The 112,870-nt window shown below is 72.2% G+C and carries 105 protein-coding genes (2 of these 105 only partly in view); 52 read left to right on the plus strand and 53 right to left on the minus strand.

From position 1 onward, the window contains the following. Positions 1–1,355, minus strand: partial view of an aminotransferase gene (locus WDW90_RS00530; protein WP_336485295.1) — the 5' portion only. Its footprint begins 43 nt before the window's first position; 1,355 of the gene's 1,398 nt are visible here — the first part of the coding sequence; the start codon lies at positions 1,353–1,355; the stop codon falls past the left edge of the window. Positions 1,356–1,479: 124 nt separating this feature from the next. On the opposite strand from WDW90_RS00530, the gene WDW90_RS00535 reads away from it, so the two are divergent. From WDW90_RS00535 to greA, 5 genes are all read left to right on the plus strand, one after another. Then, on the plus strand, positions 1,480–2,016 hold the full coding sequence (locus WDW90_RS00535; protein WP_336485296.1) for a hypothetical protein: 537 nt from the start codon (positions 1,480–1,482) through the stop codon (positions 2,014–2,016). A gap of 230 nt (positions 2,017–2,246) precedes the next feature. Continuing rightward, positions 2,247–3,401: a cell wall hydrolase gene (locus WDW90_RS00540; protein WP_336485496.1), complete on the plus strand. Its 1,155-nt coding sequence runs from the start codon at positions 2,247–2,249 to the stop codon at positions 3,399–3,401. Between the two features lie 209 nt (positions 3,402–3,610). Then, positions 3,611–4,183, plus strand: coding sequence for a hypothetical protein (locus tag WDW90_RS00545; RefSeq protein ID WP_336485297.1), 573 nt, complete (start codon positions 3,611–3,613; stop codon positions 4,181–4,183). An 81-nt stretch (positions 4,184–4,264) separates the two neighbouring features. Continuing rightward, positions 4,265–5,251: an acrylyl-CoA reductase (NADPH) gene (gene acuI / locus WDW90_RS00550; protein WP_336485298.1), complete on the plus strand. Its 987-nt coding sequence runs from the start codon at positions 4,265–4,267 to the stop codon at positions 5,249–5,251. A gap of 47 nt (positions 5,252–5,298) precedes the next feature. Then, the gene (gene greA / locus WDW90_RS00555) at positions 5,299–5,760 is read left to right on the plus strand and encodes a transcription elongation factor GreA (protein WP_336485299.1); all 462 of its coding nucleotides are present in this window, start codon (positions 5,299–5,301) and stop codon (positions 5,758–5,760) included. On the opposite strand, the gene WDW90_RS00560 is transcribed toward greA, so the two are convergent. Next, the gene (locus WDW90_RS00560) at positions 5,753–6,649 is read right to left on the minus strand and encodes a LysR family transcriptional regulator (protein WP_336485300.1); all 897 of its coding nucleotides are present in this window, start codon (positions 6,647–6,649) and stop codon (positions 5,753–5,755) included. The two genes, greA and WDW90_RS00560, sit on opposite strands and share 8 nt — an antisense overlap. Before the next feature lie 180 nt (positions 6,650–6,829). On the opposite strand from WDW90_RS00560, the gene wrbA reads away from it, so the two are divergent. After that, positions 6,830–7,429, plus strand: a complete 600-nt coding sequence (wrbA, locus tag WDW90_RS00565) for an NAD(P)H:quinone oxidoreductase (protein ID WP_336485301.1) — start codon at positions 6,830–6,832, stop codon at positions 7,427–7,429. 132 nt (positions 7,430–7,561) lie between these two features. Here wrbA and WDW90_RS00570 read toward each other — a convergent pair whose 3' ends face one another. After that, a complete protein-coding gene (locus WDW90_RS00570; RefSeq protein ID WP_336485302.1) occupies positions 7,562–8,572 on the minus strand; it encodes an L-threonylcarbamoyladenylate synthase in 1,011 nt (336 codons plus the stop codon). A gap of 153 nt (positions 8,573–8,725) precedes the next feature. On the opposite strand from WDW90_RS00570, the gene WDW90_RS00575 reads away from it, so the two are divergent. The 8 genes from WDW90_RS00575 (at position 8,726) to WDW90_RS00610 (ending at position 17,550) form a co-directional block, all read left to right on the plus strand. Next, positions 8,726–10,489: an acyl-CoA dehydrogenase family protein gene (locus WDW90_RS00575; RefSeq protein WP_336485303.1), complete on the plus strand. Its 1,764-nt coding sequence runs from the start codon at positions 8,726–8,728 to the stop codon at positions 10,487–10,489. Positions 10,490–10,504: 15 nt separating this feature from the next. Next, the gene (locus WDW90_RS00580; RefSeq protein ID WP_336485304.1) at positions 10,505–11,278 is read left to right on the plus strand and encodes an enoyl-CoA hydratase-related protein; all 774 of its coding nucleotides are present in this window, start codon (positions 10,505–10,507) and stop codon (positions 11,276–11,278) included. Positions 11,279–11,313: 35 nt separating this feature from the next. Then, positions 11,314–12,123, plus strand: coding sequence for an SDR family NAD(P)-dependent oxidoreductase (locus tag WDW90_RS00585; RefSeq protein WP_336485497.1), 810 nt, complete (start codon positions 11,314–11,316; stop codon positions 12,121–12,123). A 10-nt stretch (positions 12,124–12,133) separates the two neighbouring features. Then, the gene (locus tag WDW90_RS00590) at positions 12,134–12,994 is read left to right on the plus strand and encodes an SDR family oxidoreductase (protein WP_336485305.1); all 861 of its coding nucleotides are present in this window, start codon (positions 12,134–12,136) and stop codon (positions 12,992–12,994) included. Between the two features lie 8 nt (positions 12,995–13,002). Continuing rightward, complete coding sequence (locus tag WDW90_RS00595) at positions 13,003–14,007, plus strand: magnesium transporter CorA family protein (RefSeq protein WP_336485306.1); 1,005 nt, start codon at positions 13,003–13,005, stop codon at positions 14,005–14,007. A gap of 178 nt (positions 14,008–14,185) precedes the next feature. Continuing rightward, the gene (locus tag WDW90_RS00600; RefSeq protein ID WP_336485307.1) at positions 14,186–15,694 is read left to right on the plus strand and encodes an ATPase domain-containing protein; all 1,509 of its coding nucleotides are present in this window, start codon (positions 14,186–14,188) and stop codon (positions 15,692–15,694) included. Continuing rightward, positions 15,691–16,779, plus strand: a complete 1,089-nt coding sequence (locus tag WDW90_RS00605; protein ID WP_336485308.1) for a sensor histidine kinase — start codon at positions 15,691–15,693, stop codon at positions 16,777–16,779. Before WDW90_RS00600 ends, WDW90_RS00605 begins: the two co-directional genes overlap by 4 nt. Positions 16,780–16,791: 12 nt before the next feature. After that, positions 16,792–17,550, plus strand: a complete 759-nt coding sequence (locus WDW90_RS00610; protein WP_336485309.1) for an SOS response-associated peptidase — start codon at positions 16,792–16,794, stop codon at positions 17,548–17,550. Between the two features lie 81 nt (positions 17,551–17,631). Here the strand turns inward: WDW90_RS00610 and WDW90_RS00615 are convergent, their stop codons facing one another. The 3 genes from WDW90_RS00615 to WDW90_RS00625 all read right to left on the minus strand — a co-directional run bounded on the left by WDW90_RS00615 (position 17,632) and on the right by WDW90_RS00625 (position 19,989). Continuing rightward, positions 17,632–17,907, minus strand: coding sequence for a hypothetical protein (locus WDW90_RS00615; protein ID WP_336485310.1), 276 nt, complete (start codon positions 17,905–17,907; stop codon positions 17,632–17,634). Positions 17,908–17,987: 80 nt separating this feature from the next. Further along, a complete protein-coding gene (locus WDW90_RS00620) occupies positions 17,988–19,235 on the minus strand; it encodes a class I SAM-dependent RNA methyltransferase (RefSeq protein ID WP_336485311.1) in 1,248 nt (415 codons plus the stop codon). Further along, complete coding sequence (locus WDW90_RS00625; protein ID WP_336485312.1) at positions 19,228–19,989, minus strand: TlyA family RNA methyltransferase; 762 nt, start codon at positions 19,987–19,989, stop codon at positions 19,228–19,230. The genes WDW90_RS00620 and WDW90_RS00625 overlap by 8 nt, the downstream gene beginning before the upstream one ends. A 96-nt stretch (positions 19,990–20,085) precedes the next feature. Here WDW90_RS00625 and WDW90_RS00630 point away from each other — a divergent pair, with 96 nt between their 5' ends. Next, positions 20,086–20,637, plus strand: coding sequence for a superoxide dismutase family protein (locus tag WDW90_RS00630; RefSeq protein ID WP_336485313.1), 552 nt, complete (start codon positions 20,086–20,088; stop codon positions 20,635–20,637). 36 nt (positions 20,638–20,673) lie between these two features. Here the strand turns inward: WDW90_RS00630 and WDW90_RS00635 are convergent, their stop codons facing one another. Both WDW90_RS00635 and WDW90_RS00640 read right to left on the minus strand, forming a co-directional pair. Beyond that, positions 20,674–22,029 carry an MFS family transporter gene (locus WDW90_RS00635; RefSeq protein ID WP_336485314.1) on the minus strand — a complete coding sequence of 452 codons (1,356 nt, stop codon included), beginning with the start codon at positions 22,027–22,029 and terminating at the stop codon, positions 20,674–20,676. Between the two features lie 94 nt (positions 22,030–22,123). Next, a complete protein-coding gene (locus WDW90_RS00640; protein WP_336485315.1) occupies positions 22,124–23,041 on the minus strand; it encodes an alpha/beta fold hydrolase in 918 nt (305 codons plus the stop codon). Positions 23,042–23,243: 202 nt separating this feature from the next. Here WDW90_RS00640 and WDW90_RS00645 point away from each other — a divergent pair, with 202 nt between their 5' ends. Further along, the gene (locus tag WDW90_RS00645) at positions 23,244–24,044 is read left to right on the plus strand and encodes a DUF1236 domain-containing protein (protein ID WP_336485316.1); all 801 of its coding nucleotides are present in this window, start codon (positions 23,244–23,246) and stop codon (positions 24,042–24,044) included. Positions 24,045–24,110: 66 nt separating this feature from the next. On the opposite strand, the gene hrcA is transcribed toward WDW90_RS00645, so the two are convergent. Beyond that, the gene (gene hrcA / locus WDW90_RS00650) at positions 24,111–25,208 is read right to left on the minus strand and encodes a heat-inducible transcriptional repressor HrcA (RefSeq protein WP_336485317.1); all 1,098 of its coding nucleotides are present in this window, start codon (positions 25,206–25,208) and stop codon (positions 24,111–24,113) included. A gap of 211 nt (positions 25,209–25,419) precedes the next feature. Between hrcA and rph the strand changes: the two genes are divergently transcribed. From rph to hemW, 3 genes are all read left to right on the plus strand, one after another. Next, positions 25,420–26,133 carry a ribonuclease PH gene (gene rph, locus WDW90_RS00655; protein ID WP_336485318.1) on the plus strand — a complete coding sequence of 238 codons (714 nt, stop codon included), beginning with the start codon at positions 25,420–25,422 and terminating at the stop codon, positions 26,131–26,133. Continuing rightward, positions 26,130–26,759 carry an RdgB/HAM1 family non-canonical purine NTP pyrophosphatase gene (gene rdgB / locus WDW90_RS00660; RefSeq protein ID WP_336485319.1) on the plus strand — a complete coding sequence of 210 codons (630 nt, stop codon included), beginning with the start codon at positions 26,130–26,132 and terminating at the stop codon, positions 26,757–26,759. Before rph ends, rdgB begins: the two co-directional genes overlap by 4 nt. Before the next feature lie 288 nt (positions 26,760–27,047). Further along, positions 27,048–28,214: a radical SAM family heme chaperone HemW gene (gene hemW, locus WDW90_RS00665; RefSeq protein WP_336485498.1), complete on the plus strand. Its 1,167-nt coding sequence runs from the start codon at positions 27,048–27,050 to the stop codon at positions 28,212–28,214. A 43-nt stretch (positions 28,215–28,257) separates the two neighbouring features. On the opposite strand, the gene WDW90_RS00670 is transcribed toward hemW, so the two are convergent. Beyond that, complete coding sequence (locus WDW90_RS00670; RefSeq protein ID WP_336485320.1) at positions 28,258–29,478, minus strand: penicillin-binding protein activator; 1,221 nt, start codon at positions 29,476–29,478, stop codon at positions 28,258–28,260. 130 nt (positions 29,479–29,608) lie between these two features. Here WDW90_RS00670 and rsmI point away from each other — a divergent pair, with 130 nt between their 5' ends. Then, entirely contained in the window at positions 29,609–30,583 is a 975-nt protein-coding gene (rsmI, locus tag WDW90_RS00675; RefSeq protein WP_336485321.1) for a 16S rRNA (cytidine(1402)-2'-O)-methyltransferase, read from the plus strand. Next, entirely contained in the window at positions 30,570–30,959 is a 390-nt protein-coding gene (locus WDW90_RS00680; protein ID WP_336485322.1) for a YraN family protein, read from the plus strand. Before rsmI ends, WDW90_RS00680 begins: the two co-directional genes overlap by 14 nt. A gap of 3 nt (positions 30,960–30,962) precedes the next feature. Here the strand turns inward: WDW90_RS00680 and WDW90_RS00685 are convergent, their stop codons facing one another. The 4 genes from WDW90_RS00685 to WDW90_RS00700 form a co-directional block, all read right to left on the minus strand. Beyond that, the gene (locus WDW90_RS00685; RefSeq protein ID WP_336485323.1) at positions 30,963–31,352 is read right to left on the minus strand and encodes a response regulator; all 390 of its coding nucleotides are present in this window, start codon (positions 31,350–31,352) and stop codon (positions 30,963–30,965) included. A gap of 350 nt (positions 31,353–31,702) precedes the next feature. Continuing rightward, a complete protein-coding gene (locus WDW90_RS00690; RefSeq protein WP_336485324.1) occupies positions 31,703–31,957 on the minus strand; it encodes a DUF6894 family protein in 255 nt (84 codons plus the stop codon). 87 nt (positions 31,958–32,044) lie between these two features. After that, positions 32,045–33,133 (minus strand): L,D-transpeptidase, encoded by a 1,089-nt coding sequence (locus WDW90_RS00695; RefSeq protein WP_336485325.1) that lies wholly within the window; start codon positions 33,131–33,133, stop codon positions 32,045–32,047. An 84-nt stretch (positions 33,134–33,217) separates the two neighbouring features. Then, entirely contained in the window at positions 33,218–34,123 is a 906-nt protein-coding gene (locus WDW90_RS00700; RefSeq protein WP_336485326.1) for an extensin family protein, read from the minus strand. 257 nt (positions 34,124–34,380) lie between these two features. Here WDW90_RS00700 and WDW90_RS00705 point away from each other — a divergent pair, with 257 nt between their 5' ends. Continuing rightward, positions 34,381–36,462 carry a M3 family metallopeptidase gene (locus WDW90_RS00705; RefSeq protein ID WP_336485327.1) on the plus strand — a complete coding sequence of 694 codons (2,082 nt, stop codon included), beginning with the start codon at positions 34,381–34,383 and terminating at the stop codon, positions 36,460–36,462. A 98-nt stretch (positions 36,463–36,560) separates the two neighbouring features. Next, on the plus strand, positions 36,561–37,448 hold the full coding sequence (locus WDW90_RS00710; RefSeq protein ID WP_336485328.1) for a hypothetical protein: 888 nt from the start codon (positions 36,561–36,563) through the stop codon (positions 37,446–37,448). A 30-nt stretch (positions 37,449–37,478) separates the two neighbouring features. Here WDW90_RS00710 and WDW90_RS00715 read toward each other — a convergent pair whose 3' ends face one another. The 9 genes from WDW90_RS00715 to recQ form a co-directional block, all read right to left on the minus strand. Further along, positions 37,479–37,697 carry a hypothetical protein gene (locus WDW90_RS00715; RefSeq protein ID WP_336485329.1) on the minus strand — a complete coding sequence of 73 codons (219 nt, stop codon included), beginning with the start codon at positions 37,695–37,697 and terminating at the stop codon, positions 37,479–37,481. Between the two features lie 266 nt (positions 37,698–37,963). Then, the gene (locus tag WDW90_RS00720) at positions 37,964–38,848 is read right to left on the minus strand and encodes an SMP-30/gluconolactonase/LRE family protein (protein ID WP_336485330.1); all 885 of its coding nucleotides are present in this window, start codon (positions 38,846–38,848) and stop codon (positions 37,964–37,966) included. A 92-nt stretch (positions 38,849–38,940) separates the two neighbouring features. Then, entirely contained in the window at positions 38,941–39,840 is a 900-nt protein-coding gene (locus WDW90_RS00725; protein WP_336485331.1) for an NAD(P)/FAD-dependent oxidoreductase, read from the minus strand. 116 nt (positions 39,841–39,956) lie between these two features. Beyond that, positions 39,957–40,295, minus strand: coding sequence for a Grx4 family monothiol glutaredoxin (grxD, locus tag WDW90_RS00730; protein ID WP_336485332.1), 339 nt, complete (start codon positions 40,293–40,295; stop codon positions 39,957–39,959). A 28-nt stretch (positions 40,296–40,323) separates the two neighbouring features. After that, positions 40,324–40,830 (minus strand): DUF29 domain-containing protein, encoded by a 507-nt coding sequence (locus WDW90_RS00735; RefSeq protein ID WP_336485333.1) that lies wholly within the window; start codon positions 40,828–40,830, stop codon positions 40,324–40,326. A 51-nt stretch (positions 40,831–40,881) separates the two neighbouring features. Next, positions 40,882–41,118: a BolA family protein gene (locus WDW90_RS00740; protein ID WP_336485334.1), complete on the minus strand. Its 237-nt coding sequence runs from the start codon at positions 41,116–41,118 to the stop codon at positions 40,882–40,884. A 37-nt stretch (positions 41,119–41,155) separates the two neighbouring features. Continuing rightward, complete coding sequence (purL, locus tag WDW90_RS00745; RefSeq protein WP_336485335.1) at positions 41,156–43,381, minus strand: phosphoribosylformylglycinamidine synthase subunit PurL; 2,226 nt, start codon at positions 43,379–43,381, stop codon at positions 41,156–41,158. A 158-nt stretch (positions 43,382–43,539) separates the two neighbouring features. Beyond that, on the minus strand, positions 43,540–44,706 hold the full coding sequence (locus WDW90_RS00750; protein WP_336485336.1) for a hydrolase: 1,167 nt from the start codon (positions 44,704–44,706) through the stop codon (positions 43,540–43,542). A gap of 157 nt (positions 44,707–44,863) precedes the next feature. After that, a complete protein-coding gene (recQ, locus tag WDW90_RS00755; RefSeq protein ID WP_336485337.1) occupies positions 44,864–46,711 on the minus strand; it encodes a DNA helicase RecQ in 1,848 nt (615 codons plus the stop codon). A gap of 101 nt (positions 46,712–46,812) precedes the next feature. Here recQ and WDW90_RS00760 point away from each other — a divergent pair, with 101 nt between their 5' ends. Beyond that, the gene (locus tag WDW90_RS00760; RefSeq protein ID WP_336485338.1) at positions 46,813–47,166 is read left to right on the plus strand and encodes a type II toxin-antitoxin system VapB family antitoxin; all 354 of its coding nucleotides are present in this window, start codon (positions 46,813–46,815) and stop codon (positions 47,164–47,166) included. A gap of 119 nt (positions 47,167–47,285) precedes the next feature. Here the strand turns inward: WDW90_RS00760 and recF are convergent, their stop codons facing one another. From recF to rpsT, 4 genes are all read right to left on the minus strand, one after another. Beyond that, positions 47,286–48,467 carry a DNA replication/repair protein RecF gene (recF, locus tag WDW90_RS00765; protein ID WP_336485499.1) on the minus strand — a complete coding sequence of 394 codons (1,182 nt, stop codon included), beginning with the start codon at positions 48,465–48,467 and terminating at the stop codon, positions 47,286–47,288. A 20-nt stretch (positions 48,468–48,487) separates the two neighbouring features. Next, positions 48,488–49,609, minus strand: a complete 1,122-nt coding sequence (gene dnaN, locus WDW90_RS00770; RefSeq protein ID WP_336485339.1) for a DNA polymerase III subunit beta — start codon at positions 49,607–49,609, stop codon at positions 48,488–48,490. 170 nt (positions 49,610–49,779) lie between these two features. After that, a complete protein-coding gene (gene dnaA / locus WDW90_RS00775) occupies positions 49,780–51,279 on the minus strand; it encodes a chromosomal replication initiator protein DnaA (protein ID WP_336485340.1) in 1,500 nt (499 codons plus the stop codon). Positions 51,280–51,854: 575 nt separating this feature from the next. Further along, positions 51,855–52,130 (minus strand): 30S ribosomal protein S20, encoded by a 276-nt coding sequence (gene rpsT / locus WDW90_RS00780; protein WP_336485341.1) that lies wholly within the window; start codon positions 52,128–52,130, stop codon positions 51,855–51,857. A gap of 348 nt (positions 52,131–52,478) precedes the next feature. Here rpsT and speB point away from each other — a divergent pair, with 348 nt between their 5' ends. Both speB and WDW90_RS00790 read left to right on the plus strand, forming a co-directional pair. Further along, positions 52,479–53,420: an agmatinase gene (gene speB, locus WDW90_RS00785; RefSeq protein ID WP_336485500.1), complete on the plus strand. Its 942-nt coding sequence runs from the start codon at positions 52,479–52,481 to the stop codon at positions 53,418–53,420. A gap of 54 nt (positions 53,421–53,474) precedes the next feature. After that, a complete protein-coding gene (locus WDW90_RS00790) occupies positions 53,475–54,113 on the plus strand; it encodes a glutathione S-transferase family protein (RefSeq protein WP_336485342.1) in 639 nt (212 codons plus the stop codon). A gap of 67 nt (positions 54,114–54,180) precedes the next feature. Here the strand turns inward: WDW90_RS00790 and coaBC are convergent, their stop codons facing one another. The 3 genes from coaBC to ubiE form a co-directional block, all read right to left on the minus strand. After that, positions 54,181–55,434, minus strand: coding sequence for a bifunctional phosphopantothenoylcysteine decarboxylase/phosphopantothenate--cysteine ligase CoaBC (coaBC, locus tag WDW90_RS00795; RefSeq protein ID WP_336485343.1), 1,254 nt, complete (start codon positions 55,432–55,434; stop codon positions 54,181–54,183). A 9-nt stretch (positions 55,435–55,443) separates the two neighbouring features. Then, positions 55,444–57,000, minus strand: a complete 1,557-nt coding sequence (ubiB, locus tag WDW90_RS00800; RefSeq protein WP_336485344.1) for a 2-polyprenylphenol 6-hydroxylase — start codon at positions 56,998–57,000, stop codon at positions 55,444–55,446. 211 nt (positions 57,001–57,211) lie between these two features. Beyond that, a complete protein-coding gene (gene ubiE / locus WDW90_RS00805) occupies positions 57,212–57,985 on the minus strand; it encodes a bifunctional demethylmenaquinone methyltransferase/2-methoxy-6-polyprenyl-1,4-benzoquinol methylase UbiE (protein WP_336485345.1) in 774 nt (257 codons plus the stop codon). A 199-nt stretch (positions 57,986–58,184) separates the two neighbouring features. Between ubiE and mutM the strand changes: the two genes are divergently transcribed. The 4 genes from mutM (at position 58,185) to gmk (ending at position 62,301) form a co-directional block, all read left to right on the plus strand. Next, on the plus strand, positions 58,185–59,084 hold the full coding sequence (mutM, locus tag WDW90_RS00810; RefSeq protein WP_336485346.1) for a bifunctional DNA-formamidopyrimidine glycosylase/DNA-(apurinic or apyrimidinic site) lyase: 900 nt from the start codon (positions 58,185–58,187) through the stop codon (positions 59,082–59,084). Between the two features lie 180 nt (positions 59,085–59,264). After that, on the plus strand, positions 59,265–60,650 hold the full coding sequence (mltG, locus tag WDW90_RS00815) for an endolytic transglycosylase MltG (protein ID WP_336485347.1): 1,386 nt from the start codon (positions 59,265–59,267) through the stop codon (positions 60,648–60,650). Positions 60,651–60,723: 73 nt separating this feature from the next. Further along, entirely contained in the window at positions 60,724–61,587 is an 864-nt protein-coding gene (locus WDW90_RS00820) for a YicC/YloC family endoribonuclease (protein ID WP_336485348.1), read from the plus strand. 45 nt (positions 61,588–61,632) lie between these two features. Further along, positions 61,633–62,301, plus strand: a complete 669-nt coding sequence (gene gmk / locus WDW90_RS00825; protein ID WP_336485349.1) for a guanylate kinase — start codon at positions 61,633–61,635, stop codon at positions 62,299–62,301. A gap of 9 nt (positions 62,302–62,310) precedes the next feature. Here gmk and WDW90_RS00830 read toward each other — a convergent pair whose 3' ends face one another. The 10 genes from WDW90_RS00830 to chlG all read right to left on the minus strand — a co-directional run bounded on the left by WDW90_RS00830 (position 62,311) and on the right by chlG (position 74,011). Continuing rightward, positions 62,311–62,928 (minus strand): biliverdin-producing heme oxygenase, encoded by a 618-nt coding sequence (locus WDW90_RS00830; RefSeq protein ID WP_336485350.1) that lies wholly within the window; start codon positions 62,926–62,928, stop codon positions 62,311–62,313. 2 nt (positions 62,929–62,930) lie between these two features. After that, positions 62,931–65,528: a histidine kinase dimerization/phosphoacceptor domain -containing protein gene (locus tag WDW90_RS00835; protein ID WP_336485351.1), complete on the minus strand. Its 2,598-nt coding sequence runs from the start codon at positions 65,526–65,528 to the stop codon at positions 62,931–62,933. A gap of 108 nt (positions 65,529–65,636) precedes the next feature. Next, a complete protein-coding gene (locus tag WDW90_RS00840; RefSeq protein WP_336485352.1) occupies positions 65,637–67,037 on the minus strand; it encodes a dihydrolipoyl dehydrogenase in 1,401 nt (466 codons plus the stop codon). 49 nt (positions 67,038–67,086) lie between these two features. After that, entirely contained in the window at positions 67,087–67,893 is an 807-nt protein-coding gene (locus WDW90_RS00845) for an SDR family NAD(P)-dependent oxidoreductase (protein ID WP_336485353.1), read from the minus strand. Between the two features lie 206 nt (positions 67,894–68,099). Further along, positions 68,100–69,686, minus strand: a complete 1,587-nt coding sequence (locus WDW90_RS00850; RefSeq protein WP_336485354.1) for a c-type cytochrome — start codon at positions 69,684–69,686, stop codon at positions 68,100–68,102. 41 nt (positions 69,687–69,727) lie between these two features. Further along, positions 69,728–70,084: a hypothetical protein gene (locus WDW90_RS00855; protein ID WP_336485355.1), complete on the minus strand. Its 357-nt coding sequence runs from the start codon at positions 70,082–70,084 to the stop codon at positions 69,728–69,730. Between the two features lie 3 nt (positions 70,085–70,087). Continuing rightward, positions 70,088–70,558, minus strand: a complete 471-nt coding sequence (locus tag WDW90_RS00860) for a TspO/MBR family protein (RefSeq protein ID WP_336485501.1) — start codon at positions 70,556–70,558, stop codon at positions 70,088–70,090. Positions 70,559–70,578: 20 nt separating this feature from the next. Beyond that, the gene (locus WDW90_RS00865) at positions 70,579–71,772 is read right to left on the minus strand and encodes a geranylgeranyl diphosphate reductase (protein WP_336485356.1); all 1,194 of its coding nucleotides are present in this window, start codon (positions 71,770–71,772) and stop codon (positions 70,579–70,581) included. 5 nt (positions 71,773–71,777) lie between these two features. Next, positions 71,778–73,127: a BCD family MFS transporter gene (locus WDW90_RS00870; RefSeq protein ID WP_336485357.1), complete on the minus strand. Its 1,350-nt coding sequence runs from the start codon at positions 73,125–73,127 to the stop codon at positions 71,778–71,780. Beyond that, positions 73,127–74,011, minus strand: coding sequence for a chlorophyll synthase ChlG (gene chlG / locus WDW90_RS00875; RefSeq protein WP_336485358.1), 885 nt, complete (start codon positions 74,009–74,011; stop codon positions 73,127–73,129). Before chlG ends, WDW90_RS00870 begins: the two co-directional genes overlap by 1 nt. Before the next feature lie 142 nt (positions 74,012–74,153). On the opposite strand from chlG, the gene WDW90_RS00880 reads away from it, so the two are divergent. Continuing rightward, positions 74,154–75,533, plus strand: coding sequence for a TAXI family TRAP transporter solute-binding subunit (locus WDW90_RS00880; protein WP_336485359.1), 1,380 nt, complete (start codon positions 74,154–74,156; stop codon positions 75,531–75,533). Positions 75,534–75,549: 16 nt separating this feature from the next. Here the strand turns inward: WDW90_RS00880 and ppsR are convergent, their stop codons facing one another. After that, positions 75,550–76,998, minus strand: a complete 1,449-nt coding sequence (gene ppsR, locus WDW90_RS00885) for a transcriptional regulator PpsR (protein WP_336485360.1) — start codon at positions 76,996–76,998, stop codon at positions 75,550–75,552. 35 nt (positions 76,999–77,033) lie between these two features. Continuing rightward, positions 77,034–77,924, minus strand: coding sequence for a cobalamin B12-binding domain-containing protein (locus tag WDW90_RS00890; protein ID WP_336485361.1), 891 nt, complete (start codon positions 77,922–77,924; stop codon positions 77,034–77,036). A 280-nt stretch (positions 77,925–78,204) separates the two neighbouring features. Here WDW90_RS00890 and bchF point away from each other — a divergent pair, with 280 nt between their 5' ends. From bchF to WDW90_RS00995, 21 genes are all read left to right on the plus strand, one after another. Beyond that, complete coding sequence (gene bchF, locus WDW90_RS00895) at positions 78,205–78,765, plus strand: 2-vinyl bacteriochlorophyllide hydratase (RefSeq protein WP_336485362.1); 561 nt, start codon at positions 78,205–78,207, stop codon at positions 78,763–78,765. After that, positions 78,762–80,045, plus strand: coding sequence for a ferredoxin:protochlorophyllide reductase (ATP-dependent) subunit N (locus tag WDW90_RS00900; protein ID WP_336485363.1), 1,284 nt, complete (start codon positions 78,762–78,764; stop codon positions 80,043–80,045). The genes bchF and WDW90_RS00900 overlap by 4 nt, the downstream gene beginning before the upstream one ends. Before the next feature lie 2 nt (positions 80,046–80,047). After that, a complete protein-coding gene (bchB, locus tag WDW90_RS00905) occupies positions 80,048–81,640 on the plus strand; it encodes a ferredoxin:protochlorophyllide reductase (ATP-dependent) subunit B (protein WP_336485364.1) in 1,593 nt (530 codons plus the stop codon). After that, positions 81,615–85,325 carry a magnesium chelatase subunit H gene (locus WDW90_RS00910; RefSeq protein ID WP_336485365.1) on the plus strand — a complete coding sequence of 1,237 codons (3,711 nt, stop codon included), beginning with the start codon at positions 81,615–81,617 and terminating at the stop codon, positions 85,323–85,325. Before bchB ends, WDW90_RS00910 begins: the two co-directional genes overlap by 26 nt. After that, the gene (gene bchL, locus WDW90_RS00915; protein WP_336485366.1) at positions 85,322–86,218 is read left to right on the plus strand and encodes a ferredoxin:protochlorophyllide reductase (ATP-dependent) iron-sulfur ATP-binding protein; all 897 of its coding nucleotides are present in this window, start codon (positions 85,322–85,324) and stop codon (positions 86,216–86,218) included. The genes WDW90_RS00910 and bchL overlap by 4 nt, the downstream gene beginning before the upstream one ends. A 10-nt stretch (positions 86,219–86,228) precedes the next feature. Further along, positions 86,229–87,011 carry a magnesium protoporphyrin IX methyltransferase gene (gene bchM, locus WDW90_RS00920; RefSeq protein ID WP_336485367.1) on the plus strand — a complete coding sequence of 261 codons (783 nt, stop codon included), beginning with the start codon at positions 86,229–86,231 and terminating at the stop codon, positions 87,009–87,011. Then, a complete protein-coding gene (locus WDW90_RS00925) occupies positions 87,008–88,459 on the plus strand; it encodes a BCD family MFS transporter (protein ID WP_336485368.1) in 1,452 nt (483 codons plus the stop codon). The genes bchM and WDW90_RS00925 overlap by 4 nt, the downstream gene beginning before the upstream one ends. Before the next feature lie 17 nt (positions 88,460–88,476). Further along, positions 88,477–89,250: a photosynthetic reaction center subunit H gene (gene puhA, locus WDW90_RS00930; protein ID WP_336485369.1), complete on the plus strand. Its 774-nt coding sequence runs from the start codon at positions 88,477–88,479 to the stop codon at positions 89,248–89,250. Continuing rightward, positions 89,247–89,903 carry a photosynthetic complex putative assembly protein PuhB gene (gene puhB / locus WDW90_RS00935; RefSeq protein ID WP_336485370.1) on the plus strand — a complete coding sequence of 219 codons (657 nt, stop codon included), beginning with the start codon at positions 89,247–89,249 and terminating at the stop codon, positions 89,901–89,903. Before puhA ends, puhB begins: the two co-directional genes overlap by 4 nt. A 16-nt stretch (positions 89,904–89,919) precedes the next feature. Continuing rightward, positions 89,920–90,378 carry a photosynthetic complex assembly protein PuhC gene (gene puhC, locus WDW90_RS00940; RefSeq protein WP_336485371.1) on the plus strand — a complete coding sequence of 153 codons (459 nt, stop codon included), beginning with the start codon at positions 89,920–89,922 and terminating at the stop codon, positions 90,376–90,378. Beyond that, positions 90,375–90,680, plus strand: a complete 306-nt coding sequence (locus tag WDW90_RS00945; RefSeq protein ID WP_336485372.1) for a hypothetical protein — start codon at positions 90,375–90,377, stop codon at positions 90,678–90,680. Before puhC ends, WDW90_RS00945 begins: the two co-directional genes overlap by 4 nt. Then, complete coding sequence (gene acsF / locus WDW90_RS00950) at positions 90,677–91,768, plus strand: magnesium-protoporphyrin IX monomethyl ester (oxidative) cyclase (RefSeq protein ID WP_336485373.1); 1,092 nt, start codon at positions 90,677–90,679, stop codon at positions 91,766–91,768. The genes WDW90_RS00945 and acsF overlap by 4 nt, the downstream gene beginning before the upstream one ends. 10 nt (positions 91,769–91,778) lie before the next feature. Continuing rightward, on the plus strand, positions 91,779–92,606 hold the full coding sequence (puhE, locus tag WDW90_RS00955; RefSeq protein ID WP_336485374.1) for a putative photosynthetic complex assembly protein PuhE: 828 nt from the start codon (positions 91,779–91,781) through the stop codon (positions 92,604–92,606). A gap of 51 nt (positions 92,607–92,657) precedes the next feature. Next, the gene (gene hemA, locus WDW90_RS00960) at positions 92,658–93,875 is read left to right on the plus strand and encodes a 5-aminolevulinate synthase (protein WP_336485375.1); all 1,218 of its coding nucleotides are present in this window, start codon (positions 92,658–92,660) and stop codon (positions 93,873–93,875) included. 161 nt (positions 93,876–94,036) lie between these two features. Then, positions 94,037–95,050: a magnesium chelatase ATPase subunit I gene (bchI, locus tag WDW90_RS00965; RefSeq protein ID WP_336485502.1), complete on the plus strand. Its 1,014-nt coding sequence runs from the start codon at positions 94,037–94,039 to the stop codon at positions 95,048–95,050. Further along, a complete protein-coding gene (locus tag WDW90_RS00970; RefSeq protein ID WP_336485376.1) occupies positions 95,047–96,786 on the plus strand; it encodes a magnesium chelatase subunit D in 1,740 nt (579 codons plus the stop codon). Before bchI ends, WDW90_RS00970 begins: the two co-directional genes overlap by 4 nt. A 14-nt stretch (positions 96,787–96,800) precedes the next feature. After that, the gene (gene bchO, locus WDW90_RS00975; protein WP_336485377.1) at positions 96,801–97,703 is read left to right on the plus strand and encodes an alpha/beta fold hydrolase BchO; all 903 of its coding nucleotides are present in this window, start codon (positions 96,801–96,803) and stop codon (positions 97,701–97,703) included. 143 nt (positions 97,704–97,846) lie between these two features. After that, on the plus strand, positions 97,847–99,376 hold the full coding sequence (locus WDW90_RS00980; protein WP_336485378.1) for a phytoene desaturase: 1,530 nt from the start codon (positions 97,847–97,849) through the stop codon (positions 99,374–99,376). Then, the gene (locus WDW90_RS00985; RefSeq protein WP_336485379.1) at positions 99,357–100,463 is read left to right on the plus strand and encodes a phytoene/squalene synthase family protein; all 1,107 of its coding nucleotides are present in this window, start codon (positions 99,357–99,359) and stop codon (positions 100,461–100,463) included. Before WDW90_RS00980 ends, WDW90_RS00985 begins: the two co-directional genes overlap by 20 nt. After that, positions 100,460–100,612 carry a hypothetical protein gene (locus WDW90_RS00990; RefSeq protein ID WP_336485380.1) on the plus strand — a complete coding sequence of 51 codons (153 nt, stop codon included), beginning with the start codon at positions 100,460–100,462 and terminating at the stop codon, positions 100,610–100,612. Before WDW90_RS00985 ends, WDW90_RS00990 begins: the two co-directional genes overlap by 4 nt. Continuing rightward, on the plus strand, positions 100,609–100,740 hold the full coding sequence (locus WDW90_RS00995; RefSeq protein WP_336485381.1) for a hypothetical protein: 132 nt from the start codon (positions 100,609–100,611) through the stop codon (positions 100,738–100,740). The genes WDW90_RS00990 and WDW90_RS00995 overlap by 4 nt, the downstream gene beginning before the upstream one ends. Before the next feature lie 284 nt (positions 100,741–101,024). Here WDW90_RS00995 and truB read toward each other — a convergent pair whose 3' ends face one another. The 11 genes from truB to WDW90_RS01050 form a co-directional block, all read right to left on the minus strand. After that, entirely contained in the window at positions 101,025–102,053 is a 1,029-nt protein-coding gene (gene truB / locus WDW90_RS01000; RefSeq protein ID WP_336485382.1) for a tRNA pseudouridine(55) synthase TruB, read from the minus strand. Between the two features lie 109 nt (positions 102,054–102,162). Beyond that, positions 102,163–102,588: a 30S ribosome-binding factor RbfA gene (rbfA, locus tag WDW90_RS01005; protein ID WP_336485383.1), complete on the minus strand. Its 426-nt coding sequence runs from the start codon at positions 102,586–102,588 to the stop codon at positions 102,163–102,165. Positions 102,589–102,804: 216 nt separating this feature from the next. Then, a complete protein-coding gene (locus WDW90_RS01010; RefSeq protein ID WP_336485384.1) occupies positions 102,805–103,680 on the minus strand; it encodes a hypothetical protein in 876 nt (291 codons plus the stop codon). Positions 103,681–103,899: 219 nt separating this feature from the next. Continuing rightward, positions 103,900–106,836, minus strand: a complete 2,937-nt coding sequence (gene infB / locus WDW90_RS01015; protein ID WP_336485385.1) for a translation initiation factor IF-2 — start codon at positions 106,834–106,836, stop codon at positions 103,900–103,902. Beyond that, positions 106,837–107,658 carry an RNA-binding protein gene (locus tag WDW90_RS01020; RefSeq protein WP_336485386.1) on the minus strand — a complete coding sequence of 274 codons (822 nt, stop codon included), beginning with the start codon at positions 107,656–107,658 and terminating at the stop codon, positions 106,837–106,839. A 20-nt stretch (positions 107,659–107,678) separates the two neighbouring features. Further along, positions 107,679–109,298, minus strand: coding sequence for a transcription termination factor NusA (gene nusA, locus WDW90_RS01025; RefSeq protein WP_336485387.1), 1,620 nt, complete (start codon positions 109,296–109,298; stop codon positions 107,679–107,681). Between the two features lie 58 nt (positions 109,299–109,356). Beyond that, positions 109,357–110,133, minus strand: a complete 777-nt coding sequence (rimP, locus tag WDW90_RS01030; RefSeq protein WP_336485388.1) for a ribosome maturation factor RimP — start codon at positions 110,131–110,133, stop codon at positions 109,357–109,359. 241 nt (positions 110,134–110,374) lie between these two features. Beyond that, the gene (locus WDW90_RS01035) at positions 110,375–110,518 is read right to left on the minus strand and encodes a hypothetical protein (RefSeq protein WP_336485389.1); all 144 of its coding nucleotides are present in this window, start codon (positions 110,516–110,518) and stop codon (positions 110,375–110,377) included. 83 nt (positions 110,519–110,601) lie between these two features. Continuing rightward, the gene (locus WDW90_RS01040) at positions 110,602–111,303 is read right to left on the minus strand and encodes a hypothetical protein (RefSeq protein WP_336485390.1); all 702 of its coding nucleotides are present in this window, start codon (positions 111,301–111,303) and stop codon (positions 110,602–110,604) included. A 136-nt stretch (positions 111,304–111,439) separates the two neighbouring features. Next, a complete protein-coding gene (locus WDW90_RS01045; protein WP_336485391.1) occupies positions 111,440–112,063 on the minus strand; it encodes a hypothetical protein in 624 nt (207 codons plus the stop codon). A gap of 220 nt (positions 112,064–112,283) precedes the next feature. Beyond that, positions 112,284–112,870, minus strand: partial view of a hypothetical protein gene (locus tag WDW90_RS01050; RefSeq protein ID WP_336485392.1) — the 3' portion only. It continues 112 nt past the right edge of the window; 587 of the gene's 699 nt are visible here — the last part of the coding sequence; the start codon falls outside the window, past its right edge — the gene reads right to left on this strand; the stop codon is at positions 112,284–112,286.

Below are 112,870 nucleotides of genomic sequence, written 5' to 3' on the forward strand. Positions count from 1 at the left end.
ATCCACTCGGCCGTCCGGTCGAGGGCGCGCGCGAGGCGATCGAACAGGGCGTCGATCTCGTCCGGCCGGATCACGAGGGGCGGGCAGACGGCAACCCGGTCGCCGGCGAGGAAGCGCACGATCAACCCTTCACTCTGAGCGAAGGCGACGCAGCGCGCCGCGACGCCCGCCTTTGGGTCGAACTGGGCCCTCGTCGCCTTGTCGGCCACGATCTCGATACCGCCGATCAGGCCGATGCCGCGCGCCTCGCCGACGAGCGGGTGGCCGCCGAGGCCGGCGAGCCGGGCCTGGAAATGGGGCGCCTTCTCGGCCACCCCCTCGACGATCCGGTCGCGCCGGTAGATCTCCAGGGTCTTGAGGGCGACCGCGCAGGCGACCGGGTGGCCCGAATAGGTGGTGCCGTGGCCGAAGGTGCCGAGCTTGCCGCTCTCGGCGAGCATGGCCTGATACAGCGGCTCGTCGATCGAGACGCCGCCGAGCGGCATGTAGGCCGAGGTCAGGGCCTTGGCGAAGGAGACCGTGGCCGGTCGCATCCCCAGCGCCTCGCTGCCGAACCAGGTGCCGAGCCGGCCGAAGCCGCAGATCACCTCGTCGGCGATGAGGCGCACGTCGTAGCGCTCGAGCACGGCCTGGATCTTCGCGAAATAGCCCGCGGGCGGCGTGATGGCGCCGCCTGCGCCCATCACGGGCTCGGCGATGAAGGCCGCCACCGTCTCGGGGTCCTCGCGCTGGATCAGCGCGTCGAGTTCGGCGGCGAGTCGCGTCGAGAAATCGGCCTCGCTCTCGCCCGCTTGCGCGAAGCGGTAATGGTGCGGGCAGGCCGCATGGAGGAAGCCCGGCAGCGGCAGGTCCCAATCGGCGTGGTTCGCCGGCAGCCCGGTCATCGAGGCGCTCGCCACGGTGACCCCGTGATAGCCGCGCAGCTGGGAGATGATCTTCTTCTTGCGCGGGCGCCCGAGCGCATTGTTCATGTACCAGGTCAGCTTCACCTGGGTGTCGTTAGCCTCCGAGCCCGACGAGGTGAAGAACACCTTCGAGGTGGGAGCCGGCATGAGCTCCTTCAGCGTCTCGGCGAGCTCGATCGCGGGGTCGTGGCTGCGGCCGGAGAACAGGTGGCTGAAGGGCAGGCGCGCGAATTGCTCGGCCGCGGCCTCGGCGAGCTCCGCGTTCGAGTAGCCGAGCGCCGTGCACCACAGCCCGGCCATGCCCTCCAGATAAGGCCGCCCGTCCGTGTCGTAGACCCAGACCCCGTGGCCGCGCTCGAGCACCAGCGGTCCCGTCTCGCGGAAGGCGGCAAGGTTGGTGTAGGGATGCACGAGGGTTTCGACGTCGCGGGCCGCGAGGTTCGAGAGCATGGGACCATCCGGATCGGGTGCGGGAGATCGCTGCCACACTACCGGCCCGATGCGGTCCCATAAACCCGAACGACGCGCGGCGACCCGACGCCCCGCGCGAGACCGTGAACCCGCCGGCCCCGCGATGCTCGATCCAGCAACCCTCGTGACCCGCGCGGCGCCCGGCCGCTCCTGCGGCGCCTGCACGCTCTGCTGCAAGGTCTACGACGTGCCGGCGGTGGAGAGCGTCGCGGGTCAATGGTGCCGTCATACGCAGGCCGGCCGCGGCTGCGCCATCCACGCGACGCGGCCCGCCCATTGCCGTGCCTTCCATTGCCTGTGGATGACGGAAAGCTGGCTCGGGCCGGAATGGAAGCCCGATCGCGCCAAGATGGTGCTCAGCCTCGATCCGGTCTCGCGGCACATGAACGTGCAGGTCGATCCCGGCCAGCCGAACACCTGGCGGCGCGAGCCCTATTACGGGCAGCTCAAGCGCTGGGCGATCGCCTCGCTGGCGCAGAAGCGCCACGTCCTGGTGCATGTGAACAAGTCGACCACCGTGGTCCTGCCCGACCGGGACGTGCCGCTCGGCATCTTCGAGCCCGGTGATCGCCTGGTGGCCCGTGAGCGCATGACGCCGATGGGCCCGGTCGTGGACGTGGAGAAGGTGCGGGCTGCCTGACTTAGGGTTGCAGACGCTGCTTTCCCAATCTGGAAGCTGTGCCGAATCACACGTCTTAACCCGCCCGCAACCATACCGCGCGATAACCGGGAACCGGCCGCAATCGCCCCGAAAATCCGGGAGATCGTCGGCGGGCGTGGCTTTCCGGTACGGGTCGGTTCGGCGTGGGTACGAGACGAGTTCGACGCAGATCGAGCCTGCACTGGCTCGGCACGGCCTTCACGCCGTGGGTGGCCGGGATGGGTCTCCTGGTCTCCTTCACGGCGGATGCGGGCACCGAGAGCGCCATCGGCTCAAGCGTCTTGCCCGAGCGCGACGCGCGCATCGTCCCGGCGCTTCCGCCCGGCACTCTCTTGATCGGCGGGACGGGGCTCCATGACGGCGCCACGGCACTCCTGTCCATCGAGCGGGCCGACCGCGCACCGGCGACGGCCCGGATCGGCGACGAGCCCCTGCGCGGCGACCTCAAGGCGCAGGCACGCGTCTTCCCGGTGGTCCAGCGCCAGGGCAAGGGCAACCCCGTCCTCGCGCCTGGCGCGAGCTTCGAGCGCAGCGCCGTGAGCCTTCGCGAGACCGGCGCCTCGCTCGTCTTCGCCAATCTCACGGGCTCGGTGAGCGGCCTGCTGACGCCGGGCCCCGCGACCTGGAATCCCGAGCTCGAGCCCGACCTCGGCTTCGTGCCGGTGCCCGACCTCGGCCTGACCACGGGAGCCGGGATCGCGGCCTCGACCGGGGAGGCGCGGGCCGACAGCACGCCCGAGGAACGCCACGACGGCTCGACGCCCGCGATTCCCCGCGCGGTGGCGCTCTCCTCGACGACGCCGGCGCCCGCCGACGCCACCCCGATCGAGGTGGCGGCCGCGAGCCTAGCCCTGCCCGGCTTGTCGCTGCGCGGCGACCGCACCGATCCGCCGGCATCCGAGGCGGTGCCCGAGAACGCCCGCCACCGCTACGCCGACCTCATCGAGCCCGACGCCATGGACCGCGAGCAGCGATGCCTGGCGGAAGCGGTCTACTTCGAGGCCCGCAGCGAGCCCGAGGAGGGGCAGGCAGCCGTCGCCCAGGTGGTGCTCAACCGCGTCAAGAGCGGCCTCTACCCGGCCAACGTCTGCGGCGTCGTCTATCAGAACCGGCACCGCTACATGGGCTGCCAATTCTCCTTCGCCTGCGAGGGCAAGTCGCTGCGCATCACCGATGCCGGCTCCTGGCAGACCGCGACGCGGGTCGCCCGCTCGGTGATTGAGGGCCGCACCTACCTGAGCGAGGTCGGCGGCGCGACGCACTACCACGCGGATTACGTGAGGCCCAGCTGGTCGCGGCGCCTGAAGAAGATGGATGTCATCGGCCGGCACATCTTCTACCAGCTCAAGCGCGGGCAGACCTGATCAGCCCGATTAACCATAACAAGGCGGATGGCGAACATCCGATTGATACTTAGGTAGCGCAGAACCTGCGTAGTCCCAACCATGGGTTAATTTTACCCTCGCCGGCGATAGACCTTGCCCGGACTGCAACCCAGCGGCCAGTTGGACGTCGAGATGTGCGCGGACGCGCAGCATCCGCCGTTTTTGCGTTTCAGCCCGAGGAAGCCGTCATGACCGCGCCGGTCACCCGTCTCACGATCCTGCTTGCCGCACTCACCGGCGCCGTCGCCTTCGCCTCCTCCGCTGAGGCCGGCGGCTGCTACGGCGCCGCATGCTACCGCCACGTCACCACGCCGCCGGTCTACGACACCGTGCAGGAGAACGTGCTGGTGCGCCCGCCCCGCACGATCTACCGCACCACGCCGCCCGTCTACGACACGGTCTCCGAGCGGGTTCTCGTGGCCCCGGGCGGTCGCGTCTGGCAGACCCGCCGCGGGCCCTATGGGGAGCTGATCGGCTGCTGGGTGACCACGCCGCCGCAATTCGCGGTGCGCCAGCGCCGCGTCCTCGTGCAGCCCGGCCAGACCATCCCCGAGACGCTGCCGCCCGAATACGCAAGCGTGAGCCGTCGCGTCCTCGTGCAGCCCGCGCGCGCCGGCTGGGTGCCGGTCGGCGGCTACGGCCCCGGACCGGCTCCGCTCGGCGGGCCGGTCCCCGCCGCCTTCGGCATGATGGGCGCGAGTTCGGCCAATATCGGCGTCGGACTCGGCTTCTCGCGCGGCAGCCTCTACGACGGCTACTGAGCCCGACGCGGCCGCCGGGCGACCCGGCGGCTTGACCCGCCTGCGCGTCGCCACAGGTGTCGCGGGACACGGGAGGCGGGCATGGGCACATTCCGGGCATGGGTCGTCGACAAGGCCGAGGCCGGACAGTGCCTCTCCTTCCGAGACTTCGACGAGGCCGACCTGATGGACGGCGACGTCACCGTCCGGGTCACGCACTCGACGCTGAACTACAAGGACGGGCTTGCCCTGACCGGCCGTTCGCCGGTGGTGCGCCGCTTCCCCATGATCCCGGGCGTCGACCTCGCCGGGATCGTCGAGTCGTCGGAGCACCCCGGTTACCGGCCGGGTGACGCGGTCGTCCTGACGGGCTGGGGCGTCGGCGAGACACATCTCGGCGCCTATGCCGAGAAGGCGCGGGTCAGGGGCGACTGGCTGGTGCCGCTGCCCGAGGGCCTGACGCCGGCTCAGGCGATGGCGGTCGGCACCGCCGGCTACACCGCCATGCTGGCCCTCATGGCGCTCGAGCACCACGGCATCCGCCCCGAGGCCGGCCCGGCCGTCGTCACCGGCGCGTCGGGCGGCGTCGGCTCGGTGGCCGTCGCACTCCTCGCCGCGGCCGGCTGGCAGGTGATCGCCTCCTCGGGACGCATGCAGGAGGCGGAATACCTGCGGAGCCTCGGCGCCGCCGAGGTGATCGACCGGGCCACGCTGTCGGGGCCTGCCAAGCCGCTCGCGAAGGAGCGCTGGGCCGCGGGCATCGACGCGGTCGGCTCCACGACGCTCGCCAACCTCCTGTCCATGACGCGGGCGGACGGGGCGGTGGCGGCCTGCGGGCTCGCGCAGGGCATGGACCTGCCGGCGAGCGTCGCCCCGTTCATCCTGCGGGGCGTGTCCTTGCTCGGCATCAACAGCGTCACCACGCCCGGGCCGAAGCGCCGCGAGGCCTGGGCGCGCCTCGCCCGGGACCTCGACCTCGGCCGCCTCGCCGCGATGACGACGACCGTCGGCCTCGCGGAGGTCGGGGGCCTGGCGGAGGCGATCCTGGCCGGCGAGATCCGCGGCCGGACCGTGGTGGAGATCAGCTGACGGCGCGCGGCGCGGAACCTGAACCGTTTCGCCGCATTGCTGTTTTTATGAGCATCGCATTCGTCCGCGAGCGGGAAGGCGGGGAAGCCTTCGAGGATCTCCCCGACCGCCCGATCTCGCCGCACACCAATTTCGTCACGCGGGAAGGGCTCGCGCAGATCGAGGCGGAGGTGAAGCGCCTTCAGGCCGAGGCGAGCGGGCTCAACCCGGACGACAAGGCGTCAATCGCCCGCGTCAGCCGCGACCTGCATTACTGGACCGCACGGCTCGGCACGGCGCAGCTCGTCGAGCGCGTCGAGGGCGACACCGTGCATTTCGGCACGACCGTATCGCTTCTGCGCGAGGACGGCTCGCGCCAGACCTTCCGGATCGTCGGCGAGGACGAGGCCGACCCTGCCAAGGGCTCGATCTCCTACGTGGCCCCGCTCGCGCGCGCGCTCACCGGCAAGAACATCGGCGACGTCGTCGAGGTGAACGGCCACGAGGCCGAGATCACCGACATCAGGTAGGCCGCGCCGCGGCTCGCGCCCGGCGCCCCTCCATCAGGGCGCGCAGGGCCGCCATCTCCTCGGCCGCGAAATCCATGAAGGCCCGCACGCGCGGCGCGTGCCGCAGGTCGGGGTGGGTCAGGAGCCAGAGCGTGCTGGCGAGGTCCGGCTCCGGCTCGCCGAGCCGGATCAGGCCGGGCAGGGCGTCGCCCTTCATGCAGGGCAGCGGACCGATCCCGACCCCCGCCTCGATCGCCTCCGCGAGACCGAGCACCGTATTGAGCTGAAGGGCGATCCGGCCCTGAGCGGCCTGTGCCCTGACGAAGCGCGCGAGCTTGCCGCCGCCGACCGCTTCGCTCGGCGAGACCCAGCACCTGTCCGCCCGGTCGGGCCCGTCCCCGACGCGGCCGTAGACCGCCCATGCAATGCCGGCGAGGCGCCGGCCGACAAGGGTGAGGGGCGGGCTGTCGCTCGCCCGAACCGCCACGTCGGCGTCGCGCCGCGACAGGTTGAGGGCCTCCTCCGAGACGACGAGGTCGAGGCGGATCTGGGGATAGGCCGCCGCGAAGCGACCGAGGACCGGCACCAGCACGTCCGTGACGAAGCTCGCCGCGGCCGTGATCCGCAGCTCGCCCGCCGGCGTCTGCGCCTTGCCGGCAACCTCGCGGGTGAAGCGCGCCACGTCCTCGTCCATGCGCGCGGCGGCCAGCATCATCGCCTCTCCGGCCTGCGTCGGCACGTAGCCCGCGCGGCGGCGCTCGAACAGGCGGGCGTCGAGCGCCGCCTCGACGGCGGCGAGCCGCCGGAACGCCGTCGAGTGGTTGATGCCGAGATGCTCCGCCGCGTGGGTAAGGCCGCCGCGGTCGGCGATGGCCTTCACGAGCCGGAAATCGTCCCAGGCCAGAGGCATGGATCGCTCGTTTCTAAGCGCGCGACCTTGCACGCATGCAAGCGCATTCTTGCACGTCAGGGCATTTCGGCAAGCGGCCGGATAGCCGATATCGGGTCGGGGCAGCGTCGGCGCGGGCTTGAGGCCAGCGCCGGGCCCTCAGTCATGTCTCAAGCGGAAACGCTGCAAGGAGGTCGCGCGATGGCGAAGGTTCTGGTGCTGTACTACTCGTCCTGGGGCCACGTGGAGCAGCTCGCCCACGCGGCGGCGGAGGGCGCGCGCGAGGCGGGCGCGGAGGTGAGCGTGAAGCGGGTTCCGGAACTGGTGCCCGACGAGGTCGCACGGCAGTTCCATTACAAGCTCGACCAGCAGGCGCCGATCGCGAGCCCCAACGAGCTCGCCGATTACGACGCGATCATCTTCGGCACGCCGACCCGGTACGGCAACATGGCCGCCCAGATGAAGCAGTTCATCGACCAGACCGGCAGCCTCTGGGCACAGGGCAAGCTCGTGGGCAAGGTCGGCTCGGCCTTCACCTCGACGGCCTCGCAGCACGGTGGCCAGGAGACCACGCTGACGAGCTTTCACACGGTGCTGCTGCATCACGGCATGGTCATCGTCGGGCTACCCTACGCGTTTCAGGGCCTGAACGGAGTCGAGGCCGTGAAGGGCGGCACGCCCTACGGCGCCACCACTATCGCGGACGGCGACGGCAGCCGCCAGCCGAGCCAGGTCGAGCTCGACGGCGCGCGCTTCCAGGGCCGGCATGTCGCCACCATCGCGGCGAAGCTCGCAGCCTGAACGGCGCGCAAGAAAAAAGGCTCGGATCGCTCCGAGCCTTGAAAGGGAAAAGGCCATTGGGGGCTGAACTGGCCTTCGTGCTGCAACAACACGGGGTCGGCGAAATCGGTTCCGCGTTGCGGCGAAATATTTTCAGCGCGGCGCCGCTGCCCGCCGAAGGCGATCGTTGATCGCCTCGCCGAGGCCCGTCGTCGGGATCGGCGTCACCGCGATCACGGCCGCACCCGAAGCATCGAGCCGGCGCAGGCCCGAGAACAAGGCGGCGGCCGCTTCCGCGAGGTCGCCCCTCTCGCTCAGGTTGAACGAGGCCGCAGCCTTCGGGAGGCCGCCCGGCGAATCGGGACCGAAGAGCAGTGCGGCGTCGCCCGCCTCGATGCTGCGCGCGTCGAGCCGCACCCGGGCCCGCGGCGCGTAGTGCGAGGCGAGGAGGCCCGGCCCGATCGGCCGCGCCGAGTCGTCGGCCTCCGCGCTCCAGACTTCCTGCCCAAGCACCTCGGCGAGCGCCTCGCGGGTGATGCCGCCCGGTCGCAGCAGGCGCGGCCGCCCTCCGAGGCAGGCCACCACGGTCGATTCGACCCCGACCGGCGTTGCCCCGCCATCGAGCAGTGCCGCGATGCGACCATCGAGATCCGCCAGCACGTGCTCGGGCCGGGTGGGGCTGACGCGGCCCGATCGGTTGGCGGACGGAGCCGCCACCGGGCGCCCGACCTCGGCGAGGAATTCATGGGCGAGCGGGCTCGCGGGCACGCGCAGCGCGAGGCTCGGCAGGCCTGCGCGGGCGAGGTCGCACACGCGTGTCCCGGGCGTCGCCGGCACCACCAGGGTGAGCGGACCCGGCCAGAACGCCTCCGCGAGGCGCTCGGCGACCCGGTCGAGCGCGCCCTCGCGGCGGGCAGCCGTGGCGTCGGGCAGGTGCGAGATCAGCGGGTTGAAGCGCGGTCGCTCCTTGGCGTCGAAAATCCCGGTCACGGCAGCCGGGTTCGTCGCGTCGGCCCCGAGGCCGTAGACCGTCTCGGTCGGGAAGGCGACGAGGCGTCCAGCCCGAAGGAGGCGTGCGGCCTCGGCGAGGCCAGCGGGGTCGCCGGCCAGGCGCGCGGTTGCTCCGGAAGGAGCCCCAACGGGCATTGACCCGCGATCGTTCATATATAAACTATCTCCGATCGTGACGGGATGCGCCCTCGGGCGTATGTCGGCTGCGGATGCGTGCCGCCCTTAGGTCCGGGCATGGCTCGCGTCAAACGCCGAGACCGGCCCGACACGGCCAGCGTCGCCGAAGACGACGCGGGAGGGGACATCATGAGCTACCGCGCACCCGTCGCCGAGATGGCCTTTACCCTGCGCCACGTGGCGGGCCTCGATGCGGCCCTCGCCGCCGGGCCGCATGCCGACCTCACCGCCGAGGATGCGCGGGCGATCCTCGAGGAGGCGGGCCGCTTCGCCTCGGGCGTGATCGCGCCCCTCAACCGCGTCGGCGACCGCCACGGCACGCCGCTCAGCGACGGCGCAGTCACCACGCCGCCGGGCTGGCGCGAGGCCTACGGGGCCTTCGTGGAGGGTGGCTGGAACGGGCTTAGCGGACCGGCCGAGCACGGCGGGCAGGGCCTTCCGCTGCTGCTCAACGCCGCCTGCAGCGAGATGTGGAACGCGGCCAGCCTCGCCTTCGGGCTCTGCCCTCTGCTGACGGCGGGCGGGATCGAGGCCCTCGACAAGCACGGCTCGGAGGATCTCAAGAGCCGCTACCTCGACAAGCTCGTCTCGGGCGAGTGGACCGCCACCATGAACCTCACCGAGCCGCAGGCCGGCTCGGACCTCGCGCTCCTGCGCAGCCGCGCCGAGCCGAACGGCGACGGCAGCTACCGGATCACCGGCACCAAGATCTACATCACCTACGGCGAGCACGACCTCACCGACAACATCGTCCATCTCGTGCTGGCGCGCCTGAAGGACGCGCCCGCGGGGACGCGCGGCATCTCGCTGTTCCTCGTGCCCAAGGTCCTTCCGGACGGCAGCCGCAACGACCTGCGCTGCTCGGGCATCGAGCACAAGCTCGGCATCCACGCCTCGCCGACCTGCTCGATGGCCTTCGGCGACGGGGGCGGGGCGACCGGCTGGCTGATCGGCGAGGAGAATCGTGGCCTTGCCTGCATGTTCACGATGATGAACAACGCGCGCCTCAATGTCGGCCTGCAGGGCGTCGCCGTGGCGGAGGCCGCTACGCAGAAGGCGCTCGCCTATGCCCGCGAGCGCCGGCAGGGCCGCGCGCCGGGCGCCGAGGCGACGAGCCCGATCATCGACCATGCCGACGTGCAGCGCATGCTGCTCACGATGAAGGCCTGCACGGCGGCCGCCCGGGGCATCTGCTACCTGACGGCCGCGGCTCTCGACGCCGCGCACGGCCCGGAGGGGCAGGCCGCCCTTGACCGGGCCTCCCTGCTGACGCCGGTGGCCAAGGCCTTCTCCACCGACATCGCCAACGAGGTCACCTCGCTCGGCGTGCAGGTCCATGGCGGCATGGGCTTCGTGGAGGAGACGGGCGCGGCCCAACTCCTGCGCGACGCGCGCATCCTCGCCATCTACGAGGGCACCAACGGCATCCAGGCGATCGACCTCGTCGGTCGCAAGCTCCCGCTCAACGGCGGCAGCGCCGTGCGGGCGCAGATCACCTGGATGCGCGCGGTCGCTGAGGGTGTCCTGAGGGACGGGAATCCCGCCTTCGGCCACACGGCAGCTCGCCTGCGCGCCGCCGTCGAGAGCCTCGACCGCGCCACGAGCCACCAGCTGAGGGCGCTCGCGTCGAACCGGCCCGAGGAGGCGCTCGCGGGTGCGAGCCCGTACCTGCGCCTGTTCGGGCTGGCGCAGGGCGGCGCCTGCCTCGCAAAGGCAGCGCTCGCCGCGAGCGCGGCTCTGAAGGCCGGTGAGACCGACCCGGCGCACGCAGCCCGCATCGCGCTCGCCCGCTTCTTCGCCGAGAACCTCGCCACGGCCGCGGGCGGCCTTGAGCAGACCGTCCTGGACGGCGGCGCCTTCGTGCACGACGCGGCGCTCGCCCTGGCGAGCTGAACCCCGGGAACCCCGATGAGCGAGCACGTCACGATCGAGGATTTTGCCGGCGGCGTCCGGCTGATCCGCATGAACCGGCCCGAGAAGAAGAACGCGCTGACCGGCGCGATGTACGATGCGATGCGGGGCGCGCTGGAGGCGGCGGACTCGGAGGCGTCGGGCGTCGGTGCCGTCGTCTTCGCCGGGCTTCCCGGCCTCTTCACGGCCGGCAACGACCTCGCGGACTTCCAGGCGGGCGCCGGGCGCTCCTTCGCGGACGCTCCGCCGATCGCGTTCATCCGCCGCCTCGCACGCACCCGCACGCCGATGGTGGCGGCGGTCGACGGCATCGCGATCGGGATCGGCACCACGCTGACGCTCCACTGCGACCTCGTCTACGCGAGTCCGGCCGCGCGCTTCCGCATGCCCTTCGTCGAGCTCGGCCTCGTGCCCGAGGGCGCGTCGAGCTACCTGCTGCCGCGCCGCGTCGGCCTTCTCAAGGCCACCGAGATGCTGCTCCTGTCGGAGCCCTTCGGGGCGGACGCGGCGGCCGCCCTCGGGCTCGCCAACGGGGTCGTCCCGTCCGACATGCTCCTGGAGCACGCCGTCTCGCAGGCCGCGCGCCTCGCCGCCCTGCCGCGCGGCGCCGTGGCAGCCTCGCGCCGGCTGATCCGGGGTGATCAGGCGGCCGTCGAGGCGGCGGTCGAGGCCGAGGCCGCGGCCTTCGAGGCCCAGCTGCACTCCGAAGAATCGCAGGCCGCGATCCGATCCTTCTTCGACCGCGGCACGAAGCCGGGCTCAGCCGCGTGACCACGGCGCCGGACCTGACCGGGCGCGTCTGCCTCGTGGCCGGGGCGTCCCGCGGCGTCGGGCGCGGCATCGCCCGCGGCCTCGGCGAGGCCGGCGCCACCGTGATCGTCACGGCGCGCTCCAGCGAGACGGGCCCGCGCACCGAGATGCGCCCCGAGGCCGTCGAGGACACCGCCCGCGAGGTCGATGCGGCCGGCGGCCGGGGCCACCATTACCTGTGCGATCACACGAGCGAGCGTGCCGTCGATGAGCTCATCCGCTGGGTCCTGCGCCGCTTCGGCCGGATCGACGTGGCGGTGTCGAGCGTCTGGGGCGGCAACGAGGGCTACGACGGCGCGCGCTACCCCGACGGGTCGGCCTGGGGCACGCCGTTCTGGCGCCGCTCGGCCGAGCCCTTCGGCGGCTTCCTCGGGGCCGGCCCCTATGCGGGCCTGCTCCTCGCCCGAGCGGTGGCGCCCGCCATGGTCTCGGCCGGGCGCGGGCTCCTCGTCCTCGTCTCCTTCGACACCTCGGACGGGTATCTCGGCGACGTCTACTACGACCTCGCCAAGGCGACGACGAACCGGCTCGCCTTCGCGATCGGCGAGGAGCTGCGGCCCCGCGGCGTGACCGCTCTCGCGCTCTCGCCGGGCTTCGTGTGCACCGAGCGGGTGCGCGATCTCGGGGAGGCGGAGCGCGCCACCGAGAGCCCGCTCTATGCCGGGCGCGCCGTGGCGGCGCTCGCCGCCGACGCGGTGGTGCTGGAGCGGGCCGGGCAGGTTCTGCACGCGGGCGACCTCGCCCGCCGGTACGGGTTCACGGATGCCGACGGCACCCAGCCGCCGCGCTTCCGGATCGGAACGTGAGGAGTGCACCATGGGCGGATCGCTGAAGGGCAAGACCCTCTTCATCACGGGGGCCTCGCGGGGCATCGGGCTCGCCATCGGCCTGCGGGCGGCCCGCGACGGGGCCAACGTCGCGATCGCGGCCAAGACCGACACGCCGCACCCGAAGCTCGAGGGCACGATCCACACGGCCGCGGCCGCCATCGAGGAAGCCGGCGGCCGGGCGCTGCCGCTCGTCGTCGACGTGCGCGACGAGGACAGCGTCGCGGCCGCGATCGCCAGGACCGCCGAGGCGTTCGGCGGCCTCGACATCGTCGTCAACAACGCGAGCGCGATCTCGCTGACGCCGACGCCGCAGACCGAGATGAAGCGCTTCGACCTGATGCACCAGATCAACACGCGCGGCACCTACATGGTCTCGAAATACGCGATTCCCTATCTCGAGAAGGCGCAGAACCCGCACATCCTGATGCTGTCGCCGCCGCTCGACATGCAGGAGAAGTGGTTCGCGCCGCACCTCGCCTACACGCTGGCGAAGTTCGGCATGTCGTTGTGCGTGCTGGGACTTTCGGGCGAGCTGCGCGGCCGCGGCATCGCCGTCAACGCGCTCTGGCCGCGGACCACGATCGCGACCGCGGCCGTCAGCAACCTGCTGGGCGGCGAGGCGCTGATGCAGGCGAGCCGCACGCCCGAGATCATGGCGGACGCAGCCCATGAACTTTTCATGAAATCCTCGCGCGCGATCACCGGGCGGTTCCTCATCGACGACACCTTCCTGCACGAGAACGGCGTCACGGACTTTTCAAAATACCGCGTCACACCCGGCGTCCCGCTTGCGCCGGACTTCTTCGTGCCAGATGGGAACGAGCCACCGCCCAACGCCCTAGCCTGAGACTCCCCTTGATCTTCATCCACCAGCCGGTCGCCGGCATCGGGCATTCCCTGCTCGAGCGCCGACCCCTCGAACTGCAGGAGCCCATTCCCGAGGACACGGTCTGGCTCGACATGATCCGCCCGAGCCGCGAGGAGGACCTCAAGGTCGAGGGCTTCATGGGCATCCAGGTGCCGACCCGGGAGGAGATGAAGGACATCGAGCCCTCGGAGCTCCTCTATGTCGAGGACGGGGCCCGCTACATGACCGGGCGCGTGCTCTCGAAGGTCAGCGATTCCGAGGAGCCGGGGCTCGCCGGCATCACCTTCATCCTGCGCGACAACCGCCTCGTCACGGTGCGCTACGAGGAGCCGCAGGCCTTCCGGATGTACACCCAGCGCGCCGGCCGCTCGACCGGCAACGGCCCGGCGAGCTTCACCTCGGGCGAGACCATCCTGGCCGGCCTGATCGAGACGGTGATCGACCGGGCCGCCGACGTGCTCCAGCTCCAGGGCGAGCGCATCGACCGGCTCTCGGGCAAGATCTTCGAGGTCCAGGACGACCCCTCCGCCCGCAACACCGCGCTTCAGGACACGCTCCGGGCGCTCGGGCGGCACGGCGACCTGATCTCGAAGCAGCGCGAGAGCCTCGTGTCGATGGAGCGCATCCTGCTCTCGCTCTCGGCGACCTACCGCAGCAGCAAGGCGCCGCGGGAGCTGCGCGAGGATGTGCGCTCGACCCTGCGCGACCTGCAATCGCTCGAGGAGCACGCCACCTTCCTGTCGACCAAGATCCAGTTCCTGCTCGACGCGACCCTCGGCCTCGTCAACCTCGAGCAGAACAACATCATCAAGCTGTTCTCGGTCATGGCGGTGGTGTTCATGCCGCCGACGCTGATCGCCTCGATCTACGGCATGAACTTCAAGGCGATGCCGGAGCTCGACTGGGGCCTCGGCTACCCGATGGCGGTGATCATGATGGTCGTCGCGGCGGTGCTGCCCTACGTGTTCTTCCGCTGGAAGCGCTGGCTCTGACCGGCCGGTCGTCGGATACACCTCTGGGTTGTGATCGTCGTCTGTTCGGCCAGGCTCCGCCTTGGCACGCGATCCGGCCGCGGATAGACACGACTCGGTTGCGCTCTCGTGCGGGACGGGCAGTTTCCGTCCGGCGGGTCCGGGGGCGGGTTCACCTCAAGGATCGAGACCGGACTCCATGACAGCGGCAGCCGAGGCATCGGACAGGGCGAAGACCGGGATCTGGGGACTCGACGACGTGCTGGCGGGCGGCCTCGTGCGCGACCGCTTCTACCTCCTCGAGGGCAGCCCCGGCACCGGCAAAACCACGGTGGCGCTGCAATTCCTGCGCGAAGGCGCGGCGCTCGGCGAGAAGACCCTTTACATCACCCTGTCGGAGACCGAGGTGGAGCTGCGCGAGACCGCGCGGTCGCACGGGTGGACGCTCGACGCGAGCGTGGAGGTGTTCGAGCTGATCCCGCCCGAGAGCCTGCTCGACGCCAATCAGCAGCAGAGCCTGCTCTACTCGTCGGACCTCGAACTCGGCGAGACCACCCGGCAGGTCTTCGACGTGGTCGACCGCGTCAAGCCGAGCCGCATCGTGCTCGACAGCCTCTCGGAGATCCGGCTGCTCGCCGGCTCGTCGCTGCGCTACCGGCGCCAGATCCTGGCGCTCAAGCACTACTTCTCGCGCCACGCCACCACGGTGCTGATGCTCGACGACCTGACCTCCGACGCCCTCGACAAGACCGTGCACAGCGTCGCGCACGGGGTCATCCGGCTCGAGGAACTCGCCCCGGATTACGGGGCCCAGCGCCGCCGCATGCGCGTGCTCAAGTACCGCGGCCAGCGTTTCCGCGGGGGCTACCACGATTTCACCATCGCCACGGGCGGCGTGCAGGTGTTCCCGCGCCTCGTCTCCCTCGAGCACAAGACCGGCTTCGGACGCGATCGCCTCGTCAGCGGCATCGGCGAGCTCGACGCCCTGCTCGGCGGCGGCATCGAGAAGGGCTCGAGCACGCTCATCCTGGGACCGGCCGGCACCGGCAAGTCGCTCTTCGCGATCCAGTACGTCCTGGCGGCGGCGGCCCGGGCCGAGCGCGCCGCCATGTTCGTGTTCGACGAGGAGCTCGGCCTGCTGTTCGAGCGCACCCGCCGGATGGGATTCGACCTCGAAGGCCTGCGCGACGCGGGGCAGCTCATGATCGAGCAGGTCGACGCCGCCGAACTGTCCCCCGGCGAGTTCGCCCACAAGGTGCGCGGGCTCGTCGACGAGAACGCGGTCAAGACCGTGGTGGTCGACAGCCTCAACGGCTACCAGGCGGCGATGCCCGAGGAGAAGTCCCTCGTCCTGCACGTCCACGAGCTGCTGCAATACCTGAACCGCCAGGGGGCGACGACCTTCCTGACGGTGGCCCAGCACGGCCTCGTCGGCGACATGCAGGCCCCCGTCGACGTCACCTACCTCGCCGACACCGTGATCCTGCTCCGCTACTTCGAGGCGCTCGGGCGGGTGCGGCGGGCGATCTCGGTCGTCAAGAAGCGGGCCGGCGCGCACGAGGACACGATCCGGGAGTATCGGATCGGCGGCTCGGGCCTGAGCATCGGCGCACCGCTCGAAGGATTCCAGGGGGTGCTGCGAGGCGTCCCGACCTATGTCGGCAAGGGCGGGAGCCTGTCTCGCCTGGAGAGCGAGGCCGGCGCGTGAGTGCGCCCGACAACCCGCTTTCCGAGCGGATCCTGATCCTGGCTCCGCACGGGCGCGACGCCGCCATCGCGGCCTCGCTGCTCGCCGAGGCGCGAATCCCGGCCGTGCTCTGCGACGACCTCCACGGCGTCCATCGGGGCCTCGTCGAGGGGGCCGGCATGGCCCTCATGACCGAGGAGGCCGTGCGCACCGCCGATCTCGGGCCGATCCGCCAGTGGATCGCGAACCAGCCGCCCTGGTCGGACATGCCCTTCATCCTGCTGACGGGACGCGGCGGCGGGCCGGAGCGCAATCCCGCGGCGGCCCGGCTCTCGGAGGTGCTCGGCAACGTCACCTTCCTGGAGCGGCCCTTCCACCCGACGACGCTGGTGAGCGTGGCGCGCACGGCGCTGCGCGGCCGGCGGCGGCAATACGAGGCGCGGGCGCGCCTGGAGGAGCTGCGCGAGGGCGAGGGCAAGCTGAAGGTGGCCCTGCGAGCCGAGCAGCGCGGCGCCCAGCACCAGCGCCTCCTCATCGACGAGTTGAACCACCGGGTGAAGAACACGCTGGCGACGGTGCAGTCGATCGCCACGCAGACGCTCCGCAACGCCGACACCAACGACGAGGCCTACGCCTCGCTGGAGACGCGGCTCCTGGCGCTGTCGCGCGCCCACGACGTGCTCACCCGCGAGAACTGGGAGGGCGCCAACCTCAGCGAGGTGGTGACCCAGGCCATCGCGCCCTATCGCGGCCGGGGCGGCGAGCGCTTCCGCGTCGACGGTCCCGATGTGCGCCTGTGCCCCCGCATGTCGCTCGCCATCGCCATGGCGATCCAGGAACTCGCCACCAACGCGGTGAAATACGGCGCCCTCTCGAGCCCGGATGGCGGCGTGACGATCGACTGGACCGTGATCAACGGCGCCAGCCCGCCGCGCCTCGCCTTCCGCTGGACCGAGTCGGGAGGCCCGACCGTGCGGCCCCCGAAGCGCCGCGGCTTCGGCTCGCGCCTGATCGAGCGCAACCTCGCCCGCGATCTCGACGGCGCGGTCGAGATCCGCTTCGCGCCCACCGGCGTCGTCTGCACGGTGGACGCGCCGATCGCCTGAGGCTCCGGAGCCATGTGCGGACGCTTCATCATCGCGCTGGCCCCGGAGGTGTTCCGGGCGTTCTACGGCTATCCCGAGCGGCCGAACTTCCCGCCCCGCTACAACGTGGCGCCGACGCAGCCGGTAGCGGTGGTGCTGCAGGACGGCGCCGAACGGCATTTCCGGCTGATGCGCTGGGGCTTCTGGCCGGGCTGGCTGAAGGACCCGAAGGGCTTCCCCCTGCTCATCAATGCCCGGGTCGAGACGGTGCGGGAGAAGCCGGCCTTCCGCGGGGCGCTGCGCCACCGCCGCTGCGTCTTCCTGGCCGACGGGTTCTACGAGTGGCGCCGCGAGGGCAGCGGGGGCCAGTCCGTGAAAACGCCGTTCAAGATCAGCCGCGCGGACGGCGCCCCGATGGCGCTGGCCGGCCTGTGGGAGACCTGGGCGGGGGCGGACGGCTCGGAGGTCGACACCGCCGCGATCGTCACGACGGGCGCCAACGGCACGATGGCGGCGATCCACGACAGGATGCCCGCGATCCTGGCGCCCGAGGCGGTCGAGCCCTGGCTCGACACACGCGCGGTCGAGGCCGGGCCTGCCGCCGCCCTGTGCCGCCCCTGTCCCGACGACTGGCTGCGCCTCGACCCCGTGAGCGCCCGCGTCAACGACGCGCGCAACGACGATGCCGGCCTGATCGAGCCGACGGGCCGGCCGCAGGCGGCGCCGCCATCGGCCTCGGCCCGGGAAGGCCCCCGCAACAGCGATGAGGGCGGGCAGGGCTCGCTGTTCTGACGGCGCCTAGAGCATGCTCTAACTCATTGAGTCGATCATGTTTTCCGCGTTTTGCCCGATTCGGTCGAAACGCGGCATGATCTAGCAGCCGCGGCAGATGCTGCCCTCGATCCCGTCGATCGTCTTGCGCTCGCGGCGCTCCTCGGCCCGAGGCGGCGTCTCGCCCGGTCCGAGCGAGGTGCCCGGCGGCTTCGTGACCCCGAGCGAGTTCGTGTAGGGCGCCGTGATGGTCGATTGCGGGCCGCCCCCGGTGCCGGTCTCGTCGGCAGGGCCCCGGAGGTCCCGCTGGGCGAGGATCGGCAGGGGGGCGAACAGGCTGGCCGCGGCGGCGGCGCGGATCAGATGGGATGACAGCATGGCGGCCTCCGGCGCCCGGACGACGCGGCTCTCGCGCGAAGGTTCGGGGGGCACAACCGTATCAATCAGCCCGGGCCTGTCTATCGCCGCCTGCGCACCGTTTCCCGGCCGAAGACCCCGACGAGCTCCACGTGGGCCGAATGGGCGAACTGGTCGACGGGCGTGACCCGCTCCAGCCGGTAGCCCCCGGCCACGAGGGTCGCGGCATCGCGCGCGAAGGTGCCCGCGTCGCAGGCGACGCCGACGACGCGGGGGACCTTCGATTCGGCGAGCTGCTTCGCCTGCGCCTGCGCGCCGGCCCGCGGCGGGTCGAACACGACCGCGTCGAAGGCGTTCAGCTCGTGGGCGAGCAGCGGGCGCCGGAACAGGTCGCGGCGCTCGTGGGTGACGCGGCGCAGGCCCGCGGTCGCCCGGACGGCGCGGTCGAGGCCCGCGAGCGCGGCCGCCTCGCCCTCGACGGCGTGGACCTCGTGCGCCCGGGCGAGCGCCAGCGTGAAGGGGCCGCAGCCCGCGAACAGGTCGGCCACCCGGCGGGTCCTGCGGTCCATGGCCGCGAGCACCTCGGCCGTGAGCGCCCGCTCGCCGGCCTCGGTCGCCTGCAGGAAGCCTCCGGGCGGGGGCAGCAGGTCGGCCTCGCCCGAGGTCAGGCGGACGGGGCGGCGCTCGACCAGGGTGTCGCCGTGCAGCGAGAGCCGCGCGAGGTCGTGCTCGCCCGCGAGCCGCACGAGCGCGGCGCGCACGCCGTCGGGCGCGGGGCCGTGGCCGCGGATATCCACGTCGAGGCCGGATCCGGTCGCCGTCACCGCCACGTCGAGGGCCTTGCGGCCGTGGCCGAGCGGGGCGCTGAGGGCGCGGGCGATCTCCGGGGCGGGCGCCAGGGCCGGCACCGTGATGGGGCAGCGGTCGATCGCGACGAGGGCGTGGCTGCGGGCCTCCATCAGCCCGGCCTCGGCCCGGCCCTGCGGCGCGCGCACGTGCAGGGTGATGCGCCGCCGCCCGGCGCCGTGGGCGAGGACGAGCGGCTCCGGCTCGATGTCGATCCCGGCCTGCGACAGGGCCTGGGCGACGAGCCCGCGCTTCCAGGCCGCATAGGGACCGGGCGCGAGATGCTGCGCGGCGCAGCCGCCGCAGCGCCCGAAATACGGGCAGAACGGCGCGACGCGGTCGAGGGAGGGCTCCTCCACGGCGACGAGGTCGCCGCGGCTGCCGGCGCGGGTGATCGCGACGCGCTCGCCGGGCAGCGCGCCGGAAACCGGCGTGCCGTCCTCCGCGATGCCGTCCCCCCGCGCACCGAGGCGGCGGATCGTGACGGTGTCGGTCTCAACCATGGGTCTGTCCGGGTTCGACCGGGGCGGTGGCACCGATCAGGAATTCGCGGTTGCCGTCGCCGCCCTCGACCGGGGAGGGCACGAGGCCCAGGACGGCGAAGGCGAGCCCCTCCAGGCAGGCGCGGACCGCCTCGCAGACCTCGGCGTGGATGCCGGCGTCGCGCACGAGCCCGCCGCGCCCGACCCGGTCCCGCCCGGCCTCGAACTGCGGCTTGATCAGGGCCGCCAGGGGGGCGCCCGGCGCCAGGAGCGGCGGCAGCGCCGGCAGCACGAGGCGGAGCGAGATGAAGCTCACGTCGATTACCGCGAGGCCCGGCGGCCGCGGGATCGCCGCGCGGTCGAGGCTGCGGGCATCCGTGCCCTCGAGGCTCGTCACCCGCGGGTCCGCCCGCAGCGAGGGATGCAGCTGGCCGCGCCCGACATCGACGGCGTAGACATGGGCCGCGCCGCGCCGGAGCAGCGCGTCGGTGAAGCCGCCCGTCGAGGCGCCGACGTCGAGGCAGATCCGGCCGCGCGGATCGAGCGCGAAGGCGTCGAGGGCCGCGGCGAGCTTGAGGCCGCCCCGGGAGACGAAGGGATGGGGCTGGCGCGCCTCGATCACGGCGTCGGGCGCGAGCGCGTCCGAGGCGCGCGCCACCGCGCGGCCGTCGGCCGTGACGAGCCCGGCCGCGATGGCGGCCTGGGCCCGCGCCCGGCTCTCGTAGAAGCCCCGCTCCACCAGGAGCCGGTCGGCGCGGGGCCGGTCCCGATTCATGTCGTTCGGAAGTCTCCGCGGATCGTTTACGGTCAAGCCCTGTCGAAGGGCGGCGCGCGCGCCTAACTAGCCCAGCGTGGAGAGGAGAGCCATCACATGACACGCCTTTTGCCGTTTCTCGCGCTTCTCGCGAGCGTGCCCGCCGCCGCGACCGTCGCCCTGGCCCAGCCGGCCGAGACCCCCGCCGCCCCCGCCGCGCCCCAGACCTTCGAGAGTGAGATCCGGAACACCAAGGGCGAGCCGATCGGCACGATCGCGATCCGGGACGGCGCCAACGCGCTGGTGATGCGTCTCGCCATCAAGGCCGGCGGCCTGCCGCCCGGCTGGCACGGCATCCACTTCCACGCGGTGGGCGACTGCACGGACACCGAGAAGTTCGAGAAGTCGAAGGCCCACGTGAACCACGACCAGAGCAAGCACGGGCTCCTCAACCCCGACGGGCCGGACGAGGGCGACCTGCCGAACGTCTTCGCCGGCCAGGACGGCTCGGTGAACGCGGAGGTCTCGAGCGAGACGCCGCTCACCGGCGAGGGCGGCCTGAGGGACGGCGACGGCTCGGCGCTGATCATCCACGCCAACCCCGACGACCATTCGACCCAGCCGATCGGCGGCGCGGGCCCGCGCATCGCCTGCGCGGTGATCAAGTAGGGCGCGCGCCCTCGCGGGGCGGGGACGCCTCCCTGATCAGGCGGGCGCGAGCCTGGGCTTGGCGCCGAGCGCCTCCTCGACGGTGCCGGCGCCGTCGAGATAGCCGTGCTTCTTCGGGTTCGGCATGATCACCGAGGCCACGAAGGCGATGGCCAGCATCACGGTGACGTACCAGAAGAAGGCCGGCTCGTTGCCGGCATCCTTGAACCAGAGGGCGACGTACTCGGCCGTGCCCCCGAAGGTGGCGTTGGCGAGCGCGTAGGAGAGGCCGACGCCGAGCGCCCGCACCGTGGTGGGGAACAGCTCCGCCTTCACGATGCCGCTGATGCCCGTGTAGAAGCTGATCACCACGAGGCCGAGCGTGATCAGCGCGAAGGCGAGGACGGGGTCCTTGTTGGAGCCCAGCATCGTCATCAGCGGCACCACCATCAGGGTGCCCAGCCCGCTGTAGAGCAGCATGTTGGCCTTGCGGCCGATCCTGTCCGAGAGCGCCCCGAAGATCGGCTGGATCAGCATGTAGACGAGCAGCACGAGGGTCATCACCTGCGAGGCGGTGGTCTTCTCCATCTGCGCGGTGTTGACGAGGTATTTCTGCATGTAGGTCGTGAAGGTGTAGAAGCTGAGCGACCCGCCGGCCGTGTAGGCGAGCACCACGCAGAAGGCGCGCCAGTGCTTGGCGAGCTCGCCGAAGGTGCCGGCCTGCTCGCGGTCGCCGCCATGCACCACCGTCTCGGCGAGCGAGCGCCGCAGGTAGAGCGCCACCACCGCCGCGAGCGCGCCGATGAAGAACGGGATGCGCCAGCCGAAGGCCCTGAGCTCGTCCGCGGAGAGGATCGCCTGCAGCGAGACGAGGACGAGCGAGGCGAGCAGCTGCCCGCCGATCAGCGTCACGTACTGGAACGAGGCGTAGAAGCCGCGCTTCCCCTTCACCGCCACCTCGCTCATGTAGGTGGCGCTGGTGCCGTACTCGCCGCCGACCGAGACGCCCTGGACCATGCGGGCGAGGAGCAGCAGGACCGGGGCCGCCGTGCCGACCGTCTCGTAGGTCGGCAGCACGCCGATGGCGAGCGAGCCCGCGCACATCATCAGCACCGAGATCACCATCGAGGTGCGCCGCCCGAGCCGGTCGGCGATGCGCCCGAACAGCCAGCCGCCGATCGGCCGCATGAAGAAGCCGACCGCGAAGATGCCGGCGGTCTGCAGGAGCTGGCTGGTGCTGTCGCCCTTCGGGAAGAAGGCGGGCGCGAAGTAGAGGGCGAAGAAGGCGTAGCAGTAGAAGTCGTACCACTCGACCAGGTTGCCCGAGGACGAGCCGACGATCGCCATGATGCGTCGGCGCCGGTCTGCCGCCTCGTCCTGGGCGGACGGTGCGATCCCGATCGAGTCGGACATGGCGTTCCCCTGAACCTGTCTGTCGGCCTCGTGGCCGCTCTCGAAGACCGGACTTAGCCCCCTCACGGTGAGGTGAACAAGGCCGAGCGCGGAGTTAGGGGATGACGGGACCGGATCTGTCACCGGGGCCCGGGGCCTCGGCCGCGAGGCCGCGGCCGGCGAGCCACGCGGCGAGCGCCGCGTTGACCGCCTCCGGCGCCTCCTGCTGCACCCAGTGCGACACGCCGGGCAGGCGCCGCAGGGTGAAGTCGCTGACATAGGCGGCGTAGCCCTCCGTCAGGGCGAGGTCGAGGGCGACGTCGTCCTCGCCCCACACCATCAGGACCGGCACCGCGATGCGCGGGCTCCGGTCCGGCTCGCCGAACCCGCGCAGATTGGCCCGGTAATAGTCGATCATCGCCGTCATCGCGCCGGGCCGCAGCGCGTTGGCGCGGTAGCGTTCGAGGATGCCCGGCGGGAAGGTGCGCGCGTCGTTGGCCGTGCGGGTGAAGGCGCTGGCCAGGATGCCGGCGCGGTTCCGGGTGAGGAGCCATTCGGGCAGGCCGGGAATCTGGAAGAACGCCACGTACCAGGAGCGGGCGCGCTGGCGCCAGGAGCTCCGCAGCACCCGCCGGTAGACCTCCGGATGCGGCACGTTCATCACCACGAGGCCGTCGAGAGGAAGGCGCCGGCCGATCGCGAAGCTCCAGGCGACGAGCGCGCCCCAATCGTGCCCGACGAGGAGGCGGCGGCGCGCGCCGAGCGCGTCGAACAGGGCGGCCGCATCCTCGACGAGGTTCCCGATGCGGTAGGCGTCGCGGCGCGCCGGGCGGCTGCTCTCGCCGTAACCGCGCATGTCGGGCGCCACCGCGTGCCAGCCGAGATTCGCGAGACGGGGCAGCTGATGGCGCCAGGAGATCCGGCTCTCCGGGAATCCGTGCAGGCAGAGCGCGACGTCCGGCCCGGTTCCGGCCTCGTCCAGGGCGAAGCGGAGGCCGTTCGCCTCGATCGTTCGGGTGGTGATCCGGCTCATGCGGCTTCCGCTTCGGCCGGCCCGAAGCGGGCCGGTTCGGCGACAACGCCGGGTGCGGCCGGGGGGTCCGCCCGCGCGGTTATCGCGCTTCGATTGCAGCGTTTTCGTCGGTGCACGGAACGGTTTCAGATCCTTCCTCGTTGCGGGCCCGAGCCGGGGCCGGTTGGGTCCCGCCGACGGAAACGGGACAGGGACACACGCCATGAACAAGCTCGTTCGGAGCACGATGACGGCCGCCCTCTTGGTGGCAGGTGCCGCGACGGCCTTCGCGCAGCAGGGCGCGGGTGGAGGCGGCGCGGGCGGCGCCGGAGGCGGGGCCGGCGGGGCCGGAATGGGAGCGGGCGGCGGCGCGGGAGCGGGCGGCGGCGCGGGAGCCGGGGGTGGCGGCATGCGCGGCGGCGAGGGTGGCGGCGCCGGCACGCGCGGCGGCGCGGAGGGTGCGGGCGGCGCCGAGCGCGCGCCGGGCGGGGCGGGGCAGGGCGGCGCGGCCCGCGAGCCCGGACAGGCCGGCCAGCGCGGCGGCCGCGAGGAGGGCGGCGCGGCCCAGCGCGCCCCCGAGACCGGCGGGCGCGCGGGCGAACGGGGCGGCGCCGAGCGCGGCGACCGCAACGAGCGCGGAGGCGCAGAGCGGGGGGGCGCGGAGCGGGGAGGCGCAGAGCGCGGCGCGCGCGGTGACCGCAACGAGCGCGGAGGCGCAGAGCGCGGCGAGCGCGGCGGCGCGGGCCATGTCGAGGCGCGGGGCGCCGCCAACCGCCTGGACACGCGCCAGCGCACCGAGTTCCGGCAGTCGATCACCCGGGTCGGCGTCTCGCCGGTGCGCAACGTGAACTTCCGGCTCAGCGTCGGCACGGCGATCCCGCGCTCGGTGACCCTGCACGCGCTGCCGCCGGCGATCCTCACCCTGGTGCCGGCCTATCGCGGCCTGCAGTTCATCCTGGTCGAGGACGACATCGTCATCATCGATCCGGACACCTACGAGATCGTGGACGTGATCCCGGCCTGAAGCCGGGCAAGCCCTCTGCTGAGGGGAGGGGAGGGGCGGTGCCGCGCGGCGCCGCCCCTCTCGCCTTCAACGCCCGCCCTCGAGCAGGCGCGAGACCACGCGGGCGGTGTAGTCCACCATCGGCACGATGCGGGCATAGTTGAGCCGCGTCGGCCCGATCACCCCGACGACGCCGACGATCTGCTGCGAGCCGTCCCGGAACGGCGCGGCGATCATCGATGAGCCCGAGAGCGAGAACAGCTTGTTCTCCGAGCCGATGAAGATGCGGACCCCCTCGCCGCCCTCGGCGCGGGCGAGGAGCTCGATCACGTCCTTCTGGGTCTCGAGATCGTTGAAGAGCAGGCGGATGCGCTCGAGATCGTCGACGGCCCGCAGGTCGTCGAGGAGGTTCGCCTGCCCCCGCACGATGAGCTGGCGCGCATCCGAGGGACCGACCGTGGTGGCGAGCCCCGCATCGACGAGGCGCTCCGTGATCGCGTCGAGCTCGCGCTTCATCGCCTGCCGGTTGGCCTCGATCTCGGCGCGCAGGGTCCCGAGGGTGCGGCCCTGCTGGAGACGGGCATTGAGGTAGTTCGAGGCTTCCTGCAGGGCGCTCGCGGGCAGGCCCGGCGGCAGGTCGAGCAGGCGGTTCTCCACCGAGCCGTCGTCCGAGACGAGGACCACGAGGGCGCGGCTCACGTCGAGGCGCACGAACTCGATGTGCTTGAGCTGCACGTTCGTCTTGGTGGTGACGACGACGCCCGCGCCCCGCGAGATGCCGGACAGGAGCGTGGAGGCTTCGGCGAGCGCGGAGTCGAAGGTGTGGCGGGAGGCGGCGGCGCGCATCTGCGCCTCGATGCGCTCCTGCTCCTCGCGGCCGACATCGCCGAGCTCGAGCATCGCGTCCACGAAGAAGCGCAGGCCCTGCTCGGTGGGCAGACGCCCGGCCGAGGTGTGCGGCGCGTAGATCAGGCCGGAATGCTCGAGATCCGCCATCACGTTGCGGATCGAGGCCGGCGAGAGCGTCATCGGCAGGATGCGCGCGAGGTTGCGCGAACCGACGGGCTCGCCGGTCGAGAGATAGCTCTCGACGATCTGTCGGAAGATCTCGCGGGCGCGGTCGTTGAGGGCGGCGAGCGCCTGGAACTGATGCGGGGCGGAGAGGGTACGGGGCGGTTCTGTCACGGTCACTGATCCTGGGCGCCGATTGTGTCCCCCTCGCGGGTTCGGATCAATCGGCTCGTGGCGCGCGGCGGCGCCTCTCCCGTCCGGGACGCTCCGGGCGCCGACGGGAGCGGCGGGGTGCGTCGCATCGAAGCCCGGTCGTGGCGCGGGTTGCCGCCCCCGCACCATCGGCCTAAGAGCCGGGCCCTGGCATCCGACAGGGAGAGTGGCGATGCGGCCCTCGAAGCGCGCACCGGACGAGTTGCGCAAGGTCACGCTCGAGCGCGCGGTGGCGCGCTACGCCGAGGGCTCCTGCCTCGTCACGTTCGGCGAGACCAAGGTCCTGTGCACGGCCTCACTCGAAGAGAGGGGCCCGCCGTGGCTGCGCGGCTCCGGCAAGGGTTGGGTCACGGCCGAATATTCCATGCTGCCCCGCGCCACGCACGAGCGCACCCGGCGCGAGGTCAATTCCGGCAAGCCCTCGGGCCGCACCCAGGAGATCCAGCGCCTGATCGGCCGCTCGCTCCGCGCCGTCACCAACCTGCCGGCCATCGGCGAGCGCCAGATCACGGTCGATTGCGACGTGCTGCAGGCCGATGGCGGCACCCGCACGGCCGCGATCACGGGCGCCTGGGTGGCGCTGCACGATTGCTTCGCGTGGATGCGCGCCCGCTCGATCATCTCGGTCGATCCCCTGCGCGAGCACGTCGCCGCGATCTCCTGCGGCATCTACAAGGGCAGCCCCGTGCTCGACCTCGACTACGCCGAGGATTCGGCGGCCGAGACCGACGCCAACTTCGTGATCACGGGCTCGGGCGGGCTCGTCGAGGTGCAGGGCACCGCCGAGGGCGTCCCGTTCACGGAGGCCGAGCTCCTCGAGCTGCTGCGCCTCGCCAAGGGCGGCGTCGAGCAGCTCGTGGCCCTGCAGAAGCAGGTGATCGCGTGAGCCACCGCATCCTGACCGGGCGGGTCGTCATCGCGACCCACAATGCCGGCAAGCTCGCGGAGATGCGCGAGCTCCTCGCCCCCTTCGGCGTCGAGGCCGTCTCGGCCAGCGAGCTCGGGCTGCCCGAGCCCGAGGAGACCGGCACGATGTTCTCGGAGAACGCGGCCATCAAGGCGCTCGCGGCCGCCAGGGCCTCGGGCCTGCCCGCCTTCGCGGACGATTCCGGCATCTGCGTCGATGCGCTGGACGGTGCGCCGGGACTGTTCTCCGCCCGCTGGGCGGGCGCGGCGAAGGATTTCTCCGCCGCCATGGCGCGGGTCGCGGCCGAGCTCGACCGCCGGGGCGCGACGGACCGGCGAGCCCACTTCGTCTCGGCCCTGGTGCTCGCCTGGCCGGACGGACACACCGAGCTGTTCGAGGGCCGCGTCTTCGGCGACCTCGTCGAGCCGCGCGGGACCGCCGGGTTCGGCTACGATCCGATGTTCCGCCCCGACGGGTTCGAGCGGACCTTCGGGGAGATCTCGTCGGAGGAGAAGCACGGCGTCGACTGGCGGAGCGGCAACGCGCTCTCGCACCGGGCGCGGGCCTTCGTGAGGCTCGCCGGGGCCTGCCTGCGGCGGCCGTGAGGGGGCGTGGCTTGCACGGTCACATCGCGAGAGCAAGAACAGGCTTCTGAAACACGACGCGTTTCCCCTCCCCCTCGCGGGGAGGGGTCAGGGGTGGGGCGGTGCTGAAGCCACCGCTGAGGTCTTTCCGGCACCACCCCCACCTGCAACGCCTCCCCACCCGGACCGGGCCTGCCCGATCCGGGCCGGCAAGGGCAGATCCCGGAAAGGCCCGAGATCTGCGGGGGAGGAGCGTTGCGGCGCGCGAGCGCGCAGACCAACACAGCGGAGATCGCCCCCGGCGGCATCATGGTTCCTGAGCACCCGACCCGCGACGTCGGCTTCGGCGTCTACCTGCACTGGCCGTTCTGCGCCTCGAAATGCCCGTACTGCGACTTCAACAGCCACGTGCGCCGCGCGCCCGTCGACGAGGCGCGCTACCTCAGCGCCTTCCGGACGGAGATCGCGCACGCCGCGGCCCGCACCAGGGGGCGGCGCGTGTCGAGCGTGTTCCTCGGCGGCGGAACGCCCTCGCTGATGCAGCCCGCGACCGTGGCGGGCCTCCTGGAGGCGATCGAGGCGGCCTGGGGCACGACGTTGGACGTCGAGATCACGCTCGAGGCGAATCCGACGAGCGTCGAGGCGGGCCGGTTCCGCGGCTACCGGGCGGCCGGCGTCAACCGCGTCTCGCTCGGCGTGCAGGCGCTCGACGACGCCTCGCTGAAGGGCCTCGGCCGCCTGCACAGCGCCGCGGAGGCGTTCGCCGCCCTGCGCACCGCCGCCGCCCATTTCGAGCGCACCTCCTTCGACCTCATCTACGCGCGGCCCGGCCAGAGCCCGGCCGCGTGGCGGGCAGAGCTCGGCGAGGCCATCGCCCGCGCGGCCGAGCACCTCTCGCTCTACCAGCTCACCATCGAGCCCGGCACGCCCTTCCACGGACTCGCGGCGGCGGGCAGGCTCGTGCCGCCCGACGAGGACACCGCGCGCGCCCTCTACGACGTCACGCAGGAGGTCTGCTCGGGCGCCGGGCTGCCGGCCTACGAGATCTCGAACCATGCCCGGCCCGGCGCGCAGTCGCGTCACAACCTGCTCTACTGGCGCTACGGCGAGTACGCGGGCATCGGCCCCGGCGCGCACGGGCGGCTCGTGACGGAGACGGGCCGGCTCGGCACCGTCACCGAGCGGTCGCCGGAGGCGTGGCTGGCTCTGGTCGAGGCCCGGGGGCACGGCATCGTCGAGACCGAGGATCTCTCGGCGCAGGACCAGGGCGACGAGTTCCTGGTGATGGGCCTGCGGCTCAGCGAGGGCATCGATCCGGCCCGCTACGCGGCGCTGAGCGGGCGGCCGCTCGATCCGGAGCGGATCGCGATGCTCGCCGGAGACGGGCTCATCGCGCGGCTACCGGACGGCCGCATCGCCGCCACGGCGCGGGGTGCGCCGGTGCTGAACGCGCTCGTGGCGGAGCTGTCGGCCTGATCGGGTCCCCGCCTGCAAGCTCCCGGCTTCGCGTTTCCCGGCTTCACATGCCCGATTTGGCGAGCATGCGGGGGGCGGGGCTCACCGGGATCGTCGCGTTGTTGCGGATCTCGTAGACGGCGAGCGATCGGTCGCTCGTGCCCTCGGGCCGGAAGCGGAAGGTGCCGTCGATCCCCGAGAAGCCCGACGGGTTGGTGAGCGTCGCCTCCGCGAAGCGCTGCGTGCCGTATTGCCGGCTGAGCGCGGCGGTGAGCGAGACGGCGTCGTAGGCCAGCGAGGCGACCCGCGGCGGGCTCGTGCCGTAGCGGGCCTGGTAGCGCCCGGCGAAATTGCCGAAGCCCGCCGTGTCGGGCGCGGCGAACCAGCCACCCTGAAGCGCCGGCAGGGCGAAGACGCGGGGCTCGTTCCAGACCGCGGTGCCGATCGGCCGCACCCGCGCCGGCGAGAAGCCGGATCTCGTCAGCGCCGCCCCGACCAGCGCGAGCCCGTCCGGGGTCTCGGGCAGGAACAGCGCGTCGGCCTGCGCCTGCGGGCCGGTGATCACGCCCGAGAGCCGCTGGATCGCGGGTCCCGGCGCCCCCGGCGCGTAGCGCTCGAGCCCGGCGACCCGCGCGCCCTTGCGGGCCACCGCCTCGCGGAACTGGGCCTCGACGGCGTTGCCGTAGGTGTTCTCGGGGATCAGCGCCGCGAAGGAGCGCCGCCCGCTCGCCACCGCCTCGTCGACGATGCGGTCGACCTCGGCCTGGGGCAGGAAGCTGAGGAGATAGACGCCGCGCCCGGCGACGTTGGCGTCGGTCGAGAAGGCGATGACGGGCTTGCCGGCGTTGCGGGCCGGCAGCGAGGCGGCCTGGACATTGGCGGCGAAGAGCGGGCCGAGCACGATCTCGGCCCCCTCGCCGAGCGCGGCCTGCGCGGCGTCGCGGGCCCCGTCCGGCGTGCCGCGGTCGTCCCTCACGAGGATCTGCAGGTCCGGCTGCTGGAACTCCGACATGGCAAGCTCGGCCGCGTTGCGCATGGCGGCGCCGAGCGCCGCGCCCTGGCCGGTGAGAGGCACGACGAGCGCGACCTTGACCGTGCCGGTGCCGATTCGGGCGCCGCCGGCGCCGGGCTCCGCCGCGGGCCCGAGATCGGCCTGCGGCACGGGCTCGGAGCGGGTCGAGCGGGGACCGTCGGGGCCGCCGATGCAGGCGCCGAGCCCGCCCGCCATCAGCACGGCCAGGCCGAATCCTGCAACGCGGGCGTGCAACGAGCGTGTCCGCGCCATCCCCGGTCTCCTTCTTGGCTCCCCGGCCCAGGGATAAAGGGTGAGCCCGAAAAGTAAACGCACGGAAACCGGGCGCGCGGGACGCCCGGGAAATTCCGCGGGGCCCCGCCGCGTGGCAATGTCGCCCGCGATGACGCAGCGAATCGACAGACCCGCCAAAGCCCCTCCGCCCAGGCGCCGGCCGGAGCCCTCCGGGGCGCGGCCGGCCTCGACCTTCACGGCCTTCGGGCTGGCCGCCGAGGCCGAGCCGCTGACGCCCGGCCTGCACGTGGTCGCGACGCCGATCGGCAACCTGCGCGACGTGTCCTTCCGGGCGCTCGCGACGCTCGCGGCCGCCGACGCGGTGCTGGCCGAGGATACCCGCGTCACCCGCACGCTTCTCGCGCATTACGGGATCACGACGCCGCTCGTGGCCTATCACGAGCACTCGAACGCCGCCGTGCGGGAGCGGATGGTGACCCGCATGCGGGGCGGCGAGGCGCTCGCGCTCGTGTCGGATGCGGGCACGCCGCTCGTGTCGGATCCCGGATTCAAGCTCGTCCAGGCGGCGATCGAGGCGGGCATCGCGGTAACGCCGATCCCCGGCCCCTCCGCGGTGATGACCGCGATCGTGGCGGCGGGGCTGCCCACCGACCGCTTCTACTTCGAGGGCTTCCTGCCGCAGAAGGGCGGGGCCCGCCGCAACCGCCTCGCGGCGCTCGGCGCCGTGCCGGGCACGCTGGTGCTGTTCGAATCGCCCCACCGCCTGCCCGAGATGCTGGCCGATTCCGCCGCCATGCTGGGAGCGGGCCGCCCCGCCGCCGTCGCCCGGGAACTCACCAAGCTCTACGAGACCATCCGGCGAGGCACCCTCGGCTCGCTTGCCGAGACCTTCGCCGAGGAGGGGGCGCCGAAGGGCGAGGTCGTGGTGGTCATCGGCGCCAACCCGGAGGCGCCGGCCCCGGAGGGCGCCGACGCCGCCCTCGACGCGGCGATCGAGGCGGCGCTCGCGCGGCACTCCATCAAGGATGCAGCGAGCCTCGTGGCCGACGAGACCGGCCAGCCCCGTCGCGCCGTCTATGCCCGCGCCCTCGCGCTCGCCCGGCGCGACGATGCGCAGGGGTAGGCCCGACGGCGCCGGGGCGCGGCGGGCCGCCTACCGGCGCGGGCGCCGGGGCGAGTGGCTGGCGCTGGCCGCGCTGATGCTGAAGGGCTACCGGCCGCTGGCGCTGCGCTTCGCCGCCGCGGGCGGCGAGATCGACCTGATCGTGCGCCGCGGCGCGACCGTCGCCTTCGTGGAGGTGAAGGCACGCCCGACGCTCGCCGAGGCGCGGGATGCGATCGGCGCGATCAAGCGCCGCCGATTCTCGCGCGCCGCGAGGGCGTGGCTCGGACGGCATCCCGATCTCGCCGGGCTGACGCTGCGGGCGGACGCGGTGTTCCTCGCGGGCCGCGCCTGGCCCGTGCACGTGGCCGACGCCTTTCCGATCGAGGAGCGTTGAGAGTCAGGCCCGGGCGGCGGCGATCGCGGCGATCAGAGTGCGCTTGAGGTCGGCCTGGCTGAACGGCTTCTGCACCACCGGGCGATCGCGGAACGGCTCGCGGATGCCGGCGCCGCCGTAGCCCGTCGAGAAGACGAGCGGGAGCTCGCGCCTGGCGATGGCCTCGGCCACCGGGTAGATCGGCTCGCCCGCGACGTTCACGTCGAGGATCGCGACCTCGAAGGTCTCGCCCTCGGCCATCTCCAGGGCGGTCGACAGGCGCGCGGCGGGCCCGACGACCGTGCAGCCGAAGTCGAGCAGCATGTCCTCGAGCAGCATCGAGATCGCGGCCTCGTCCTCGACCACGAGAACCCGAGCCCCGTTCAGCAGGTCGTCGTTCGTGTCCGCACTCACGCCGGATGGTCTTCCCTTGGATCCGTTCCGTGCCGGAACGCTGCCGTTGAAGAATCGGTCTTGTTGAGGAACGCGTCGCCCAACGGGCACGCGGTCCCGGCGGCGCATCGGGGCACCGCCACGGCACAGCCTCTCGGCCACCCCGGGACAATGCGAGCCGTCGCCCGTAAACCGAAGCGTGTCAAGCGCTCCCGCGCCGGCGGACCCACAGCGACGCGCCTCAATGTTACGGTCCGATACATTTTCCTCGCCCGGTGCGACCTGCTTGCACCGCTCCACCGCAACGCAACCGGAAATTGCCGTTCCTCCGCCCTCGGGCGGAGCCCGTGCGGGGAGCCCCGGCGACGCATTCAGGCTCCGCTGAGCGCGTCCGCCTGCGCCTCCGTCACAAGGGTCATGGTGGTGCGGAAGAGCGGTCCGCGCTCGTGCTCGCGCACGTTGGCGACGAAGGTCTGCGGCTTGCCGTCGGGCAGCGTCGCGAGCGCCACGTCGTGCAGGATGCCCGTGACGGCGCTGCGCGCCGCGTCGTCGTTGTCGAGGACGAGCCCTTCGACGTCCCGCGACGGATTTCCGCAGATCAGCAGGTCGAAGAAGTAGCGCGGCATCGACCGAAGCTTGACGGCATGGCCGGCCCCCGCATTCACCCAGGTTAAGCCGTCCTGCAGATACGCGCCCGCTTCAGCGCCGGCAGATCACTCCGCCTTGAACTCGACCTTCGCGCCGCGCACCACGTGCAGCGCGAGGTCGCGGGCATCCCAGTTGGTGAGACGGATGCAACCGTGCGACTCGGTCTTGCCGACCTTCTCGGGCTCCGGCGTGCCGTGAATGCCGTAGGAGGGGATCGACAGGTCGATCCAGACCAGGCCAACCGGGTTGTTCGGGCCGGGCTTGATCGAGAACTTGGACTTCGCCTTGACGCCCGCGAACCGGTATTTCGGGTCGTAGGTATAGGACGGCTCGAAGGCGATGCCCTTCACCTTGGCCTCGCCGTCCGGCGCCGGCTTCTCCTCGCTGCCGATCGAGGCCGGGTAATAGGCCAGCAGCTTGCCGGCCTTGTCGAAGGCCCGCACGTCGCGGCTCGTCTTGTCGACGGTGATGCGGGCGACCTTCGGACTCCGGGGCAGATCCTTCGCCTTGCCCCGCTCCAGGGGCGGCACGGCCGCGACCGTGATGACGGTGCCGGCCTTGTCGAGGGGCTTGCCGGGATTGAGGGCGCTCAGGAGATCGCGGCTCATGTGGAAGCGCTCGGCCAGCATCTCGCGCGGGTTGGTGTAGCCCATCGCCTCGAGATCGGCCTGATCCTCCATCTTGGCCGGGATCTTCTCGACGAAGGGCCCTTTCACGTCGTCCTCGCTGATCGTGTAGGCGGTCGCGACGGGCTCGCCGCTCGTCGCCTGCAGCTTGTCGAACAGGTCGGGCGTCAGGCTCTTGGCCGCGGGCAGGCCCTGCGCCGCCGCGAAGGCCGCGAGCGCGCCCTGCAGGTTGTCGCCGTCGCGCCCGTCTATGGCGCCGGGCGAGAAGCGGGCGCGGTCGAGCAGGACCTGGACCTTGACGGTGAGCGCGTCCGGCTTGTCGTCGTCGCGCTTGCGGGCGCGGCCCTTGTCGCCACCTTTGTCGCCGCCCTTGTCGAGGGTGGCGGCGTTGACCGCCTCCAGCGTCAGCTCGTCCGTCCCCGCGACCTTGCCCGCATCCTTGCCCTTGGCCTTCTCGGCGGCTCCGGCCGTCGAGGCGCAGGCGAGCGCCAGACCCGCGAGACCCAACACCCACCCGTGACGCAGCATGACCGGCCGAACGCTCCGGGAGCGGAAGCGCTCCGGGCCATTAAGCGTTCGGCCCGTCGGAGCGTTCCGGCAAATTCCGCGGCCCTACTGGCACAGGCGGTGCCCGCCGTTGCGCTCGCGCTGATCGAGGTGGAGATGGTTGGCATGGGCCGCGTCCGAGCCCGGCCCGAGCACGGTGCGGAAGAAGCCGCAGGCCTTGGCGCGCACCCCTGCCACGAATCGCGCTTCCGGCGTCCCGTCGGGCAGGGGGCCGACGGCGATCGGCGCACGCTCGGCGAAGGCGAAGCTCATCACGTCGACGCCGTTCGCGAAGGCATGCTCGCTCAGCTTCGCGTCGGGATCGTGGTTCTGGCCGCGGCACTCGTAGGAGGTGGCGATGGCGAGCGCCTTGAGGGGCTGCCCGAGATCGCGCTCGGCTGCAACCTGCACCTCGGTCGCCCAGCGCGCCAGCGCCTCGGCCGCGCCGCAGACGAGCGTGGCCGATTGCGGCAGCGCGACCCCGTCGAGAGCGGTCACCCTGAGCGGCCTCGCCGCCCCGCACTGGCCGTTCTCGATCGCGGGCAGCGGCTCGAAGGTGGCGCCGAGGCGGGTCAGCCGACGCCGGCAGGCGCTGTCGTCGGCCGCCGCGACCTTGAGGGCGAGCGCCGCCTCGCCGGAGAGTTCCGGCGGCCGCGCGGGCGGCAGGGGCGGGGGCTGCGGCATCTCGGGCGCCCGGTCGGCGGCAGCGCCCGGGGGCCTCGCGGGCTCGGGCTGCGGGGTTCTGAGCTCCGCGGGCCGCTCGGGCGGGAGCGGCCTGTCGGGTGCAGGGCCCGGCGCGGGCGCCTTCAGGTCGTCTGGCCGCTCCGGCGGCCGGGGCGGGGGCACCGGCACGGTGGGCGTCGGCTCGGCGGTCACCGCATGCAGGCCGGCCAGGCCGGCCGAGGCGATCAGAATCGTTCCGGCCGCGAGGCGCAGCGCGGCTGTCGACAGGAAAACCCGGCCCGCGCGCATCCCACCTCCCTCGACCCGGGCGGCACGCCCGTCGCGGCGCCCCCGGGGCCCCGCGCACGATCGAGGCGATCGGCCGGACCGGCAAGGGCGCCGATGCAACGCCCACGAGCAAACTGCCGGCATCTGCCCGCCGAGCGCGGAGCTTGTCCCGGCGCTTTGCGTCCGCACAGGCGCGTCCCTATCTTGGCGCCTGCCTTCACCTATCTTGGCGGCATTCCCGACCGCGCGCAGGACTTCGAGGATTGGCGAGGATCTCCATGACCGCAGGACACGCCGCAGCCGCGACACCGAACCTCGATCCCGCCAACCCGTTCTCGGAAGCGGATTGGGGTACGCCGCATGGCCTGCCGCCCTTCGAGCGCATCCGTCCCGATCATTACCTGCCGGCCTTCGAGGCGGCGCTCGCGGCGCACGAGGCCGAGATCGCGGCGATCGCCGGAGCGACGAGGCCGCCGACCTTCGCCGGCACGCTCGGCGCGCTCGAGAGGGCGGGCCTCGCCCTCGATCGCGTCGCCTCGGTCTTCTACAATCTCACGGGGAGCCATACGAACCCCGAACTTCAGGCCGTCGAGCGCACCATCGCGCCGCGTCTCGCGCGCCACGGCAGCGCGATCTACCTCAACCCGGCATTGTGGGCGCGCATCTCGGCAATCGACCCGGACGCGGAGGCCCTGAGCGAGGAGGAGCGCCGCGTCCTCGACCGCTACCGGACTCGCTTCCGCCGCGCCGGAGCGGATCTCGGCGAGGCTGCCAAGGCGCGCATGGCCGAGATCGCCGCGCGTCTCGCGGAACTCGGCACCCGCTTCAGCCAGAACCTGCTCGCCGACGAGAGCGGCTTCGCCCTGCCGCTGGCGGGCGAGGCGGATCTCGCGGGCCTTCCGCCCTTCCTCCGGGCGGCGGCGGCCAGCGCCGCGCGGGAGCGGGGAAGCGAGCACGAACACGTCATCACCCTGTCGCGCTCCCTGATCGAGCCCTTCCTCGTCTTCTCCACCCGCCGCGACCTGCGCGAGCGCGCCTATGCGGCCTGGATCCGCCGCGGCGAGATGGGCGGCGAGACCGACAACCGGGCGATCATCGCCGAGATCGTCTCGCTGCGCGCCGAGCGGGCGCGGCTCCTCGGCTTCGACAGCTTCGCGCATTTCAAGCTCGCCGACACGATGGCGGGCTCGCCCGACGCCGCGATGGACCTGCTGCGCAATGTCTGGACCCCGGCCCACCACCGGGCGGCGGCCGAGCGCGATCGCCTTCAGGCCATCGTTCAGGCCGAGGGCGGCAACTTCGCCCTGCAGGCGCATGACTGGCGCCACTATGCCGAGAAGTTGCGCCGCGCCGAGCACGCGCTCGACGAGAGCGAGATCAAGGCCTACCTGCCTCTCGAAGGCATGATCGCGGCGGCCTTCGACACCGCGAGCCGGCTGTTCGGGCTCCGCTTCGAGGAACTCGGCGACGTGCCGCGCTACCATCCCGACGTCCGGGCCTGGCGCGTCAGCAACCAGGACGGCTCCGAGGTGGGCCTGTTCCTCGGCGACTACTTCGCCAGGCCCTCGAAGCGCAGCGGCGCCTGGATGAGCGCCTTCCGCTCGCAGGAGCGCCTGAACGGCGACATCAAGCCGGTCATCGTCAACGTGATGAACTTCGCCCGCGCACCGGACGGCGAGGCGACCCTCCTGTCGTTCGACGATGCCCGCACCCTGTTCCACGAGTTCGGACATGCCCTGCACGGGCTCCTCTCCGAGGTGACCTACCCGCTGCTCTCCGGCACGGCCGTGTCGGGCGACTTCGTGGAGCTGCCCTCGCAGCTCTACGAGCACTGGCTGGAGCAGCCGGAGGTGCTGCGCGCCCATGCCCGGCACCACCGGACCGGCGAGCCGATGCCCGAGGCCCTGCTCGAGCGGCTGCTCGCGGCGCGCACGTTCAATCAGGGGTTCTCCACGGTGGAGTACGCGGCCTCGGCCATCGTCGACATGACGCTGCACCTCTCCGCCGCGGGCGAGGACGGGCTCGACGTGCCGGCCTTCGAGGCGGAGGCGCTGCGGCGCATCGCCATGCCGGCCGAGATCAGCATGCGGCACCGCTCGCCCCATTTCGCGCACATCTTCGCGGGCGACGGCTACGCGGCGGGCTACTACAGCTATCTCTGGTCGGAAGTGCTCGACGCCGACGCCTTTGACGCCTTCCGGGAGGCGGGCGACATCTTCGACCCGCAGACCGCCGCGCGCCTGCGCCGCTACGTCTACGGCGCCGGCAATCTGCGCGACGCGAGCGAGGCCTATACCGGCTTCCGGGGACGCCTGCCGAGCATCGACCCGCTCCTGCGCAAGCGGGGCCTCGCAGCCTGACGGATCGCAACCTCCGGTCGCGGTAACGTTTCGGTAAACAAACGTCCTTAACCCATGCTTTCGGGGATCCCGCGACAGCATCGGTCAGGACGACAGCCATGACGCAGACAGCCACCGAGGCGGGCGCCGGCACCAAGGCGCCCGAGGCCAAAGCTCCCTCGCCCGAGGCCCTGCTGAAGGCCGCCGTCAGCGGCGCCCGCGAGCCCGAGAAGGCGGCGGCCGCGCCCGCGTCCGGCTCCGGCGCGACGAAACGGTTTTCCGTCGCACTCGACGCGCGGCTGCTGGGCTTCGGCGGCGCGGCGCTCGGCCTCGGCCTCATCCTCGGCGGCGGCGCCACCGCGCTGATCGGGCCGCGAGGCGACCGGAGCGCGTCGGCCTTTGCCGAGGTCAATGCCGGGCTCGAAGCCAATCGCGTCGAGTCCGCGCGTCTCAACACCGAGATCGAGCGGCTCGGGCGCACGCTCGCCGGCCTGCGCGAGGCGAGCGAAGGGCGCCGCAACGACGCCAAGGCGAGCAGCAGCGGCGTGACCGAGCGGCTGGGCAAGCTGGAGCAGGCGCTCGCGGGCAAGATCGCGAGCCTCGGCGAGCGCTTCGACCAGGCCGAGCGCGAGCAGAGCCAGCGCATCGCGGCCCTGGCGACGCAGGTCGAGAAGCGGGCCGCCGCGCCCGTTCCGGCGCCGCAGCCCGTCGCCGCGGCCGCGCCGCCGTCCGCGGCGCCGGCCCCGAAGGCCGAGCCCGCCAAGCCCGAGCCCGCACAGACCGGCAGCATCGCCGAGGCGAAGCCGAAGCCGTCCGTCGTCGAGAACTGGGCCCTGCGCGACGTCTACGACGGCACGGCCATGCTGGAGGATCGCCGCCGCAGGCTCGTCGAGGTCGGGCCGGGCGACACGGTGCCGGGCGTCGGACGCGTCGAGGCCGTGGAGCGCCGCGGGCGCCAATGGGTCGTCGTCACGCGCCAGGGCGTCATCACCCCGCAGGCTTGGTAAATCCCGCTCGACACGAGCGCGGCGCCGTCCTCAGGTCGTGGGCACCGGCGTCGAGGCGAGCTCGTCGGCCCGCACGGGAAAGCGCGGCTCGATCGTCATCGCGTCGATCATGGATGCCGCGCGCATCGCCCGCCGCCGCCCGTTGACGCGGGCGCGGACGCGCTCGGCGCGGGTCGGATGAAGGATCGCCGCGAGCAGGACCTGCCCCTCGAATTCACTATCCAGGTTCTTGGCGTCGAACACGGGCATCGGCGGCCTCGCACCTGCGGTGGCGAGAGAGGGAGGGGCGGCCGGGCAAGCTCGGCCGTACGGGGATAACGGGGACAACCTGAACAAGTTCCGAAAGTCGTCATCCATTCATCAATAATCAATGATTGCATTGGCGGTAGCCGGCCGCAGTGCGATACCGCACGCCCATGCTTCTGAACGGGTTTCGTCCGCTTCCGGCCTCGCCGCGAGAAGTGTTCGCGCGCAGACAATGCTCCGGATGATTCTGACGGCGCGACCGGGCGCCCTCAGCCGCCGGCGCGGCGGAAGACGTTGGCCGGGTAGCCCCGCACGCCGGCCTCGACCGCGAAGACGTGGCCGGCCATCGGATCGAGCGTCGGGTCGCGCCCGCGCCGGCAGGTGGTGATGTACAGGGTGGCGAGGTCCGCTCCCCCGAAGGCGCATTTCGTCACGAGCGCGGTCGGCACCGGCAGGATGCGCTCGACCCGGCCGTCCGGCGCGAAGCGGGTGATGCGGGATCCCGCATAGTGGCAGATCCAGAGATGTCCCTCGGCATCGAGGGTCAGCCCGTCGGGCTTCCCCCAGCCCGGCTCGAAGGTGATCAGCGGTCGGGGCTCGCCGACCCGGGTCCCGTCGAGGTCGTGCACGCGCACCACGTTGTCGGCGGTGTCGATCGTGTAGACGCTGGCGCCGTCCGGGCTCACCACCGGTCCGTTCGTGACCGCGGCGCGGCCGCCGAAATCCGTCACGGTCTCGCCGTCCCAGCGATGGAAGCCGCCCGTCGGCCGCTGCTCGGAATCGTCCATGCTGCTGAACCACAGCGCCCCGTCCGGGCCGACATGGCCGCTGTTGAGACGGTTGTTCGGGGGATGCGGCTCCGGTCGCGCCAGCGCCTCGCGGGCGCCGGTGCCGAGATCGAGGCGGGCCACGCCCGACTTGAATCCGGCGAGCACGATGTCGGGCTCGGGCGTCAGCAGGGCGAAGCTGATCTTCTCGTCGACGGGAAGGCGGCGCGTCTCGTCCGTCGCGGGCCGGTGGCGCCAGACGGACGGGTTCTCGATGTCGACCCAGACGAGCGTGCCGGAGCGCGCATCCCACAGGATCTCCTCGCCGAGTTCGCAGCCGGAGGCGACGACGACGCGGGGCGTGTAGGGATGGACGGGAGGCGACATGCGGCGGGACTCTCCGGGGCGTGGGACGGGCGCTCTGCCTCAACGCCCGACCGCGGCCGTTCGTCCCCGGGCGCCGGGGCAGCGCGCTGCCGTCAGCGCGTGTCCTCGCGCAGAAGCTCGGTGTTCACCGCGAAGGCCGCCATCGCACCCTCGGCGGCGGCCACCACCGCAAATTGCACGCGCCGCGAGGCGTCGCCCGCTACGAACAGGCCCGGCACGTTGGTCCGCTCGTAGTCGCGCGTCGGCACCGTCCCCTTGCCGGTGAGCTCGCAGCCGAGGTCGCGGATCAGGTCGGAGGGCAGGCACTCGGCCGGCATCAGGAAGACGGCGCGGCAGGGCAGGGTGCTGCCGTCCCGCAGGACGAGCCGGCTCGGGCACGCCTCGTCGCCCTCGAGGCGCAGCAGCGGCGTCTCGACGATCCGGATGCAGTGGCGGCCGAGGCGCTCGCGGTCGTCGTCGGTGAGATCCGTCGGCTGGCCGTCCGTGCAGAGGGTGACGTCGCGGCTCCAGACCGTCAGCTCGAGCGCGAGCCCCTTGGCGCCCGGCCCGTGCGCGTAGGCGACGAGCGGCGCGTCGCGGCTCTCGAACCCGTCGCAGTACGGGCAGGAATGGACGCCGGTGCCCCAGTAGCGGTCGAAGCCCTCCACCTCCGGCAGGTTCTGGTGAAGGCCGGTGGCGAGGATCAGCCGGCGCGCGCGCTCGCTGCGACCGTCGCTGAACCGCACCTCGAAGGCGCCGTCGAGGCGCCGCGCGCCCACGGCCTCGGCCGCGCGCCGCTCGACCGTCTCGTAGCGCTCGAGATCCGCGTGGCCCCGCGCCCTCAGCTCGAAAGGCGGCGTGCCGTCGCGCGTGAAGACTCCCCAGGTCCGCGGCGTGCAGGCGTTGCGGGGCTCGCCCTTGTCGCACAGGAGGACGCTGCGGCGGCAGCGGCCGAGGATCAGGGCCGCGTTGAGGCCCGCCGGGCCGCCGCCCACGATGATGACGTCGCGCATGGCCCCCACCTCCCGCCTGGACAAGTCCAGGAGGCAAGCGCCGGGCCGCCCGAACGTTTCCGTTCATCCATGAAAAAGGGCGCCCGCGGCGCCCTCTCAACGTCCGGGGCGGCGGATCAGGCCGCCGCGGTCTTCACCGGAATGCCCTTCTCGGACAGGAACTGCTGCAGCTCGCCCGACTGGAACATCTCGCGGGTGATGTCGCAGCCTCCCACGAACTCGCCCTTCACGTAGATCTGAGGGATGGTCGGCCAGTTCGAAAAGGCCTTGATGCCCTCGCGCACCGCCATGTCGTCGAGGACGTTCACGCCCTTGAACGGCACGCCGAGGTAATTGAGGATCTGGACCACCTGGCCCGAGAAGCCGCACATCGGGAATTGCGGCGTGCCCTTCATGAACACGACCACGTCCTGCGACTTGATCTCGTTCTCGATGGTGGCGTTGACGTCGGTCATAGGGTCTTCCTTGCTGTAGGTACCTGATCTAGTGACGGTCGCCGGGCATTTCCATCGCGGAGGCGAGGCGTTCGAGGGCGCGGTCCATGTCGAAACCCCGCGACACCAGCTCATCGGACGTGAACGGCATCGCGGCTGGCAGGCCGTCGACCAACCGGTCGCCGAACAGCCGCAGTTGAGCGTCGGCGCTCGTCTTGGCCGAGATCCAGAGATCCTCCCAGTCGATCCGCTGCCGCATCGCCGGCCGGTCGTTGCGACGCGCCGTCGTCTGATAGGTCAAGCCCCCGACGCGCCAGGAGCTCGCGGGCTGTGCGACCGACGCTGACAAGTACTTCAGGGCATGGATGAGAACGAGCGAGAGAGCGCTCTCGACGCCCTGGATCTGTGAGCGCCCCGAGGTCTCGATCTCCTCGATCACGTTTTCCCAATCGAGGGCGTTCGTGAGTCCGGGACGCGTGGCGAGCTCGCGCAGGGCCGCAGCCTGCTCCTCGGCCCAGCTCACGATGTCGTCGTCGTAGAGGCTCGGTTGATCCATCGAGGCGTCGGCCCTCGGTCTTGGCCCTCAGTCTTGGCCCGGCAGGCTTGCCTAATCCTGCGGGACGCCCGTCGTGAGCGCAAGGGCGTGGAGCACGCCCCCCATCCGCCCCTGGAGCGCGCCGTAGACCATCTGGTGCTGGGCGACCCGGGTCTTGCCCTTGAAGGCCGCCGAGATCACGGTGGCGGCGTAGTGGTCGCCGTCGCCCGCGAGGTCCTTGATCTCGACCTGCGCGTCGGGCAGCGCCTCGCGGATCATCGCCTCGATCTCGCGCGCATCCATCGGCATCGTCTGGCTCCTCAAGGGTCTCGGGGGGAGGGGCGGCTCAGGCCGCGGGTCCGGCGGGCTGGCTTGCCATGTAGGCGGGAAACCAGCCCTCGTGCGCCTCGCGCAGCTGCGCGACCGATATGGTCTGGCCGCCCGGCAGGGTCAAATGCTCGGTCCCCGTCACGCCGACGACGGCGGCGTCGATCCCCTGCGCCGAGGCGCTGTAGAGGATCTCGGTCGCCGTCTCGGGATCGACCGCGATGAGGTAGCGGCCCTGGTCCTCGCCGAACAGGTAGGCGTGGGCCGGCAGGTCCATCGGAACCTCGGGAAGCGCCGCGCCGATGTTGCCGGCCATCGCCATCTCGGCGAGCGCCACCGCGAGGCCCCCGTCCGAGAGATCGTGCACCGTGTCGACGAGGCCCGAGGTGATGAGCCCGCGCACGAAGTCGCCGTTGCGGCGCTCGAGCCCGAGATCCACGGGCGGCGGCGCGCCCTCCTCGCGGCCCTCGATCACCGCGAGGTAGCTCGACTGGCCGAGCCAGCCGTCGGTGGCGCCGACGATGAGGAGGGCGTCGCCCTCGCGCTTGAGCGCGATCGTCGCGTGGCGCTCGACATCGTCGACGACGCCGACGCCGCCGATGGTGGGCGTCGGCAGGATGCCGATGCCGTTCGTCTCGTTGTAGAGCGAGACGTTGCCCGACACGACCGGGAAGTCGAGGGCCCGGCAGGCCTCGCCGATGCCGGTCAGGCAGCCGACGAGCTGGCCCATCACCTCGGGCTTCTCGGGATTGCCGAAATTGAGGTTGTCGGTGATCGCGAGCGGGCGCCCGCCCACCGCCGTGATGTTGCGCCAGGCTTCCGCCACCGCCTGCCGCCCGCCCTCGACGGGATCGGCCTCGCAGTAGCGCGGCGTCACGTCGGCCGTGAGCGCGAGGCCCTTCGGCCCGTCCTCGACCCGCACGATCGCGGCGTCGCCGCCCGGCGTCGCGACGGTGTTGCCGAGGATGAAGTGGTCGTACTGCTCGTAGACCCAGCGCTTCGAGGCGAGGTCGGGCGATCCGACGAGGCGCTTCAGAGCGTCCGTCAGCGAGGCCGGCGCCGGGACGTCCGCCGCCTTCAGGACCGGCAGGTGGGTGTTGGCGCGATGCGGCCGGTCGTAGAGGGGCGCCTCGTCGCCGAGTTCCTTGATGGGCAGGTCCGCGACCGTCTCGCCGTGATGCTTGATCACGAAGCGCAACGTGTCGGTGGTCTGCCCGATCACCGCGAAGTCGAGGCCCCATTTCACGAAGATGGCTTCCGCCTCCCGCTCCATGCCGGGCTTCAGCACCATGAGCATGCGCTCCTGGCTCTCGGACAGCATCATCTCGTAGGGCGTCATGCCGGCCTCGCGGGCCGGCACCTTCTCGATGTGGAGCTCGACGCCGAGATCGCCCTTGGCGCCCATCTCGACGGCCGAGCAGGTCAGGCCGGCCGCGCCCATGTCCTGGATCGCGATGACGGCGCCGGACGCCATCAGTTCCAGGCAGGCCTCGAGCAGCAGCTTCTCGGCGAAGGGGTCGCCGACCTGCACGGTCGGGCGCTTGGACTCGGATTCCTCGTCGAACTCCGCGGACGCCATGGTGGCGCCGTGGATGCCGTCGCGACCCGTCTTCGAGCCGAGATAGACGATCGGGTTCCCGACGCCGGTGGCCGCCGCGTAGAAGATCGAATCGGCGCGGGCCAGGCCCACCGCCATGGCATTGACCAGGATGTTGCCGTCGTAGCGCGGATGGAAGCCGACCGCGCCGCCGACGGTCGGCACGCCGAACGAGTTGCCGTAGCCCCCGATCCCCGCGACGACGCCCGAGACGAGGTGGCGCGTGCGCGGGTGGTCCGGCGAGCCGAAGCGGAGCGCGTTCAGCGCCGCGATCGGGCGCGCGCCCATGGTGAAGACGTCGCGCAGGATGCCGCCGACGCCGGTCGCCGCCCCCTGGTAGGGCTCGATGAAGCTCGGATGGTTGTGGCTCTCCATCTTGAAGACGCAGGCGTGCCCGTCGCCGATGTCGATCACGCCCGCATTCTCGCCCGGCCCCTGGATTACCCAGGGCGCGCTCGTCGGCAGCCCGCGCAGGTGCTTGCGCGAGGACTTGTAGGAGCAGTGCTCGTTCCACATGGCCGAGACGATGCCGAGTTCCGTGAGCGTCGGGTCGCGCCCGATCAGCCCGCGGAAGCGCTCGAACTCGTCGGGCGTCAATCCGTGCTGGCGCACGAGCTCGGGGGTGATGGGCACATCGTTTCGGAACATGCGGCACGTCTCGGCGAAGTCCGGCCTGCCCGACGCGACATGAAGCGGAGGATCTCCGTCATCCCGGCGCCTGCGGCCGCTCGAGCGACGGCTCTAGAGCGGAAGCGCCCGCCCTGGCAACATTCGATCGCGCCGCGGTCGGCCCCGATCGTCAGCGGCTAGCCCGGAACGGCCTCGGGGACGGGGACGGCCGGGCGTTCGGCCGGTCCCGGCATCCGGTTGCGGGCGATCATCGCGTGCACCGGCTCCGGGCCCGCCACGAAGGCGATGTAGTCGAAGGCGTTCGGGTCGCGGCTCGACATGAGGAGCTGGAAGTGCATCTGGAACAGGTTCCAGCGCCGCGCGGCGAGGAGCTCGGGCTCGATCAGGTCCTGGATGCGGACGCGGATCACGGCGGGGCGGTCGGGGCCGGGGGAGCGCACGCCCGAGGCCGAGAGCGGGTCGCGCAGGTGAATCGACAGCCAGTCCCAATCAGCCCGCACGTCGAGCCAGCCGATCGCGTCGGCGGCGGCGACGCGCGCGAGGGCGCCCCGGACCCAATCGGCGCGCGGGTCGAGGGCGATCCACGGGATCACGCTGCCGATGGTGACGAGCGAGACCGGCCTGCCGCGACGGCCGAAGCGCGGGTCGAGGGCGAGCACGCGGTCGAGGGCCTCGATGCCGAGGAAGCTCGACGAGGAATGACCGATCAGGACGATCTCCGAGGCGGTCGCCTCGGCGGCACGGATCCGCTCCGCGAAAGCGTCGAGGCGGGCATGCATCCGCATCTCGGCACCGCTCGCGTGGTCGTAGGTGAAGGTGGTGTCGTCGACGAGGTGGGCGACGTAGAGGGGCTTGCCCCGCGTCAGCACCATCGTCGCGCCGAGCAGGGCGTAGGCGAGGATCGGGATCGCGAGGAGCGACCAGGGGCGGCTCGCCTCGGGCATCAGCAGCATCAGGCCGGTGGCGAGGCCGAGGCTCAGCAGGACGAAGGCCAGGAAGATCGCGTGCACGCCGAGGATGACGGTGGCAAAGCGCCGGGCCTCCTGCCGGAAGCGGCGGACATAGCCGACGCGCCAGAGGCGCCACCACAGCGCCGGCACGTCGCGCAGGCGCCGCCAGTTCGAGCGCGGGAAGCGGGCGCCCACGATGTCGTCCCAGCGCAGCAGGCTGTAGCGCGTGCGCTCGCCCTCGAAATCGATGGTCCAGTCGAGGCTGAGGCCGTCCGGGGCGCGGGACGGATCGCTCACCGCGATGTCGAGGCCGCGGCGCGCGGCCGTGATCCGGCTCTCGCGCCGGAACAGGCCCCAGTAGGTCTCCGGGGGCCGCGGGTCGAAGCCCGGCATGTAGAAGACCTGCCGGCCGACGCCTGCGCGGGTTGTGCTCGACTGGGAGATGACGGGCCCTATGGCTGGGATGTTTCGGGGCGATTCGGCCGGGTTGGTCGTCCGTACACGAGCGCACGGGTCACAGACGAGCGAAAAAGCCGGTCCCCCGCCCTCCTCACGCGCCCGGCCGGTGCGACAGGAAGTCCGCGACCGCGGCGACGAAGCGCTCGCCGTAGGCCTCCCGCTTGCGCTCGCCGACCCCGTGCACGGAGCGCAGCGCCCAGAGGTCGACGGGCTTGGCGCGGGCCATCTCGATGAGCGTCCGGTCGGGAAACACCATGAACGCCGCGATGCCTTCCGCGCGCGCGATCGTCGCACGCAGGCCGCGCAGGTGCTGGAACAGGGCCTCGTCGGCCTCGCTCAGCGCCAGCGCCTCGTCGTCGCGCGCGGCCGCGCGGCGGCGCTCGCGCGGCTCGGCCGCCTTCGGCTCCGGATCCGGCCGGAGCTGGATCGGGGTGCGGCCGAACAGGATCGCCTCGCCCTTCTCGGTCATCGAGAGGCCGCCGTAGCCGTCCGCGTTCTCGGCGACCGCACCGGCCGCGAAGAGCTGGCGCAGGATCGCGCGCCAGGCCGCGACCGGCTTGTCCGAGCCGACCCCGAAGGTCTTGAGCCCGGTATGGCCATTGCGGCGGATCTGCTCGCTCTCCTTGCCGCCGACGACGTCGCAGACATAGGCCGCGCCGAAGCGCTGGCCGGTGCGGACGATCGCGGACAGGATCTTCTGGGCCGGCACGGTGCCGTCGATCAGCGTCACGCCGCTGCGGCAGAGATCGCAGCGCCCGCACGGCCCGCTCGTCTCGCCGAAATAGGCGAGCAGCGACTGGCGCCGGCAGGCGGCGCCCTCGCAGAGCGCGATCATCGCCTCGAGCTTGCGCCGCTCGACGCGGCGGCGCTCGTCCGGCACCTCCTTCTCGTCGATCTGGCGGCGGCGCAGCGCCATGTCGTCGAGGCCGTAGATGGTGAGCGTGTCGGCCGGCAGCCCGTCGCGGCCGGCGCGCCCGATCTCCTGGTAATAGCCCTCGACGTTCGAGGGCATGTCGGCGTGGCAGACGAAGCGCACGTCCGGCTTGTTGATGCCCATGCCGAAGGCGACGGTGGCGGTCATCACCACCCCGTCCTCCTGCAGGAAGGTGTCCTGGTTCCTCATGCGCGTGCCCTGGTCGAGGCCCGCGTGGTAGGGCAGGGCGTTGAACCCGTCCCTGGCCAGGGTCTCGGCGAGCTGCTCGGTGCGCTTGCGCGAGGAGCAGTAGATGATGCCGCTCTCCTGGCGCCGGTGGCGCAGGAAGCGCTCGATCTGGCGGGTCGGGTTGTCCTTCGGCACGAAGGTGAGTCGGATGTTCGGCCGGTCGAAGGAGTGGACGAAGGTCCGCGGCTCGCGCCCTGCCGGAAACAGCCGCTCGCCGATGTCGGCGCGCGTCGCGGTGTCGGCGGTGGCGGTGAGCGCGAGCACCTGCACGTTGCCGAGCGCCTCGCGGGCGCGGGCGATGTCGCGGTATTCGGGGCGGAAATCGTGGCCCCATTGCGAGACGCAATGCGCCTCGTCGACCGCGAGCCGCCGCACGCCCGCGCCCCGCAGCGCCTCCATGCAGCCGTCCATCAGGAGGCGCTCCGGGGAGACGAACAGCAGGCGCAGCTCGCCCGTGCGGATCTTGCGCCAGGTCTCGCGCGATTGCGCCTCCGGCACCGTCGAGTTGAGCGTGGCCGCCGACAGGCCGAAGCCCAGCATCTGCTGCACCTGGTCGTGCATCAGCGCGATCAGCGGCGAGACCACGACGGTGAGCGCGGGCTCGACGAGGGCCGGGAGCTGGTAGGTCATCGACTTGCCCGAGCCCGTCGGCATCACGGCGAACACGTCCGCGCCGTCGAGCACGGCGCCGATCACCTCGGCCTGGCCGGGGCGGAAATCGTCATAGCCGAAGGTGGCGCGCAGAGCGGCGCGGGCCTCGTCGAGGCGTTGGGTCATGGGATCGCGTAACGGCTCGTAGCTAGGATTATAGGGCTCGACGGTTTGCGCGGGACTGCGGCGGCCGATAGCCTTATCGCGGCAGAGCAGGGTTGGCAGCCATGTCTCTGACCATCGGGCGCGAGGACGTCGACCGGCTCGCCGAGCAATTGGCATCGGCCGCGCGGGTCGACAAGAGCGAGGCGGTGCGTATGGCACTCGCCGACGAACGGCAACGGCGCGAAGCGACGCTGGCGCTGCGCGATCGGAGCAAGCCGATCCAAGACAAGCCGATCCAAGACAGTTCGCGGCATTTCCGAAAAGCGGCCTCGAAGCCGCCAAGGCGTTCTTCGACGCCGTCCACGGCGAGCCCCGGCCCGTCGTCGCGGTGGTCGTCATCGGCCGCGACGAGGCTCGCGCGGCCGCCACCGCATAGGCCCGCCTCGGCAAGGGCCGCGGCCACCCGGCGCGCCTGAACCTGGGTTATGGCTTCGCCTATGCCTGCGCGACGATGCACGGCGTGCCGCTTCTCTTCGGCGGCGGCGATGTCGCGCGAACCGACATCCCGTCCGCCCTGGCCTGAGACCTCGCGGCGTCAGTCCGCATCCGGCGGCACGATCCGGCCCTCCGCCACCCGGACCACGTCGGCCCGGCCGCCGAGCTCGGCGAACAGTGCCGGGTCGGCGCCCGTCATCCAGACCTGGCCCGGCAGCGCCTCCAGCGCTTCGAACAGGCCGGCGCGGCGGCGCGGGTCGAGATGGGCGGCGACCTCGTCGAGCAGGATCACGGGCGCGATCCCGCACATCGCCTGGACGAGGCGGGCATGCGCCAGGACGAGGCCGATCAGCAGGGCCTTCTGCTCGCCCGTCGAGGCGGTCGCGGCCGGCACGTCCTTGGGGCCGTGGCGCACCGTCAGATCGGTGGTCTGAGGACCCGTGAGGGTGCGGCCGGCCGCCCGGTCGCGGTGGCGGCCCTGGCGGAGCGCGAGGCGGAAGCGGTCCTCCGCCTCAAGCGCGGGCCACACCGCCACGAGGTCGTCGAGATCGCCCTCGAGCCGCACGCTCGCCCAGGGGAAGGGCTGCGCGTCGTCGCGGCTCTCGGCGATCAGGCGGTCGAGGCGCTCCACCGTCTCACGCCGCGCGAGCGCCACCGCGACACCGAGCTCGGCCACCTCCCGCTCGATCGCGTCGAGCCACTGCGCGTCGTGCGCGCGCTCCTCCAGAAGGCGGTTGCGCGAGCGCAGCGCCCGCTCCATCGCGCCGACGCGCCCGCCATGGGTCGCGTCGACCGCGAGCACGAGCCGGTCGAGGAAGCGGCGGCGGTCCCCGGCCGGGCCCCGGAACAGGCCGTCGAGGTCCGGCGTCAGCCAGACGATGCGCAGGAATTCCGCGAAGGCCACCGGCGAGGGCACGGTGGCGCCGTCGATCCGGCACAGGCGGCTGCCGCGGGCCTCGTGGGCGGGCGGCTCGTAGCCGGTGCCGAGCCGGTGCTCGGCCTCGTCCCGCGCCAGCGTCATCGAGACCGCGAAGCCGCCGGGGCCGCCGACCCGCGCCATGGTGGCGAGATCCGCGCGGCGCAGGCCCCGGCCCGGCGAGAACAGGGAGATCGCCTCGAGCAGGTTCGTCTTGCCGGCCCCGTTCTCGCCGACGAGCGCCACGAAGCGGCGCTCCACCGCGAGGTCGAGATCGGCGTGATTGCGGAAGTCGCGCGCGATCAGGCGGGTAAGGCGCTGGCCTCCCCCCGCCGATCCGCCCGCCTGGTCACCCGCAGAGACGATGCTCGAACCCTCGGGCGCGCTCACACCCGCATCGGCATCAGCACGTAGAGCGCCGCCGAGCCGTCGCGGTCCTGGATCACGGTCGGTGAGCCGGGATCGGCGAGCTTGAACAGGGCGGTGTCGCCCTCGAGTTGGCTCGTGATGTCGAGGAGGTAGCGGGCATTGAAGCCGATATCGAGGCTGGCCGCCTCGTAATCGACGTCGAGCTCCTCGGTGGCGCTGCCCGAATCCGGGTTGTTCACCGAGAGCGCGAGCCGGCCCTCGGCCAGGCCGAGCTTCACCGCGCGGCCGCGCTCGGAGGAGATCGTGGAGACGCGGTCGACCGCCCGGGCGAAGGGGTCGCGCTCGACGGTCAGGCGCTTGTCGTTGCCCGTCGGGATGACGCGCTGATAGTCCGGGAAGGTCCCGTCGATCAGCTTCGAGATCAGGGTCACGCCGCTCGCGAATTGCAGCCGGATCTTGGCGGGCGACAGCTCGACCTCGACGCTCTCGCCGCCGTCGTCGACGAGCTTCTGGATCTCCGCGACCGCCTTGCGCGGCACGATGATGCCCGGCATCCCGGCGCTGCCCTCGGGCGCCTCCATCTCGACGCGGGCGAGGCGGTGCCCGTCGGTGGCGACCGCCCGCATCCTGAGGCCACCCTCGCCCTCGATCGTGTGCAGGTAGATGCCGTTGAGGTAGTAGCGGGTCTCCTCGGTGGAGATCGCGAACTGCGTCTTGTCGATGAGGCGCTTGAGGTCGGCCGCCGGCAGCGCGAAGCCGTGGGGCAGTTCGCCCGCGGCGAGATCCGGGAAGTCGCCCTCCGGCAGCGCCCCGAGCGAGAAGCGCGAGCGGCCGGACCGGATCGTCATCTGGCCGGAATCCGCTCCGGTCTCGAGGGAGACCTGCGCGCCCTCGGGCAGCTTGCGGACGATGTCGTAGATCACGTGCGCGGGGACGGTGATGGCGCCCGCATCGACCACGTCGGCGGGAATGGTCTCGGTCACCTCGATGTCGAGGTCGGTCGCCTTCAGCTGCAGGCCGGCCTCGCCGGCGCGCAGGAGCACGTTCGAGAGGATCGGGATGGTGTTGCGCCGCTCGACGACGCGGTGCACGTGGCCGAGCGACCGAAGGAGGGCCGCGCGCTCGACAGTGACTCTCATCGCAAAATACTCTGGTGTTCGAAACGTCCCGCCGCGGCCGGCAGGCCGGGCCCCCCGGAACCTGGCCGGCCAGCTTGGCGAAGGGGCGCCGGGAAGGCAAGCGGGCGATGGGTCCCGTCCCGGGCATTCGCCGGGGCGGCGACGCGGCCCCGGCCGGCGGGAACGGACGATCAGTCCTGCAGCATGCGCTTCAGGAGCTCGACCTCATCACCCAGCACCGCGTCCTCGCCGATCTGCTTCTCGATCTTGCGCACGGCGTGCAGCACCGTGGTGTGGTCGCGGCCCCCGAAGCGGCGGCCGATCTCGGGTAGCGAGCGGAGGGTGAGCACCTTCGACAGGTACATGGCGATCTGGCGCGGCTTGACCACGGCGGCGGTGCGCCGCTCGGACAGGATGTCGGAGCGCGAGACGTTGTAGCGGGAGGCCACCAGCTTCTGGATGTCCTCGATCTTGATGCGCTTCGGCTCGCGGTTCTTGACGAGGTCGCGGATCGCGGTCTCGGCCGTCTCCATGGTCACGGTCGCGCCCGTGAGGGTGGCGTGCGCGAGGAGACGGTTGACCGCGCCTTCGAGGTCGCGCCCGTTCGCCGTGATCGCCTTGGCGACGTAGGCCGCGACGGTCGGCGAGACCTCGAAATTCGGGTGCGAGGCCCGCACCGCCGCGATGCGGGCGGACAGGATCGAGGCGCGCAGCTGCTCGTCGAGGTTGCCGATCTCGACCACGAGGCCGCCCGCGAGGCGCGAGCGCACGCGCTCGTCGAGCGCCTCGAGCTCCGTCGGCGGACGGTCGGAGGCGACGACGACCTGGCGGCCCGCGTCGATCAGGGCGTTGATGGTGTGGCCGAACTCGGCCTGGATCGACTTGCCCTGGATGAACTGCACGTCGTCGAGGATCAGCAGGTCGATCGCCCGCAGACGCTCCTTGAAGGCGAGCGCGTTCTGGGTCTTCAGGGCGTTGACGAAGCCGTACATGAAGCGGTCGGCGGTGAGGTAGATCACGCGGCGCCCGGATTCGCGGGCGGCGTGGCCGATGCCGTGCAGGAGGTGCGTCTTCCCGAGGCCCACGCCCGCGTGGAAGTAGAGCGGGTTGTAGAGCGCGCCCTCGCCGTCGTGCCGGGCGACGCGCTCGGCCGCCGCGTGGGCCAGCGCGTTCGAGCGGCCGACCACGAAGCTCGCGAAGGTCAGGCGCAGGTCGAGCGGCGCGCCGTTCAGCTCGGCCGCGCCACCGTCGCCGCGCGAGGCCGCCTCGGGCTCCGCCACGGCCGCCGGGGCAGGGGTCTGCGGGCCGGCCGCGTGCAGGCGGGCGAGGGGCCCGCTCGCGGGATGAACCTTCACGGCGCCCGCCACAGGCCGGGCGGGGGCCGCCGGCCCGCGCACGCCGACCTCGATGCGGGAGACGGCCTCGATCTCGCTGCGGAACGTGTTCAGGACCCGGTCGAGGTAGTGGGACTCGATCCAGCTCTTCAGGAAGCGCGTCGGCACCGTCAGGCGGGCGGTGCCGGCGGTGACATCCTCCAGTTCGAGGCGCGCGAACCAGCTCGCGAACACGTCCTCGCCGAGCTCGGCCCGCAGGCGACGCTTCACCCGCGCCCAGGCCGCCGCGATCTCCGCGGCGCCGGAACCGTTGCCGCCATTTCCGCCGCCGTCCGCCAAGCTTCCGTCGACTTGCATTCTCGCTCTCCTCGCACCGAGGACGGAGGGCCGCCGATCGGAGCGTACGCACACTTCACGCTTGCGGCCCCGCAGGAATTTGCGAGACGCGGATCTCCGGCAGAGTCAACCCCTCGACTGCGGGCTTTTGCCGATCGAGGAACCCTATCAACAATTCGCTACGGTTCTCCTAACAGTGGGACTTGCGGGGAAAGCCGAAATAGACACCTGGCTGGCCCGGGGCCCGACATCACGAGTCGAGGCAGAGTCCTGAACTTGCGAATGATTCGGGTCGATTCCGCACGAGCTGTGAAGTCGCTCGAATTCAGTCATCTTTTGTTAAGCTACACAGACCGCCAAGACTCCGCAACAGCACAGATTCTGCAACAGCGTTAACGGCGCGTGCATCGGCGTGCCGGGACGGGACAGGTCCCGGCCCGGAGACTGATCGATGCGTGCGAGGATACTGGACACGAGGATGCGCGGCGCGGTCGGGGCCTGGCCCTGCGGGCGCGGCCCGTGCGCATCCGGGACGCGGACATGAAAAAGCCCGGCGCGCGGGCCGGGCTCTTCGGTGCTCGTCCTGGAGGAGAGGCTCAGGCGGCGGTGGCGCCGAGCAACTTCACCCGCGCGGCGAGGCGCGAGACCTTCCGGGAGGCGTTGTTCTTGTGCACGATGCCGTGCTGCGCGGCCCGCATGATCTCGGGCTCGGCGGCGCGCAGGGCGGTGAGGGCGTTGGCCTGATCGCCGGTGGCGATGGCCTCCTCGACCTTGCGGACGAAGGTACGCATCCGCGAGCGGCGCGAGCGGTTGATCGCCGTGCGCTTGGCGATCTTGCGGGTCATTTTCTTGGCCGACACGGTGTTGGCCATGGGCATCCTCGTCTCGTCGGGCGGTACCGACGAGCCGGTCAGGGCCGGGAGTCGGTCAACGCGTGCAGGTTATCAGGCAATGGCGAAGCCGAGGGTTCGCGAAACGCACGGGCCCTCGGCGGAGCGGGTTCTATAGTCGCGTGCCCGTGAGTCGTCAACGCGTTGAGACAAATCCGGCTTTCGGGCCGCCGGGGCCGCTCCGTGCGGCGGCGACCGGCCGGTGCCGCTTGATCTCGCCCGGCCGCGCCCGGATGATCAGCCCTTGTCGAGGCCGGGAGGCGGGCGGTGCCGCACAGGGTGAGCGAGACGGACGCCGCGCGCATCGCCCGCTACCGGCCGGAATCCGGGATGCTGACCCCGCGCTTCTCCGGCCTGCCGAGCTTCATGCGCCTGCCCGTCCTCGATCCCGACCGCGCGGCGGGCGAGATCGAGATCGGCCTCGTCGGCATCCCGTTCGACGGGGCGACGACCAACCGGCCGGGTGCGCGCCTCGGCCCGCGCGCGGTGCGCGAGGCCTCCACCGGCACGCGCATGGTCAACCACGCCACCGGCGTCGCGCCCTACGGGCTCGCGGCCTGCGCGGATCTCGGGGACGTCGCCGTCAACCCGATCGACGCCGCCGAGACCTGCCGGCGGATCGAGGCCTTCCACGCGCGGCTCAGGGCGGGCGGCATCGTACCGCTCTCGGTCGGCGGCGACCATCTCGTCACCTACCCGATCCTGCGGGCCCTCGGGCGCGAGCGCCCGCTCGGCCTCATCCATATCGACGCGCACAGCGACACCGACGACAGCCAGTACGACGGCGCGCGGCTCACCCACGGCACGCCGTTCCGCCGGGCGGTCGAGGACGGGGTGCTGGACCCGCGCCGCACCGTGCAGATCGGCATACGCGGCAGCATGGACGCGGCGGACGAGCGCGACTGGGCCTGCGCCCGGGGCATCCGGGTCGTCACCATGGAGGAGGCGCTCGTGCGCGGCCTGCCCGAGATCGTGGCCGAGGCCCGGGCGATCGCCGGCGCCGGCCCGACCTACCTGAGCTTCGACATCGACGCGCTCGATCCCGCCTACGCGCCGGGCACGGGCACCCCGGAGATCGGCGGCTTCACCGCGCGCGAGGCGCTCTACCTCGTGCGCGCCATGCGGGGGCTCGACCTCGTCGGGGCCGACCTCGTCGAGGTGGCGCCCTCCCTCGACCCCGCCGGCATCACCGCGCTCGCGGGCGGCACCCTCGCATTCGAGATCCTGTGCCTGCTGGCCGATGCGGTGGCCGAGCGCCGCGTGCGCGCTTGACCCGGGGCGGGGCTGCGGGAAGCCTGCCGCCCCGCGATTCGAGACGAGGCCGAGATGGACCCGGAGATCACCTTCTACCACGCGCCCAACACCCGCTCGACGGGCGTGCGCATCCTGCTGGAGGAGCTTCGGGCGCCCCACAGGCTGCACCTCCTCAACATGAAGGCGGGCGAGCACCGCGAGGCGGCCTATCTCGGCATCAACCCGATGGGGAAGGTGCCGGCGATCCGCCACGGCGCGGCGCTGGTGACCGAGCAGGCTGCCGTCTACCTGTACCTCGCCGACCTGTTCCCGGAGGCCGGCCTCGCGCCCCCGCCCGGCGACCCGCTGCGCGGGCCCTACCTGCGCTGGATGGTGTTCTACGGGTCCTGCTTCGAGCCCGCCGTGATCGACCGGGCGCTGGAGCGCGAGCCCGCGCCGCGCGCCATGTCGGCCTACGGAGACTTCGACGCGGTCCTGGCGCAGGTCCTCGCCGCGCTCACCCCCGGCCCGTACATCCTCGGCGAGCGGTTCTCGGCAGCCGACATCCTGTGGGGCTCGGCGCTCGGCTGGACGACCGCCTTCAAGCTGGTCCCGGAGGAGCCCGCCATCATGGCCTACGCGGCGCGCATCCGCGAGCGGCCCGCCGCCCAGCGGATCGCGGCGGACGACGCGCGGCTCGCGGCCGAGCACGAGGCCGCGGCGGCACTCTGACGCCCTAGATCATGCTGCGTTCTGACCGAATCGGTCAAAACGCAGAAAACATGATCGATCCGATAAGTCAGATCATGCTGGCGAAGCGCTCGACGAGCCGGCGGCCGACCTCGTCCTTGTCGAGGGTCGGCCAGGTCTCGACCGAGCCGTCGCGGGCGACGAGGTGGACGGTGTTGGCCGCGCCGCCCATCACCCCGCCGGCGGCCGAGACGTCGTTGGCGACGATCAGGTCGCAGCCCTTCCGGGCGATCTTCGCGCGGGCGTAGTCGATCACCTGATCGGTCTCGGCCGCGAAGCCCACCACGAGCGCGGGGCGGCCCTCGCCGCGGCCCGCGACGGCCGCGAGGATGTCGGGATTCTCGACGAGACGGAGCGGGGCCGGCGCCGTGCCGTCCTTCTTGATCTTGGCGCCGCGCGTCTCGGCGGGGCGCCAATCGCCCACCGCCGCGGTGAAGACCGCGATCTCGGCCGGAAGCGCCGCCTCGACCGCCGCCAGCATCTCGCGCGCGGTCTCGACCCGCACCACCGCGACGCCGGGCGGGTCGGGGATCGCGACGGGGCCGGAGATCAGCGTCACGGCGGCGCCGGCCGCGGCGGCGGCGGCCGCGATGGCGTGGCCCTGGCGCCCGGACGAGCGGTTGGCGATGTAGCGCACGGGGTCGATCGGCTCGTGCGTCGGCCCCGAGGTCACGAGGACGCGCCGGCCCGCCAGCGGCCCGGCCGGGGCGCGGCCGGCCAGGAAGCCGAGGCCGGCGGGCATGGCCCCTGTCTCGGCCAGCATCGCCGCGACGGCGTCGGCGATCTCGGCGGGCTCGGCCATGCGGCCCGGCCCGTACTCGGCCTCCGCCATGGCTCCCTCGTTCGGGCCGACGACGCGCACCCCGTCGCCCGTGAGCAGCGCGAGATTCCGCCGCGTCGCCGGGTGCTGCCACATCCGCACGTTCATGGCGGGCGCGATCAGCACGGGCCGGGTCGTGGCGAGCAGCACCGTCGAGGCGAGATCGGTCGCGAGCCCGCCCGCCATCCGGCCCATCAGGTTGGCGGTGGCGGGCGCGACCACCACGGCGTCGGCGTCGCGCGCGAGCTTGATATGGCCGATATCGGCCTCGTCGGCCCGATCGAACAGGTCGGTATGCGCGCGCTCGCCCGCGAGCGCGGCGGCCGCCAGCGGCGTCACGAATTCCTGCGCGCCCTTGGTGAGGAGCGGGCGCACCTCGGCGCCGCGCTCGCGCAGGCGCCGGATCAGGTCGAGGGACTTGTAGGCCGCGATGCCCCCGCCGATGACGAGGAGGATGCGGCGGCCGGCGAGCGAGGAATCCATGCGCCGATCCTACCGGAACGCCATGACGAGGGCACCGATGGCGATGCCCCAGAGCGCCAGGGTCGACCAGATCGCCCGGCGGCGCTCCTGGCGGGCGAAGGATTCGAGCCGGTGCGCGTCGCCCGTCCCCGCCTCGTCGAGCCGGATCATGATTCGCTTCAGGCGCACCGCGAGGTCGGGGATGTCGCCGACGAAGTCCGCGACGGTGAGCGCCGCCCGGCCCGCGCCCTCGATCCGCCCGATCGGCCCGAGATTGCGGGCGATCCAGCTGCGCACCACGGGCTCGGCGCCGGTCCACATGTCGAGCTGCGGATCGAGGGAGCGGGCCACGCCCTCCACGACGACCATCGTCTTCTGCAGCATCACGAGCTCGGTGCGGGTGCTCATGTCGAACAGGGCGGTCACGTCGAAGAGCAGCGTCAGCACCTTGGCCATCGAGATCTCGTCGGCGCGGCGCTGGTGGATCGGCTCGCCGATGGCCCGGATCGCCTGCGCGAAATCGTCGACGGAATGGTGCCGGGGCACGTAGCCCGCCTCGAAATGCACCTGCGCCACCCGCTTGTAGTCGCGCAGGATGAATCCGAGCAGGATCTCGGCGAGGAAGCGCCGCTCCTTGATGCCGAGGCGGCCCATGATGCCGAAATCCACGGCCGCCAGGCGCCCGTCCGCGTCCACGAACAGGTTCCCGGGATGCATGTCGGCGTGGAAGAAGCCGTCCCGGATCGCGTGGCGCAGGAAGGACTGGATCACAGTGCGCCCGAGCGCGCGCGGGTCGTGGCCCGCGGCCACGATCATGGCGCGGTCGTGCAGGCGGATGCCCTCGATCCACTCGCTCGAGAGCACGTCGCGGGCGGTCAGCTCCCATTCGGGCCGGGGCACGCGGAAATCGGAATCCTCGGCGGTGTTCTGGGCGAGCTCGGACATCGCCGCCGCCTCGAGCCGGAAGTCCATCTCCATCATGACCGAGCGGGCCAGGATCTCGACGACCTCCCGCGGGCGCAGGCGCTCGGCCTGGGGCGAGAGGGCATGGACCACGCGCGCCATGAAGCGCATGGCCTGCAGGTCGCGCTGGAAGCGCTCGCGCACGCCCGGGCGCATGATCTTGACCGCGAGCGTCCGCTGCGTTCCGTCGGCATCGAGCACCGTCGCCCGGTGCACCTGCGCGATCGAGGCGGCCGCGATCGACTCGCTGAAGGAGGCGAACAGGCTGCGGATCGGCTTGCCGAAGGCCATCTCCACCACCCGGATCGCCTGACCCTGCGGGAAGGGCGGCACCCGGTCCTGAAGCTTCTCGAGGTCGATCGCCGCCGCCATGCCGACGATGTCGGGCCGCGTCGCCAGGAACTGCCCGAACTTGACGTAGGAGGGTCCGAGCCGGGTCAGCGCCTTCGAGAGGCGAGCCGCGCCGTCGGCGGCGCCCGGCCGCTCCAGCATCCGCCCGACCTTCAGGGCGAGCCGCAGGTGCGGCGGCAGCTGCGAGGGGTCCACGAAGGCGAGCCCGCCCTCGCGGGCCAGCACGAAGCCGACATGCGCCCCGCGCAGAAGGTGAATGATGCCGCCGATCACGGGAGGGAGAGCTCCGCGGGACGCGCGAGCGGCGATGCCGGCCGGCGGATCGCCGCCTCAGGACAAGGCTCCTCACCTCTCCCGTTCGGGAGAGGTCGAGTCCGCGTCAGCGGACCGGGTGAGGGGTTCGCCGTTTCCGGAGAGGTCGTACCCCTCACCCCAACCCTCTCCCGCACGGGAGAGGGGGCGCGCCGCGGATGCCGCAGCCCCATCAGGAGACCTTCCAGCCGGAATGGATCGCCACGATCCCGCCCGAGAGCAGGCGGTGCGTGACGTGGCGGAAGCCCGCCGCCTCGATCATGCCCGCGAAGGCGCCGGGCGAGGGGAACTTGCGGATCGATTCCACGAGGTAGCGGTAGGACTCGGCATCGCCCGCCACGCGCGCCCCGATCCGCGGGATCACGTGGAAGGAATAGGCATCGTAGATCCGGTCGAGGATCGGCAGGTCGACCTTCGAGAATTCGAGGCACAGGAAGCGTCCGCCCGGCCTCAGCACCCGGCGCGCCTCCCGCAGGGCCGCATCGATCCGCGGCACGTTCCGGATGCCGAACGCGATGGTGTAGGCGTCGAAGGCCGCGTCCGGCAGCGGCAGCGCCTCGGCATTGCCGGCGACGAAGTCGATGCGGCCCGCGTAGCGCCGGCCCGCCCGCTCGGCCCCGACGCGCAGCATGGACTCGTTGATGTCGAGCACCGTCACCTGCGTCTCGGGGCCGCCCGCCTGCAGCGAGCGGAAGGCGATGTCGCCCGTGCCGCCCGCGACGTCGAGGTGGCGGAAGGCGCGCGCCTGCGGCGGGCGCAGCATCGCGATGAGCTGCGCCTTCCAGGCCCTGTGCAGGCCCGCCGACATCAGGTCGTTCATGAGGTCGTAGCGCTTGGCGACCGAGCGGAACACGTCGTCCACGCGTCCCTGCTTCTCGCCGAGCGCCACGCGCTCGAAGCCGAAATCCGTGGCGTCGTCGTTCGACGCCTGCTCGCGAGCACTCATGCCATCCACCTTCTGCCCGCCTCCATAGCGAAGGCGCGGGCAAACCGCCATGCGTCCCGGACGACGCCGAGACCGGAGCGCGGCCGGCGGGCGCGACGACGCGCCGGCATTGCCCGGCCCCGGCGGCGCCCCGATATGCAAGGTCTCGCCCCGCCCGCCACGTCTTCCGGTCATCTCCCGGTCACCTGCCCCGATCCGAATGCCCGAGCTTCCAGAGGTCGAAACCGTCCGGCGCGGCCTCGCGCCCGCCCTCGTCGGCGCACGCTTCTCGCGCGTGACGCTGCGGCGACCCAACCTGCGCTTCCCGTTCCCCGAGCGTTTCGCCGAGCGGCTGGAGGGCCGGACGGTGACGGAGCTCAGGCGCCGCGCCAAATACCTCGCGGCGGACCTCGATTCCGGCGAGACGCTGATCATGCATCTCGGCATGAGCGGGCGCTTCGACGTGAGGCTGCCGGACGGGCGCAACCTATCCCCCGGCGACTTCTACCTCGAGGGCGCGCTCGGCGTGCCGAAGCACGACCATGTCGTGATGGCGATGGAGAACGGGGCGACCGTCACCTACAACGACGTCCGCCGCTTCGGCTTCATGGACCTCGTGCCGACCGACACGCTCGCGGCCTGCCGGCACTTCGCCGGAATGGGCATCGAGCCGCTGAGCGACGCCCTGACCGGGGAAGCGATCGCCCGCCTGTTCCGGCACCGGATCACGCCGCTGAAGAGCGCTCTCCTCGATCAGCGGCTGATCGCGGGCCTCGGCAACATCTACGTCTGCGAGGCCCTGCACAGGGCGGGCCTCCACCCCGAGACCCCCGCCGGCGCGCTGGCGCGCCGGGACGGCGGGCCGACCCCGAAGGCGCGTCGCCTCGCTCGCGTGATCGTGGAGGTCCTGACGGAGGCCGTGGCGGCGGGCGGCTCGACGCTGCGCGACTACGCCCACACGGACGGCGGCACGGGCGCCTTCCAGCACGCCTTCCGGGTCTACGACCGCGCCGGCGCGCCTTGCATCCGGGCGGGCTGCGGCGGGACCGTCGCCCGGATGGTGCAGGCGGGACGCTCCACCTTCTACTGCGCCGCCTGCCAGCCCGCGGCGACGCGCTAGCGGGGGGCGCGGGCGGCAATTTCGCCACAAATCTCGCTACGGTCGGCCCTCCGCGCGGTCACCTGACACGCGAAGGCAACCGTGCCATCCTGGCCGCTCCGTCCCGGCGCCGCATCCGGTGACGGGACGCGGCCGGTCGACGGGCCTGGGTCAGGAAGCGCGAGCCCGAGCAGGAATCCGATGTTCTTCCGCAGACGCAAGACGCCGGCGCCGACGCCGATCACCTCGGACGAGCCGGCTCTCCCGAACCGCCTCTCGCCGCGCTCGCCGGGCGAGGCGATCAAGCCCACCGCCGCCCTGCCGCCGCCCGAGGAGCCCGAGCGCGAGCGCGGCGGCCTGCTCGCCACGATCAGCGGCCTGCTCACCTTCGCGGTGGTGCTCGCCATCGGCGCCATGATCGGCCTCACCCTCTTCCAGCGGCAGGTTCAGGAGCCCGGCCCGCTCCAGGCCGACAAGGTCGTGGTCATCCCCTCGCGCAGCGGCACCGGCGAGATCGCCGAGATCCTCCATCGCGAGGGCGTCATCGCCCATACCGGCCTGTTCGAGCTCGCCGCCCGCTTCAGCGGCAAGCCCCCGCTCAAGGCCGGCGAGTACAACTTCAAGGCCCATGCCAGCATCAGCGAAGCCATCGACACGGTGACGTCGGGCCGGCAGGTGCAGCACGCCATCACCTTCCCGGAGGGCCTGACCAGCGAGCAGATCGTGGCGAAGCTCAACGAGAACGACATTCTCTCCGGCGAGGTCGGCGAGATCCCGCCCGAGGGCTCGCTCCTGCCCGACACCTACAAGTTCGAGCGCGGCGCCACCCGCCAGCAGATCGTCAACCTGATGCGCGGCAAGCATCGCGAGGTGCTCAACCAGATCTGGGCCCGCCGCAGCGCCGACGTTCCGGTCCGCACGCCCGCCGAGATGGTGACGCTGGCCTCGATCGTCGAGAAGGAGACGGGTCGCGCCGACGAGCGCCCCCGGGTCGCCGGCGTCTTCGTGAACCGCCTCAACAAGCGCATGAAGCTGCAATCGGACCCGACCATCGTGTACGGCCTCGTGGGAGGCCGCGGCACGCTCGGGCGCGGCATCCAGCGCTCCGAGATCGAGCGGGCGACGCCCTACAACACCTACGTGATCGAGGGCCTGCCGCCGGGCCCCATCGCCAATCCCGGCCGCGCCGCCCTCGAGGCGGTGGCCAACCCCTCCCGCACCAAGGACCTGTTCTTCGTGGCCGACGGCACCGGCGGCCACGCCTTCGCGGATTCGCTCGAGGGGCACCAGAAGAACGTCGCCCGCTGGCGCCAGGTGGAGCGCGCCCGGCAGGCTCCGGCGCCGGGCCAGGCGCCCGCGCCCGACGCGAGCGGCATCGACAAGGCCGAGCCGGCGGATGCCGGGGCGGCGCCGGGACGCGCCTCCGCCTACGCGCCGGGGACCAACGCGGCCTTCGCGCTCGACGGGAACCCGGGAGGGAAGTCCCGCGCCTTCGATGCCTCGGAGGGGACCAAGCTCGACCCGCTGAAGAACAAGACCTTCGACCTCAACTCGGCCAAGACCGTGCCGGTGCTGAAGCAGCCCTGACCGGGGCGGACATGTCCGGGGCGCGCGTGGACGCCTCGGCGGGGGGAGCGGTTCTCACATCATGATCGCCAGCATGACCGGGTTTGCCCGGGCCACCGGCACCACCGGCCCGGTGCAGTGGGCCTGGGAGGTGCGCAGCGTCAACGGACGCGGCCTCGACGTGCGCGTGCGCGTGCCGGGCGGCAACGACGCGGCCGGCGAGGTGGCCCGCACCGCCCTGCAGAAGATGCTGAGCCGGGGCCAGTGCCAGGTCTCTCTGAGCCTGACGCGGCCCGAGGCGGCGGCGCGCGTGCGCATCAACGAGGCACTGCTCGCCTCGCTCGCGGAGGCGGTCGCCCGCGTGCCCCGGCCGGAGGGGCTCGCCCCCGCCACCCTGGACGGGCTCCTCGGCGTGCGCGGCGTCGTCGAATCCGAGGAGGACGATGGCGCCGAGACCGAATCCCTGTCGCGCGACCTCGCGGAGGGCGTGGTGCAGCTCGTGGCCGACCTCGTCGAGGCGCGCCGCGCCGAGGGGCGCCAGCTCCACGAGATCGTCGCCGGGCAGCTCCTCGCCATGGCCGAGCTGACCCAGGCCGCCGAGGATTGTCCCGCCCGCAAGCCCGAGGCGGTGCGCGCCCGCCTCGCCGCCTCCGTGGCGAGCCTGATGGAGGCCGGCAGCTTCGACGCCGACCGCCTGCACCAGGAGGCGGTGCTCCTCGCCGCCAAGGCCGACGTGCGCGAGGAGCTCGACCGCCTGCGCGCGCATCTCGCGGCGGCGCGCGACCTGCTCGCCGCCGGCGGCGCCATCGGCCGGCGCCTCGATTTCCTGGCCCAGGAACTCGGCCGCGAGGCCAACACGCTCTGCGCCAAGGCGAACGATGTGAGCCTGTCGCGGATCGGACTCGACTTGAAGGCCGTGGTGGAGCAATTCCGCGAGCAGGTTCAGAACGTCGAGTAGGCCCGTGGATACGATGATGCGCTCACACCCCGGACAGGCGCGGGCATGACCGGAGCGACGGCGACGCCCCGCGACCCGATCGGCCGGCGCGGCCTGATCCTGATCCTGTCCTCGCCCTCGGGGGCGGGCAAGACGACGCTGACGCGGGCCATCGCGCAGGACGGCGGCTGGGGCCTCGAGCTCTCGATCTCGGTGACGACCCGGGCGCGCCGCCCCTCCGAGATCGACGGGCGCCACTACCACTTCATCGACCGCGAGGCCTTCGACGACCTGCGCGCCCGCGACGACCTCCTCGAATGGGCCGAGGTGCACGGCAACTTCTACGGCACGCCGCGCCGCCCCGTGGAGCGCGTTCTCGCGGCCGGCCGCGACATGATCTTCGACATCGACTACCAGGGCACCCGGCAGGTGCGCTCGAAGCTCACCGACGACGTCGTGACGGTGTTCATCCTGCCGCCCAGCCTGGCGGAGCTGCGCCAGCGGCTGGAGCGCCGGGCCGAGGATTCGCCCGCCACGATCGAGAAGCGGCTCGCCAATGCCCGCATCGAGATCCAGCGCTGGAGCGAGTACGACTACGTCATCGTCAACGACGATCTGCAGAACGCCTTCACGTCGCTGCAGGGGATTCTCACCGCCGAGCGGCTGAAGCGCACCCGGCGCACGGGACTGGCCGGCTTCGTGGGCGGTCTGCTCGAGGAGCCCGCCGCGGGCTGACGGCCGGCCTCACGGCGCGGCGCCCGCCTCCCGCGCCTCGGCCGGCGCCTCCGCCTCGCCGGCGCAGAGCCAGGCGCGCAGCGCGTCGAACGTCCGGGTCGCGGCCGCGACGGCCCCGTCGCCGGCCGGAGAGAGCGCCGCGGTCTCGTCGAGCCGCGCCCGGAAGGCCGCCCACAGCGCGCCGACGCGCCGCCCGTCCGCGAGGTAGTAGCGGCAACCGCCCCGCGCATCGAGGCCGTGCAGGGCGAGGATCCGGCGGCCGATCACCTGCCCGCCGAGGGTCGAGCCTTCGAGGACGTAGAGCGCGCCCATCGCGGCGGCCGGTCCTTCGAGGCGCGGCCGCGCCGGGCGGGGCAGGGCGGCGAGGTCGGGATCCGCGAGGCCGAGATGGCGGAGATCGGCCTCGAGCAGCGCAAGCCGGCGGCGCGGCGCGAAGAAGGCCTCGTCCTCGAGCGCCTCTCCGATCGCGGGCTCGTAGGCGGCGTGGAAGCCGTGGAAGCCCGCGAGCAGGTCGCGGTAGCCGGCGCGGGCCGCGACCCGCGCCTCCCAGTCGAGGTCGCGCTCCAGGCGCTCGTGCGCCTCGGCGGTCGCGTCGCGCAGGCGCGCGTGAAGGCTCGCGCGCTGCACGCTCAGGCCTCGATCGTGAAGCAGGCGCCGGGGTCGTTGACGACCTCGATCCGGGCGTCGATCTGCTCCAGCATCGCCCGGATCATCTTCATGCCGAGGCCGGTGCCCCGAGGCGTCACGTCGGTCCACGCGTCCGGCAGGCCGGCGCCGTCGTCGCAGACCCGCAGGCGCACGGCGCTCGGCCCGCAGGCCGCGACGCTCATCTCGACGCGGCCGCCGCCGGCCGGGCCCGCCGCGTACTTGAAGGCATTGGTCACGAGTTCCGTGGCGATGAGGGAGAGCGCCACCGCCTTGCGGTAGGGCACCATCACGCCGGGCTCCGCGCTCGTCTCGACGACGTGCCCGTCGCCCGCCATGCCGGCGAGGTCGCTGCACAGGTTCTCGATGGTCTGGCCGAGATCGACCTCCTCCACGCTCTCGGCCTGATAGAGGCTGTCGTGCACGCGCGCGACGCTCATCACCCGCGCCGAGGTCTCGGCGAAGGCCTGCCGGGCATCCGGGTCCGCGGTCTGGCGGCGCTGCATCTGGAGGAAGGCCGACACGATCTGGAGCGAGTTCTTCACCCGGTGGTCGATCTCGCGGGTGAGCAGGTCCTTCTGGACGAGGAGCTTCTCCTTGTCGGCGAGGAGCCCGGTCAGCGCGTCGATCTTGCGGCGCTGGCGCAGGACCACGCCCTCGACGGCCTCGGCCAGCGAGGAGGCGAGCGAGACCTGCCAGTCCGGCCAGGGCGCGGAAAAGCCCGTGCGCTGCTCGACCCAGCGCTCGAAGGACCGGCGCGGCAGCACCGCCACCGACCCGCTCCCCGCCAGGACCGGCTTGCGCGGGTCGCCGCCCCAGGTGACGGTGCTCGGAACCTCGGGCCGGAACCAGAGCAGCAGGTTGACCCGCGAGGCATCCACGAAGACGGCGAGCAGGCCGCTGGCGATCTCCCGGACCGGCGCCGCCTCCGGACAGGCCGCCGAGAGCGTGTCGGTCGCGTAGGCGGTGCTCGGAGCCGGCAACGTCTCCTTCAGCCAGCCCGCGATGGCCCGGACCTGATCGGGGGAGGGCGCCCGGCCGATCAGCGTCACGGCGTCGCCCGAGACGATCCCCGCGCCCGTGGCGCCGAACAGGTCGAGCAGCGTCACGGGGCCGGCGGTCAGCGCCCCGACGAAGTCGTCGGAGCGGGTGAGCGCGCGCACGAGGCGGCCTTCCGTATCGAGATGGGCCTGGCGCTCGGCCCAGAGGCGGCGGCCCTCGATCTCCTGCACCCGCATGGCCAGGGCGTCGGTCAGCACGGTCGCGGCCGCCCGCGTCTCGGGCGCCACGTAATGCGGCTGGCGGTGATGCCCGATCATCAGCCCCCAGAGCCGGCCCTCCACCATGATGGAGATCGACATGGAGCCGTTCACGCCGAGATTGCGCTGGTATTCGAGATGGATCGGCGAGAGCGTGCGGTGCTGCGCGAAGGTGAGGTCGATCGGCGCGTTGCCGGATTCCGGCGCGGCGACGAGCGGCACGGGCACGCAGTCGCGGTCGATCACGAAGCGGCTTCTGGCCTTCGTGTAGAGGGCGCGGGCCTGGGCCGGGATGTCCGAGGCGGGAAAGCGCAGGCCGAGGAGCGTGCGCGACCAGTCCGGCACCTTGTCCTCGGCGATGGCCTCGCCGTTCCAGGCGGGATCGAAGCGGTAGACCAGGACGCACTCGAAGCCCGTCAGGGCGCGGATCTCCAGCGCCGCGATCCGGGCCGCGCCCGTCAGGGTCTCGGCCGCGCGCAGGCGCGTCACCGCGAGCTCGGTATCGACCTGGCTCGCGACGCCGAAATCCTCGGGCCGCTCCGGCGCGCGCTCGATCTCGACGATCACCCGGCCCGCATGGGCGTGGGCGGCCGCGTAGCAGGTCGCGCCATCGCGCCCGGGCAGGCGCAGGGCGCAGCGGACCGAGCGCCCGTCGTCCAGGGTGGCGCTCGCGATCCGCGCCCGGATCACGTCGACGAAGGATGCGGGCAGCACGGCGCCGAGATCGCGCCCGGACAGCGGCGTGCCCTCGGCCGGGAACAGGTCGTGGATGTTCGAGCTGTGGGCGATGATGCGCAGGGTCTTCTGGTCCGCCGCCAGCATCGCCGCATTCGGCTGAATCGAGCCCGGGACATGGATCGGCTCGTGCTCGCAGAGGGCCGGGTCGACCGGCTCGGAACGGGCTCGGCGGCCGATCGCCGTCATCACGGCCTCCCGTGACGGCCCTGGACCGAGCGCCCCCAGCGGCGCGATCACGAGCCAGGCGCCCTCGGCGCCCTGCCGCATGTGGATGCGCGCCCGCACCGGCTGGGGCATGCGCCCGAAGACGAACTCGAAGCTCTCGTCGAGGCTGCCGCGGCGGATGCCAGCGAGGAAGCGGCCGTGGAAGCCCGGCACGTTCGTGCTCGGCGCCACCTCGCGGAAATAATGGCGCCCGATCACCGCGCCGGCGGACAGACCGGTCAGCATGCTCGCGGTCTCGTTGAAGACGCGGATCCGCCCGCTCGCGTCGAGCCCGATCACCCCGACATCGAGGCCGTCGAGGTCGCTGGGCGAGAGCGTGTCGAGATCGACCTGGCCGGCTTGGGACGTGCTCGGCGACATCAGGAGCGAAACGTGATCATGCTCCTGAAGGTATGGCCGGGGCGCGCCCGAAGCGCAATGCGGGCTCGCGGCCAGCCGACGGCGTCCGGCGCCGCCCGCCGCATCGGCTCAGGCACCGCCGTCGCAGAGCCGCGCGATCTCGGCGAGCGCGCTCTCGAATCCCTCCTCGACGGTCGGATGGTAGAAGGGCCGGTCGCGCAGGCGCTGCGCGGTCAATCCCTCCTGCACGGCGAGGGCGAGCAGGTGCGCGAGGTGCTCGACGTCGGGGCCGATCATCTCGCCGCCGAGCAGCCGGCCACTCCGTTCCGCCCAGATCCGGACGGCGCCCCGGTCGCGTCCCTCGATCCGGGCGCGTCCCTGGTCTCGGAAGCTCATGCCGCCGGTGATCCGGGTCTTCTCCTGGTCGGGGTCGTAGGGCGCCCCGACCGCCGCGGTCTCGGGCCGGGTGAAGACCATCGCGAGGGCGGTCCAGGGCTCGGGAGCCGTCAGGCCGCCGCCGGACGCGAGCCTCGCGGCATTGCGGCCGGCGATGCGCCCCTGGCGCGCCGCCTCGTGCAGCACCGGGCGCTCCGCGTTGGCGTCGCCCGCGATGAAGACCGGCGCGCCCGCACAGAGCAGCGTGCGGGCATCGAAGTCCGGCATGCCGTGCTCGCCGATGCGAAGCCCCGCCGCCTCGAGACCGAGCCCCTCGACGTTCGGGGGCCGGCCGGCGGCGGCCAGGACCCGGGACACCATCGCCTCGCCGCGGCTGCCGTCCGGCCTCTCGAAGACGAGGCGGACGCCGTCGCCCGCCGGCTCTCCGCCGATCACCGTCGTGCCGAGATGCAGCGTCATCTCGGCCCCGAAGATCCCGGTGGCGGCGGCCGTCAGGTCGGGATGCGCGAGTCCGGCGAGAGCGTGGCCGACGTCGAACAGGCTGACGGCGACGCCGAGGCGCGCCATGGCCTGCGCGATCTCGATGCCGACCGGACCGCCGCCGAGGACCCCGAGGGACGCCGGAAGATCGGCGATCTCGAAGACCGTGTCGGTGGTGAGCACCCGGTCGCCGAGGCTCCGCAGCGGCGGCGGGATGCTCGGGCTCGATCCCGTGGCGACGATCGCCGCGCGGAAGCGCAATCGCGTGTGCCCGTCGATCGCGAGCACGCCGCGCTCGAGGAAGCGGGCACGGCCCTGCAGCCGCTCGGATCGCGGCAGGCCATCGAGATCCTCGAGGACGAGGCGGACGAATCGATCGCGCTCGCGCCGCAGCCGATCGAGCACCGCCGGGCCGTCGACGTCGAGCCCTCGGACACGCAGGCCGAACTGCTCGGCCCCGCGCACGCCGTGGGCCGCCGCTGCGGCCGCGGCGAGGAGCTTCGAGGGCATGCATCCGACCCGCGCGCAGGTGGTGCCGCCGGGACCGGCCTCGATCAGCACGGCCTGCGCGCCCGCCTCCCGGGCCGCGCGGTGGGCCGCGATGCCCGCGGTGCCGGCCCCGATCACCGCGACGTCGCAGGACATCTCACGCATGGAAGGCCCTCACCGGGAATCGTCCCCCGTTCAACGCCGGCACTGGGCCTCAGCTGCCCATGGTCAGCACCGCGCCGCCATCGATCCGCAGGTTCTCGCCCGTGATGAAGCTCGCCTGCTCGGAGCACAGGAAGGCGACCGCCGCGGCGACCTCCTCCGGCCGGCCCCGGCGCTTGGCCACGATGCCGGGCCGCTTCTCGTCGAGGAAGGAGCGGATCGCCTCGTCGAAGGACACGCCGAGTTCCTCGGCGCGCTTCTCCATCATGGCGTCGGTCATCGGCGTCGCCACGAAGGCGGGCGCCACCGAGTTCACCATCACGCCGTCGGGCCCGTACGCCTTGGACAGGCCCTTGGCGAGGTTCATCAGGCCGGCCTTGGCGGCGCAGTAGGGCAGTTCTTCAACGTAGGGTTGCACCGCGTCCTCGGAGGTGAACAGGACGATCCGGCCCCAGCCGGCCTCGCGCATGGCCGGGATGAAGGCGCGCGCCGTCCGCACCGCCACCATCAGGTCGGCCTGGATGGTCGCGAGCCAGTCGTCGTCGCTGAGTTCGAGGAAGTCGCCGGTCGCGCCCGTGACGCCGGCGGCGTTGACGAGGATCGTCGGCCTCGCATCGAAGGCGGCGTCGGCGAAGGCCTTGAGCGTCTCGACGCCCTGCAGGCCGCTGAGGTCGGCCCCGATCGCCCGCACCTCGCCGAGGCCCGCCAGTTCCTTGGCGGCCGCCTGCACCTTGCCGTCCTCGATGTCGGTGAGGACGATTCTGACGCCCTCGCGCAGGAGGTATTTCGCGCTCTCGAAGCCCATGCCCGAATCGCCGCCCGTGACGACGGCCACGCGCCCGCTGATGCCGAGTTCCATGTGATGAAATCCCCGGTTTCCGGAAATCGCCACCGGCCGATCTCCGGGAAGCCGGCCGCGAGCCCGCCTGGGCCGGCGCCGCGCCCGATACCGGAAGTCCCTCCGATTGCGCAGTGGCGGGCCAACCCGGGCCGCGAGCGATCGTTCCGCGCGCGGGGCGACCTGCGGCAACCTGGCCGGGGACCGCGCCCCGGCCGCCCGCTCCCCTACCGGGGCGGCGCCATGCCCGGCGTGGAGCGCATCTCCGCCCGCTTCTCCGGGCTGCGCAACTGGCTGTAGGCGACGTTCGCGAAGCTGCCGATCACCGTGTGCCAGGGCGCGTTCCGGTAGAACTCGTTGTCCTTGGCGAGCTTGCAGAACACCGAGGTCAGACCGTTGACGACGTCGTCGCCGGAGGCGTTCGGATCCGCAGCCTTGACCTTCGGCAGAAGCGCGTCGAGGCGCGGGATGAAATCGTCCTGTTTGATGTTCGTCAATTGCCCGGTCGCGCCCGCCTCCTGCAGGGCCCGTGCGAGCTCGGGCTGCCCGATCTCGGAGCAGGGAGCGTTGCCGGCCAGCATCGTCTGGATCTTGCCGCGCGCCTCCGTGACGACGCCCTTCTGCGTGATGACCGGCGCGCTGTTGCCCCAGGAATTGCGGATGTAGTCGGTGACGTCCGCGATCTCCTGGTCCGTCATGCCCTGGCCGATCGCCAGCATCGGCGCGTAGCCGCTCCTGGCCGAGAGGCCGCCCAGGATGACGTTGATCACGGTCTGGGGCCCTTCCGCCTGCACCGAGGTGTTGCCCGCCAGCGCCGGGATCGCCCCCTCCACGCCCTTGCCGTCGGGCTTGTGGCAGGAGGAGCAGTAGCTGAGATAGGTCGCCGCGCCCGGCGCGTTCGGCTGGTTGAAGGCCTCCACGTCCTTGACCTTGTAGGTCTCCTTGGCCTTCTGCGTGCGCAGGTAGGCGACCATGGCCTTGAGGTCGGCGTCGGTCAGCTTGCTGAGGGATTCCTCGATGGTCTGCCGCATCGGGCCGGCCGCGACGCCGGGGCGATCGCCGGGCGCGGCGCCGGTCTTCAGGTAGGTGACGATCTGCTCGTCGGTCCAGGCCCCGATGCCCTGGTGGCCGTCCGGCGTGATGTTGGGCGCGTACCAGCCGTCGATGACGCCGCCGCCGAGCTTGCCGGCAAGCCCGCTGTTGCCGACGATCTTGCGCTCGTTGTGGCACATGCCGCAATGGCCGAGCCCCTCGACCAGATAGCCGCCGCGATTGACCTCGGGGCTCGCACCGGGATCGGGCTTGAACTCACCGGCGCTGAAGAAGGCGGTGCGCCAGGTGACGAGCGCCGTGCGGATGTTGAACGGGAAGGGGATCTCGCTCTCCTGCCGCGGCTCGTGCACGGGCTCGAGCGACTGGAGGTAGGCGTAGATGGCCTTCACGTCGTCCCGCGTGACCTTGGTGTACCAAGCGAAGGGGAAGGCGGGGTAGAGATAGGAGCCGTCCTTGCTGATGCCGTCGTGGAAGGCCCTGTAGAAGTCCTCCTCGCTCCAGGTGCCGAGGCCCGTCTCCTTGTCGGGCGTCAGGTTCGGGGTGCGGATCTTCCCGATCGGCGTGTTCAGCACGTAATTGCCGGCGAATTTCTTGCCGCTCGGCCCGGTATGGCAGGCGACGCAGTCGCCGGCGGTGACGAGGTACTCGCCGCGCTTGATCAGGTCCGAGTCGGCGCCCTGAGCCCGCGCCTCCGTGGCGAGCGGGACCGCCGCCAGGGAAATAAAACCGGAGGTGGCAGCAAGGGCGAGAATGCGATGCATGTTGCCAGTCTCCGGCTATTGAAGATGAGCGGAAGAACAGTTCAGTTTTGGGATCGCGCGTTGAACGCCGGCCGACTCGCCGTAGTTCCTCGCTCACGAATTCGTTTGGTGCGACCGAACGGCAGGGGTGCACCGGCGCGCAGCCTCAGGGCGAGCTCGGCGAGGTGCGCCCCGAAGGAGATCGCGAGCCAGCCCGCGATCGGCGGCCATTCCGCGCCGACGAGGCTCGCCCGGAGGGCCAGCATCAGCGCGGCGCCCGAGGCGAGGTTGAGGAGGAGCTGGGCGGGGGCCGGGCCGCGGCGGGTTCGGGCGCGCAGTGCGAGGAGGATCAGCGCCTCCAGGGCGACGAGGCCGAGGATCAGGTCGACGATGCGGCCGCTGGCGAAGAGGTCCGCCACGGCTCACCCGGCCCCGAACGGCCCGTTGAGGCGCACGATCGCGCGGTTCAGGATGGCCGCGATCCCGACCCAGACAAGATAGGGTAGGAGAAGCACGGCCCCGAGCGCGGTGACCGGCAGCGTCACGACGATCAGCGCAACGATCGAGAGCCACAGGAACACGACCTCGACGAACGCCCAGTCCGGCCGCTCCGCGCGGAAGAACAGGCCGCTCCAGGCGATGTTGAGGGCCGCGTTCACCCCGTAGGCCGAGAGCAGCGCCGCACGGGCCGGCGCATCGGGGCTCGCGTGCCAGGCCATCACGCCCGAGATCGCCGTGAGTGTGAAGATCGCGGTCCAGATCGGTCCGAAGGCCCAGTCCGGCGGCTTCCAGGCCGGCCGGCGCAGGGCGTGGTACCAGGGGCCCGTCACGGTCAGGAGGCCGCCCGCGACACCGACGACGAGCGCCGCCAGGGCGGCCACGCCCGCCGGCATCCAGTCCGGCGCGGAGCCGGTCACGGCGAGACCCAGCGGAACAGGTGCGCGAGGTCCTTGAAGAAGATGCGCGCGTGCGCGGCGGGCTTGGCGCGCACCAGCTCCTTGTTCATGTAGGCGTCCCAGGTGAGCTGCTGCACGTCCTTGTCGCGGCAGATCGAGACGAAGCGCTCGCGCAGGCCGTCGTTGCGGTACCAGACCGCCTGCATGATCCGCAGGACCAGGAAGACGCGGCCGTGCAGCCTCATGAAGCGGCGGCGGGCGAGCGCCAGCGCGCTCGCCCGGCCGGTCGCCAGGAAGGCTTCGGCCGCCTCGGCGGCGAGGCGCCCGCCGAGCATGGCGTAGTAGATGCCCTCGCCGGAGGCCGGGGCGACGATTCCGGCGGCGTCCCCCGTCAGCAGCACGTCGCGGCCGTTGTCCCACCTGCGCAGGGGCTTCAGCGGGATCGGGGCGCCCTCGCGCCGGAGCGTCGTGCCACCGTCGAGCCCCGTCGCGGCGCGCAAGGTCCGGATCGCGCCACGCAGCGAGAAGCCCTTGCGGGCGGAGCCGGTGCCGACGCTGATCGTCTCGCCGTGCGGGAAGATCCAGGCGTAGAAGTCGGGCGAGAGCTTGCCCTGGTAGAACACGTCGCAGCGCGTGCCCTCGAAATCGCCGCCGGAGGCGGGCCGGGCCACGATCTCGTGATAGGCGAAGACCTGCCGCATGGCGGCGTGGCCCGGGATCTCCGCCCGGCCGACCGCCGAGGTGGCGCCGTCCGCCCCGATGACGAGGCGCGCGCGCGCGGTCTCCTGCGTGCCGCCGCCGCCGCGGTACTGCACGTGCGCGCAGCCGGTGCCGTCCCGGACGATGCGCTCGAAGGTGCCGACCCGCTGCTCGGCTCCCGCCAGGACCGCGCGGTCGCGCAGCCAGGGGTCGAAATGCTCGCGGTCGACCATGCCGACGAAGCCGTCGCCGACCGGCATGTCGACGCGCCGCTCGGAGGGCGCGATCATGCGCGCCGACCTGATCCGGGCGACGAGGAGCTCGTCGGGGATCGCGAAGTCCCGGATGAGGCGGGGCGGGATCGCACCGCCGCAGGGCTTGATGCGGCCGGCCTTGTCGAGGAGGAGGACGCGGCGCCCCGCCCGCGCGAGGTCGGTCGCGGCGGTCGCACCCGCCGGCCCGCCGCCGACAACGATGACGTCGAAGGTGTCGGGCGCGGCCGGCTCGGACATGGCGTCTACCTCTCGAAGCGGGGTTCGAACGTGATGGCCGCGCGGTCGCGCAGGCGCCGCGGCACCCGGGTCGTCGCCGCGTGCTCGATGCGCAGCGCGATGAACGTGGCGAGACCGAACAGCAGCGCCTCGCCCGTGAACACCGCCGCGTAGGCCTGCACGGGCGAGGGCGCGACGAGGCGGGCGAGGTCGACCGCGACCGTGCCGAGGAAGCCGCCCGCGCCGAAGGCGACGCCCTGGGCCGCGCCCCAGACGCCCATCCGGGTGCCGCGCTCGGCCTCGCCGCCCGCGCCGGCGAGCCCCATCATCGAGCCGATCGCCGCCACCGCGAAGATGCCGTTGAACAGCCCGAGGGCGAAGACGAGCGCGCGCAGCGGGCAGTCAGGCCCGATCAGGCCGCCGGCCGCGATGCCCGCGAGCGCCGCGCCCGACCCCGCGCAGCCGATCGCGGTCCAGAGCTTCAGCGAGCCGAGACGCGGCCCGCCGATTCCCATGGTGACCGCCGCCACGAACAGCATCCCGGCCAGAACGCCGCCGTGCTGCAGGCCGGCAAGCTTGGTGGTGGCGCCCGGCGTCATCGCGAAGACGAGACCGGCGAAGGGTTCGAGGATCAGCTCCTGCGCGCTGTAGGCCAGCATCGCCACGAAGATGAAGATCGTGAAGCGGCGCGAGGCGGGCTCCGCCCAGACCCGGGCGAGCACGGTGAGGAAGGGCGGCTTGCGCTCGGGGCGGGCCGCCGATGCGGCGGACCGGGACGGCTCGACCCCCCGGACGGCCAGCACGGCCACCGCCAGGGCGATCGCCGAGACGCTGCCCGAGACCGCCACGAGCCGCGCGCCCGAGAACGGGTCGAGGAAATGCCCGGCGAGCGGCGCCGTGACGGCGAAGCCCGCGATCATCATCACCCAGACGATGGTCGCCGCCGCGCCGCGTCGCCGCTCCTCGACGCCGGTGGCGAGCAGCACGAGAAGCGAGGTCCCGGCCGCTCCCGCGCCGATCCCGACGGTCAGGAAGGCGAGGATCGCGAGCGCGAGGCCGGCCGGCAGGCTCGCCTCGGCGAGCGCCGTCGCGACCGCCGCGCCGAAGCCGCCGAGCGCCAGGGCGGCCATGCCGCCGATGATCCAGGGCGTGCGCCGCCCGCCGACATCCGAGCCGTAGCCCCAGCGCGGGCGCAGCACCTGCACGGCATAGTGCAGCGCCACGAGGCCGCCCGGAACGATGGCCGGCAGGGCGAGCTCCACCACCATCACGCGGTTGATCGTCGAGGTCATCAGCACGACGACGGCGCCGAGGGCCGTCTGGACAAGGCCGAGCCGGACGATCTGGGCCCAGGTGAAGGGCATCGCGGTAGGCATCACATCGCCCCCTGCACGATCGGCCGCAGCGCGAAGGCCGCGACCAGCATGCCGATGACGTAGAGCGTGGTGCCGGTGCCGTTGTACCAGGCCGCGCGCTCGCGCGGCCGCTTCAGGAACTGCGCCATCAGCGCGAGCTGCCCGGCGAGCAGCAGCCCGATCGCGCCGGCATACCAGGTCCGTTCCCAGACGAGGAGGAGCGAGACAACGAGCGTCTGCGGCAGCGCCATGACGAGGCAGGCGAAGACGGCCGCGTTCCTGGCCCCCATCTGGACCGGGATCGAGCGCAGGCCGAGCGCCCGGTCGCCCTCGATCGACTTGAAGTCGTTGAGGGTCATGATGCCGTGCGCGCCGATGGCATAGAGCAGGGCGATCACGACGACGCGCCGGTCGGGCATCGCGGCGGCCATCACGGCGGCGCCGGTGAACCAGGGCAGCCCCTCGTAGCAGAGCCCGCAGGCCGCGTTGCCCCACCAGCCGTTCTTCTTCAGGCGGATCGGCGGGGCCGAGTAGATCCAGGCGAGCACCAGCCCGAACAGCGCCGCGCCGAGCACCCACGGCCCGAGCATGGCCGCGACCACGAGCGAGAGCACGGTCCAGCCCGCGGCGAGGTAGAGGCCCCAGCGGCCGGGAATGCGCCCGGACGGGATCGGCCGGTTCGGCTCGTTGATCGCGTCGACGTGACGGTCGAACCAGTCATTCGCCGCCTGGCTCGTCGCGCAGACGAGCGGTCCGGCGAGCAGGATGCCCGTCGCGATCACCGGCCATTGCCCGGCCGTCGGCTGGCCCGACGAGACGACCCCGCAGGCGAAGGCCCACATTGGCGCGAACCACGTGATCGGCTTCAGAAGCTCGATGAGTGCGCTTGGGGCCGGCGTTGCCATGGCGGTGACGCTATTTTTGGACGATGCGAGTGTCAAGTTGATATGACACTACACGCGATCGTTATCCTGGGTCCGCCGGTGCGGATCGGAACCGAGGCCGCACGGTGGCAGGATGGCCGCTCCCCGGCAGGGTTCGACGACGATGCCCAGCTTCCTGCTCCGGCGCGAGTTCCTGTTCCTGGCGGCCGCCATCGTGCTGGCGGCGGTCTCGGCGCTCGCGATCTACGTCTCCCAGGCCACGACCCTGACGGTCGCGGTCGCGCCCAAGGGCGGGACCGAGCCGCCGCTGATCCGGGCCTACGCGCAGGCGCTCGAGTCCGGCCGAGAGAACATCCGCCTGAGGATCCTGCCCTTCGACGACGTGCGCGAGAGCGCGGCCGCGCTCCAGGACGGCCGCGCCGACCTCGCGGTGGTCCGTCCGGACGTGGCCATGCCCCGGAACGGCCTGACCCTGGCGATCCTGCGCGACCAGGCCATGATCATCGCCTCGCCGGAGCCCGCGGGAATCCGGCATTTCCCCGACCTCGCCAGGAAGCGCCTCGGCATCGCGGCCCACCGCGAGGCCGACCGCGAGGTGCTGCGGAGCCTGCTCGACTATTACGGGCTGACCCTCCTGACCGAGATGCCGACCGGTCCGCTGCCGAAGGATTCGGTGCTGCTCGTGCCCGTCGAGGCGAATGCCCTGGAGGCGGCCTTCACGGCCAGGCACATCGACGCCGTCGTCTCGATCATCGCGCCCGCGACGCCGGCGGCGCTCGCGATCGTGAACGCCGTCTCCGCGGCGAGCCGCAACCGGAAGGTCTCGTTCGTCGCGGTCGAGGACGCCGAGGCGATCATCGAGCGCCTGCCCAAGCTCCAGGCGGTGACGATGCCGGCGGGCATCTTCGGGGGAAACCCGAAACTGCCCGACGATGAGGTGAAGACCGTGGGCGCGTCCTATCGTCTGATGGCCACGCCGTCGCTCGGCCGCATCGCGGCCGCCGACGTGACGCAGCACCTGTTCGAGCTGCGCAGCCAGTATGCGGAGACGACGCCGGCGGGCGACTACATGCTGGCGCCGAGCTACGAGACCACGGCCGCGGCCACGAGCGCGCGCCTGCCGATCCATCCGGGCGCGATCGACTATTACGAGCGCGAGCAGCGCAGCTTCCTCGACCGGTACCAGGACTGGATCTACATCCTCGCCTCGATCGGCGGCGGCCTCGGCTCGGGCTTCGCGTGGCTGAGCCAGCGCGTGGCGCGCACCCGCCGGGAGCGCACGGACGTGGTGCTCGACCGTCTGCTGGAGATCCTCGAGGAAACCCACGCGGCGCGGGCGCCCCCGGATCTCGACGCCCTCACGCGCGAGATCGACACGCTGGCCGCCGACGTCGTGCGCCACACCCGCGAGCGCGAGACGGATACCCGCACCTTCGGCAGCCTGACGCTCGCGATCGATGGCGCTCGCTCAGCGGTGGCTGCCGCGCGCCGCCGCGTCGAGGCGGGAGGCGCGGCCGCGTCGCGCCCGAGGGCCGCCGAGTGAGCCCGGCGTCAGAGCCTCACTCGTGCGCCTCGGCATCCTCCGCGCCGTCGAGGTCGCCGATGCCGTAGCGGCGCAGCTTCGCGTAGAGGCCCTGCCGGCTGAGGCCCAGCATCTCGGCGGCGGAGGCGCGGTTGTCCCGGGTGATCCGGAGCGCGGCCTCGATGCAGAGGCGCTCGATGAGATCCGTGGTCTCGCGCACCAGGTTCTTCATCGAGACGCGGCCGACGAGCTCGGTCATCTGCTCGACGGAGCGGGGGAGTTCGTGACCGCCGGCGGGAGCGGGGGCCGGCCGGCGCGGCGCGCCCCGGATCGTGAAGCCGAGACAGGGATGCTCGCCCTGCGCGACGGAGACCGCGGCGACCTCGACCGCCTCGACGGAGCCGAGTTCTCCGCGCAGGCTCGTGGCGTAGTGGCGGACGGCGCCGTGCTCGGTCAGGGTCGCGAACAGGGCCGCGGCCTCGGTCTCCTCGCGGCCGAGCCAGCGGTCGAGCGGCTCGCCGCGGGCCTGCTCCTCGGTGGCGAGCTGCGCGAGGTCGAGAAAGGCCCCATTGGCGGCCAGGATCCGGCGCGCGGGATCCGTGACGACGAAGCCCTCGGGCAGCGCGTCGACCACTTCGAGCACGGAGGCGGCGCGGGGCGGCTCCGGCCCGCCAGCCTCCTGGCCGGACAGGCGCAGCAGCGCGCTCGCCGCGTTCTCCTGCCGGAACAGGGAGGCGGCGACCCGGGTCGGCCCGCGTCCGTTGCCGAGCCTCGCCAGGAGGTCGTCGGCCTGGCCCGTGATCCTCAGGCCGGCAAACAGCGATTCGAGTTCGCGGGCGCTGCCGGGGTCGAACAGATCGACCACGTCCTGCCCGAGGATGCGCTTCTCGGGCCGCCCGATCAGGCGGGCCGCGGCGGGGTTCACCTCGGTCACGCGCCGCGTGCCCGCATCGACCACGAGCACCGGCTCGTCGGCGAGCTGGAACAGCATGCGGTAGCGCGTCTCGGCGCCGCGCAGGCGGAGATAGTCGCGCTCGAGCGCCTGCTGCGTCTCGGCGAGCTTGCGCTGGAGAGCCGCGGTCGCCCGCAGGTTCCGGCCGATCACGATGATCGGGCCATCCGCGGTCAGCCGCATCGACGCGTAGGTCACCGGCAGGTCGGCGCCGCTGCGCGAGGGGTGGTTCACCTGCCGCCACCGCGTCACCGCACCGGGCGCGGCATCCCTCAGAAGCGCGTCGATCTTCGGGCGGCTCTCGACCGTGACGATGTCGATCCAGCGCTTGCCGACCCAGTTCTCGCAGCCCTCCTCGGCGAGATCGGCGCCGGCGAAGGTGGCGTCGCGGATGATTCCCTCCGAATCGACCACGAGCGAGAGGTCGGAGGCGGCCGCAACGAGGATGCCCGCCGCCTCTCCGCCGAGAGCGCCGAGGGACTCGTGAAATGCCGCGAGCGGTCTATGCGCGGCTGGGCTCGCCAGACTGGTCAATGATCACCACGTTGTGATGTCGTCGGACAGGTCTTTCAGCAGGCTCTGGCCCGTAGATCAAGCAAGCTTTCGGCAGCGAGGACCGCGCGGAACGCATCCGTGGCCGTTCCATCGGCACCGACGAGGTTCGCGTAGCCGGGGTTTTCCACAAAGATCGATCCGCCAACGAGGATGCGCAGGTCGGGGTTGCATGAGGCGCGGCGCATATCGCGCACCGTCTCGGTGAGGGTGGGCAGCAGCACCTCGCAGCCGAGCGAGAGGCCGGCGACGTCGAACCAGCCGCGCCGGACCAGCGCGAGCGGGTCGGCGTCGCGCTCGAGCCAGGTACCGACCACCTCCCAGCCGGCCTCGCGAAAGAACCGCTCGATGATCGACAATCCGAACAGGTGCGTCTCGCCCGGGCAGGGACACAGCAGGATGCTGCGCCCGCAATCGGCTTCGTCGGCGTCGCCGCCGTAGCGGGCCGACAGGTCGTGCATCACCCTCTGTAGGCGTCCCATGGCGACGGTCAGCTCGGTGAAGTCGCAGAGATCCTCCTCCCACAGCATCCCGAGATGGCGCGCCGCCGGAGTGAGCAGGTCGAGGAGCAGGCTGTTGAGCGACAGGCCGTCCTCCACGAGGGCGGTGATGCGCGCCTCGACATCCTCGCCGGCAGGCGCCAGGACGAGCGCCGCGAAGGTCGCGATCTCCGCCGGTGTCGGTTTGCGAAAAGGGCGGAAGGCCGTCCGCGACCGGGCCCTGTGAGTGAGCATCAGCCGGGGGATGATCTCCCCCTCGACCACGCGGGCGAGATGGCCGTGCCAGCGGTGGCGGCTCGGTTCGATCCAGGGTTCGAGGCCGGCATCCAAGAGCGCGCAAGCCTCGTTTTCGTCGCGGGTCGGATGCCCGTCGGCGAATCGCCCGCCACTCTGGCTCGCGTCATCCATTGGTTCCTCCCAATGTCTCTGACGGCGTCTTGCTTCGGGTCGATCTTGCAGGTCGAGAGCGACGTCTTTGTCGGCGCCGCCCTCGTGAGCGGGGCGGCTTCAAGCCAGACGATACGCATTCCCGCACCTTTGGCAATGCTCACGGTCTGACGGTACCAACGAATATTGTCAATTTCGTTTGACGTAAAGTCCGGTTGACACTCGTCTGGGCAATTCCTAGGCTCCCCGAGAGCCGGCCCATCGAGAGGCGGGCCGCATGGGCAGGAATGGGGCGTAAGCGATGGGTCCGATGGGCCAGCCGACACGACCGCCGCTCTACACCGCAGCCGAGCGCGCGCGCCGCGACGCCACCCGCTGGACCCTCGTCCAGGGCATCCTCGCCCCGCTGCAATTCCTCGTCTTCCTGGTCAGCCTCGCGCTGGTCCTGCGGACGCTCGCGACCGGGGAGGGCGAGGCCGCGGCAAATCTCTCGGTCGTCGCCAAGACGCTCGTGCTCTACGCCATCATGGTGACGGGCTCGATCTGGGAGAAGGCCGTCTTCGGGCGCTATCTCTTCGCCCCCGCCTTCTTCTGGGAGGACGCCGTCAGCATGCTGGTGCTGGCGCTGCACACGGCCTACCTCGCGGCGCTCGGCCTCGGCCTGCTCGACACCGCCGGCCTGATGTGGCTCGCGCTCGCGGCCTACCTCGCCTACGCGGCCAACGCGACGCAGTTCGTCCTGAAATTGCGCGCGGCGCGGCTCCAGGTCCCGGCGCGGCCGCCCCGGGCAGCGGGGATCGCGCAAGGGATCGCCCGGCGCCAAGGGATCGCCCGGCGCATCGCCCCGGAGATCGTCCGATGAACGCGCACGCGCCGGTCCCCGCCCCGGGCGGCTGCGGCGGCATCGCGCCGCGCCAGGAGCGCGGCCAGCGGGCAGTGTTCTGCGGGCTGACCGGCATCGTCTGGCTGCACCGCAAGATCCAGGACGCGTTCTTCCTCGTCGTCGGCTCGCGCACCTGCGCCCACCTGATCCAGTCGGCGGCGGGGGTCATGATCTTCGCCGAGCCGCGCTTCGCCACGGCGATCATCGACGAGCGGGATCTCGCGGGGCTCGCCGACATGCACGACGAGCTCGACCGGGTGGTGCGCCGCCTGGTCGAGCGACGGCCCGAGATCCGGCTCCTGTTCCTCGTCGGCTCCTGCCCCTCAGAGGTGATCAAGCTCGATCTCGGGCGCGCGGCGATGCGCCTGTCGCGGACCTTCGCGCCGGACGTGCGCGTGCTGAGCTACTCGGGCAGCGGCATCGAGACGACCTTCACGCAGGGCGAGGATGCCTGCCTCGCCGCGCTCGTCCCGGAGATGCCGGCGGAGCCCGTGAACGCCGCCCCCTCGCTCCTCGTCGTCGGCGCGCTGGCGGACGTGGTCGAGGATCAGTTCGCGCGCCTCTTTGCGGATCTCGGCATCGCGCCGGTCCGCATGCTGCCGCCCCGCCGGGCCGGGGCGCTTCCGCCGATCGGCCCGAACACGGCCTATCTCCTGGCCCAGCCCTTCCTGGCCGACACGGCGCGGGCGCTTGAGGCGCGCGGCGCCACGCGGCTCGCGGCGCCGTTCCCCCTCGGGGCCGAGGGCACGACGCGCTGGCTGAAGGCCGCCGCCGATGCCTGGCTCGTGCCTGCCGCCCGCTTCGACGCGGTCGTCGCTCCGGGCCTGCGGCGGGCCGAGCAGGCGCTCGGCCCCCACCGGGCGCGGCTTGCCGGCAAGCGGGCCTTCCTCTTCCCCGATTCGCAGCTCGAGGTGCCGCTCGCCCGCTTCCTCGCGCGCGAGCTCGGCATGGCGCTCGTCGAGGTCGGCACGCCCTACCTGCACCGCGCCCACCTCGCCGAGGAGCTGGCGCTGCTGCCCGCCGGCACCGAGGTGGTCGAGGGCCAGAGCCTCGACGATCAGCTCGACCGCGCCCGGGCCGCGAGGCCGGACCTCACGGTCTGCGGGCTCGGCCTCGCCAATCCGCTCGAGGCGGAAGGGCTGGCGACCAAGTGGTCGATCGAGCTCCTGTTCACGCCGATCCAGGGCTACGAGCAGGCGGGCGACCTCGCGGAACTCTTCGCGCGCCCGCTCGTGCGGCGCACGCGTCTGGAGGTGTAGCGATGCAGCTCACCGTCTGGACCTACGAGGGCCCGCCCCATATCGGCGCGATGCGGGTCGCCACCGCGATGCGCGGCCTCCACTACGTGCTGCACGCGCCGCAGGGCGACACCTACGCCGACCTCCTCTTCACGATGATCGAGCGCGGCACGAAGCGCCCGCCGGTCACCTACACCACCTTCCAGGCCCGCGACCTCGGGGCGGACACCGCCGAGATCTTCAAGCGCGCGGCGGCCGAGGCCTACGAGCGGTTCCGGCCGGAGGCGATGATCGTCGGGGCCTCCTGCACGGCCGAGCTGATCCAGGACGATCCGGGCGGCCTCGCCGCGGCGCTCGCCCTGCCGGTCCCGGTCGTGCCGCTCGAATTGCCGGCCTACCAGAAAAAGGAGAACTGGGGCGCCTCGGAGACCTTCTACCGGCTGGTGCGGGCGCTGTCTGGACCGGCACCCGCACCGGGAGCCCCGCGCGCGAGCGCCGAGGGCCGGCGCCCCCTTTGTAACCTGCTGGGGCCGACCGCCCTCGGCTTCCGCCACCGGGACGACGTCGCGGAGATCACGGGGCTGCTCGCCCGGCTCGGCATCGACGTCAACGTCACGGCGCCGCTCGGCGCCTCGCCCGCCGATCTGGGACGGCTCGGGGCGGCCGACTTCAACGTGGTGCTCTATCCCGAGGTGGCGCGCGCGGCCGCCCTCCACCTGCAGCGGACGTTCGGCCAGCCGATGGTCGAGACGGTGCCGATCGGCGTCGGGGCCACGATCCGCTTCGTCGAGGAAGTGGCGGCTTTGGCCGGGCTCGACCCGGCGCCGGTGCTGGCGGGCGCGCCCTCGCGCCTGCCCTGGTACTCGCGCTCCGTCGACTCGACCTATCTGACGGGCAAGCGGGTCTTCATCTTCGGGGACGCCACCCACGCGCTGGCCGCCGCCCGGGTCGCGGCGGCCGAGCTCGGCTTCCGGGTGGTCGGGCTCGGCACCTACAGCCGCGAATTCGCCCGCGAGGTGCGCGCCGAGGCCGAAGTCCACGGCATCGAGGCGCTGATCACGGACGATTACCTCGACGTCGAGGGGGCGATCCAGGCCGCGAACCCCGAGCTCGTGCTCGGCACCCAGATGGAGCGCCACGTCGCCAAGCGGCTCGGCCTGCCCTGCGCGGTGATCTCGGCGCCCGTCCACGTGCAGGACTTCCCGGCGCGCACCTCTCCGCAGATGGGATTCGAGGGCGCCAACGTCCTGTTCGACACGCTCGTGCACCCCCTGATGATGGGGCTCGAGGAGCACCTGCTCGGCATGTTCCGCGAGGACCGCGAGTTCGGAGACAGGGCACCCTCGCATCTCGGCCACCGCGTCCCGCCCCGGGCCGCCGACGCGCCGGCACCGGCCGCCGCCGCGGCCGAGGCCGCCCCGGTCCCACACCCTCCCGCGCAGGCGGGGGAGGCGCGCGCCCCCTGGGCGGCCGATGCCGAGAAGGAACTGAAGAAGATCCCGTTCTTCGTGCGGGCACGGGCCCGCGCGAACACCGAGCGCTTCGCCCGGGAGCGGGCGCTGCCGCTCATCACCATCGAGACCCTGTACGATGCCAAAGCGCATTTCGGCCGCTGAGCGGCCCGACATCCGCGTCGTCATCGTGACGCTCGACAACCACCTGGCGAGCGCCGTCGAGCGCGCGCGCGTCCGCCTCGCCGCCGAGATGCCGGGGCTTGCCTTAAGCTTCCACGCGGCCGCCGAGTGGGAGGCGGATCCGGGGAGCCTCGCCGCCTGCAAGGGCGACATCGCGCGGGCCGACATCGTGCTCTCGGCCATGCTGTTCCTCGACGAGCATGTGCGGGCGATCCTGCCCGACCTCCTGGCGCGGCGGCCCGATTGCGACGCCATGGTCGGCTGCCTCTCGGCCGGCGAGATCGTGCGGACCACGCGGCTCAACCGCTTCAACATGGACGGTTCGCAGCGCGGTGCCCTCGACTTCCTGAAGCGACTGCGCGGCAAGGGACCGCAGCAGGGCAACGCCGCGCGCCAGATGGCGCTGATCCGCAAGCTGCCGAAGATCCTGCGCTTCATCCCGGGCTCCGCGCAGGACGTGCGGGCCTATTTCCTGACCCTGCAATACTGGCTCGCCGGCTCGGACGAGAACGTCGCGAGCCTCGTGCGCTTCCTCGTCGGCCGCTACGCGGCGGGCCCGCGCGCGGCCTGGCGCGAGATCGCGGCGGCGCCCGCCCCCCTGAGCTACCCCGAGACCGGTCTCTACCACCCGCGCATGCGGGCCCGCGTCGGCGCCGAGGTCGGGCACCTGCCGCGCCCGCAAGGACCGGCGCGGGGCCGCGTCGGGCTCCTGCTGATGCGCTCCTACGTGCTCGCCGGGAACACGGCCCACTACGACGGCGTCATCGCGGCGCTCGAAGCGCGCGGCCTCGCGGTGGTGCCGGCCTTCGCCAGCGGCCTCGACAACCGCCCCGCCGTCGACGCCTTCTTCCGCCGCGACGATGGCCCGGCGATCGACGCGCTCGTCTCGCTCACCGGTTTCTCCCTCGTCGGCGGCCCCGCCTACAACGACGCCGCGGCCGCCGAGGCGATGCTGCGGGGCCTCGACGTGCCCTACCTCGCCGCCCAGGCCGTCGAGTTCCAGACGATCGAGCAGTGGGAGGGCTCCGACCGCGGCCTCTCGCCGGTCGAGGCCACCATGATGGTGGCGATCCCCGAGCTCGACGGGGCGACCGCCCCGATGGTGTTCGGCGGCCGCTCGTCGCGCTCCGGCCCGGAGCGCGCCCGCGACATGAGCGTACATCCCGAGCGCGCCGAGAGGCTCGCCGCCCGCGTCGAGCGCCTCGTGGCGCTGCGCCGCCGCCCGAAGGCGGAGCGGCACGTCGCCATCGTGCTGTTCAACTTCCCGCCCAATGCCGGCAGCACCGGCACGGCCGCCTTCCTGTCGGTCTACGCCTCGCTCCACAACGTGCTGAAGGGCCTCGCCGCCGACGGCTACGCGGTGGAGGTTCCCGACACCGTCGACGACCTGCGCAACCGGATCCTGGCCGGCAACGCCGCCCGCCACGGCACCGCCGCCAACGTGCTCGCGCGCGTCCCCGCCGACGAGCATGTCCGCCGCGAGCCGCACCTCGCCGAGATCGAGGCGCAGTGGGGACCGGCGCCCGGCCGCCACCAGAGCGACGGGTCCGGCCTCCTCGTCCTCGGGGCGCGGTTCGGCAACGTCCTCGTCGGGGTGCAGCCCGCCTTCGGCTACGAGGGCGACCCGATGCGGCTCCTGTTCGAGAAGGGCTTCGCGCCGACCCACGCCTTCTCGGCCTTCTACCGCTACCTGCGCGAGGATTTCGCCGCCGACGCCCTGCTGCATTTCGGCACCCACGGGGCGCTCGAGTTCATGCCCGGCAAGCAGACCGGGCTCTCCGCCGCCTGCTGGCCCGAACGGCTGATCGGCGAAGTGCCGAACCTCTATCTCTACGCGGCCAACAATCCCTCCGAGGGCACGCTCGCCAAGCGTCGCTCGGCCGCGACCCTCGTGAGCTACCTGACCCCGAGCCTCGCCCAGGCCGGCCTCTATCGCGGCCTGATCGAGCTGAAGGCCTCGATCGAGCGCTGGCGCGGCCTCGAGCCCGAGGCGGAGGCCGAGCGGCGCGACCTCGGCGCCCTGATCCAGGGCCAGGCCGCAGCCCTCGACCTCGCCCCGGCCGAGCCCGCCTGGGGGCACGACCTGCGCGAGACGATCGCGGCGCTCGCCCGCGCGGTGAGCGAATTGGAGCACACGCTGATCCCGCACGGCCTGCACGTGGTCGGGCAGGGCACGCCGCCCGAGGAGCGGGCGGAGCTTCTCGCCGCCCTCGCCGAGGCCTCGCACGGGCTTGCCCTGCCGGTCGCCTCGGTGGCGGCCCTCCTCGACGGCGCCGGGGCCGACGCCGTGCTGCGGGAGGCGGGCCTGCCCCAGGACGAGGAGCACCGCGCCGCGATCGCCTCGCTGAAGGCGGCGGACCGCCTGCTCGCCGAGGATCACGAGGTGCCGGCCCTGCTGCGCGCCCTCGACGGGCGCTTCATCCCGCCGGTGCCCGGCGGCGATCTCCTGCGCAACCCCGCCGTACTGCCGACGGGCCGCAACCTGCACGGCTTCGACCCCTACCGGCTGCCCTCGGCCTTCGCGGTGGCCGACGGCGCGCGCCAGGTCGGGCGCATCCTCGCGCGCTACGCGGAGGGCGGGACGCGGCTCCCGGAGAGCATCGCCATCGTCCTGTGGGGCACCGACAACCTGAAGAGCGAGGGCGGCCCGATCGCCCAGGCGCTGGCGCTGATGGGCGCCGAGCCCCGCTTCGACGGATACGGCCGCCTCTGCGGCGCGAGCCTGATCCCGCTCGAGACGCTCGGGCGCCCGCGCATCGACGTGGTGGTGACGCTCTCGGGCATCTTTCGCGATCTGCTGCCGCTGCAGACGAAGCTCCTGGCGGAAGCGTCCTACCTGGCCGCGACCGCGGACGAGCCGGCGGAGCACAACTTCGTGCGCAAGCACGCACTGGCCATCCAGGCCGAGCACGGCATCGATCTCGAGACGGCGGCTCTGCGTGTCTTCTCGAACGCGGAGGGCGCCTACGGGGCGAACGTCAACCACCTCGTCGATTCGGGCCGCTGGGACGACGAGACGGAGCTCTGCGAGACCTTCTCGCGCCGCAAGTCCTTCGCCTACGGCCGCAGCGGCAAGGCGGCGCCCCAGCGCGCGCTGATGCAGAGCGTGCTCGCCTCCGTCGACCTCGCCTACCAGAACCTCGACTCGGTCGAGGTCGGCGTCACCTCGGTCGACCACTACTTCGACGGGCTCGGCGGCATGGGGCGGGCGGTGGCCCGCGCCAAGGGCGAGAGCGTGCCGATCTACATCAGCGACCAGACCCGCGGGGAGGGCAGGGTGCGCTCGCTCTCCGAGCAGGTGGCGCTCGAGACGCGCACCCGCATGCTCAACCCGAAATGGGTCGAGGGCATGCTCGGCCACGGCTACGAGGGCGTGCGCCAGATCGAGGCGCACCTCACCAACACGGTCGGCTGGTCGGCCACCACCAACCAGGTCGCGCCCTGGATCTACCAGCGCATCACCGAGACCTACGTGCTCGACCCTGCCATGCGCGAGCGCATGGCGACATTGAACCCCACCGCCTCCGCCAAGGTCGCCCACCGGCTGATCGAGGCGCACGAGCGCGGCTTCTGGACCCCCGACGCCGCGACGCGCGAAGCGCTCGACCGCGCCGAGGAGGAGCTGGAGGACCGCCTCGAGGGCATCGCTCCTGGAGTCGCCGCATGAACATCCCCATCCGGAACCCCGTGGCCGCGCGCCGGCAGCCCGAGGGCAGCGTCCAGGTCGAGCTCGACCCGAACGTGAGGATCGGCACCGCCAAGGTCTTCGCGATCTACGGCAAGGGCGGCATCGGCAAGTCCACCACCTCCTCGAACCTGTCGGTGGCCTTCTCGAAGCTGGGCAAGCGGGTCCTGCAGATCGGCTGCGACCCCAAGCACGATTCGACCTTCACGCTGACGAAGCGCCTCGCCCCGACCGTGATCGATGCGCTGGAGGCCGTGCAGTTCCATTCCGAGGAGCTGCGCGTCGAGGATTTCGTGGCCGAGGGCTACAACGGCGTGATGTGCGTCGAGGCCGGCGGGCCGCCGGCCGGCACCGGCTGCGGCGGCTACGTGGTCGGCCAGACGGTGAAGCTCCTCAAGGAGCACCACCTGCTCGAGGACACCGACGTCGTCATCTTCGACGTGCTCGGCGACGTGGTCTGCGGCGGCTTCGCCTCGCCGCTCCAGCACGCCGAGCAGGCCCTGATCGTCACGGCAAACGATTTCGACTCGATCTTCGCCATGAACCGGATCGTCGCGGCGATCCACGCCAAGGCGAAGAACTACAACGTGCGCCTCGGCGGCGTCATCGCCAACCGCTCGGCCAAGACCGACGAGATCGACCGCTTCAACGCCGCGGTCGGGCTGGAGCGGGTCGCCCACTTCCCCGATCTCGACGTGGTGCGCCGCTCGCGCCTCAAGAAGTCGACGCTGTTCGAGATGGAGCCGACGCCCGAGCTCGAGGCGGTCCAGAACGAGTACCTGCGGCTCGCGGCCTATCTCTGGGCCGGCGGCAAGCCGCTCGACGCGATCCCCATGAAGGACCGCGACCTGTTCGAGTTCCTCGGGTTCGATTGAGGCCGCGCCGATGACGAGCCCCTCCTACGCCGCCCGCCGCGGCCAGCTCGAGACCTACTTCGACCGCACCGCCGTCGAGGCGTGGTCGCGCCTCACCTCCGACGCGCCGGTGAGCCGCGTCCGCGCCACGGTGCGGGCGGGCCGCGACGCGATGCGGGAGACCCTCCTGTCCTGGCTGCCCGCCGACCTCTCCGGCCGCCGCGTCCTCGATGCCGGCTGCGGCACCGGCGCGCTCAGCCTGGAGGCGGCGCGCCGCGGCGCCACGGTGGTGGCCGTCGACGTCTCGCCGACGCTGATCGGGCTCGCCCGCGAGCGCACCGGCGCGATCGCGGGCGGCGGCTCGATCGACTTCCGGGTCGGCGACATGCTCGATCCCGATCTCGGTTCCTTCGACCACGTGGTCGCGATGGATTCGCTGATCCACTATTCGGGCCACGACATCGCCCGGGCGCTGGCCGAGCTCGGCGGCCGCACGCGCGGCGCGATGGTCTTCACGGTGGCGCCCCGCACGGCGCTGCTGACGCTGATGCACGCGGCCGGCAAGCTCTTTCCGCAGGCCGACCGGGCGCCCGCCATCGTGCCGATCACCACCCGCGGCCTCGCCCGCAGGATCGCCCGCGAGCCGGACCTCGCGGGCTTCGCCCTCGCCCGCACGCACCGCGTCAACAGCGGCTTCTACCTGTCGAACGCGGTCGAGCTCCGCCGATGCGGCTCGTCCGCGGACCCGCGACGCGCTCCCTCCCCCGTGCCGGCGAGGGTCGGTGCGGCCGGTCCGGAGGGTGGCGCCCGATGAGGCCCGGCACCGGCATCACGCAGGCTCTGATGCGCCTGACGCCCGCGATCCTCCCCTTCGCGGACGCGGCCACCGCCGAGCTGCCGCTCGGCCGGCTGATGCGGCTCGCCCTGTTCCAGGTCACGGTCGGGATGGCGGCCGTCCTGCTCATCGGCACGCTGAACCGCGTGATGATCGTCGAGCTCGCGGTGCCGGCCTGGATCGTGGCCGTGATGCTGTCGCTGCCCCTCGTCTTCGCCCCCTTGCGGGCGCTCGTCGGCTTCCGGTCGGACACGCACCGCTCCGTGCTCGGCTGGCGGCGGGTTCCCTACATCTGGTTCGGCACGCTGCTGCAGTTCGGCGGGCTCGCCATCATGCCCTTCGCGCTGCTGCTCCTGTCGGGCGACACGACCGGCCCTCTCTGGGCCGGGCAGATCGCGGCGGCGCTCGCCTTCGTGCTCGTCGGCGCCGGGCTCCACACCGTGCAGACGGTCGGCCTCGCGCTCGCCACCGACCTCGCGCCCGCGCAGGCGCGGCCCAAGGTGGTGGCGCTCCTCTGCGTGATGCTCCTCGTCGGCATGATGGTGAGCGCGCTCGCCTTCGGGCTGCTGCTGGCGGATTTCTCGGCGGTGCGGCTGATCCAGGTGATCCAGGGCGCGGCCCTCGTCACCATCGTGCTGAACGGCATCGCCCTCTGGAAGCAGGAGCCGCGCGGCTCCGCCCGCGCGGCCGGGACCCTGCCGCGGCCGAGCTTCGCCCGATCCTGGGCGCTCTACGCGGGCAGCGGGCTTGCCCGGCGCCGCCTCGTCGCCACCGGGCTCGGCACCGCCGCCTTCTCGATGCAGGACATCCTGCTCGAGCCCTATGGCGGGCAGATCCTGCGCCTCTCGGTCGCCGCGACCACCGCGCTCACCGCGATGCTGGCGGCGGGCGGCGGGCTCGGCCTGCTGATCGCGGCGCGCTGGCTCAACAGGGGCGGCGACCCGTTCCGGGTCGCGGCGGCGGGCGCGGTGGTCGGCATCATGGCCTTCTCGGCCGTCGTCTTCGCGGCCCCGCTCGCCTCCGCGCAGCTCTTCGCCACCGGCGTCACGCTGATCGGCCTCGGCGGCGGCCTGTTCGCGCACGGCACGCTCACCGCCTCGATGGCCAAGGCCGGCCCGGAGGATACCGGGCTCGCGCTCGGGGCCTGGGGCGCCGTGCAGGCGAGCGCGGCGGGGCTTGCCATCGCGGCGAGCGGCATCGTGCGCGACGTCGGCTCCGGCCTCGCCGTCTCGGGAGCGCTCGGTGAGGCCATGAGCGACGCCTCGATCGGCTACCTCGTCGTCTACCACATCGAGATCGCGCTGCTGTTCGCGACCCTCGTGGCCATCGGCCCGCTCGTGCGCGAGCGCGCCCGGTCCGACGCGCTTCAACCCCACGGGAGAAACCACGGCCTCTCCCCCACCGCCATCGCCAAAAGCCTCAGCTGAATCCCGGGAGATCCGCCATGCCAAGGGGTGAAATCACAGGCTACATCGACGTCGCCCAGGTGGTGCTCTACGCCTTCTGGATCTTCTTCGCGGGCCTCGTCTTCTGGATCCGCCGCGAGGACCGGCGCGAGGGCTACCCGCTCGAGGCCGAGGTGACGGGCACGCTCAAGAGCCCCGACCCGATCCTGATCCCGACGCCGAAGTTCTTCCACCTGTCCGACGGCAAGGTGAAGAGCGCGCCGCAGACCGACATGAAGCCGGACCGCAACTTCGTCGGCCACAAGCGCGAGCCCTGGCCCGGCGCGCCGATCGAACCCGGCGGCGACCCGATGCAGGATCATGTCGGTCCCGGCTCCTGGGTGCATCGCGACGACGCGCACGACCACACCTTCGACGGCCAGAAGCGCATCGTGCCGCTGCGCGTCGCCACGCACTTCACCGTGCACGAGGACGGCCCGAACCCGATCGGCATGACGGTGTTCGGCGCGGACCGGCAGGTCGCCGGCACCGTCACCGACCTCTGGATCGACCGCGGCGAGAGCATGGTGCGCTACTACGAGGTCGAGCTGGGTGCCGGCGGACGGCGCGTGCTGATGCCCCACACCTTCTGCCGGACGGGGCGCTTCTCCCGCACCGTCAAGACGGAGGCGCTGCTCGCGAGCCAGTTCGCGGGGATCCCGGGCACCAAGGACCCGGATTCCGTGACGCTCCTCGAGGAGGAGAAGATCATGGCCTATTTCGGCGCCGGCACGCTCTACGCCACGCCGAGCCGGGCGGAGGCCCTGCTGTGAGCGCCCCCGAGATCCCGCGCGGCCTGCCCGGCCCGCTGCCGCCCGGCGAGCGCATCCTCTGGCAGGGCCGGCCTACGGCCCGGGGCATCGCCGCGCGGGCCCTGCATGCCCGCCTCGTCGGCCTCTGGTTCGCCGGCCTCGCCCTCTGGTCGGGCGTGCCGGCCGCGCAGGAGGGGGGCCTCGCCCACGGCCTGCAGGTCGCCGGCCCGACGCTCGCGGTCGGCGCCGGAGCCGTCCTGCTGATCGCCGGTCTCGGCTGGCTGTCGGCCCGCACCACCACCTACACGATCACGAACCGGCGCATCGTGCTGCAGATCGGCATCGCCCTGCAGGCGACCCTGAACCTGCCCTTCGCCATGATCGCGGATGCGGGGCTCCACGGCTTCCGGGACGGCAGCGGCGACATCCCGGTCCGCCTGCGGGCCGGCACCCGCATCGCCTATCCGCATCTCTGGCCGCACGCCCGCCCCTGGCGGGTCAGCGAGCCGCAGCCGATGCTGCGCTCCGTGCCCGACGCCGCGCAGGTCGCCCACATCCTGGCGGCCGCGGTCGAGGCCGCGCGGGCGCCCGAGGAGACCGCGCTCCCGATCCTCGTCGAGCGCCCACCCGTCCCGGCCCACCCGCCGCGGCTCGCCGTGGCACGGGCCGGCTGAACCGGAGGAGGCCGTCATGTCGCACGATGCGGAGAGCGTGCCCGTCGCCGCACCGGCGCTGATCGGGGCCGGGGCGCTGATCGGCTTCACGATGCTCGCCGTCGCGGTCGGCCGCACCGGCGGCGTCGGGATCACGCACGGGCCCGACGCCGCGCCGGTGGCGAGCCTCGCCCTGACGGTCGAGGATCGCAGCGACGGTGCGATCACCCTGCACGAGGCGGGCACGGACCGGCTCGTCGCCACCGTCGAGCCCGGACGGGACGGCTTCGTGCGGGCGACGCTCCGGGGCTTCGGACAGGCGCGGCTGCGCGCCGGCCTGACGCCCGAGCAGCCCTTCCGGCTCACGCGCTATGCCGACGGGACGCTGACACTCGCCGACGAGGCGACGGGACGGCGCGTGAACCTCGAAGCCTTCGGCCCCGCCAATGCGGGGGCCTTCGCCAACCTTCTGCCCGAAGGGAGCACGATCCGATGATCATCGACTGGCTCAACGGACGCCGAACCGTCGAGGTGCCCTGCACGATCGAGATCGAGCAGACGCCCGAAAGCCTGCACGCCCATGTCAGCCTGCACGCGCCCTTCAGCATCGAGCCGGGCGACGAGGTGCAGGTGCACGACGCGCCGACCACCGTGCCCTACGGCGAGCGCCTCGTCGTCGAGCGCACGGCCACCGTGACCCGGGCCGGCCGGATCGAGCGGCTCTGGACCAAGCTCGCCGGCCATCTCGAGCTGACCGAGCTCTACGAAGTCAGCTTCACCGAGAGGAGGAGACTGTGAACGCTCCCATCAAGCATCCGCTCTCGCAGAACGCCGTGCCGAAGGTGCCGGTCAACGAATCGACCAAGGCCGCGCAGGAGACGACCTTCCTCAGCCCGCGATTCTACACGACGGATTTCGAGGAGCTCGACCGCACGGATGTCGAGCCGGTCCGCGGCGAGTGGAACGTGCTGATCGACGAGCTGCGCGCGGACCCGAACAAGCGCCACTTCGTGCGGACGTCGGAATTCGACCTCGACCTGTCGGGGCTGGAGCCCGAGCTGCGCAAGGAGTTCCTCGATTTCCTCGTCTCCTCGATCACCGCCGAGTTCTCGGGCTGCGTGCTCTACGCGGAGATGAGGAAGCGCGCCAAGAATCCCGACATCAAGGAGCTGTTCGGCTTCATGAGCCGCGACGAGGCGCGGCATGCCGGCTTCATCAACGACGTGCTCAAGGATTTCGGCATCGGCGTCGACCTCGGATTCCTGACGAAGACCAAGAAATACACCTTCTTCCGGCCGAAATTCATCTTCTACGCCACCTATCTCTCCGAGAAGATCGGCTACGCCCGCTACATCACCATCTTCCGCGAACTGGAGAAGAACCCCGACCGGCGCTTCCATCCGATCTTCAAGTGGTTCGAGAAGTGGTGCAACGACGAGTTCCGGCACGGGGAAGCCTTCGCGCTCCTGATGCGGGCGAACCCGAAGCTGACGAGCGGCCTCAATCGCTACTGGATCAAGTTCTTCCTGCTCGCGGTCTTCGCCACGATGTACGTGCGCGACCATTGCCGGCCGGCCTTCCACGGGGCACTCGGGGTCGACCCGACCGAGTACGACTTCAAGGTCTTCCGCATCACCTCCGACATCTCGCGCCAGACCTTCCCGCTCACCCTCGACCTCGACAACCCGCGCTTCAAGGCGCTCCTCGACACGCTGCTCGACTGCTCGGAGCGCATCGCGGACGCGAAGGCGCGGGGCGGCCTCTCCGGGCGGGTGACGCATGCGCTGCAGGCCGCGCGCGCGGCCCTCGCTTTCGGCCGGCTCCTGCTGCTGCCGGCCGTCGACAACCCGATGCCGGCGGAGATCCGCCTTGAGCCCGTCTGGTGACGAGGGAGCGATGTCGTCCTACGCCGTGCCGCCCCTCTACGCGGTGGCGGTCTGGTGGTTCTCCACCGGGCTGATCATCCTGCTCGACCACCTGCCGCGCCGCACCTTCCCGTGGAGCATGGCGGGGGCGAGCCTCGTCCTCGCCGCCTCCCTCTGGCTGATCGGGGCGAGCGCGGGCGAGGCGAGCGAGGCGGGGGCCTACACGGCGTTCACGGCGGCGCTGCTCGTCTGGGGCTGGCAGGAGATCAGCTACTACATGGGCTTCGTCTCGGGCCCGCGCCCGCATGCCTGCCCGCCGGGCACGCGCGGCCTCGACCGGTTCCGGGCGGCCGCCGCCGCGAGCCTCTGGCACGAGGCGGCGATCGTGGTCGGGGCGCTGGCGATCCTGGCCCTGACCTGGGACGGACCGAACCGCTTCGCCCTCTGGACCTATCTCGTGCTCTGGGGAATGAACCTCTCGGCGCGGCTCAACATGTTCCTCGGCGTGCGCAACCTCAACGCCGAGTTCCTGCCCGACCATCTCAGCTATCTCGGCTGCTTCCTCGCGAGGAAGCCGATGAACCTGTTGTTCCCGGTCTCGGTCAGCCTCGCCACGCTGATCGTGGCGCTCCTCGGCCGGACCGCGCTCGCCGAGGAGATCACGCCCCACGAGGTGGTGGGCTTCACGATCCTCACCACCCTGATGGCGCTCGCGACCCTCGAGCACTGGTTCCTGATGCTGCCGCTGCCCTCCGCCGCCCTCTGGCAGTGGAGCCTGCCGGCACGGGCCGACAAGCCCGCGCCGATCACCGTCACCGCGCCCGAGCCGGTCGAGATCGGCCGCCGGGACGCCGCCTGAGCCCGCGGGCGAGAGAACCCGCACGAGAACACCACGGAAGGGGAGCCCCCGATGGATTACGAAGCGTTCTTCGGCGCCGAGCTGAACGGCCTCCATCGGGAGGGTCGCTACCGCGTCTTCACCGACCTGGAGCGCCAGGCCGGGCACTTCCCGCGGGCCATGCACCATCGGCCGGACGGCATGCGGTCCGTCACGGTCTGGTGCTCGAACGATTATCTCGGCATGGGCCAGAACCGGGCCGTGCTCGCCGCCATGCACGACGCGCTCGACCGCTGCGGCGCCGGCGCGGGCGGCACCCGCAACATCTCGGGCACCAACCATTACCACGTGATGCTTGAGCAGGAGCTCGCCGACCTCCACGGCAAGGAGGCCGCGCTGCTCTTCACCTCCGGCTACGTCTCGAACTGGGCGGCCCTCGGCACCCTGGCGGCGCGGCTTCCCGGCTGCGTCGTGCTCTCCGACGAGGGCAACCACGCCTCGATGATCGAGGGCATCCGGGCGAGCCGCGCCGAGCGACAGATCTTCCGTCACAACGACCCGGAGGACCTGAACCGGAAGCTCGGCCTGATCGACCGCGACCGGCCGAAGCTCGTCGCCTTCGAATCCGTCTACTCGATGGACGGCGACATCGCTCCGATCGCCGAGATCTGCGACGTAGCCGAGGCGCACGGCGCGCTCACCTATCTCGACGAGGTCCACGCGGTCGGCCTCTACGGCCCGCGCGGCGGCGGCATCTCGGAGCGCGAGGGTCTGGCCCACCGGCTCGACGTGATCGAGGGCACGCTCGGCAAGGCCTTCGCGGTGCACGGGGGCTACATCACGGGCTCGGCGAGGCTCTGCGACTTCGTGCGCAGCTTCGCCTCGGGCTTCATCTTCACCACCTCGCTTCCTCCCGCCGTGGCGGCGGGCGCGGCGGCGAGCATCCGCCACCTCAAGGCGAGCGGCGCGGAGCGGGCCCGCCACCAGGACCGCGTCGCCCGGGTGCGCGCGCGCCTCGACGCGGCCGACATCCCCTGCCTTTCGAACGACAGCCACATCGTGCCGGTGATGGTCTGCGACCCGGTGCTCTGCAAGGCGATCAGCGACACCCTGCTCGACGAGTTCGGCATCTACGTGCAGCCGATCAACTACCCGACCGTGCCGCGCGGCACCGAGCGCCTGCGCATCACGCCCTCGCCGCTGCATACGGATGCCGACATCGAGCATCTCGTCGAGGCGCTCTCCACGATCTGGCGGCGGATCGGGCTGGAGAAGGTCGCCGCGGAGTAGGAGCCATGACCTTCGAGGAGCGGCACGAGAGCCACGCCGGCGACGGCGAGGCGACGAACGGCGCCCCGCCGGGCCGGGCGACCGAAGCGCGCCGGGCCCCGCGCGCGCAACGCGCAACGGCCGCGCGCGGCGTTTCCCGGGAGGAGGCCGGCGCCCCGGCCATGCCGGCCTTCCCCTTCTCGGCCATCGTCGGGCAGGACGAGATGAAGCGGGCGCTGCTGATCGCGGCGGTGGACCCGAGCATCGGCGGCGTGCTCGTCTTCGGCGACCGCGGCACCGGCAAGTCGACGGCGATCCGGGCACTCGCGGCGCTGCTGCCGCCGATGCGGGCGGTACCGGGCTGCCCTTATGCCTGCGATCCCGCGGCCCCGGCCGCCGCCTGCCCGCATTGCGCGGGCGCGGAGGGCGCGCGGCGCGGCCGCCTCGTGCCGGTCCCGGTGGTCGACCTGCCGCTCGGCGCCACGGAGGACCGGGTCGTCGGCGCCCTCGACCTGGAGCGCGCGCTCACGCGCGGCGAGAAGGCGTTCGAGCCGGGCCTGCTGGCGCGGGCCAATCGCGGCTTCCTCTACATCGACGAGGTGAACCTGCTCGAGGACCACCTCGTCGACCTCCTCCTCGACGTGGCGGCCTCCGGGATCAACACGGTCGAGCGCGAGGGCCTGAGCCTGCGCCACCCCGCCCGCTTCGTCCTCGTCGGCAGCGGCAACCCGGAGGAGGGGGAGTTGCGGCCGCAGCTCCTCGACCGGTTCGGCCTCGCCGTCGAGGTGACGACGCCCGTCGACATCGCGACCCGCATCGCGGTGGTGCGCGGCCGCGACGCCTTCGAGCGCGATCCCGCGGGCTTCGCGGAGAGCCACGCGAAGGCCGAGCGCGCCCTGCGCCGGCAGGTCGGCGCCGCCCGCGAGCGCCTCGGCGGCATCGCCGTGCCGGACGCGGCGCTCGAGGCCGCGGCGCGGCTCTGCCTCGCGCTCGGCACCGACGGCCTGCGCGGCGAGCTCACCCTGATGCGCACCGCCCGCGCGCTCGCGGCCCTCGACGGCGCCGACAGCGTCGGCATCGACCAGATCCGGCGCGTCGCGCCGTCCGCCCTGCGCCATCGCCTGCGCCGCAACCCGCTCGACGAGGCCGGCTCGACGGCCCGCGTCGCCCGCGCGGTCGCGGAGGTGCTGGCGTGACGGAGCCGGAGGCGGCCCGCACGCTCTGGGCGGACGCGCTGCGCGTCGCCGAGTTGGTCGCCGCCGACCCGCCGGCCTGCGGCGGCGTCTGGCTGCGGGCGGGGGCCGGCCCGGTGCGCGAGGCCTGGATCGCGGCCCTGCGCGGCGCCCTCGCGGCCGGTACGGCCGTCCGCCGGATGCCCGCGACGATCGCGGATGACCGCCTCCTCGGCGGCCTCGACCTCGCCGCCACCCTTCGCGCCGGACGCCCGGTCCTGCAGCGGGGCCTGCTCGCGGAGGCCGATCGCGGCCTCGTCGTGGTGCCGATGGCCGAGCGCCTGACGGCCGGCACCGCCGCCCGGCTCGCCGCCTCCCTCGACACCGGCACGGTCGTTCTCGCCCGCGAGGGACTGGCCGAGCACCTGCCCGCCCGTGTCGGCCTGATCCTGCTCGACGAGGGCGCGGGCGAGGAGGAGGCGCCGCGGGCGCTCACGGACAGGCTCGCCTTCCACCTCGACCTGACGAGCCTCGGCCTGCGCGACATCGCCGAGCCGGTACCGCCTTCGGCCGAGGATCCGGCCCGCGAGGCTCGCCCCGAGGCGGACGCGGCCGCCGCCCTCTGCGCCGTCGCCGAGGCGATCGGCTGCGCCTCGCTGCGCGGGCCGCTCCTCGCCCTGCGGGTCGCGCGTCTCGCCGCCGCGCGGGCGGGCCGCTCCGCGGTCGGGACGGGCGACGCCGTTGAGGCCGCCCGCCTCGTGCTCGCCCCGCGCGCGACGCGCCTGCCCGTCGCCGAGGCGGCACCCGAGCCGGACCAGGCCCCCGCGCCCGGGCCGCCGCCGGATGCCGACGAGGGCGATGCCGCGCGGAGGCCGGACGGCCCCCTCGACGAGGTCGTGCTCGAGGCCGCCCGCGCGGCGATCCCGCCTGGCCTGCTCGCGCTCCTGACCGAGGGCGGGCCGCGCCCCCGCATAGCCCGAACCGGGCGCGGCGGCGGGCCCGCCGCCGCCCTGTCCGGTCGCCCCGCCGGGGCCCGGCCTGGCGATCCGCGCCGCGGCCGCCTCGCCCTCGTCGAGACCCTGCGGGCGGCCGCGCCCTGGCAGGGCTTGCGGCGGGGCGGGGAGGATGGTCCGACCATGCCCCGCCGCATCCTGGTCCGCCCGGACGACCTGCGCATCCGCCGCTACCGGCAGCGCAGCGAGACCACCACGATCTTCGCGGTCGACGCGTCCGGCTCCTCGGCGCTGGAGCGCCTGGCTGAAGCCAAGGGCGCGGTCGAGCTCCTGCTCGCCGAATCCTACGTCCGGCGCGACCGCGTCGCGCTCGTGGCCTTCCGCGGCCTCGGCGCCGATCTCCTGCTGCCGCCGACCCGCTCGCTGGTACGCGCCAAGCGCGGCCTCGCGGGCCTGCCGGGCGGCGGCGGCACGCCGCTGGCGGCCGGGCTCGACGCGGCGCTCGGCGTTGCCGATTCCGTCCGCCGCTGCGGCGGCGAGCCGGTCGTCGTCCTCCTCACGGACGGGCGCGCCAACGTCGCGCGCTCGGGCGAGGCCGGCCGCGCCCGGGCCGGCGAGGACGCGCTCGCCTCCGCCAGGGCCTTCCGGGCGGCGGGCCAGCGCGCGATCCTGATCGATACCGCGCAGAGGCCGCAGGAGGCGGCCCGGCGCCTCGCCGAGGCGATGGCGGCCCGCTACCTGCCCCTGCCGCGGGCCGATGCCGGCACCCTGAGCCAGGCTGTGCGCTTCGCCGGCCGGAGCCCGTGAGCGGGACGCCACCGATGTTCACGCGCGACGAGGACCGCCCGCTCTGGGAGCGCGAGGGCCGCGACTGGCCGCACCGCGCCGCGAGCCGCTTCGTCGAGGCGGCGGGCCTGCGCTGGCACGTCCAGGAGATGGGCGCGCCCGATCGCCCGCCCCTCGTGCTCGTGCACGGAACCGGCGCGGCGACGCATTCCTGGCGGGGGCTGATGCCGCGCCTCGCCGAGCAGTTCCGCGTCGTCGCGCCGGACCTGCCGGGCCACGGCTTCACCGATCCGCTCCCCGACCGGCGCCTGTCCCTGCCCGGCATGGCGTCTGCGCTCGGCGACCTCCTGCGCCATCTCGGCATCGAGCCGGCGGTCGCGGTCGGCCACTCGGCGGGGGCGGCGATCCTCGCCCGGCTCTGCCTCGACGGCGGCATAGAGCCCCGCCTGCTCGTCGCCCTCAACGGCGCCCTCAAGCCATTCCCGGGCATGGCCGGGCTGATCTTCCCCGGCATGGCCCGGATGCTGTTCCTCAACCCCGTCACGCCCCGGGTCTTCGCCTGGACCGCCGACCGGACGGCGGTTGAGCGGCTGATCCGCGGCACCGGCTCGAGCCTCGACCGGCAGGGCCTCGATCTCTACCGCCGTCTGTTCCAGAAGCCCGGTCACGTCGCGGGAGCTCTCGGCATGATGGCGAACTGGAACCTCGACGCACTCGACCGCGACATCGGCCGGCTCGCGACCCGCACGCTCCTGATCGTCGGCGCCGACGACAAGGCAGTCGCGCCGGAGGCCGCCTTCGCGCTGCGCGACCGCCTGGCGGACGCGCGCGTCGACCTGATGCGCAACCTCGGCCACCTCGCGCACGAGGAGGCGCCGGACAAGGTCGCCGCGTCGATCGTCCGCGAGGCCGAATCGCTCGGCCTCCTGCCGGGATAGGCGGCGCCGGACAATCTCCGGGCAGCGGCGCGCGGGTTCTGGGGCCGCACCCGCTCGCCCGGGGCGATGGAGCGTGGCGGGGCGGGAGAGAATTCCGCCGGACCGTCTTGCCAGAGGCCCGTCCGCACCCATACTGTCTGATTATGTTGACAGATGAAACGTCAATATTATTGGGCGGCAACACGCGCCGCCGGCCCCGCGCCGTCGTGATCGGCAGCGGATTCGGCGGCCTCGCGGCGGCGGTGCGGCTCGGGGCGCGCGGCTACCGCGTCACGGTGCTGGAGCGGCTCGGGCAGCCCGGCGGCCGGGCCCGCGTCCACAGGCAGGACGGCTTCACCTTCGATGCCGGGCCGACCATCGTCACGGCGCCGTTCCTGTTCGAGGAACTCTGGGCGCTCTGCGGGCGGCGCCTCGCGGACGACGTCCACCTCGTGCCCATGCACCCGTTCTATCGCATCCGCTTCGAGGACGGCGCCAGCTTCGACTACAGCGGCGACGAGGCCGCCATGCGGGCGGAGGTCTCCCGCGTCTCGCCCGCGGACGTTGCCGGCTACGAGCGCTTCATGGCCCGGAGCGAAGCGATCTGCCGCGTCGGCTTCGAGGAGCTCGGCCACGTGCCGTTCAACTCCCTCGCGGACATGCTGCGCATCCTGCCCGACCTCGTGCGGCTCGGCGGCCATCGCAGCGTCTACGACGTCGTGGCGGCCCATATCCGCGACGAGCGGCTGCGCACCATCTTCAGCTTCCACCCGCTCCTCATCGGCGGCAGCCCGTTCCGGGCGAGCGCGATCTACTGCCTGATCGCCCATCTCGAGCGGCGCTGGGGCGTGCACTTCGCGATGGGCGGCACCGGGCGGCTCGTCGACGGGCTCGTCGGCCTGATCCGGGGGCAGGGGGGCGAGGTCCGCTGCGGCGCCGAGGCGGAGCGGATCCTCGTCGAGGAGGGCCGCGCCACCGGCGTGCGGCTCGCGGGCGGCGAGCGGATCGCGGCCGAGATCGTGGTCTCGAACGCCGATTCCGCCCACACCTACTCGCATCTCCTGGCGGGCGCCGGCCGCCGCCGCTGGAGCGACCGGCGCCTGGCGCGGGCGAGTTCCTCGATGGGCCTGTTCGTCTGGTACTTCGGCACGAGCCGCAAGTACCCGGATGTCGCCCACCACACGATCCTGATGGGGCCGCGTTACCGCGGCCTGATCGACGACATCTTCCGGCGCAAGGTCCTCAGCCCCGATTTCAGCCTCTACCTGCACCGCCCGACCGAGACCGACCCGATGCTGGCCCCGCCCGGCTGCGACGCCTTCTACGTGCTCGCCCCCGTGCCGAACCTCGCGGGCGGCCAGGACTGGGCGACCTGCGCCGAGCCCTATCGCCGGGCGATCGAGCAGCATCTCGCCGCGACCGTGCTGCCGGGCCTGTCGGAGGCGATCGTCACCTCGAAGGTGACGACGCCCCGCGACTTCGCCGACGATTTCCTGAGTTTCCGTGGCTCCGGCTTCGGGCTCGAGCCGGTGCTGACGCAATCCGCCTGGTTCCGGCCCCACAACGCGTCCGAGGACGTGCGCAACCTCTACCTCGTAGGGGCGGGCACGCATCCGGGCGCGGGGCTGCCGGGCGTCCTCTCCTCGGCCAGGGTTCTCGATCGGGTGGTGCCGGATGCGCGCGTCTTCGCTTGAGCTTTCCGAGGACGCGGCAGAGACCGGAGGGCATGCCGGGCCGGCCGATCACGCGGCTTGCCGGGCGGCGATCCGGGCCGGCTCGCGCAGCTTCCACGCCGCCTCGCTGCTGCTACCGCCCGCGATGCGGCGGGCGGCCTACGGCCTCTACGCCTTTTGCCGCTTCTCGGACGATGCGGTCGACGACCCGGAGGCGGCGGCGGGCAAGGCCGGAGCGGTCGCGCGGCTCGAGATGCGGCTCGCCAGGGCCTATGCCGGCGCGCCCGCCGACGGCCCGGCCGACCGGGCGCTCGCCGACATCGTGGCCTCCCACGCGATCCCGCAGGCGCTGCCGGCAGCCCTCCTCGACGGCCTCGCCTGGGACGCAGCCGGGCGCCGCTACGAGACGCTCGGCGACCTCTGCGCCTACGGGGCCCGCGTCGCCTCCTCGGTCGGCGCCATGATGACGCTGATCATGGGCGTGCGCGATCCCGCGGTGCTGGCCCGGGCCTGCGATCTCGGCGTGGCGATGCAGCTCACCAACATCGCCCGCGACGTCGGCGAGGATGCCCGCGCCGGCCGGCTCTACCTGCCCCTGCGCTGGCTGCGCCAGGAGGGCATCGATCCGGAGGCGTTCCTGGCCGCGCCCGCGGCGACGCCGGCGCTCGCCCGCGTGGTGGGACGCCTGCTCGAAGCCGCCGACGTGCTCTATGCCCGCGCCGAGTCCGGCATCGCCGGCCTGCCGCCGTCCTGCCGCCCCGCGATCCGGGCGGCTCGCCTGATCTACGCGGAGATCGGCCTTGAGATCGCGCGCCGGGACCACGATTCCGTCACCCGGCGCGCCCGTGTCGGCCCGGGGAGAAAGACCGCGCTGCTGCTGCGGGCTCTGCTGCCGCTCGCCGCCGAGGCGGAGCGCGCGGCGCCGGCCCTGCCCGAGACCGCGTTCCTGATCGACGCCGTGACGGAGCGACCTCCGGCATCGGAGCGCGTCCCGGAATCCGAGCGCGCCCGGGCGGCGTGGTGGGACGTGGCGGGTCAGGTCGTGCGCGTGCTCGACATGATCGAGGTGCTGCGGGAGCGGGAGGCGCTCACCCGCGAAGCGTCGTGAGCGATCCGTTCTTCGCCTTCTTCGACATCGGCCTCGTCTTCGCGCTCGCCCTCGGCCTCGCGATCTGGCAGCTCGTCGTGCTCAGGCGCGCGATCCGCCGGGATCGCGAGCGGGCAGGGGCGGCCGGGCGCGGGAGCGACGCTCCGTGATCGCCTCGACCGCGCTGGAACTCGTGCTGATCGCGCTCGCGGCCTGGCAGCTCGTCGTGGTCCGCCGGAGCATTCGGGCCGACCGCGGGAAGGCGGTCCGGGACGACGCGCCCGGGCCGGAGCCGTGAGCCGCAGTCGCGATACGGCCCCGTCGCCGGTTCGGCGCTAGCCTTCCCACCTTCCCCCTCATCCTGAGGCGCCGCAGCGCAGCGGAGGCCTCGAAGGAGGGTTCCAGGGAGCGCGGGGGCCAATGGCGGCCTCCTTCGAGGCCGCTGACGCGGCGCCTCAGGATGAGGGCGAGGGTGAGAGCCTTCCCACCCGTGCCGGAGGTGTCGAGCGGTCGGTCATAGGATCGGAACGGCCCTCGATCGAGCGGAGGCCGGCGCCGCACCCGCCGCGGCTGCCCCGATGCCTATTCCTGCCGGCCGCCGGTGCCACCGAGGTGGAAGACGCGGTGCGGCACGAGTTCGCCCCGCTCCACGTCGCCGACCGCCACAAGGATGCCGCTGCAGGTTGCGAAGATCTTGCCCTCCACCGGCGCGTCGCGCCCGCGCAGGATCACGGGCTGGCCGCGCATCAGGCGCAGCGCCATGTCGCGGGAGACCGCCACGGAGGGTATCGCGTCGAGCGCCGTCTCGACCGGGCGCAGATGGGGGGCGCTGCCCTCCGGCCCCGCCGCCTCGAGAGCCGCGACCGAGCAGGATTCGGCCTCGGCGAAGGGGCCGACGCGGGTGCGCCGCAGGGCCGAGACGTGGCCGTAGCAGCCGAGCACGCGCCCGAGGTCGCGCGCGAGCGCCCGCACGTAAGTGCCCTTGCCGCACTCGGCCGCGATCACGGTGCGGTCGGCCTCGTGCTCCACCACCGCGAGATGGTCGATCTGCACCGGGCGCGCCGTGAGCTCGACGGTCTCGCCGTCGCGGGCGAGATCGTAGGCGCGCTCGCCCGCGATCTTGATCGCCGAGAAGCGCGGCGGCACCTGCTCGATCGCTCCGATGAAGCGCGGCAGCGCAGCCTCGACGGCCTCGCGGGTCGGCCGCGCGTCGCTCGTCGCGACCGGGTGCCCCTCGGTGTCGTCCGTGTCGGTCTCGGTGCCCCAGCTGACAGTGAACAGGTAGGCCTTGCGGCCGTCCATCACGAAGGGAACGGTCTTCGTCGCCTCGCCGAGCGCGATCGGCAGGATGCCGGAAGCCAGCGGGTCGAGGGTGCCGGCATGGCCCGCCTTCTTGGCATTGAAGGCGCGCTTGACCACCGCGACCGCGTGGGTCGAGGTCATGCCGACGCCCTTGTCGAGGATCACCCAGCCGCTCACGTCGCGCTTCTTCGGGCGGTCCGGCCGCGGTCCGCCGCGCAAGGGGCGCCGTCCCTCCGGCGGCCTGCGGTCGGCTGTGCGGGGCATCTCGGGCGCGGTCACGGGGCGCTCGATCGGCGGATGATCGTTCATGAATTCCTCGGTCAATGACGGGCCGCCGCTCGGGAGGGCGGACTTGCCGCCGCCATCCCCGGGCCCGTCGGTCACTTCGAAAGGATCTCGCGCCTCCGGCCGCTCCGGATCAATGTCCGGGCTCGGCCTCGGGTTCGCCGTCCGCTGCCGGTCCGAGATCGCGCTGGACCTTGTCGCTGCGCAGGAGCGCGTCGATCCGGGCCGCCTCGTCGAAGGTCTCGTCGCGGCGGAAGCGGAGTTCGGGCGCGTATTTCAGGTTCACCCGCCGGGCGACTTCCTGGCGAAGCACCTTGCGGTTGCGTTCGAGCGCCGCGATCACGGGCGCCTCGTCCTGCCCGCCGAGCGGCATCACGTAGGCCGTGGCGAGCTTGAGGTCGGGCGACATCCGGACTTCCGGCACGGTCACGACATGGGAGCCGAGCACCGGATCCTGGATGTCGCCGCGCTGGAGAACCTCCGCCAGGGCGTGGCGGACGAGCTCGGCCACGCGCTGCTGGCGCTGCGAGGGGCCTTGGGTCGGTTGCTTCTGGGCCATCAGGACGTCTAACGAATTCGGCGGCGAATGGTCCCACGGGCGCATGGACCGAGCGGCCGGCAACGCCCCTCGCGTCTGGGAGCGGCTTGCGCGGCCGGGATCGGTCCGTCCACCTGCCGAACGTCGCCGGAGCACGGAACGAGGTGCAGCCGCGGGGGTCGGCGGCAGGCTGTGCCGGCGCCGTCCGGGAATCGACTGGCCTCGAAGGCGCTTCCTTTAGCGCAAATACTCGTTCGGGATATAGGCCTGTCGCGCGCGTTTCGCCGTCGCCGGCACGCGAGCAGGGTGATCGTGGATATGCGCCGCGTACATGCGGTCGATCCAGCCGGCATTCTTGAAGACGCGCTTCGCGCGCAGGACGTTGAAGGGCGCGAGCTTGCGCAGACGATGCGCCTCGTTGAACTCGCGCGCGGCGAGAAGCTCGCCGTTCCAGGGATTGGCGCCGTCCATGCCGACATCGTCGAGGTAGACCGGCACGATCGGCAGGTACTGGTCCGCGCCCCCCTCGAGGATGCCCAGGACCTTGACGGCCGACGAGTAGTAATCGACGTCGACCGAGACGAAACCGATCGGAGCGGCGGGCGAGACGGAGGCGAGGAAGTCGGGGATCGTGGCCTCGACATCCCCGATGACGAGGCGGCAGCGCGCGGGCAGCGCCCGGCGCAGGGCCTCGAAATCCATCGGGAAGTCGCCCTCCTGGAAATATTCCGGCATGTCGCGGTGGTCGATCGCGGGGGGCATGCCCGCGCCGGTGTCGAAGCCGACGACGTCGATCCCGACGCCCGTGGCCGCCTCGGTGCGCCGCGCCAGCTCGCACATGTTCATGAGTCCCGCGCCGGCCGCGACGCCGAACTCGAGAACCGTGATCCGCCGCAGGCCCTGCCGCTTGGCCTCCTCGGCGGCGAACAGGATCGGGAAGGCGTATTGCTGGCGCACCATGAGGTCGAAGGCGACCTTGGCGCGGTAGGGCCCGAACAGGGCGACGCCGAGCGAGATGAGGTTGAGGTGCAGCGGCTCGGTCAGCCGCTCGACGAAGATCTTCTTGTATTTCCCGTCCGTCAGCGCCCGACGGACGACGTAGGAACTCAGCATCGCCCGCGCCCCCGCGGCACAGATCGCCGCTTCATCTTGATACCGACAGTCCAGCGGCAAGCTAGTCAGTACAGAGGCGGATGAACAGGGCGGCACGCCCGGATGCCGGGACGAATCGGGCATCAACCTTAAGGGACGGTCCGGTTTCGTACCCCGCCGACGAGACGGGGGCGCGGCCCTGGCGACCGCGCCCCTCGGGTAGGCCGGATCCGGATCGCCTCAGAGGGTGCGGCGGATCTCCTCGACGCGGTAGCACTCGATGACGTCGCCCGCGCGCATGTTCTCGTAATGCTCGAAGGCCATGCCGCATTCCTGGCCCGACGTGACTTCCTTCGCGTCGTCCTTGAAGCGCTTGAGCGTCTTCAGCTTGCCCTCGTGGATCACGACGTTGTCGCGGATCAGGCGGACATGCGCGCCGCGCTCGACGATGCCGTCGGTGACGCGGCAGCCGGCCACCTTGCCGACCTTCGAGACCTCGAAGATCTCCTGGATCAGGGCCTCGCCCAGGCGCTCCTCGCGCAGCGTCGGCGGCAGCATGCCCGACATCGTGGATTTGATGTCGTCCACGAGGTCGTAGATGATGTTGTAGTAGCGGATCTCGACGCCGGCCCGCTCGGCCGCCTCGCGCGCTTCCTTGTGGGCGCGCACGTTGAAGCCGATGACGACGGCCTTCGAGGCCTGCGCCAGGGTGATGTCCGACTCGGTGATGCCGCCGACGCCCGCGAGCAGGATGCGGGCCGAGACCTCGTCGTTGCCGAGCTTCTCCAGCGCCCCCGAGATGGCCTCGACCGAGCCCTGCACGTCGCCCTTGATGACGATGGGCAGCTCCTTGCGGCCGGCGCCTTCCTTGAGGTCGCGCATCATGTCCACGAGCGAGCGGTTGGCCCCGCCCGTGCGGGCATTCTGGCGCTCGCGCTTGGTGCGGGCACGGTACTCCGTGACCTCGCGGGCCCGGGCCTCGTTCGGCACCACGATGACGCGGTCGCCCGCGTCCGGGGTGCCGTTGAAGCCGAGGATCTCCACCGGCACCGAGGGTCCGGCGTACTGGATGTTCTCGCCCTGGTCGTCGATCAGGGCGCGCACGCGGCCCCACTCGGCGCCCGCCACCACGATGTCTCCGGTGAAGAGCGTGCCGCGCTGCACGAGCACCGTCGCCACCGGGCCGCGGCCGCGGTCGAGCTGGGCCTCGATGACCGTGCCCTCGCCGTCGCGCTTCTCGTTGGCGCGCAGGTTCATGATCTCGGCCTGGATCTGGATGCCCTCGAGCAGATCCGGCAGGCCGGCGCCGGTCTTGGCCGAGACCTCGAATTCCAGGGTCTCGCCGCCCATCGACTCGACCTGGATGTCGTGCTGCAGCAGCTCCGTGCGGACCCGCTCCGGCCTCGCGTCCGGCTTGTCGATCTTGTTGACGGCGATGATCATCGGGACGTTCGCCGCCTTGGCGTGCTGAATCGCCTCGACCGTCTGGGGCATCACGCCGTCATCGGCCGCCACCACGATCACCACGATGTCCGTCACCTTGGCGCCGCGGGCGCGCATGGAGGTGAAGGCCGCGTGGCCGGGGGTGTCGATGAAGGTGATGAGGTCGCCGGACGGCGCCGCGACCTGGTAGGCGCCGATATGCTGGGTGATGCCGCCGGCCTCGCCCGAGACGACGTTCGCCTTGCGGATCGCGTCGAGCAGCGAGGTCTTGCCGTGGTCGACGTGGCCCATGATGGTCACGACGGGCGGACGCGGATCGAGATCCTCCTCCAGATCCGGCTCGTCGGAGGTCAGGCCCTCCTCGACGTCGGATTCGGCGACGCGGCGGACGGTGTGGCCCATCTCCTCGGCGATGAGCTGGGCGGAATCCGAATCGATCACGTCGGTGATCTTGTGGATCTGGCCCTGCTTCATCAGCAGGCGGATCACGTCGACCGCCCGCTCCGACATGCGGTTGGCGAGCTCCTGGATGGTGATCGTCTCGGGGATCGTCACCTCGCGGGACAGCTTCTCCTTCTGCTCCGTCTGCCGGTGCCCGCTCATGCGCTGCTGGCGGCGCCGGAACGAGGCGACGGAGCGCGTGCGCTCCTCCTCGCCCGCGGTGGCGTTGGCGATGGTGAGGCGGCCGCGGTTGCGGTCGCCGCCCGGGGATTTCGGGGTCTTGGGCGGCGTGATGATCTTGAGCGGCATGCCGGGCCGCCGGATCACGCGCTTGGTCTCGGCCTCCTCCTCGGCGGGCGCGGCGGCGGAGCGGCCGGCAACGGGCCGGGCCGCGCCCGCGGCGCCGGCCGGGCGGGCGGCGGTCGCCGGGCTCGGCGCCTTCTCGGGCTCGGGAGCCGGAGCGGGACGCGCCATGAAGCTGAGGTCGCGCGGCTTGCGCACGTCCGCCGTGATGGTGCGGCGCGGCTCGCCCGCGGGGGGGCGGGGCATGATCGGCGGGCGCGCGGCGGGCGTCGCGGCGCGGGCGGGCGCAGCGCCAGCCGGGCGCACCGGCGCGGCAGCGGCCGGGCGGGCGGGCGGGGGAGCCGGGCGCGCGGCCGGCGCGGCGGCTTGCGCCGGGGCCGGGGCGGCGGCTTGCGCCGGGGCCGGGGCGGCGGGCTGGGCCGCGGATTCGGCGGGGGCGGCGGCGGGCTCGCCGCGGGCGGCATCGGCATCGGCGCGGCGGCGCGCCTCCTCGGCCGCGTGGCGGCGGTGCTCGTCCTCCTGGCGGCGGCGGGCTTCCTCGTCGCGCTTGCGCGCCTCGGCGGCCTCGCGCTCGCGCTGCTCGGCGGCCTCGCGCTCGCGGCGCTGGCTGGCCTCCTCCTCGGCCTGGCGGCGGACGTCCTGCTCGCGGCGCTGGGCGTCCGCGAGGGCGGCGGCGCGGGCGTCGCGCTCCTGCTCGCTCAGGGTCCGCAGCACGACGCCGGAAGCCGAGCGCTGGGCGGGTGCGGGGCGGGCGGGGGCGGCGGCCGCCGCGGGCGCCGGACGGCTGGCGGGCGCGGCCTCGCGGGGCGCCGCCGCGCCGGGCGCGGCGCCGATGACGCGGCGCTTGACCGTCTCGACCACGACCTGCTTGGAGCGGCCATGGGAGAAGCTCTGACGCACGGTCCCCTGCTCGATCGGACGCTTCAAGGAGAGCGGCTTCGAGGGTGCCTTCGTCAAAGTCTTGTCGCCCGGATTGTTCGTATCGCTCATTCAGCCCAAACCCTGAGGGTTTCCATCGTCCCGTGCACCGGCAACCTGCGCAGCGCCGGCCAGATCCGTCACATCGTCGTCAAGCAGAGCGGAGTCGGTCTCGCCGTCGCGGGCGGAACCGGTCTCCTGCGTCGTCGTGGCAACGCCCTCGAAAGAGCGGTACCGACGCCAGCGCGCCAGGCAGCCGGAAGCGCCGACTCCTGCGACGAGCGCAGCGTGTATCACATGATCCCGACCCAAGGCCATGTCCAATTCTTCATTGGACAGGTCGTCGATGACCGGTACGCGGGATATGGCGTCGCCGTGCCGCCGGTACAATGCCGCGCCGATCTTTCGTCGCCCGTCCGGGCTCGCGTCCGAGGCGTGCAGCACGGCCGCGACCCCCGGCCGGCCGCCGATCGCGTCCTCGACCTTGCCGAAGCCGGTCACGACGCAGCCCGCCTTGTTGGCGAGCGCCAGCGACTGGCGCAGATCCGCCCGCAGGCCCGCGGCCACGCGCTCGGCGAGGTCGGCCGGCACCTCGACGCCCTTGCTCCTGAAGGCCCGCTGGAACAGCCGCCGGCGCACGGCCTCCTCGACCTCGGCCCGCCGGGCCGTGACCCAGGCGCCCCGGCCGGGCAGCCGGGCGCGCAGATCCGGCACCACCTGGCCTTCCGGCCCGATCACGAAGCGGATCAGGCCCGCGGGCGCCTGCGCGACGCGCGTGGCGATGCAGGTCCGCTCCTGGCCCTGGCGCCCGCGCAGGGGCCCGGCATCGAGGGCGAGCCCCTCCGCCGTCCCCGACGCGGCCTCGCCGGCCGTCCCGCTGCCTGCCCGAACCATCGCGGCGCCGCTCTCCCCGCTCAGCCCGCCCGGGCCTCGGTCTCGACGGCCTCGTCCTGGGGCTCGCCCTCCTCGGCCTCGGGCTCCGGCAGGGCCTCGATCCAGCCGGCCTTGAGGCGGGCGGCCATGATCATGGCCTCGGCCTCGGCCCGCGACAGCTCGAACCCGTCGAGATAGCCGGCGTGGCGCACGGCCTCGGCGCCGCGCCCCTCCGTGTAGCCCACGAGGTCGTCGGTGGCGCAGCCCGCGAGATCCTCGACCGTCTTCACCTCGTTCTCGCCGAGCGCCACGAGCATCGGCGTGGTGATGCCCTCGATCTCGCGCAGCTCGTCGGCGACGCCGAGCTCCTGGCGGCGGGAATCGTATTCCTGCTCGACGCGGGCGAGGTGATCCTGGGCGCGCGCCTGGATCTCGGCGCCGGTCTCCTCGTCGAGGCCCTGGATGCCGGAGAGCTCCTGCGTCTCGACATAGGCGATCTCCTCCACCGAGCGGAAGCCTTCCGCGGCGAGGAGCTGGCCGACCGTCTCGTCGACGTCGAGCGCCTCCATGAAGACCTGGGTGCGCTCCGCGAACTCCTTCTGGCGGCGCTCCGATTCCTCGGCCTCCGTCAGGATGTCGATGTCCCAGCCCGTGAGCTGCGAGGCGAGGCGGACGTTCTGGCCGCGGCGGCCGATCGCCAGCGAGAGCTGGTCGTCGGGCACCACCACCTCGATCCTGTCCGCCTCCTCGTCCAGCACCACCTTCACGACTTCCGCCGGCTGCAGGGCGTTCACGATGAAGGTCGCCTGGTCCTCCGACCACGGGATGATGTCGATCTTCTCGCCCTGCAACTCGCCCACCACCGCCTGGACGCGCGAGCCCCGCATGCCGACGCAGGCGCCGACCGGATCGATGCTGCCGTCCCGCGAGATCACGGCGATCTTGGCCCGCGAGCCCGGATCGCGGGCCACCGCCTTCACCTCGACGATGCCGTCGTAGATCTCGGGCACCTCCTGGCCGAAGAGCTTGGCCATGAATTGCGGGTGCGAGCGCGAGAGGAAGATCTGGGGTCCGCGGACCTCGCGGCGCACGTCGAACAGGTAGGAGCGGATGCGGTCGCCCGGGCGGAAGGTCTCGCGCGGGATCATCTCGTCGCGCCGCACGATGCCCTCGCCGCGGCCGAGATCGACGATGACGTTGCCGTACTCGACGCGCTTGACGAGGCCGTTCACGATCTCGCCGATGCGGTCCTTGTACTCGTCGTACTGGCGGTCGCGCTCGGCGTCGCGGACCTTCTGGACGATGACCTGCTTGGCCGATTGCGCGGCCACGCGCCCGAAATCGAAGGGCGGCAGGGTGTCGGAGATCACGTCGCCGACCTGGGCGGCCGGGTTGTAGCGCCGGGCCTGGTCGAGGGTGATCTCGCGGGCGTCGTTCTCGACGAGGTCCACCACCAGGAGGTGGCGCGAGAGGCGCAGCGCACCGGTCTTCGCGTCGATCTCGGCATGGACGTCGGTCTCGGCGCCGTAGCGCGAGCGGGCGGCCTTGGCGATCGCCTCCTCCATCGCGTCGATCACGATGGAGCGGTCGATCACCTTCTCGCGGGCGACCGCGTCGGCGATCTGCAGGAGTTCGAGCCTGTTGGCACTGACGACGGCCATCCTTGTCGGTCCTTCTGTTCGTCTCGCGTCTCGGGCCCGCGCCGCGGCGCGGGATCGTTCAGTGGAGCTTGCCGGAATCCTTGAGGCGCACCGCCTTGGTGACGGCGGCCTTCGCCTTGCGCTTCTGCTCCGGCGTCCTCGGGGGCTTGGCGGGTTTCGCCATGCCCGGCTTGGCCTTGGCGGGCTTGCCCGCCTTCAGCTTCGGCCGCTGCGGCCCCGGCACGAGCCGCACCGCGTGGGGGGCGTCGGCCTCGACCTGATCGTCCTCGAGATCCTCGTCCTGCGGCGGCGCCGAGCCGCGCCGGAGCGATTCGCGGATCAGCTCGTCGGTGAGCACGAGATGGGCCTCGGCGAGGTCGCGCAGCGGCAGCTCGATGCGGCTCGGCAGGCCTTCCTTCACGTCCGGCAGGTCGATCGGCACCGTGGCGCCGTCGGTGCTCGGTCCGCCGATCAGGCCGCGGAAGCGCTTGCGCCCGTCGAGCGGCACGGCGAGCTCGACCTTGGCCTCGTGGCCGGCCCAGCGCGCGAAGTCCGAGGCCCGCACCAGCGGCCGGTCGATCCCCGGCGAGGAGATCTCGAGATGGTAGGGCGTGCCGACCGGATCGTCGAGGTCGAGGATCGGCGAGAGCGCGCGGCTGACCGCCTCGCAATCCTCCACGCTCATGCTGCCGTCCGGACGCTCGGCCATGATCTGCACCGTGCAGCCGTTCGCGCTCGACACCTTCACGCGCACGAGCCGGAAGCCGAGGCCCTCGATCGGGGCCTCCACCGCCCGCGCGACGCGCGCGGCGACGCCGGTCTCGCTGATCAGACGCTTCTCGGAAGTCTCGGCCATGCCGTGCGCTCAAGGATCCGACGTGGAACTCGGTCGGCTCTGGCGGTCGGGCGTCGCGGCAATAAAAAAGAGCGGACCCCGGGGGGCCCACTCCGAACCGCAGCCTCACGACTGCAACCAGAACTGTCGAACCGGCTATACGCCGAAATCCCGCGAATTCAAGCGTTTTCGGCGCGGGGCCGGCCGCGGCGGGCCTTGGTGCCGAGTGCCGGCCTTGCCGCCGACGGGCGCCGACCTCCCGTCACCGGGCGGCCGCGTAGGACACGACCGGCGGCGTCGGCGGCGCGGCCCGATCGGTGAGGATGACGGCGAGGATCCAGGCCGTGACGAGGGCGAGGAAGGCGGCCTCGCGCGGGCTGAGGCGTCGCGGGTTCGGCTCGGGCATGGGCGGGACCGAAGTTCGGGAGCGGGAGCCCCCTTGTGCCCGCCGATTGTTTCGCGATTATGTGGGAAATTTGCCCACGCATTTCATGCGGCGACCTCGAATGGGAAGGGCGTCGGCTGCCAGTAGGGTTCGAGGGCGGTGCCGCGCACGTTCTCGGCCTCCCAGCGATGGAGAAGCGCGGCGAGCGCCGCCCGGTCGTCGGCCATCAAAGGCTCGCCGAGTTCGCAGAGCCGGTCGTAGGTGCGTTGATAATGTTCGGACACCACCTTGCCCTTGACGAATGGCGCCGCGTGGGGGAGCCACAGGGCGCGCGCGGCGTCGAACTCGCCGAGCGCGATCGACGTCACGACATGCCTGTCCCATCCGAAACAGATCAGCCGATCCTCGCTCGCGCGGATGTACTCGACGGCGGATCGGGCGCAGGTGACCGAGCGCATGAGCGGAAGCACGTCCGACTCGACGCAGTTGAAGAAGGCCTCCTCAAGCGACGGGTCCGCCCATTCCCAGAGGTTGCCGCCGCCAGGATTCGGCTGATAATCCGAGCGATAGAATTCCGCGGAGTAATGCCCAAGACCTCGCGTCGGCCATGCGTCATGCATGTACAGACCCGTCAGAAACCATTTAAGAGAAAAGAACCAATGGTTTCGACAGCGAAGGATGGCGATCGTGCGGGCTACGTGCCGTATCGGGAGATGCCATAGCACATTTCGCTCGAGATGAACGAGTTCATTGCTCGAGGATAGCGTGCGCCTGACGAGTTTCTTGATCTGACGCGCTGTTGTCATCTTCGCGGCCTCACTTGAATGATGATGAGAAGCTTCCGTTGAAGAGCCGGCATATCGCCGGGGCCACGAACGCTTCCGAATCAGGCCGCTCAGACTGCCGGCTCCGCGTGCCGCACAGCCGGTCTGGAATCCCTCTTCAGTTGGGTTGGTCGTCCTGCTGCGGTCGTTGGCTGAGCGTGATCATCGCTTCGAGGCGCGCCACCACGTCCTCGGGCACGGGCCAGGTCGCCACGCCGTCCCGCTCCAGGGGAAACGGGGTTGGCTGCCAGTGGCGCTCCGCTTCCAGCCAGGTGATGTTCTCCGCCTCCCAGGCATAGAGCGTCCCCGCGAGACCGGCACGATTCTCGGCCAGCAGATCGTCCCGAAGCGTCGCGAGAATGCCGAGTTCCCGAGCGAAGTGGTGCATGACGGGCCGCTTCGCCTCGTAGTCGCTGCGCATCCAATTCTGATAGCGCCTCCACAGGACATCGAAGGTCTTCTTGGCTGAGATCAAATCGCCGAGGGCGACATCCAGTATCAGATCGGTGATGGGACGATGATTGGGCGCCCACATCCAGTGTGTCCGCTGGAGCGCGACGTAGTTTTCCAGCGTGCCGACCGCCCGGAAGAACGGCAGGATCTCGACCTCGATCCTGGTCCGCAATTCGTCTTCCATCATCGGATCGGACCACCGCCAGAGCCGTTTAGGTCCCTGCCGACAGAGTCTTTCACCGAATCGACCGAAGGGCAGAAAATCGGGGCGTGGCTCGATCGTGTCCATGATATGCCAGGATGGAACGCCGACGTCCTCGTTCGAGGATCGATCGACCGTGACGCGGCAGGCCAGGTGCCGGATCGGCGTGGGCCAGATCCTGATCCGGTCGAGCTGCGCGACGTCGCGGTTCCTCTTCAGGATCGGGAGGAAGAGCTGGCGGACCTGCTTCTTGGTCGTCATGCGCTCCGGCCTGACCGGGGGAGGGCGGGCTCGCGATCCGGTTCGGTCAGGTCGCGCGTTCCAGCGGGAAGGGCGTCGGCTGCCAGTACGGCTCGAGAGCCGTGCCGCGCACGTTCTCGGCCTCCCAGCGGTGGAGGATCCGCGCGAGCGCGTCCCGATCATCCGCCAGGAGCGGGGCTCCGAGCTCACGGTAGCGGTCCCACGGGTTCCGTGACCCGGGCGGTGGCGCATCCGGGCCGAGTTGATGGCGCGCCGTGTCCAGCCAGATCCGGCGGGCGGTCTCGAGATCGCCGAGCGCGACAGCCGCCGCCATGTTCCACGGCCAGCCTCGAAAGTCGCTCGACTCGTCATGCGCCTTCATGAAGGTCAGCGCCTTCTCCGTCGTGTCGAGCGACCGCAGCAGCGGCAGCATGACCTCCTCGACACGGACGACGAAATCTTCCGCCATCGTCGGATCAGACCAGACCCAGGTTCCGCCGCCGATCTCGTCCCAGAATTGCCTGGAACGTGGAACCTGCGAGAAGCACAGGCCGAGGGTGTAGCCCGGAATGGACTTTGGGCCGAACAGCTCCATCAGGCGCCACTTCAAAGTGAAGTAACGTGCCATTGAACTGCGCTCAATAGAGATCTTCC

Source organism: Methylobacterium nigriterrae (assembly GCF_037106235.1).
Taxonomy (GTDB): Bacteria; Pseudomonadota; Alphaproteobacteria; order Rhizobiales; family Beijerinckiaceae; genus Methylobacterium; species Methylobacterium nigriterrae.

Coding starts and splice junctions, on each gene's coding strand:
- WDW90_RS00890 (WP_336485361.1), bottom strand. CDS start 77,924: ATGGATGACGCGAGCCAGAGTGGCGGGCGATTCGCCGACGGGCATCCG.
- WDW90_RS00680 (WP_336485322.1), top strand. CDS start 30,570: ATGCGCAGGGGTAGGCCCGACGGCGCCGGGGCGCGGCGGGCCGCCTAC.
- bchI (WP_336485502.1), top strand. CDS start 94,037: ATGCCGGCCTTCCCCTTCTCGGCCATCGTCGGGCAGGACGAGATGAAG.
- WDW90_RS01020 (WP_336485386.1), bottom strand. CDS start 107,658: ATGGTTCGGGCAGGCAGCGGGACGGCCGGCGAGGCCGCGTCGGGGACG.
- wrbA (WP_336485301.1), top strand. CDS start 6,830: ATGGCGAAGGTTCTGGTGCTGTACTACTCGTCCTGGGGCCACGTGGAG.
- mltG (WP_336485347.1), top strand. CDS start 59,265: ATGTTCTTCCGCAGACGCAAGACGCCGGCGCCGACGCCGATCACCTCG.
- WDW90_RS00560 (WP_336485300.1), bottom strand. CDS start 6,649: ATGCCTCTGGCCTGGGACGATTTCCGGCTCGTGAAGGCCATCGCCGAC.
- WDW90_RS00790 (WP_336485342.1), top strand. CDS start 53,475: ATGGACCCGGAGATCACCTTCTACCACGCGCCCAACACCCGCTCGACG.
- rpsT (WP_336485341.1), bottom strand. CDS start 52,130: ATGGCCAACACCGTGTCGGCCAAGAAAATGACCCGCAAGATCGCCAAG.
- infB (WP_336485385.1), bottom strand. CDS start 106,836: ATGAGCGATACGAACAATCCGGGCGACAAGACTTTGACGAAGGCACCC.
- WDW90_RS00725 (WP_336485331.1), bottom strand. CDS start 39,840: ATGCGCGACGTCATCATCGTGGGCGGCGGCCCGGCGGGCCTCAACGCG.
- WDW90_RS00850 (WP_336485354.1), bottom strand. CDS start 69,686: ATGCATCGCATTCTCGCCCTTGCTGCCACCTCCGGTTTTATTTCCCTG.
- WDW90_RS01040 (WP_336485390.1), bottom strand. CDS start 111,303: ATGACAACAGCGCGTCAGATCAAGAAACTCGTCAGGCGCACGCTATCC.
- gmk (WP_336485349.1), top strand. CDS start 61,633: ATGACCGGAGCGACGGCGACGCCCCGCGACCCGATCGGCCGGCGCGGC.
- WDW90_RS00735 (WP_336485333.1), bottom strand. CDS start 40,830: ATGGATCAACCGAGCCTCTACGACGACGACATCGTGAGCTGGGCCGAG.
- WDW90_RS01035 (WP_336485389.1), bottom strand. CDS start 110,518: ATGCCCGAGCCGAACCCGCGACGCCTCAGCCCGCGCGAGGCCGCCTTC.
- purL (WP_336485335.1), bottom strand. CDS start 43,381: ATGTTCCGAAACGATGTGCCCATCACCCCCGAGCTCGTGCGCCAGCAC.
- WDW90_RS00580 (WP_336485304.1), top strand. CDS start 10,505: ATGAGCGAGCACGTCACGATCGAGGATTTTGCCGGCGGCGTCCGGCTG.
- rimP (WP_336485388.1), bottom strand. CDS start 110,133: ATGGCCGAGACTTCCGAGAAGCGTCTGATCAGCGAGACCGGCGTCGCC.
- WDW90_RS00840 (WP_336485352.1), bottom strand. CDS start 67,037: ATGCGTGAGATGTCCTGCGACGTCGCGGTGATCGGGGCCGGCACCGCG.
- WDW90_RS00820 (WP_336485348.1), top strand. CDS start 60,724: ATGACCGGGTTTGCCCGGGCCACCGGCACCACCGGCCCGGTGCAGTGG.
- rph (WP_336485318.1), top strand. CDS start 25,420: ATGCGGCCCTCGAAGCGCGCACCGGACGAGTTGCGCAAGGTCACGCTC.
- WDW90_RS00945 (WP_336485372.1), top strand. CDS start 90,375: ATGATCATCGACTGGCTCAACGGACGCCGAACCGTCGAGGTGCCCTGC.
- WDW90_RS00760 (WP_336485338.1), top strand. CDS start 46,813: ATGTCTCTGACCATCGGGCGCGAGGACGTCGACCGGCTCGCCGAGCAA.
- WDW90_RS00710 (WP_336485328.1), top strand. CDS start 36,561: ATGACGCAGACAGCCACCGAGGCGGGCGCCGGCACCAAGGCGCCCGAG.
- WDW90_RS00700 (WP_336485326.1), bottom strand. CDS start 34,123: ATGCGCGCGGGCCGGGTTTTCCTGTCGACAGCCGCGCTGCGCCTCGCG.
- WDW90_RS00715 (WP_336485329.1), bottom strand. CDS start 37,697: ATGCCCGTGTTCGACGCCAAGAACCTGGATAGTGAATTCGAGGGGCAG.
- WDW90_RS00985 (WP_336485379.1), top strand. CDS start 99,357: ATGCGCGCGTCTTCGCTTGAGCTTTCCGAGGACGCGGCAGAGACCGGA.
- greA (WP_336485299.1), top strand. CDS start 5,299: ATGAGCATCGCATTCGTCCGCGAGCGGGAAGGCGGGGAAGCCTTCGAG.
- WDW90_RS01010 (WP_336485384.1), bottom strand. CDS start 103,680: ATGCTGAGTTCCTACGTCGTCCGTCGGGCGCTGACGGACGGGAAATAC.
- truB (WP_336485382.1), bottom strand. CDS start 102,053: ATGAACGATCATCCGCCGATCGAGCGCCCCGTGACCGCGCCCGAGATG.
- rbfA (WP_336485383.1), bottom strand. CDS start 102,588: ATGGCCCAGAAGCAACCGACCCAAGGCCCCTCGCAGCGCCAGCAGCGC.
- WDW90_RS00925 (WP_336485368.1), top strand. CDS start 87,008: ATGAGGCCCGGCACCGGCATCACGCAGGCTCTGATGCGCCTGACGCCC.
- speB (WP_336485500.1), top strand. CDS start 52,479: ATGCTGACCCCGCGCTTCTCCGGCCTGCCGAGCTTCATGCGCCTGCCC.
- WDW90_RS00910 (WP_336485365.1), top strand. CDS start 81,615: ATGCCAAAGCGCATTTCGGCCGCTGAGCGGCCCGACATCCGCGTCGTC.
- WDW90_RS00590 (WP_336485305.1), top strand. CDS start 12,134: ATGGGCGGATCGCTGAAGGGCAAGACCCTCTTCATCACGGGGGCCTCG.
- WDW90_RS00860 (WP_336485501.1), bottom strand. CDS start 70,558: ATGCCGGCGGGCGTGGCCGCCCTGGCGGCGCTCGTCGTCGGTGTCGCG.
- WDW90_RS00640 (WP_336485315.1), bottom strand. CDS start 23,041: ATGAGCCGGATCACCACCCGAACGATCGAGGCGAACGGCCTCCGCTTC.
- WDW90_RS01045 (WP_336485391.1), bottom strand. CDS start 112,063: ATGGACACGATCGAGCCACGCCCCGATTTTCTGCCCTTCGGTCGATTC.
- WDW90_RS00575 (WP_336485303.1), top strand. CDS start 8,726: ATGAGCTACCGCGCACCCGTCGCCGAGATGGCCTTTACCCTGCGCCAC.
- WDW90_RS00870 (WP_336485357.1), bottom strand. CDS start 73,127: ATGCCTACCGCGATGCCCTTCACCTGGGCCCAGATCGTCCGGCTCGGC.
- dnaN (WP_336485339.1), bottom strand. CDS start 49,609: ATGAGAGTCACTGTCGAGCGCGCGGCCCTCCTTCGGTCGCTCGGCCAC.
- WDW90_RS00880 (WP_336485359.1), top strand. CDS start 74,154: ATGCCCAGCTTCCTGCTCCGGCGCGAGTTCCTGTTCCTGGCGGCCGCC.
- ubiE (WP_336485345.1), bottom strand. CDS start 57,985: ATGAGTGCTCGCGAGCAGGCGTCGAACGACGACGCCACGGATTTCGGC.
- bchL (WP_336485366.1), top strand. CDS start 85,322: ATGAACATCCCCATCCGGAACCCCGTGGCCGCGCGCCGGCAGCCCGAG.
- WDW90_RS00600 (WP_336485307.1), top strand. CDS start 14,186: ATGACAGCGGCAGCCGAGGCATCGGACAGGGCGAAGACCGGGATCTGG.
- WDW90_RS00670 (WP_336485320.1), bottom strand. CDS start 29,478: ATGGCGCGGACACGCTCGTTGCACGCCCGCGTTGCAGGATTCGGCCTG.
- puhE (WP_336485374.1), top strand. CDS start 91,779: ATGTCGTCCTACGCCGTGCCGCCCCTCTACGCGGTGGCGGTCTGGTGG.
- puhA (WP_336485369.1), top strand. CDS start 88,477: ATGCCAAGGGGTGAAATCACAGGCTACATCGACGTCGCCCAGGTGGTG.
- WDW90_RS00610 (WP_336485309.1), top strand. CDS start 16,792: ATGTGCGGACGCTTCATCATCGCGCTGGCCCCGGAGGTGTTCCGGGCG.
- bchB (WP_336485364.1), top strand. CDS start 80,048: ATGCAGCTCACCGTCTGGACCTACGAGGGCCCGCCCCATATCGGCGCG.
- WDW90_RS00740 (WP_336485334.1), bottom strand. CDS start 41,118: ATGCCGATGGATGCGCGCGAGATCGAGGCGATGATCCGCGAGGCGCTG.
- coaBC (WP_336485343.1), bottom strand. CDS start 55,434: ATGGATTCCTCGCTCGCCGGCCGCCGCATCCTCCTCGTCATCGGCGGG.
- WDW90_RS00630 (WP_336485313.1), top strand. CDS start 20,086: ATGACACGCCTTTTGCCGTTTCTCGCGCTTCTCGCGAGCGTGCCCGCC.
- hemA (WP_336485375.1), top strand. CDS start 92,658: ATGGATTACGAAGCGTTCTTCGGCGCCGAGCTGAACGGCCTCCATCGG.
- WDW90_RS00635 (WP_336485314.1), bottom strand. CDS start 22,029: ATGTCCGACTCGATCGGGATCGCACCGTCCGCCCAGGACGAGGCGGCA.
- dnaA (WP_336485340.1), bottom strand. CDS start 51,279: ATGCAAGTCGACGGAAGCTTGGCGGACGGCGGCGGAAATGGCGGCAAC.
- WDW90_RS00705 (WP_336485327.1), top strand. CDS start 34,381: ATGACCGCAGGACACGCCGCAGCCGCGACACCGAACCTCGATCCCGCC.
- bchO (WP_336485377.1), top strand. CDS start 96,801: ATGTTCACGCGCGACGAGGACCGCCCGCTCTGGGAGCGCGAGGGCCGC.
- WDW90_RS00690 (WP_336485324.1), bottom strand. CDS start 31,957: ATGCCGCGCTACTTCTTCGACCTGCTGATCTGCGGAAATCCGTCGCGG.
- WDW90_RS00845 (WP_336485353.1), bottom strand. CDS start 67,893: ATGGAACTCGGCATCAGCGGGCGCGTGGCCGTCGTCACGGGCGGCGAT.
- WDW90_RS00750 (WP_336485336.1), bottom strand. CDS start 44,706: ATGCCGGGCTTCGACCCGCGGCCCCCGGAGACCTACTGGGGCCTGTTC.
- WDW90_RS00545 (WP_336485297.1), top strand. CDS start 3,611: ATGACCGCGCCGGTCACCCGTCTCACGATCCTGCTTGCCGCACTCACC.
- puhC (WP_336485371.1), top strand. CDS start 89,920: ATGTCGCACGATGCGGAGAGCGTGCCCGTCGCCGCACCGGCGCTGATC.
- bchM (WP_336485367.1), top strand. CDS start 86,229: ATGACGAGCCCCTCCTACGCCGCCCGCCGCGGCCAGCTCGAGACCTAC.
- WDW90_RS00695 (WP_336485325.1), bottom strand. CDS start 33,133: ATGCTGCGTCACGGGTGGGTGTTGGGTCTCGCGGGTCTGGCGCTCGCC.
- WDW90_RS00620 (WP_336485311.1), bottom strand. CDS start 19,235: ATGGTTGAGACCGACACCGTCACGATCCGCCGCCTCGGTGCGCGGGGG.
- WDW90_RS00625 (WP_336485312.1), bottom strand. CDS start 19,989: ATGAATCGGGACCGGCCCCGCGCCGACCGGCTCCTGGTGGAGCGGGGC.
- WDW90_RS00535 (WP_336485296.1), top strand. CDS start 1,480: ATGCTCGATCCAGCAACCCTCGTGACCCGCGCGGCGCCCGGCCGCTCC.
- WDW90_RS00570 (WP_336485302.1), bottom strand. CDS start 8,572: ATGAACGATCGCGGGTCAATGCCCGTTGGGGCTCCTTCCGGAGCAACC.
- WDW90_RS00980 (WP_336485378.1), top strand. CDS start 97,847: ATGTTGACAGATGAAACGTCAATATTATTGGGCGGCAACACGCGCCGC.
- WDW90_RS00720 (WP_336485330.1), bottom strand. CDS start 38,848: ATGTCGCCTCCCGTCCATCCCTACACGCCCCGCGTCGTCGTCGCCTCC.
- grxD (WP_336485332.1), bottom strand. CDS start 40,295: ATGACCGACGTCAACGCCACCATCGAGAACGAGATCAAGTCGCAGGAC.
- WDW90_RS00865 (WP_336485356.1), bottom strand. CDS start 71,772: ATGTCCGAGCCGGCCGCGCCCGACACCTTCGACGTCATCGTTGTCGGC.
- bchF (WP_336485362.1), top strand. CDS start 78,205: ATGGGTCCGATGGGCCAGCCGACACGACCGCCGCTCTACACCGCAGCC.
- WDW90_RS00835 (WP_336485351.1), bottom strand. CDS start 65,528: ATGTCGCCGAGCACGTCCCAAGCCGGCCAGGTCGATCTCGACACGCTC.
- mutM (WP_336485346.1), top strand. CDS start 58,185: ATGCCCGAGCTTCCAGAGGTCGAAACCGTCCGGCGCGGCCTCGCGCCC.
- hemW (WP_336485498.1), top strand. CDS start 27,048: ATGGTTCCTGAGCACCCGACCCGCGACGTCGGCTTCGGCGTCTACCTG.
- WDW90_RS00645 (WP_336485316.1), top strand. CDS start 23,244: ATGAACAAGCTCGTTCGGAGCACGATGACGGCCGCCCTCTTGGTGGCA.
- WDW90_RS00900 (WP_336485363.1), top strand. CDS start 78,762: ATGAACGCGCACGCGCCGGTCCCCGCCCCGGGCGGCTGCGGCGGCATC.
- nusA (WP_336485387.1), bottom strand. CDS start 109,298: ATGGCCGTCGTCAGTGCCAACAGGCTCGAACTCCTGCAGATCGCCGAC.
- recQ (WP_336485337.1), bottom strand. CDS start 46,711: ATGACCCAACGCCTCGACGAGGCCCGCGCCGCTCTGCGCGCCACCTTC.
- chlG (WP_336485358.1), bottom strand. CDS start 74,011: ATGGCAACGCCGGCCCCAAGCGCACTCATCGAGCTTCTGAAGCCGATC.
- acuI (WP_336485298.1), top strand. CDS start 4,265: ATGGGCACATTCCGGGCATGGGTCGTCGACAAGGCCGAGGCCGGACAG.
- rsmI (WP_336485321.1), top strand. CDS start 29,609: ATGACGCAGCGAATCGACAGACCCGCCAAAGCCCCTCCGCCCAGGCGC.
- WDW90_RS00615 (WP_336485310.1), bottom strand. CDS start 17,907: ATGCTGTCATCCCATCTGATCCGCGCCGCCGCCGCGGCCAGCCTGTTC.